The sequence below is a fragment of the Shimia sp. R9_1 genome, from assembly GCF_017743775.1.
Classification (GTDB): Bacteria; Pseudomonadota; Alphaproteobacteria; order Rhodobacterales; family Rhodobacteraceae; genus Shimia.
Map to the genome: position 1 here is coordinate 282,288 of NZ_JAGHRN010000004.1, position 112,443 is coordinate 394,730.

The window sequence follows — 112,443 nt, forward strand, 5'->3', positions numbered from 1 at the left end:
CGGCCGCGGCAACGTCCTCCAAGGCGACGGTTTGAACAGGGCTGTGCTTAAACACGCGGGGCATGACAGTGGGCATTGCGGCCAAGGCGCGCAGCAAGGCGCTGCCGCCGTATGCTTCTTGTCCCAGCACGAGAGTGGGGCGCAAGATCACGTGATCGGACGCAGAGCTAGCGAGTATTGCATCGCCCTCTGCCTTGGTGCGAAAAAATGCGGTGTCTGCGCTCAAAGAGACGCCTGCGGCTGAGATTTGAATGATACGTGTTCGGGTTTCCGTTGCGGCTTCGGCCAAATGGCAGAGCACATCGACATGAAGCGCTTGCAGATTGTCTTTGGCGCTGTCTTGAAGGGCACCTGAGGCGTTCACCACAACTTTGAAGTCCTCGAGCAATGCGCGCCATTGGTGCGGGGTCAATTCGGTGACATCGAGATATTTCCACGCATATTGCGGAAAGCGGGCAGCAGCGGTTGCAGATCGGCCGACGCCGGTGACTTCAAACCCGGCTTTGTGGAGCGCATCCATACAGGCTGCGCCGATGAGGCCGTAGCCTCCGAGCACGAGAGCTTTGGGCATCTTGGCACCCCTCTTTCTACCTAGGAGGTAGGCGAGCGCGCATTGAAATGCACGTGCCTTGGTGTCGCAGGCGTTTTTTCAGCGTGCGGTTTGCACCAAGTGTTGCAGGCATCCCTGCAGGGCTGCGGCGTCGTCGGTGATGACGCTGAGCGGGATCCTGGCTGGGGCGACGATCCCGGGGCCATCGGATTCCAAGGTCTCTACAAACAGCGGCAGGGCGCGGCTGCCCAGCACGCCTCGGGCGGCGCTGCCGGCGAAGACGATGCCGTCACGCGGCAGGTATTGGTGGATCAGGGCGCGGGTGAGGTAGGCGAGCGCTTTAGTGAAGAGCTCGACCGTGGCCGTCGCGGCTGGGTCGTTTGCCTCATAGGCGGCGATGATGCTGCCACCGTCCAGCGCTGCGCCGCTCAGAAGGCTGTGCAGGCGTTCAAGACCGGGGCCGCAAAAGAGGTCTTCGACGGTTTTGAGGGGCGCGGCCTCTGCACCGAGGGCGTCTTGCATCAGCTGGCCGATGCTTTGCGGCACTTCGGCGTGACCGAGCTCGGCCTCAATCACCAGAGTGTCGCCGTGGCGTGTCTGTTTGGTGAGGCTGACGTTAAAGCCCGTGCCCAGGCCGGTGACCAGAGATTGACCATTGGTGGGGGCGACGCGGGTGCCAAAGATATGCTCAGGCGTGATGCGGGGCAGGGCGTAGCCAAGGGCGGCGAGGTCGTTGATCAGCTCGGCACGCGCCGCGCCGGATTGTACGCCAAATCCTGCGGCAGAGAGCGCCCAATCGCGGTTGGTGAGGCGGCCTTCGCCCGCTTGCACGGGGCCAGCGATGGCGATGCAGATGCCATCAAGGTGGCCGGTTTTCTGGGTCCCGAGGAAATGCGCGAGGACAGCGTCAAAGCTGTCAAAGTGGTCATTGCGGGCGCGCAGTATCGTTTCTTGATGCACGCCTTCCGGTCCGGCCAGTGCCAGACGGGTGTTGGTGCCTCCGATATCGCCGACAAGGTAGGTCATGCGCCCGCAACTTTCTTGGTTCATCTGTTTTAGTTCGTTTAGCGAATTTATTCAGCCCTGAACAGGGACGCCTTCAGGACGTTTGCCCAGAATGATCATGCCGAGGAGGTCGTCATCAGTGACGTCTTTCACGTCCACGGTGCCGACAAGCTGGCCGTTTTTCATCACAGAGGCGCGGTCACAGAGTTCCATGACATCGTGGATGTCGTGGCTGATCAGGAAGATACCGATACCTTCGGCCTTAAGCTGCTGGATCAGCTCAGACACCATCTGGGTCTCATGCGGGCCAAGGGCGGCGGTGGGTTCGTCCATGATCAGGATTTTGGCGTCAAAATAGACAGCGCGCGCAATGGCGACCGATTGGCGCTGACCACCTGAAAGGGCAGAGACGGGCTCGGAGAACTTCTGGAAGTTCGGGTTGAGCTTGCCCATGATCTTGCGGGTTTCAGCCTCCATCGCGTCATCATCCACGGTGCCAAAGGCGGTGGTGAGCTCGCGCCCCAGAAAGAGGTTGGAGGCGGCATCGAGGTTATCGGCCAGCGCAAGGGTCTGGTAGATGGTCTCGATGTTGTATTTGCGCGCATCACGCGGGTTGTGGATCTCTGCCTTTTCACCGTTGATGTAGATCTCGCCGCCGTCAGCCTGGTAGGCGCCAGACAGGATCTTGATCAGGGTGGATTTGCCTGCGCCGTTGTGGCCCAGAAGGCCAACCACTTCGCCGGGGTGTAGATCAACAGAGACATGGTCGACCGCTTTGATCCCACCAAAGGAGATGTGGATGTCGCGCATGTCTACGAGAGGGGTTTGCTTGTCCATAATAGAACTCCTTATGCGCCGGTTACGCGCCAGTGCGGCGGCGGTAGACGATGTCGACATAGACGGCGAAGACCAGAACGATGCCCACAACGATGTTTTGCAGCGGGGCGTCTACACCCACGGAGGCCATGCCCGATTGCAGAGATTGCATGATCAAGGCGCCGATGACAGCACCGTAGATGGTGCCTGCGCCGCCTGCCAATGCAGTGCCGCCGATCACTGCTGCCGCGATCACGCGCAGCTCGTCCAGTGTGCCGAGGCCCACGTCTACCGCGTTCAGGCGGGCTGAGGCGATGATGGAGGCGATGCCGGTCAGTGCACCCATGAGCGCAAAGATTTTCACGGTCAGCAGACGCGTGTTTATGCCAGAGAGCTCTGCCGCCTCAGGATTGCCGCCCGTGGCGTAGACATAGCGGCCAAAGCGGGTGCGGGTGGCAACGATGGTCATTACAATCGCAACACCCAGAAGGATCACAACAGGGATGGCAACACCGTGGTTCCAGACCAGACCGTCGGTGTATTCGATGCCCTGCGCTTCGGTCATGCGGCGCATGGCGCCTTTGGGGATCGGGTAGCTGTTCATGATCCAGACAAAGCACATGATCAGACCAGCTGCGATCGCGATCAGGACGCCTTCGGCCCAGACCGGCTTTACGGTAAAGCCGTGACTCGCTTTGTTGCGGCGGCTCATCAGCATGAGGGCGACGGCGACAACGGATGCAAAGATGCCAAAACCCCAGCTGAGCGTTTCGCCCAGAGTGCCTTCTGCGCCGCCGCCAAGGAGGCGGAAGGTCGGATCAAGCGGGGCTTGGGTCTGGCCTTTGGTGACCCACCACATGGCACCGCGATAGACGAGGAAGCCACCCAGGGTCACGATGAAGGCTGGCACGGTGAGATAGCCGATGATCCAGCCCTGAAACGCGCCGAGCAGCGCCCCCATGAACACAGCGGCAAACACAGCGATGATCCAGATCGACCAATGGCCGAGGCCAACAAGCTGGGGCAGCCACTGTACCTGAAGCGCGGCGACGGTCATGCCGATGAAGCCCAGCATGGAGCCTACGGAGAGGTCGATGTTGCGGGTCACGATCACAAAGACCATGCCGGTGGCCATAACGGCGACGGAAGCGGTTTGGACCGAGACGTTGAAGAAGTTACGTGGAGACAGGAAGCGGCCATCAGTGAAGATGCCGAAAACAACCCAGATCACCACAAGCGCGCCGATCATGCCAAGCAGGCGGACATCCAGCCCAAGCTTGTCGATCAGGTTTTTGGCTTGTTTTTGCATTGTGCGTTACCTTTTTGAGCGCCGGAATTTGGGTGTACAGGGCCAGCCTGTGCGACCCGGGCCGCGACAGCAAAGTCTTTTGCAGTTGTGTGGGGGTGGGGAGTGAGGTGTGCCCCCCTGACGGATCAGGAGGGCAGAGTGTCAGATCAGTTGCAGGCGGCGTTGGAAGAGCCTACGCAGAGCACGTCTTTGGCAATCCAGCCAGCGTCCAGAACAACGTTCAGGTTGTCGGCGGTGACAGGCACCGGTGCCAGGAACATGGAGGTCATTGTGGTGCCGCCCGGGGATGTCCAGTCAGAAGCACCGTCAACCGCTTCGCCTTTGGCCAGAGACACAGCGATCTCGCCAGCCGCTGCGCCAAGTGCGCGTGCGTCTTTCCAGACAGACACGGTCTGGGTGCCGGTGGCAACGCGGTTCAGAGCGGCATGGTCACCGTCCTGGCCGGAAACCGGAATGCCTTCCATGCCTTGAGCGGTCAGAGCAGCCACAACGCCACCAGCGGTGCCGTCGTTAGAAGCCACAACCGCGTCCACTTTGTTGTCCACGGAGGTCAGGATCTGCTCCATGTTGCGCTGTGCGTTGGCTGGAACCCAGCCGTCGGTGTAGGCTTCGCCAACGATCTTGATGTCGCCGGAGTCAATTGCTGCCTGCAGCACTTCCTGCTGACCGCCGCGCAGGAAGTCTGCGTTTGGATCGGTTGGGGAGCCTTTGATCATCACGTAGTTGCCCTTTGGCATCGCTTCGAGCACGGCGCGGGCCTGCATGCGGCCAACTTCAACGTTGTCAAAGGTCAGGTAGAAGGCGCGACTGTCTTCGATCAGACGGTCGTAGGCAACGACAGGGATCTCTTCGTCAGCTGCGGCCTGTACGGCTGGGCCAACAGAGGAGGCGTCCTGTGCAAGAATGATCAGCGCGTCTGCGCCCTGAGCAATCAGGCTTTCAATGTCAGACAGCTGCTTGGCAGAGGAGCTCTGCGCATCGGCCGAAATGTACTTGGCGCCAGCTGCGTCCAATGCGCTTTTGATGGCGGCTTCGTCGGTTTTCCAGCGCTCTTCCTGAAAGTTGGACCAGCTCACGCCGATCACCAGATCTTCGGCAAACGCCGCTGTGCTCATAAAGGCGCCGGCGATGATGGCCGTCGCAGAAGCGAATAGTTTCATGGTTTCCTCCCAAAGGTTTTCCCCGGCGGTGGCCGATGTGAATCGGTTTTGCTCCGGGTTGACCCATTGTTAGCAAAATAAATTTGTAAATCAAATTAATTCAGCTAAGCTTGCATGAAGGCACAGAACGCCGCCATGGTGGTGGGCCAGGTCAGCGCTGTATTCCACTATGGGAATGACGCGATGCCTGATGGGAGGGAGGTCTGTAAATGTCTGTTAATCAAAGGGAAATTGGTCGCCGTGTGCTGCTGGGAGAAATCCGCAGACATCAGCGCATCCCACGGATCAACCTCAGTGAGATTACTGGCATTAGCAGAGCGACCGTGACCACGATCACTGCAGAGTTGCTGCGGGAAGGATTGATCGAAGAGGTCACCAGCGAATCCCCTGACAAGGATGCGCGCCGGGGGCGGCCCAAAGTGGACCTTAAGATTCGCGGTGCGGCGCGATTGATTGCCGGGGCGAAGATCTCAAACCGGACGGTGTCTTTGGTGTTGCTGGATTTTGAGGGCAATCAGCTGGCCTCCCATGAGGCAGAGCTCGAACATGCGGTGCAACCCGCCAAAGATTTGGCAGACACTCTGGCTGAGCTGGTCGAGACTCTGGCGCAGAAGATCGAAAAGTCGCTGACAGATGTTGCCGGGCTTGGGCTTGGCATCGCGGGCATTGTGGATGCGCCGCAGGGGTTCGTGCATTGGTCGCCGTCCTTGAGCGCGCGCAATGTGCAGTTTGGCGCGGTTCTGGAAGCAGCGCTGGGCATTCCCGTATTTCTGGACAACGATGCCAACCTTGTGGCGATGGCGGAGAAGAGCTTTGGCCTGGGGCAGGGACATCGCGATTTTATCGTGGTCACCATCGAGAGCGGTGTGGGGATGGGGATCGTCATCAACGATGAGATCTACCGTGGCACGCGTGGCTGTGGTGCGGAATTTGGCCACACCAAGGTGCAGCTTGAGGGCGCTTTGTGCCGCTGTGGGCAGCGGGGGTGTCTTGAGGCCTATGTTGCGGACTACGCGCTGATGCGTGAGGCGATGATCGCGACGGGTGAAATGGCTGAGCGGCAGGTGGTGGATATTCTGGCCTCTGCCAAGCGGGGCGATGAGGTGGCGGCCTCCATCGTGGAGCGCGCTGGGCGGATGTTTGCGATGGGGCTGGCCAATCTGGTGAACATCTTTGATCCGGAACTGATCATCCTTGCCGGAGAGCAGATGCAATCCAGCCACCTTTACGCCGAAGAGGTGATTGATGCGATGCGCAAGTCGATTGTGCAAATCGACAAGGCGCCGCCGGAGGTGGTGATCCACAAATGGGGCAACCTGATGTGGGCACGAGGAGCGGCGGCCTATGCGCTTGAAAATGTTTCGGAAACCGCGTTGCAGGGGATGGCAGATCATGTTGGATAAGCTTGTGATGGGCTTGGCTGTGCTGGCGGCAAGTGGTGCTGGGGCAGAGGTGAAATTTGTGCCAGTCGATGTGTCGCCGCACAGCTATGATGGCGGCTGGGAACTTTTTGTCGGCGGGGGCGTGGCCGCCTTTGATTGTAATGGCGACGGACTGTCGGAGCTGGTGGCGGCGGGCGGGGCAAACCCACCTGTGCTGCTGCGTAACCGAAGTGAACTTGGTGGCGCTGTGGTGCTTGAAGCGACCTTGCCTGAGGCACTGAATATCACGGCGACCACCGGGTTTTACGCGCTCGATATCGACGGCGACGGGTGGCAGGATCTTGTGGCTCTGCGCGTCGGCGAGAACAAGCTGTTCAAAGGCGGCCCAGACTGCAGTTTCACACCTATGGATCTGCCGGGCTTTGAGGGCGGTGATGCCTGGACCACGGCGTTTTCGGCCACGTGGGAAGGGGAAAATACGCTGCCCACGCTGGCTTTTGGCAATTATGTGGATCGGGAAAATCCGGATGGGCCGTTTGAGGCCTGTGATACAAACGATTTGTTCCGACCGGACGGTGAGGGCTACGCGCATAGCGCGTTGGAGCCGGGGTTTTGTCCTCTGTCGATCCTGTTCTCAGATTGGGGGCGCAACGGGCGTGCTGATCTGCGGATGAGCAATGACCGGCACTATTACGTGCGCGGCGGGGCGGAGCAGCTTTGGGCGATGGAGGCCACACCGCGGCTCTATGGCGAGGCGGACGGCTGGGCGACCCATATGCTTTGGGGCATGGGGATTGCGGAGCGTGATCTGGATTTTGATGGCGTGAGCGAAGTGTTTCTCTCGTCCATGGGGGATCAGCGCCTGATGCGGCGCACGGATGGGGCGCTGCCGACCTATGAAGATGTGCCCTATGCCCTGGGCACCTCGGCGCATCGGCCCTATGTGGGCGATGACGGGCGGCCCTCAACCGGTTGGCATATCGCCTTTGGGGATGTGACCAACGATGGGTTGGATGATGTGTTTATTGCCAAAGGCAATGTGGAGCAGATGCCGGATGCGGCGATGGAAGATCCCAACAACCTGTTGATCCAGCAGACAGATGGCAGCTTTGCCGAGCAGGGCGATGCGGCTGGGATTGCCACATTGGCGCGCAGCCGGGGCGCCGCTTTGGTGGATTTGAATGGCGACGGGTTGTTGGATCTGGCGGTGGTCAACCGACGTGCGCCGTTGGAGGTGTATCAGAACGTCAGCGCAGCTGCGGGTAACTGGTTGTCGCTGAGCCTGCAGGATGATGGGCCAAATCGTGATGCGATTGGCGCAGTGATCGAGCTGCAGGCCGGAGAGCGGGTTTATACCCGCGAGATCACAGTGGGCGGTGGCCATGCAGGCGGCGTGTCTGGCGCGGCGCATTTTGGGCTTGGAGCATCTGAGGCTGCGAAGGTGCGCGTGATCTGGCCGGATGGCGCAGTGGGCCCTTGGCAGGAGGTGCCTCTAAATGGGCTCTGGCGGATTGAGCGCGACGCTGGCCTGACTGCTTGGCCAAAGAGTTGAGCGAGGCGGCTTTCTCGATCAGTTGTCGAGCGGCAGACCTGAGGGGACCGATGTTGGCACGCCGAGGCGCCCCTTGATCGCGTCATAATCCGTAAGGCTTTCCAGGAAGGCGAGGATCTGGGTGACCTCTGTATCTGAAAGCGACACCGAAGGCAGATCGCTGGCCTGGGCGATTTGGCTGACTTCAGGCGCGTCGTTCATCAGTTTGAAATCATTTGGGAATGCCCCATCAGAGAAGGTGGCCGCCGCAAGGGTGTAGGCGCTGAGCGACGCCTCGGGGTTTAGGTGGTGGCGCACGATACCTTCGAGGCTTGTGAAAGCCCCGTTGTGCCCATAGGGGGCAGTTTGCGTGATGTTGCGCAGCGATGGCGTGCGGAAGCGGTAAAAATCCTCAGCTGCACCGGTCACGCGACCGCGACCGACGTCGCGATTGTGGCGTTCAAAGCGGGCTGCTTTGCCCGGGCCGATCTGCGGCAGGGCGATGGCGTGGAAGCCATGGTCGGTCTGGAATTGACCGCTGTGACAGGTGCTGCACTGTGCCTTGCCGTAAAAAAGCTCCATACCCGCGGCGGCGTCATTTGTGAGGGGCATGCCGTCGCGCAGATAGGCATCAAAGGCGGAGGCATCTGCGCGCCATTCAAAGGCGATGAAGGCGGCCATGACATTGGCAATGTCGTGGAATTTGATCGGTTGCGCGCCAATGACGTCGTCAAATGCTGCGCGATACGCGGGTATGGCCTCCACGCGTTTGGCCAATATGTCCCAGGCACCTCCGGGTCCGGTGAGGCGGCCGAGGCGGACAGCTTGAGAAACATCGTTTTCGGAGTAGTGTCCGGCCATTTCGTCGCCTGACAACACGGGGAACATGGCTTGCGCGGCGAGCGCGTTGTCAAAGCCCATTTCCATTTCGGCGCCCAGTGGGGTACGGATGCCAGAGGGGCGGGTTGGGTCGTCTTCTAAACGCCCGTCGTGGAAGAAGACGGTAAATTCCGTTGCGCCGAGATTCCAAAGTGCGGGGGCGTTGCGTGGGATGCGTTGTTCCGGTGGATTGTCCGTATCGATCTTGCGGTTAAGCCCAAGGCCGGTTGCGCCGTCGCCGAGCCCCAAGGAGACCCCGTCAGAGGTGCCGAGATCCGGATGGTGGCAGGACGCGCAGGAGACAGATTTGTTGCCCGACAGAATGGGATCGTAGAAAAGAAGTTGGCCAAGTTTGACCTCCGCCATGTCCTGTTCCGGGAAGGTCGCATCTGCTTTGGGCAGCGGTGAAGCGTTTGCCAAAGCGGGCAAGATGGCGACGGTGCAGAACAGGACATGGCGCATGGCTGGTCTTCCTTGGCAGTGTCTTCCCCACCTCGGTAGGAGAGGTGAGGAGAGTGGTTAAATTTCAACTAAACAGCATCTTAGACGAAGCGGTTCACGTAGTTTTCAAGGATTTCCTGACGGCCGGATTTGGGTGCAGGGTTGATTTTACCGCTCATCACATCGGCGAATGTGCTGTCCAGATCACCGGCGAGCATGGCTTTGGCCTCGTCGCTTTCCCAACCGGCGTAGCGTTCGTTGAGCGCCTGTTCCAAGCCGCCGTCCTCAATCATCGCTGCCGCCGCTTTCAAGCCGCGCGCACAGATGTCCATGCCGCCCACATGGGCTGCGATGAGATCTTCGGCATCAAGTGACTGGCGGCGGAGTTTGGCGTCAAAGTTGGTGCCGCCTGTGGTGAAACCGCCTGCTTTCAGGATGTGATAGTAGGACAGGGCCACCTCGGGCACGTTGTTGGGGAATTGGTCGGTGTCCCAGCCGGATTGATAATCGTTGCGGTTCATGTCGATTGAGCCCAGCACGCCAAGCGCGGCGGCGGTGGCGATCTCATGTTCAAAGCTGTGTCCGGCGAGGATCGCGTGACCTTGTTCTAGGTTCAGCTTCACCTCGTTTTCAAGGCCGTATTTCTGCAGAAAACCGTAGCAGGTGGCGGCGTCAAAATCATATTGGTGCTTGGACGGTTCCTGGGGTTTGGGCTCTACCAGGATGGCACCCTCAAAGCCGATCTTGTGCTTGTAATCCACCACCATGTTGAGGAAACGGCCCATGTGATCCAGCTCGCGGCCCATGTCGGTGTTGAGCAGGGTTTCATAGCCTTCGCGGCCGCCCCAGAGCACGTAGTTTTCACCGCCCAGACGTTTGGTCGCGTCCATGCAGGTTTTTACGGTGGCGGCAGAATAGGCAAACACCTCCGGATCGGGGTTGGTGGAGGCACCGGACATCCAGCGGCGGTGGCTGAACATATTGGCGGTGCCCCAGAGCAGTTTGATTTTGCGGGTGCTCATCTTTTCTTCAAAGTAATCAATGATCTCTTCGAAGTTCTTCAGGCTTTCGGCAAAGCTGTCGCCTTCGGGGCGCACGTCTGCGTCGTGCCAGCAGAAGTAAGGTTGGCCGAGGATGTCAAACATCTCAAAGGCGGCATCTGCTTTGACTTTGGCCATGTCCATGCGGGTTTGCGGATGCCAAGGGCGCTCAAAGGTCTGGCCGCCAAAGGGATCGCCACCCTCCCAAGCAAAAGAGTGCCAGTAGGCAATGGCAAAGCGCAGGTGGTCCTCCATCCGTTTGCCCATAACAACCTCATCGGGGTTGTAGTGGTGGAAGGCCATTGGATTGGTGCTGTCGGCGCCCTCAAACTGGATGGGGGCGATGTCTTTGAAGAAGTCGGTCATTGTGTCAGGGCCTTTATGCCGGGGTAAGTTTTGACGAAGGCAGCGTAGGCCGCTTCGTAAGCGTCGCGCAGCTCGGTGCGCGGGGCGATCGTGGTTGCGATCTCGGGTTTGGTCATGATCTCTTCGGGCGCGGCGCCGGTGATGGCGCAGATGGCAAGGCGGGCGGCCCCCAAGGCTGCGCCAAATTCACCCGCTGCGGGCAGGGAAATCGGCAGGTTCAGAAGCGTGGCGATGAGTTCGATCCAGTAACGCGACTGTGCGCCGCCGCCGATGGCGATCAGGCTGTCGAGCTCTGCGCCCGTGGATTTGAGGGCCTCGTAGTTGTCGCGCAGGGCAAAGGCGACGCCTTCGAGCACCGCTTGGGTCAATGCCTCGGGGCCGGAATTGATGTCGATGTTGAGGAAGCCGCCGCGGATTTCGGCGTCATTGTGCGGGGTGCGCTCGCCAGACAGGTAGGGCAGGAAACGGATTTGGCCGGGGCCTGTGATGCTGTTGCCCAAGGCGCTGGTGAGGTCGGCTGGGCTTTGGCCCAGATTGTGGGCCAGCCAGTTGAGGCTGTCGGTGGCCGCAAGGATCACTCCCATCTGATACCAGCGGCCCGGAATGGCGTGGCAGAAGGTGTGCACAGCGCTTTCGGGTTTTGGCGCATAAGCGCCGCGCCCGGTGAGCAGCACGCCGGAGGTGCCAAGGGAGACAAAACCATCCCCCTCATTCAGCGCGCCAATGCCACATGCGGCGGCGGCGTTGTCTCCGGCCCCGGCGGCGACAATCACGCCTTTGGGCAGGCCAAGTTCTGCGGCGATGTCGTCACGCACCGTGCCGATGGCCTCTGAGCCTTCAAAAAGTTTGGGCATCTGATCGGCGTGCATGCCGGAAGCGGTCAGCAGCGTGTCTGACCAATCGCGCGCGCCAACATCGAGCCAGCTGGTGCCCGCGCTGTCAGACATGTCTGAGGCATAGACGCCAGTGAGCCAGAAGTTCAGATAATCCTTTGGCAGCAGGACCTTGGCGGTTTTGGCAAATGTGTCAGGTTCATTTTCCGCGACCCAAGAAACTTTGGGGGCAGTGAAGCCTGGAAAGACGATGTTACCGGAGAGCGTGCGTATCTGATCAGCGGCGTCCAGACGGGCGGCCTGATCGACAGAGCGGGTGTCGTTCCACATCATGCAGGGGCGCAGAGGCGCGCCGGTTTCGTCCAACAGGTTGGCGCCGTGCATGTGGCCTGAGACGCCGATACCTTTGATCGCGGCAACCTCATCAGGGAAATCGGCAGCCAGTTGGGCGAAGACCTCTTTGGCGGCGCGGGTCCAGTCAGATTGCGCCTGTTCGCTCCAGCCAGCATGGGGGCGGGCGGTGTCATAATGCGCCTCACGCGCGGCGATCACATTTTGGCTCGCGTCAACCAACAGCGCACGCAAGCCAGACGTGCCCAGATCCAATCCCACAAACATGGGGGTCCTCCCTAAGTCTCCTCGACTTAATTTTTGCGTCAAATTAAATTGGAGATCAAACAGAAAATTGCGGTCGGCGTACATTTCATGGGGTGTAGGTTCGTAGGGAGTGTCAGAATCCGAGAGGTTGTTGACCAATATCAATGTGTTGAGGGGCTATGAGGCGCAAATCGTGGGCAAACGACATGCTCTGCTAAGTGGCCTTGACCTTCCACTTACTGGAACCTTTATATCCCTTAGTGGCGGGTGACGCCGACTCAGAAAAGACAGATCCATGCAAACACTGACCTTTCATCTTGACGGCCTGAACTGTGCCGCATGCGTTTCACGTGCTGAAAAGGCCTTGGCGAAGACTGAAGGGGTGCAATCTGCAGAGGTCAATCTGGCCAATGAGAGCGCACGTGTGGTGGTGATGGAAGGCGGCACCGAAGCAGTTTTGGGGGCCTTGAAGGACGCGGGTTATCCAGCGCGTGTTCGGTCGTTGACCTATGTCGTGGCGGGTATGAGCTGCGCAGGCTGTGTGCGCCGGGCTGAGGCGGCTCTGTCCGAAACGCCGGGCGTGGTGGCGGCCAATGTGAACTTTGCCAGTGAAACTGCGACCGTTGAATATTTCGAAGGTGAGGCCACGCCGGGTGAGATTGCGGCACGCAGCACCAAGGCGGGCTATCCAGCGCGGCTGCAGGAAGAAGGGGCCGAGGAGGTCGATCATAAGGCGGACGAGGCGGCGAGGCTCAAGCGTGATGTGCTGATCGCTGCGGCGTTGGCCTTGCCGGTGTTTGTGACCGAAATGGGCGGACACATGGTTCCGGTGTTGCATCATTGGTTGATGGCCAATGTGGGGATGCAGGCGCTGTATCTGATGCAGTTTGTGCTGACGTCAGCTTTGCTGGTCGGGCCGGGGCGACAGTTTTATGCCAAAGGGTTTCCGGCGCTGATCAAAGGCGCGCCAGAGATGAACTCGTTGGTCGCTTTGGGCACCAGCGCGGCCTATCTTTTTTCCGTGGTCTCAACCTTTGCCCCCGGCTTGCTGCCTGCGGGCACCGCGCATGTCTATTATGAGGCGGCAGCGGTGATTGTGGTGCTGATCCTTACTGGGCGCTGGATGGAAGCACGCGCCAAGGGGCGCACGGGGGAGGCGATCCGGCAGTTGATGGGGCTTCAGCCGCGGGTGGCGCGGGTAGAGCGCAAGGGCGCGGTGCAGGAGATTTCCATTGATGCCGTGGCCGTGGGAGATGTCTTGCATTTGCGGCCCGGCGAGCGTGTGGCTGTGGATGGGCGCGTTATTGACGGGCAGTCCTTTGTGGATGAGAGCATGCTGTCAGGCGAGCCGGTCCCAGTGGCGAAGGTTGCAGGCGTTGCGGTGATTGGTGGCACGATCAACGGGCAGGGCGCGTTGCGCTATGAGGCCGAAAAGGTCGGACGTGACACCATGCTGTCTCAGATCGTTGCGATGGTGCGCGAGGCGCAGGGTGCGAAGCTTCCCATTCAGGCGCGGGTGGACCGCGTGACAGCGGTGTTTGTGCCGGCTGTGATGGCTGTGGCGGCACTGACCTTTGGGATCTGGATGGTGTTGGGGCCGAGCCCAGCGTTTGGCCATGCGATTGTGGCGGCTGTGGCGGTGCTGATCATTGCCTGCCCGTGTGCCATGGGGCTGGCGACACCGACCTCGATCATGGTGGGTACGGGCCGCGCAGCACAGCTGGGCGTGCTGTTTCGCAAAGGGGGTGCGCTGCAGAGCCTTCGTGATTGCAATGTGGTGGCCTTTGACAAGACAGGCACGCTGACGATGGGCCAGCCGGAGCTGACGGATGTGGCGCTGGCTGAAGGGTTTGAAGAAGCAGATGTGCTGGCGCTTGTTGCGGCGGCAGAGGCGTCCTCGGAACATCCATTGGCGCAGGCTTTGGTGCGTGCGGCAGAGACGCGTGGGCTGGATGTGCTACGTGCCACGCGGTTTGAAGCGCAGGTCGGCATGGGGATTTCTGCTGAGGTTTCTGGACGGTCTGTGCTGGTCGGTGCGGCGCGGTACATGGCTCAGGAAGCGGTGTCTTTCGCGGCGTTTGGGACGCAGATTGAGGATCTTGCATCAGGTGGGAAAACACCGATCTGTGTGGCGATTGACGGACGGGCTGCGGCGGTGCTGGCGGTGTCTGATCCGATCAAACCCGGCTCGGCAGCAGCTGTTCATGCGCTGCATGACATGGGCTTGAAAGTGGCGATGATCAGCGGCGACGCGCGTGGCACGGCAGAGGCTTTGACTGCGCAGTTGGGGATCGATCATGTGGTGGCTGAAGTCCTTCCGGATGGGAAAGTGGCCGCGCTGGAGGAGCTGCGTGCGTGCTTTGGCAACGTGGCCTTTGTAGGGGATGGCATCAATGATGCGCCTGCATTGGCCAGCGCGGACGTCGGGCTGGCAATCGGCACGGGCACGGATGTGGCCATGGAGGCGGCAGATGTGGTGCTGATGTCCGGCGACGTGGGCGGTGTGATCAACGCCTTTGAGGTCAGCCGTCGCGTGATCCGCAATATCGGGCAGAACCTGTTCTGGGCCTTTGGCTACAATGTAGCGTTGGTCCCAGTGGCCGCAGGCATTCTGGTGCCCTTTGGCGGGCCTGCTTTGTCACCTATGCTCGGGGCAGGGGCCATGGCGCTGTCCAGTGTGTTTGTGCTCTCAAACGCGCTGCGGCTGCGCCGAGCTGCGCCGGTTTTGCAGGAGTTGCGCGCATGAACATTGGGGAAGTTGCCAAACGCTCGGGACTGCCCGCCAAGACGATCCGATACTATGAGGACATCGGCTTTGTGACGCCTGCACGCGGCGAGAATGGCTACCGCAGCTTCGCGGAGAACGACCTGCATAAGTTGGCGTTTTTGGGCCGGGCGCGGGGGCTTGGGTTTTCGATTGAGGACTGCCGGACGCTTCTGGCGCTTTATGAGGATCAGGGGCGAGCGAGTGCGGATGTGAAACGGGTTGCGGAGCGGAACCTGACAGAGATTGATGCAAAGATCGCCGATTTACAGGCCATGCGGGCGACGCTGAGCCATCTGGTGGAGAGCTGCGCGGGGGATGCGCGGCCGGATTGCCCGATTTTGGAGGATTTGGGGAAGGGGTAAGGGGCGATGTTTCGCTTTGGGCGTGACCGCTGACATAAGTAAGCCCGGTTTCACGGTTACATTTTTTTATGAATTCGGTTTTAGGTATATCGCTTAGAGACTATTTCTTACCCATGACGTCTGTTTATTTCATTCTTCTTGCTATTGTCCTTTTCGGGATAATTTTGATCGCCTTAACACGACGCGAACTTTTTTATCGGCTTCACGATAGGGCGCTCCTGACCAATCCAGTCTACCGTTTCTCCTTCCCAAAATCGCTCAAAAACCAAGAACGCCTATTATCGTTTAGTCGATTTTTTTTGCGATCAATCGGCGTGATTTTCGCATCGATTGGCTTGCTCATCCTCGGCTTGATTTGGGTTATGCATGTATCTCCTTTTCGGGGAGATGAATTTGAAGTTAGCGCGTGGGAGGAAGCTGGGAGTTGCAAAGGTTTGTCTGATCTACAATGTATGGAAAAAGAAGCGTCCTGTCCGCGAGGCGGGATGGTGGACGATCTCACAACCAGTTATCTTGTCCCCGGGCAAATGACGCGTGATCAAGTCACAGCTATGCTTGGTCCATCGACTTACAAAATAAAAATAGATGGTATTGCTTGCCCGGCATATAGCTTGGGGATGTGTAGCGGCCTTGGCATCGACTACGATTCCCTATTCGTATGCTTTGGCGTTGACGATCGGGTTAGTTCTACTGGGCATGTTCAGCACTGACTGAAGCCACGCGTCATTGTTTTGCCTTGGACACACTCGAACCCCGGCCACGGGGAGGGTGCTTTGCATACACTCTTCGACTAGGACGCGGTGCGCGACTGAAGCGTATGGGCTGCAACTGCCGATTTAGTGCGGCTTTGCTTGGTAGGGATGTTTCGCTCGCGTAGGAAGGCTGTCTCAAGAGAGACAGCCTTCCTTTTGCTTACGCCAGATCTTTGTAAGACACCTCTTTGGCGTCCACACCTTCGCCCACTTTGTCGCGGCGCACGAGCAGGCGGTTCAGGGCGTGGATGTAGGCTTTGGCGGAGGCCACAACCGTGTCGGTGTTGGCTGACTGACCGGTCGCGATCACGCCGTCTTCTTCCAGCCGCACAGAGACGGTGGCCTGCGCGTCGGTGCCTTCTGTCACCGCGCTCACCTGATAAAGCTGCAGGCGGGCGGTGTTGGGGTGGATTTTGCGGATTGCTTTGAAGGTCGCATCCACCGGGCCGTCGCCTTCGCAGGTCGCGGTGACGTCTGAGCCGCCCACTTCCATCTCAACTGTGGATTCTGCCGGACCACCTGTGCCGCAGACCACTTTCATGGAGACGAGCTGTAGATGATCGTTTTCGGCATCTTCGCCGCCACCGGCACGTACAAGCGCCACGATGTCGTCGTCAAACACCTCTTTTTTGCGGTCGGCCAGCTCTTTGAAGCGTACAAAGATGTCTTTGAGCTGGTTGTCGCCCACTTCAAAGCCGAGCTGTTCCAGCTTGTCACGCAGTGCGGCGCGGCCAGAGTGTTTGCCCAGCGGCAAGGAGGTGCCGGAGAGGCCCACATCTTCCGGGCGCATGATTTCGAAGGTCTCTTTGTTCTTCAGCATGCCATCCTGGTGGATGCCAGACTCATGCGCGAAGGCGTTTTTGCCGACGATGGCTTTGTTGAACTGCACTGGGAAGCCGGAAACGGTGGCCACGCGACGAGAGATGTTCATGAGCTTGGTGGTGTCGATGCCCGTGGTCCATGGCATGATGTCGTTGCGCACTTTCAGCGCCATCACGACTTCTTCAAGCGCGGTGTTGCCTGCGCGCTCGCCCAGACCGTTGATGGTGCATTCGATCTGACGCGCTCCACCCGCCACAGCGGCCAGCGAGTTGGCGGTCGCCATGCCGAGGTCGTTGTGGCAGTGTGTTGCGAAGATCACATCATCTGCGCCGGGCACGGTTTCGATCAGTTTCTTGATCAGATCAGCGCTTTCCATCGGGGCGGTGTAGCCCACGGTATCTGGGATATTGATGGTGGTGGCACCGGCTTTGATGGCGATTTCGATCACGCGGCAGAGATAGTCCCACTCGGTGCGGGTGGCATCCATCGGGGACCACTGGACGTTCTCACAGAGATTGCGGGCGTGGCTGACGGTCTCGTGGATCTTGTCGGCCATCTCATCCATGGTGAGGTTGGGAATGGCGCGGTGCAGAGGCGAGGTGCCGATGAAGGTGTGGATGCGGTTTTTCTCCGCATGTTTCACCGCTTCCCAGCAGCGGTCGATGTCTGCGATGTTGGCGCGGGCAAGACCGCAGATACGGGAGTTTTTGGCGCGCTTGGCGATCTCGGAAACAGCGGCGAAATCGCCTTCAGAAGCGATCGGGAAACCGGCTTCGATGATGTCCACACCCATGTCATCCAGCATCTCGGCGATTTCGAGCTTTTCGTCATGGGTCATGGTGGCGCCGGGGCTTTGCTCGCCGTCGCGCAGGGTGGTGTCAAAAATAACAACGCGGTTGTCGGACATGGGTTTGGTTCCTGTTTAGATATGCGGGGGGAAGACTGCGGTAGACGTGCGGTCTCCGAAATTGGGAATGCCTTGCGGCGCAACAGTGCATGGGCCCCAAGGATTTGAAAAATATGGCTGTTTTTCAAAGAAACTGGATGTTTGCATAGGGTTTCCTAGAGGCCTGTCAGTGTCGGGTTGCCGTTGGGCGGTTCAGGGCACTTCGCGTTTGGTTTGAATCTCTTGATTGCGGCTTATTCCATAGGGAAAACGCAAAAGTCGATTCTGTTTGTACTCATAAAAAACGCGAGGTGCTTTAGACATTCGGCGCGGACATCTCTCCTCTGAGCACGCGCGCCGACACGGTCACGCTCAGAGGCGGACTAGGAGTAGGTCTAGGCCACGCGCAAACGGCGCCGGAAGGCGTGCGGATGTTGCGATATGGGCCAAACGTGTCATGACGCAGAGTTATACATGCCGAAGGGTAAATGAAAAGAGCAAAAGTGGCGTGTTTTGTGAGCGAGGATGGCGCGGGGCGTTGGGACGGTGCTGGTCTCACAACGAAGCGAGAACGTCTAAAGCGCTTCTGATCAAAATGAAGCTATGAGCGGGGCTGCGCCGTATGCTCTTGAAAAGAAGGAGATTGAATGTGCGGGCCTTGGTGATTGGCGACAGCGGCGGTATTGGTGCGGCGATAGCGGATAGCTTGAGAGAGCGTGGCGCCGAAGTGGTAGGGCTTTCTCGTGCGCGCGACGGATTTGACATAACAGACCCTGAGACAGTTGAGACTTCATTGAACGCGCTCGATGGCGTGTTTCAACTTGTCTTTGTGGCGACGGGGGTCTTGGTTGTGAGCCGACAGGGGCCTGAGAAATCGCTGCGAGAGGTGACTGCTGAGGAGATGGCGGCTCAATTCGCGGTCAATACAATTGGGCCGGCTTTGGTGATGCGCCACGCCGCGCGGCTGTTGCCGCGCAAGGAGCGGGGCGTTTTTGCAGCATTGTCGGCGCGGGTCGGGTCAATCGGCGACAATCGCGCAGGGGGGTGGTATTCTTATCGCGCCTCCAAAGCGGCACTCAATCAGGTGATCCGAACCGGTGCGATTGAGTTGGGCCGTAGCCACAAACAGTCCATTTGTGTGGCGCTGCATCCGGGCACTGTGGAGACATCGTTCACGGCAAATTACCCTGCCCATAAGAAGCACAGCGCGACGGTGGCTGCGCAGGCTTTGCTGGATGTGCTGGACGGTTTGTCACCCAAGGAAAGCGGGAGCTTTTATGATTATGCGGGCGCGCCTGTACCCTGGTAGCGGAGAAGACCTTCTCCCACAAAACAGAAAAGCCGCGCTCAGGGCGCGGCTTGCTTGTAGTTTGATCCGGTATCTCAGCCGTCGGTCTGCGCGGCGCCGTTTTCGGCGAGTGAGCCGTTGTTCCAGTTGCCGCTGCGTTCCTCGCCGGAGGCATAGCGCATCGTGCCTTCGCCCTGACGTTTGCCAGCCTTGAATGTGCCTTCGTAGATGTCGCCATTTGCGTAGGTCGCTACGCCAATGCCGTTGATCTCGCCAGCCTGCCATTGGCCGGAATATTTGAAGCCGTCAGGCATGATAATTTCGCCGCTGCCTTCGCGCTGACCATTGGCGAATTGCCCGGTGTAGACGGTGCCGTCGGCGTAGGTTGCGGTGCCGGTGCCATGGCGCTGGCCGTTTTGCCATTCGCCTTCATAACGATAGCCATCCGCATATGTCATCACGCCACGGCCGTGATTGCGCGCGCTTTTGAATTCACCCTCATAGACCAGACCGTTGGCATAGGTTGCCTTGCCCGCGCCGTCGATCACGCCAGCTTTCCAAGCGCCTTCGTAGGTTGAGCCGTCGGTGTAGGTGATTTTGCCCTGACCGTCGGCAAGATCATCCTGAAACTGACCCACATAGACAGATCCATCCGGGTAGGTGACCTGACCTTGGCCTGCGATGTGACCTTCGACCCAAGCCCCGACATAAACATAGCCATCGGTGCCGGTGAATGTGCCCTGACCATCGCGTTGATCGGCGCTGAAGTCCCCTTCGTAAGTGTCTCCATTGGCATAGGTGACAAAGCCTTTGCCTTGGCGTTTGCCACCAACGAGTTGTCCCACATAGACGTCGCCGTTGGGTTGGGTCAGGGTGCCGTCGCCTTCGATCTGACCGGCAACCCAATTGCCTTCATAGACCAATCCACCGGGCATGGTGAGGCGGCCTTGGCCTGCGCGTTCGCCGCCTTTGATTTCACCGTCATAGATGGTGCCGTCATTATAGGTGATTTTGCCAAGGCCTTCTTTGACGCCGTTGATCCAATCGCCCTCATATCGATAGCCCGCGGGGCTGATCATCACGCCTTTGCCGTGGTGGTTGGCATTCTGAAAGCTGCCTTCGTAGCGCACGCCATTCGCGTAGCTGGCCACCCCTGTACCGGTGATTTTGCCGTCGACCCATTCCCCTTCATAGGTGCCGCCGTCGGTGAAGGTGATTTTGCCAAACCCATGCGGCTTTCCTTTAGCAAAGGCCCCCTCATAAACAGAGCCGTTGGGGAAGCGGGCAATGCCCTGACCGCGGATCTCTCCGTCAGCCCATTCGCCCTCATATTCATAGCCGTTGGGCAAGCGATAACTGCCGGTGCCGTGCTGCAAACCACCCTTGAAGGTGCCTTCATACACACCGCCGTCATCATACTGTTTTGTCAGAACCTGGCTGTCCTGTGCAAAGGCTGCTGTGCCCGCGAGCAGGATGGCTAATGTAAGTGCCTGAGTTCCGCGCATATTTTTGGCCTCGACTTTTCCCCAAATCGCTTCTCTTGGACGCGAGAAGCATTAACCTGATTTTAGGACATGGGGTTCGGCGGGGCAAACTGTTTTGCGCTTTTTCGCGCGTAAGTCCTGAGCAGAGTGAGGAGACAGGGGATAAATTGCTGTGCTTTGCGCTTTTCCTTGGCGCTGTGTCTGCTACATCTCTGGCAAGACCCGCAGAACAAGACCTGCAGCATAGGAGAACACCCATGGCCGATACATTCCGTTTGACATTGGCACAGGCCAATCCGGTCATGGGGGATTTGTCTGGGAATGCGGACAAAGTGCGCGCTGTTTGGCAGGAGGCCAAAGCGGCAGGCGCGGATATGGTGGCTTTTCCGGAGATGTTCATCGTTGGCTACAACGCGCAGGATTTGATCCTGAAACCTGCGCTGCAGGTGGCCGCACTGGCTGAGATTGAGCAACTGGCCAAAGACTGTGCCGACGGGCCGGTGGTGGCCGTTGGCGGACCTCTGAAAGAGGGCGATGCGCTTTACAACGCCTACTTCATTCTGCGGGATGGCATGATTGCGCATATTCAGCGCAAGCACAATTTGCCGAACTACACGGTGTTTGACGAAGAGCGCCTGTTCACAAGCGGGCCGATGGGAGGGCCTTACAGTGTGAACGGCGTTCGGGTTGGCTCACCCGTCTGTGAGGATGCGTGGTTTGAGGATGTGCCGGAGACGCTGGAGGAAACCGGTGCGGAGTTCCTCGTGGTGCCCAATGGATCGCCTTATTACCGTGACAAGTTTGATCGCCGCATGAACCATATGGTGGCGCGGGTGATCGAGACCGGATTGCCGCTGGTCTACCTCAACATGGTGGGTGGGCAGGACGATCAGATGTTTGACGGCGGCTCCTTTGTGCTGAACCCGGGCGGACAATTGGCGGTGCAGCTACCAGTGTTTGACGAGGTTGTGGCCCATGTGGATTTTGAGCGCACGGCTGAGGGATGGCGCTGCAAAGAGGGGCCGAAAGCTGTTCTTCCTGCGGGGGAGGAACAGGATTACCGCGTCTGCGTAGAGGCTCTGCGCGATTACATGGGTAAGAGCGGATTTTCCAAAGTTTTGCTGGGCTTGTCAGGCGGCATTGACAGCGCGCTGGTGGCGACAATCGCCGTGGATGCGTTGGGCGCGGAGAATGTGCGCTGTGTGATGTTGCCAAGTGAATACACGTCGCAAGGCTCACTCGATGACGCGAAAGACATCGCAGAACGGCTTGGCGTGCGCTATGACTATGTGCCCATCTCAGAGGGGCGGGATGCAATCACCAATACTTTGGCGCCGCTGTTTGAGGGGCTTGAGTCCGGACTTGCCGAAGAGAACATCCAGAGCCGTCTGCGCGGGCTGCTCCTTATGGCGATGTCCAACAAGTTTGGGGAAATGCTGCTGACCACAGGCAATAAATCTGAGGTCGCTGTGGGCTATGCCACGATCTATGGCGATATGGCTGGTGGCTATAATCCGATCAAAGACATGTATAAAACGCGGGTGTTTGAGACGTCTCGCTGGCGCAACGAGGTGCATCGCGACTGGATGATGGGGCCGGAAGGCGAGGTGATCCCGCCGGCGATCATCTACAAACCGCCCTCAGCAGAGCTGCGTCCGGATCAGAAAGACGAGGACAGCCTGCCGCCTTATGATGTGCTGGATGCGATCCTTTACATGCTGGTGGATGAGGACAAATCCGTCGCGGAGTGTGTGGCCGCTGGCTATGATCGGGAGACGGTCAAGCGGGTCGAGCATCTGGTCTACATCAGCGAGTACAAACGCTTTCAGTCGGCACCCGGTGCGCGGCTCAGCAAGAAAGCGTTCTGGCTTGACCGGCGCTACCCGATTGTGAACCGGTTCCGCGATCCGAGCTGATCGACCACGCAAAAGTACAAAAATATAAGGGCTTAAACCATGATAGAGCGCATTCACACTGGCACCCGCATGTCAAAAATTGTGATCCACAATCAGGTTGCCTACCTGTGTGGTCAGGTTGGCGCGGGTGACACTGTGGCAGAACAAACCCGCGATTGTCTGGCCCGCGTGGACGCGTTGCTGGAAGAAGCAGGTTCTGATCGTGAGCACATCCTGCAAGCCATTGTTTGGCTGTCTGACATGAGCGATTTTGCCGAAATGAACGAAGTCTGGGACGCTTGGTTGCCGGAAGGCCATGCGCCAGCGCGTGCCTGTGGCGAAGCCAAACTTGCGCGCGATGTGCTCAAGGTTGAGGTGATTGTCACCGCAGCTGTGAAGGGTGGCTGATTGGGAGTTGCTGCGTTGTGCCGAGTTGGATGAGTATTGTGACTGGCTGACAAGACGGCGGGTTGTTGGTTTCGAGGCTAAGCTTCTTATTGATCATGAGTGATTTCGGCAGAGGTTTTTTGACGCACATTCCACTCGGAGACCACGATAAAAAGCGCCAAAATAGGGCAAATGAACGCAACAAAGAAGACGGAAACAAGAAACGACAATTGGTGCAGTATCGCGAGGCGAACCATTTTCGTCATTTCTGGACAGCTCAGTCCTTTCATGACATTTCCCCCGCAGCCTGCTGAAATCAAATACTCATTTGTCCAAAAATCTGAGAGCCGCGATAAACCGACGAAGATGAAGCTGGCCAAAATGACCACCCGAACCCACTTTTGTTTCGTAAACACTAAGGCAAAAATCCCCAAAATGGGTGCCAAATAAATTGAATAGAATATGTACATCTTGGAGATGGTAATATTTTTTCGCTTGACGCTCAATCTCAGTGGCTGATTTGCTAGGTGCATCCGCTGCCTGTGCAGACTGCTCTCTTGGATTTTCCAATGTCAGGATCGGTTTCCGTTTGGGGCAACGCAGCGCGACGGGCTGTGCTGACTCAATTCGAAAAATTTTGCGGTGAAAGTCAGTGGTTCTGACATTCCTCGGGGCTAGCGCCCTGAAAGCTCCGACGCGCCTCATTTAGGCGCGCCGTTTTTGTTTTGGAATGATCAGCCGCGGGCTTTGATCACTTGCAAGAGCGGCATCACAGCGGACATGTCCGGGCCGTGGCTTTGGCCGGTGAGAGCTTTGCGCAGTGGCATGAAGAGACCGCGCCCCTTGCGGCCGGTGGCCTCTTTCACGGCGGCGGTCCAGCTGCCCCAAGTGCTGTCATCAAACGGGCCTTCGGGCAGAAGCGCCATGGCTTCTTTGATGAAGTCTTGGTCTTCGTCTTCTATGGCAGGCTCCGCACCGTTGGCGAAGAGATCCCACCATGGCGCGATGTCTTTGCGGGTGGTGATGTTTTCGCGGGTCACGTTCCAGAAACGCTCAGCCAGATCGGCAGGCACGCCAGCGGCGGCGATGTCATCGGCCATCTCGGAAAGCGGTTTGTCGTGCAGCACTTTGCCGGTGAGCGGGTAGAGGTCCTGCTCGTCAAACTTGGTAGGCGCGGCGCCAAATTTGTTGACGTCAAAGCCTTCAGCGATCTCCTCGATGGAGCCGCGCAGCTCAACCGGATCGGAGCTGCCAAGGCGGGCCATCAGGCTGAGGAGGGCCATCGGCTCCACACCGGCTTCGCGCAGATCGCGCAGGGCCAGCGTTCCGAGGCGTTTGGAAAGCGCTTCGCCCTGTGGGCCGGTCAGCAAGGAGTGGTGGGCAAAGTTTGGAACGCCGCCGCCAAGTGCTTCGATGATCTGAATCTGGGTCGCCGTGTTGGTGACGTGGTCAGAGCCGCGCACAACATCGGTGATGCCAAAATCGATGTCATCACAGACAGAGGCCAGCGTGTAGAGAAACTGACCATCCGCACGGATCAGGACCGGATCAGAGACCGAAGCGGCATCAATGGAGCGATCGCCCAAGATGCCATCGGTCCATTCGATGCGAGCGTGGTCGAGCTTAAAGCGCCAGTGACCATTGCCACGGTCCGCGCGCAGAGCGGCTTTCTCGTCTTCCGACAGCGCAAGAGCGGCGCGGTCATAAACCGGCGGTTTGCCCATGTTGAGCTGCTTCTTGCGCTTGAGGTCCAACTCGGTTGGCGTTTCAAAGCACTCATAGAAGCGGCCCATGTCGCGCAGTTGCTGCGCGGCGTCTTCATAACGCTCCAGACGGGTGGATTGACGCTCCATTCGGTCCCAGGTCAGGCCGAGCCATTCCAGATCTTCCTGGATGGCATCCACATATTCCTGTTTGGACCGCTCTGGGTCGGTGTCGTCAATGCGCAGGATGAAGGTGCCGCCCGATTTGCGAGCGATCAGGTAGTTCATCAGCGCGGTGCGCAGGTTGCCAACGTGGATATAGCCGGTTGGCGAAGGGGCGAAACGGGTCGTCGTCATGGGAATCTCCTGTTGGGGCCTCCCTTCCCACATGAATGTCATTTTGTCCAGAAATCCGGCTTAGATCCGCGCAACAAGGGCGGTTGAGCCCGATTTCTTAATATTCTCGTAAGGAAAGTGGGCTGGTTCCTCCTCCTCAAGGGACCGTGAATTGCAATCCAAACGCGTAATTCTATCGTAGCCCCAACAATATCAAAAAATAGATATTTTTCCGCAGGAGGATTGGACCATGACCAAACAAACCAAATTGACCCGCCGCAGCATGTTGGCAGGCGCAGCGGCTGCCCCGGTTGCGGCAACTTTGCTGCCAAACCAAAGTCTGGCAAAAGCTGAGATGAAGGGCGTTGGCACCACGCGGTTTAACCGGATGAAACTGGGCCAGTTTGAGGTGACCACGCTATTGGTGGGCACGCGTACTGTTGAAGGCCCGCAGAACATCTTTGGCATGAATGTGAGCGCTGAAGAGTTTGCCAAGGCCTCCGAGGCGGCCAACATCCCGACCAATGCGGCACAGTTTTTCTTCACGCCCACCATTGTGAACACCGGCGACGAGCTTGTGCTGTTTGATGCGGGCTTGAGCCCTGAGGCGATCACTGGAGCACTGGCTGCGGCAGGCTACACGCCGGATCAGGTGAACAAGGTTGTGATCACCCATATGCATGGCGACCACATCGGCGGTGTTGCGGGCGAGGGCGGTGTGACCTTTGGCAACGCGCAGCATTTGACCGGCCGCGTAGAGTTTGACGCCTGGGCGAAAACCGATGGCAACAAAGCGTTTGAGGGCAAAATTCGCCCGAATGCAGAACGTTTTGATATGATTGAGGATGGCGCCTCGGTGGCAAGTGGCATCACCGCCGTTGGCACCTTTGGCCACACGCCCGGTCATATGGCCTATATGATCGAAAGCGATGGCAAACAGATCATGCTTTGTGCGGATTTTGCCAACCACTACGTCTGGTCGCTGGCCTATCCGGACTGGGAAGTGAAGTTTGACATGGACAAAGCTGCGGCCGCCGCGACCCGTCGCAAAGTGCTTGATATGCTGGCGGCGGATAAGGTGCCGTTTGTCGGCTATCACATGCCGTGGCCTGCGGTGGGCTATGTCGAAAGCCACGATGGCGGCTATAAATATGCGCCGGCGAGCTATCAGTTGATGCTCTGAAAATCCGGATAGATAGCCTATGAGAGGCGGTCAGGCATGGCCGCCTTTGTTTGCGCGTTTACAAAGGTCTATGTGATGATCTTCGCACCGACTACGCGGAGATGCATATCCACCAGCGCCGTTTCATCTGCGCTCAGATCTTGCTTGCGCGGATAGTTTGGGGCGGCTCTGTCGTTTAGAATTGGCGCGTCCCATCCGGCGGTTGTTTCAAAGAAACGGGCGACGCCTGCCTCGCCAAAATGTCTCAGGTATCCCTGGACCACCACGTCGAGATAGCTGAGCCAGATCGGGTGGCGGACGTCCGGTGAAAGACCTTGTTCTGCAGGGACATGGTAGACTGCGATGTCAATTTCGGTAGGTTTTGCGTGACGGATGGCCGAGGTCGCGCCCACTCTGTCGTAGGCGAATTCCCGTTCATCCAGCGCAGCCCAATCGTCGTTTGGCACATGCGCGATGATGCCTTCGATTTCGCTGGTTTCATCAGGTTCAGCGGTCAAGAATGCAATCGGGCGCAGGTTTGTATGACGCCAGGCGCGGCGCCAGCCCTGTAGGGTTGCTTTGTGCAAGTCCTCGTAATCGTGTGTTTTTTCGTTCACAAGGCTGCCGTAGCCGAAGAAGTAGGACGCGGTCATGAAATGTAGGGATCACGCAGCTTGATCCATGTCAATGCTTTCCTATGCGCATTCTGTCACACCGGCTAACGGGGAGTTAAAAGGCAAGGGTAAAGCGGGAGCTTTCATATGCGCATCACCAAACGGACCAATATTGCGATGCGTGTGCTGATGTATTGCGCGGCGAACCCTGATCGTCTTGTCACCAAACATGAGATTGCCGGGGTCTGTGCGGCTTCTGAAAACCATCTCGCGCAGGTGATTCACAAGCTCGCTTTGTTGGGGGTTTTGGACACCCATCGCGGACGCAGCGGGGGCGTCAGGCTGGCGCATGACACAAAGGACATCTGTGTCGGAGATGTTTTCCGCGCCATGGAAGGGCCGGTGCCTCTGGCGGAGTGTTTTGCGGATGTGGATACGACCTGTCCTCTGGTAAGCGCCTGCCGATTGAAGCACATTTTGGGAGAGGCTGCGGAGGCCTTCTATGCGCGCCTTGATGAAGTCACACTGGACACTCTGATGTGCGAAAACAACGCGTTGCTCAACATCTTGACGCCTGAGCCGTGCCACAAAGATCCGGCGCGTAGCTGACCGGTTAGTTGCAAGTTAATCAAAATTGATTGGGCGATCAGTAGCACGATAACGCGGCTTGTTTCACCGTGTTCGGCATACTACGGTGCACCCAAGGTGAATCGGGAGAACCGGAGTAGTCCGGTGCCGAAGGAGCAACCGCCCCGGAAACTCTCAGGCCACAGGGACCGACACGCCGCTATAAAGACTCTGGAGAGTGGCGCCGATGGGCGTCCGCCGAAGGGATAACGATCTCAGGCTTAAGGACAGAGGGGGCATCGCACGCGCATGAATTTGCGCGACTATGGGATGCCGGATGTGACCATCAAACATGGATGCGCCCGGGTAGAGAAGGGCAAAGCCTATGGGAGAGTCGGTCGCAGAGCTGAAGCGCACGCCGCTATATGATCTGCACATTGAGCTGGGCGCCAAGATGGTTGGGTTTGCGGGCTATGACATGCCGGTGCAATACCCGATGGGCGTGATGAAGGAACACTTGCACACCCGTGCGGCGGCGGGTCTGTTTGACGTCAGCCATATGGGGCAGGTGGTGCTGAAAGCCGAAAGCTATGATGCCGCTGCCAAGGCTTTTGAGACTTTGGTGCCAATGGATGTGCTTGGTTTGGGCGCAGGGCGGCAGCGTTACGGGTTCTTCACCAACGATGCTGGTGGCATCGAGGACGACCTGATGTTTGCCAATCGGGGTGATCATCTGTTCGTTGTGGTGAATGCGGCCTGTAAGGAAGCTGACATCGTGCGGATGATCGGGGCTTTGACGCCGGAGGTTTCGGTGACGGAGATCACGGATCGCGCATTGGTGGCGCTGCAGGGGCCAGCGGCTGAGGCCGCTTTGGCACGTCTGAACCCGGCTGTGGCCGATATGGCGTTTATGGACTTTGCGGATGTAGAGCTTGATGGGGTGGCCTGTTGGGTAAGCCGGTCGGGCTATACCGGTGAAGACGGCTATGAGATCTCCATTCCTGCTGACGCGGCAGAGGGTCTTTGCCGTAAACTTCTGGCGATGGAAGAGGTCGCACCCATTGGGCTTGGTGCGCGTGACAGTCTGCGCCTTGAGGGCGGTTTGTGCCTTTATGGCAATGACATTGATACGGCGACCTCCCCGATTGAAGCTGCGCTGACCTGGGCCATCCAGAAAGTGCGCCGTGCGGATGGCGAACGGGCAGGCGGTTTCCCCGGTGCCGATCGGATCTATGGCGATCTGGCTGAAGGTGTGGCGCGCAAGCGCGTGGGGCTTGCGCCACAGGGGCGTGCCCCCATGCGTGCTGGCACACAGCTTTTTGCAGAAGCAGAGGGCGGTGACCCGATTGGCGAGGTCACCTCTGGCGGATTTGGCCCCACGCTGAATGGCCCCGTAGCCATGGGATATGTCGGCAGCGCGCAGGCGTCGCCAGGGACAGAAATCTTTGGCGAAGTGCGCGGCAAACGCATGCCGGTGACAGTGGCGAAGATGCCGCTGGTGCCCGCCAATTTCAAACGTTGAGCAACAGGAGAGCAAGCAATGAAATTCACAGAAGAGCACGAATGGCTGCGCGAAGAAGGTGACCTGATCGTGGTGGGCATCACAGAGCACGCTAGCGAGCAGCTGGGCGATGTGGTGTTTGTGGAACTGCCAGAGGCAGGCACCGAAGTGACCAAAGACGAAGAAGTCTGTGTAATCGAGTCCGTGAAAGCGGCCAGCGACATCCTCGCGCCGCTGGATGGGGAAATCGTTGAGGTCAACGAGCCGCTGGTGGATGAGCCGGGCAAAGTGAACGAAGACCCGATGGAAGGCGCCTGGTTCTTTAAGATCAAGCCGTCTGATCTGAGTCAGATGGACGACTATATGGATGAGGCCGCTTACAAAGATTTCATTGGGTAAGCACCGTCTTAGAAACGGGCGGAGCCCCGGCCGTTTATACCCCGATGATCACACATGAAATTTGATTGGTTCGGCCTCTGTGGTCGAGCCGACGCCCAGCTTTTTTCCCGCACCTGCGGCTGCGGATCGTTGAGGAGACACCGATGACCTTCACCCCAACTGAATATCTACCTTATGATTTTGCCAACCGTCGCCACATCGGCCCGTCTCCTGAGGAGATGGCAGAGATGCTGCAGGTGATCGGGGCAGACAGCCTTGATGCGCTGATTGATGACACCATGCCGGACAGCATTCGTCAGAAAGAGCCCCTGGATTTTGGGCGCCCTCTGTCTGAGCGGGAAGTGCTGCGGCACATGCGCGAAACCGCCGGTAAGAACAAGGTTCTGACCAGCCTGATCGGGCAGGGGTATTATGGCACGGTCACGCCGCCTGCGATCCAGCGCAACATTCTGGAGAATCCGGCGTGGTACACCGCCTATACGCCTTATCAGCCCGAGATTTCGCAGGGCCGCCTTGAGGCGCTTTTGAACTATCAGACCATGGTCAGCGATCTGACCGGGCTTGAGGTTGCAAACGCTTCGCTGCTGGATGAGGCCACCGCCTGCGCCGAAGCGATGACCATGGCGCAGCGGGTCTCAAAATCCAAAGCCAAGGCCTTTTTCGTCGATGAAAACTGCCATCCGCAGAACATCGCTGTGATGCAGACGCGAGCAGCCCCTTTGGATATCGAGATTATCATCGGCAATCCGGATGATCTGGAGGCGGAAAAGGTCTTTGGCGCGATCTTCCAGTATCCGGGCACGCATGGCCATGTGCGCGATTTCACGAAGGAAATGGAGGCGCTGCATGCCACCAAGGCGATTGGTGTTGTCGCGGCCGATATTCTGGCGCTGACCCTGCTAAAGGAACCGGGTGCGATGGGGGCGGATATTGCCGTGGGCAGCACGCAGCGCTTTGGCGTGCCGGTGGGCTATGGTGGCCCGCACGCTGCATACATGAGCTGCCGTGATGCCTTTAAACGGGCGATGCCGGGGCGCATTATTGGTGTGTCTATCGACAGCCACGGCAACCGTGCCTACCGCCTATCTTTGCAGACGCGTGAGCAACACATTCGCCGTGAGAAAGCCAACTCCAACGTTTGCACGGCGCAGGCGCTGTTGGCGGTGATGGCCTCGATGTATGCGGTGTTCCATGGGCCCAAGGGTCTGAAGGCGATTGCACAGCGTATCCACCGCAAAACCGTGCGTCTGGCGCGTGGGCTTGAAGCGGCGGGCTTTACCGTGGAGCCAACGGACTTCTTTGACACGATCACCGTCGATGTTGGGCTGCTGCAACGTGGTGTGCTGCAACACGCGGTGCAAGAAGGCATCAACCTGCGCAAAGTGGGCAAAACCAAAGTGGGTATTTCTCTGGATGAGATGACCCGTCCGCAGACCATCGAAGCGGTGTGGCGTGCCTTTGGTATCGTGCAGGATGATGATGATTTTGCGCCAGAGTATCATTTGCCCGAAGCGATGTTGCGTACGTCCAGCTATCTGGATCACCCGATTTTCCACATGAACCGCGCGGAAACCGAGATGATGCGCTACATGCGGCGTTTGGCGGATCGGGATCTGGCACTGGACCGTGCGATGATCCCGCTCGGTTCCTGCACCATGAAGCTGAACGCTGCTGTGGAAATGATGCCGGTGAGCTGGCGCGAATTCTCGCTGATGCACCCCTATGCTCCCAAAGATCAGGCGCAGGGCTACACCCAGCTGATTGACGATCTGAACGACAAGCTTTGCCAGATCACGGGCTATGACGCGATTTCCATGCAGCCAAACTCTGGTGCGCAGGGGGAATATGCGGGGCTTTTGACCATTGCAGCATATCACCGCGCACGTGGCGAAGCGCATCGCAATGTTTGCCTGATTCCGATGAGTGCCCATGGCACCAATCCGGCCTCGGCACAGATGGTGGGCTGGAAAGTGGTTCCGGTGAAGTCCGCTGAGAATGGCGACATTGATCTGGAGGACTTCCGTGCAAAGGCACAAAAGCATGCGGGCGAGCTGGCAGGGTGCATGATCACCTATCCGTCGACGCACGGCGTGTTTGAAGACACGGTGCATGAGGTCTGTGGCATCACGCATGAGTTCGGTGGGCAGGTCTATATTGACGGTGCAAACCTCAACGCCATGGTTGGGCTGAGCCGTCCGGGCGATATTGGCGGGGACGTCAGCCACCTGAACCTGCACAAGACCTTCTGCATTCCGCATGGCGGGGGCGGCCCCGGCATGGGACCGATTGGTGTGAAAGCGCATCTGGTTGAGCATCTTCCGGGCCATCCGGAAACCGGTGGTTCAGAAGGCCCAGTTTCGGCTGCACCATTTGGGTCTCCAAGCCTTCTGCCAATCAGCTGGGCCTATGTCTTGTTGATGGGCGGTGAGGGGCTGACCCAGGCGACCCGTGTGGCGATCCTGAACGGGAACTATATCGCCAAGCGGCTCGAAGGGGCGTTTGACGTGCTGTACAAAGGTCCAACCGGCCGTGTGGCGCATGAATGCATCATCGACACGCGCCCCTTTGCGGAAAGCGCGGGGATCACGGTGGATGATATTGCCAAGCGCCTGATGGATGCGGGATTCCATGCGCCAACAATGAGCTGGCCAGTGGCGGGAACGCTGATGATCGAGCCAACGGAATCGGAAAACAAAGCCGAGATCGACCGCTTCTGTGAGGCCATGCTGGCGATCCGTGAGGAAATTCGGGATATCGAAGACGGCCGAATTGATGCGGAAAACAACCCGCTGAAAAACGCGCCGCATACGATGGAAGACCTCGTGAAGGAATGGGATCGCCCCTACAGCCGTGGGCAGGGCTGCTTCCCGCCCGGTGCATTCCGGGTCGACAAGTATTGGCCACCGGTGAACCGGGTCGACAATGCCTTTGGCGACCGCAATCTGGTCTGCACCTGTCCTCCAATGGATGACTACGCCGAAGCTGCGGAGTAAGGCGAGGGGGCCAGCCCCCTCACTTGTGTGACCACAAGCTCACCCCCGGGATACTTCTCGAATGAGAAGATCTTGGGGGTGGGCTTTTTTGTTCAGTCTCTGGCGCGCAGGATACGGGCTGGGCGCGTTGCCAGCGAGGGCCAGGCAAAGACAAGACCGGCCAAGAGGTTGGCGAGGATGCCGGCGCTGAGGATCCACAAAGCGTTAGGCCAAATGATGATGAAATCGCTCTCCATCACAAAGGTCATCACGGCCCAGCCTCCAAGCAGGCCAACCGCGAGGGCAACACCGCCTGCGGCACCGCCCAGAAGGGCTGCGCGCCAGGCGAAGCTTTTGAGGATCTGGCCGCGCGTGGCGCCGAGGGTCTTCAACACGGCGGCCTCATAGGTGCGCGCGGATTGGCCCGCGGCAGCGGCCCCAAAAATCACCAGAAGGCCTGTGAGCAGGATGGTGGAGGCGCCGTAGGTTGTGGCATTGGCCAGCTGCGCCACCAGGTCTGAAACCTGCTGTGCAGCGTCTCTCACATGGATCGCGGTGACATTGGGGTAGGTTTCAGACACTTCTTTCAACAGGCTCGCTTCGCTCTCAGCCTCCGCATAGACAGTTGCGATGAAGCTGTGGGGGGCGCCGGCGAGGGCGGCTTCGTTCATGATGATGACAAAGCCCATCCCAGCGTTGGAGAAATCCACCTCACGGAAGCTGGTCACTGTGCCGGTGATGTCCCGCCCGAGGATGTTGATCGTCATGCTGTCGCCCAGTGAGAGCCCCATCTCTTCGGCTTCTTCATCGGCAAAGCTGATCTGGGGCGTGCCTGCATGCTTGGGATCCCACCATGTGCCAGCGGTGAGTTTGGTGCCTTCGGGCATGTCGCTGGCATAGCTCACGCCACGGTCGCCGCGAATGACCCAGTGGTCACCGGCCACGTCTTTGGCGGGGCGGTCGTTGATCCGGGTGATCACGCCGCGCAGCATGGGGGCGTTTTCGACATCGTGGATGGTTGGCGTGTCTGCCCAGTCAGCTTCCAGAAGCGGCATCTGATCGCGTTGGATGTCGACAAAAAAGAAGGAGGGCGCAACTTCGGGTAGATCGCTGGCAATTGCGTTGCGCAGGTTGCCATCCACCTGGCCAACGGTGGCAAGCACACTGAGTCCCAGGCCGAGGGATAGCACGACCGGGGTTGTTGCCTCCGAGGCGCGGCCCACAGATTGCAGCGCCCAGCGGACTTGCGGGGATTGGCGCAGACGTTGGGAGAGGCTGTTGAGCAATGCGCGCAGCCCGGCGGAGGCGGCAGTCAGTGCGGACATGGCGATGGCGACGCCCCCCGCGAACCAGATCGTGAGGCGCGCTGAGCCGGAAAGCCAGCTTGCGAGCGCGATCAGCAAAGCGATTAGGCCCACAACTGTGAGCATATAGCGCAGGGCTGGCCAATGGCGGGTTTGACCAAGCTGGTCGCGAAACAGCGCGCTGGGGCGGACGTTTTCCACGCGCGCCAGCGGCCAGAGGGTGAAAATCGCGGCGGCCAATGTGCCGTAGAGTGCGGCTTCGATCAGCGGGAGCGGATAGATCGCAAAACTTGCCGGAAAAGGCAGGACGGCGGTGATCAGCGGGGCAAGCAGGATAGGCAGCAGCGCGCCAAGGATCAGACCTGAGGTGATGCCGATGAGGGCCACAAAGCCGATTTGCAGGAAATAGCTGAGAAAGATCGTGCGGCGCTCGGCACCAAGGCTGCGTAGGGTGGCGATGGTCTCGGTCTTGCGGGCGAGGTATGCGCGGATGGTAGTGGAGATTCCCACACCGCCTACGGCAAGGCCCGCAAGGCCCACAAGGATCAGGAAGGCACCGAACCGCTCGACAAAGCGGGTGATGCCTGGCGCTCCATTGCGGCTGTCTCGCCACCGCAGCCCGGTGCTTTCAAAGGTGGCTCTTGCGTCTGCTTCAAGCGTGGCAAAATCGGCCTGCTCAGGCAGATTGAGACGATAGTGAGAGGTGAAAAGCGTGCCAGGGGCCAAGAGGCCGCTTTCAGACAGATCACTTGTGCGCACAAGCGCGCGGGGGGCGAAGGAGAAACCATCGCCGGTGTCGGGCTCGCGCAGCAGGCGGGCCATGTAAACGAAGGTTTGTGATCCCAGTTGAAAGGTGTCGCCGGGGGCGAGCGCGAGACGATCAGCCAAAAGCCCATGCAGTACCGCGCCGGGCAGGTTGTCTTGGCCGTTCAGCGCGCCCTCCAAGGAGATGTCTGGCGACAAAGAGACCGCGCCCACCAGCGGATAGGCGGTGTCCACCGATTTGACCTGCGCCAATGCGCGTTCGGTCTCGGCCTCCCCCGGGACAACCACCATGGAGCGGAAATCAATGATTTCGGAGCTTCCCGTGGTGTTGGTGGCCATCCATGCGCGCTCTTCCTCGGTGGCGCGGCGGTAGGTGAAGCTCATTTCCGCATCCCCTCCCAAGAGCGTCGCGCCCTCGGAGCTGAGGCCGGTTTGGATGGCACTGCGTACAGAGCCGATGGCTGCGATGGTGGCGACGCCAAGGATTAGGCAAGCGAGAAAGACGGTGAAGCCGCGCAACCCGCCCCGGATTTCCCGGCGCGCGATGCGCGTTGCGGCTGACAGGCTCATGCGAGCGCCTCGGATGCAACAGGTGCAAGATGGGTTTCATCATCCAAGCGACCGTCACGCAGGCGCACCACCCGTTCACAACGAGCGGCGAGGCTGTTGGAATGGGTCACCATGATCAGGGTCGTGTCGCGTTTGGCGTGCAGATCAAAGAGCAGATCCATGATGGTTTCGCCGGTTACCTGATCAAGGTTGCCGGTAGGCTCATCTGCCAGAAGCAGTCGCGGTGATGGGGCGCTGGCGCGGGCCAGCGCAACGCGTTGCTGCTCCCCGCCGGACATCTGACTTGGGTAATGATCGGCGCGGTGTGCGAGGCCGACGGCTTCAAGCTCGGCACGGGCGCGCTCTTGGGCATCGCTGCGACCCGCCAGCTCCAGAGGGGTGGCGACGTTTTCCAGCGCGGTCATGGTGGGGATCAGGTGAAAATTTTGAAACACCACGCCCATGTTTTCTCGGCGGAAGCGCGCAAGGGCATCCTCATCCATCGCCGAGAGATCGTGATCCAGCGCCATGATCTGACCGGAGGTCGCGCGCTCAAGCCCACCCATCAGCATCAGGAGTGAGGATTTCCCAGAGCCAGAGGGCCCAACAAGCGCCAAAGTTTCACCTGCGGCCACATCAAGCGAGATCCCATGAAGAATTTCTATCCGTCCGGCATTGCTATCCAGCGCTAAAGTCGCATCTTTGAGAGAGAGTATGGATGACATGTCGGAGGTCGCCTGTTGAAACTTCATTCCTCTCTATATGGGGCCGTGTCGCGTTGCGGCAAGGCATTGGCATTTGGCATTTTAAGCGTCTCATTAAGCGACACTGCGGTCAAGGCGGAGACCGTTGTGATTGCCGCTTTGGGAGACAGTTTGACCCACGGCTATGGCGTCGCGCAGGGTGCCGGGTTTGTGCCACAGCTTGAGGCTTGGCTGATTGCGCAAGGCCATGATGTGAATCTGCAAAATGCTGGCGTGTCTGGGGACACGACCCAGGGCGGCTTGTCGCGTGTAGGCTGGACGCTGGGGCCGGATGTGGATGCGCTGATTGTGTCGCTTGGGGGCAATGATGCTCTACGCGGGATTGATCCGGCAGTGAGCAAAGCCAATCTTGCGGGCATCGTGGAGGCCGGACAGGCGGCAGATGTGGACGTGATGCTGATCGGAGTGCAAGCGCCGATGAATTTTGGTGCGGGCTACAAGCAGGACTTTGATGGCATGTATGGGGCCTTGGCGGAGGATTACAACCTGACGCTTGCGCCGGATTTCTTTTCGGCCATCCGGGATTTGCCGGAGGACCAGCTTCGCGCGCTGATGCAGCCAGATGGCATTCACCCAAATGCGGATGGTGTGGCGGCGATTGTCCCTGTTCTGGGGCCTTTTGTGGTTGAGATGCTGGAGCAGATGCAGGAGTAGGTGATGCCCGGGCGGTTCTTTCTGACCACGACGATGCGCGATGTTGGCCAATGGGTCGGCGCAGATGCATCGGCGGTCGAAGGCGAGCCGCCGCGCCGAAATATTGCGCCGGGGCAGGAGGTTGCCTGTCTCACTTCAAGTGGCTTTCAGCGTATGCGCTGGGGGGTCATCCCGGTGGGGCGCGTAAATGCGCGTGGGCGGCCTGTGATGGAAACGATCATAAATGCACGCTCTGAAACCGTGTTTGACAAGTCGGCTTTTGAGGGCACAGGGCGCGCCGTGATCATTGTCGATGGCTGGTATGAATGGACGGGTGAGACGCGGCGCAAGACGGCTTGGCGCATTTCTGGAAAAGAGCCACTGATCTTTGCCGCGATCACAGATGTCTGGAAAGCGCCGGGTGGGCGCGAGGTACATCAGGTGGCGGCAGTGACTTGCGCGCCGAACACCGATGTTGCGCCGATCCATCACCGGATGGGCGTGTTGCTTGATAAACAGGATGTGCCGCTTTGGCTGGAAGGCTCACCGGAAGAAGTGAGCCCGCTGATGGTGCCTTGGCCGGCCGGTCGGCTCAAAATTGAAGAGGCGTCAGATGTGGATTGGGGCGCGCCTTAGGCCGCCAAATCAATCCAGACAGGCACATGATCTGAGGGCTTGGAGCGGCCGCGCTCTTCTTTGTCGATTTGGCAATCCTGCAAGAGATCCGCACATTGCGGACTAAGTAGGAAGTGGTCGATGCGGATGCCGTTGTTGCGGTTCCATGCGCCGGCTTGGTAGTCCCAGAAGGAATACATGCCTGATGCAGAATTGCGGGCGCGGAACGCCTCCGTTAGGCCGAGGTTCACAAGGCGGCGATAGGCGGCGCGGCTTTCTGGGCGGGCGAGGGCGTCTTCTTGCCAGTCTTCGGGTTTGGCGGCGTCTTCATTCTGCGGGATGATGTTGTAGTCGCCCGCCATGAGGAAAGGTTCTTCCGCTGAGAGGAGCGCTTCGGCGCGGGCGTACAGGCGCTCCATCCATGCGAGTTTGTAGTCGTACTTCGGCCCGGGTGTCGGGTTGCCGTTGGGCAAATAGAGGCCACAAATGCGGACCGGCGTGTCGCCCATCACGGTTGCTTCGATATAGCGGGCTTGTTCGTCGCTGTCGTCACCGGGCAGACCGCGTGTCACATCCTCCAAAGGAAGCTTGGACAGGATCGCCACGCCGTTGAAGCTCTTCTGGCCGTGGGTTTCGACCTGATAGCCGCGCTCTTCAAAAATCTCGCGCGGAAAGGCCTCATCGACGGATTTGATTTCCTGCAGGATCGCCACATCGGGCTGCGCCTCATCCAGCCAGCGGGGCAGGGTTTCGATGCGCGCCTTGATGCCATTGATGTTGAACGTGGCGATTTTCATGAGGCTGTCCTTTGTCCGCTGGGTCTTTGTATCTACCCAGCAAACATCGGTGGCGGCAAGATGAGAAACGCCGCGTGCTTACATCGAAAAGCTGGTGCCGCAGCCGCAGGAGCTGGTGGCATTGGGGTTGTTGATCACAAACCGCGCGCCAATGAGCTCTTCAGAAAAGTCGATGACTGCATCTGCCAAGAATGGCAGAGAAACGCTGTCCACCAGAACTTTCTCCCCAGCACCTTCAAGCACAAGGTCATCATCCTTGGGCGTATCCAGCTTGATCTCATACTGAAAGCCTGAGCATCCGCCGCCTTCAACGGCCACGCGCAGGGCCTGACCCTGATCGGCGGCACCGATCTCTGCGAGACGTTCGAAGGCTCTTTCGGTTACTTTGGGCGGCAACTGCATGATTTTTTGTCCTATTCGCGCGATTTGCCCGGTTCAAAGCGGGCGCAAAACCCAATATAGAAAAGCCAAGGACAGGCTACAAGGACCACGCACATGTATGCGCCCTACGCCTCAGATCCGGCACATGCGCGGGGACGGCGCATTCCGGAGGAGGAGAGCAGCTTTCGGTCATGCTTTCAGCGGGATCGGGACAGGATCATTCACGCCAGCGCCTTTCGGCGGCTCAAACACAAAACACAAGTGTTTGTGGAGCATGAAGGGGATTACTTCCGCACGCGGCTGACCCATTCGATCGAGGTCGCGCAGGTGGCGCGGACCATCGCGGGGGCTTTGGGCCTCAATCAGGAAATCACCGAGGCCATCGCTTTGGCGCATGATCTCGGCCATACCCCATTTGGCCATACTGGCGAAGATGCGCTGGACGCGCTGATGCAGCCCTACGGCGGCTTTGATCACAACGCCCAAGCGGTGCGGATCGTGACATCACTTGAGCGGCACTATGCGGATTTTGACGGGTTGAACCTGACCTGGGAAACCCTTGAAGGCATTGCCAAACACAATGGTCCTGTTGTTGGCGATCTGCCTTACGCGCTGGCGGATTATAACGCGGTGCATGATCTGGAGCTTCACACCCATGCGAGTGCAGAGGCACAGGTAGCAGCCTTGGCCGATGATGTGGCTTACAACAATCACGATCTGCATGATGGCCTGCGCGCTGGGCTCTTCACCGAGGAAGAAATCTGCGCGTTGCCGATCGTCGGAGAGGCTTTTGCGGATGTGGACAGGAGCTATCCCGGGCTTGAAGCGATCCGCCGGCGGCATGAGGCGTTGCGCCGTGTGTTTGGCGTGATGGTGAGCGATGTGATCGCAACCTCGCGCGCGGCGCTTGAGGAGGTGGGGGCGCAATCCGTGGAGGAGTTGCGGGGATGCGGAAGGCCGGTGGTGCAATTCTCCAGCGCATTGTGGGCAGATCTCAAAGAAATCCGCGCCTTCCTGTTTAGCCGCATGTATCGGGCCCCTTCTGTTGTGAAAATGCGCAAAGAAGTGACAATCGTTGTGGAAGAGCTGTTCCCGCTGTTCCTCAAGCAGCCTGATTTACTGCCAGCACGTTGGCATGATGATCTGCGGCGATGTGGCGATGAAACCGCTGTGGCGCGCATGGTGTCGGACTATATTTCCGGTATGACTGACCGCTATGCATTGCAGCAGCACGCGCGCCTTATTGGCAAGTGACGTTGACGTGACAGCCTGTGGTGATAAACCCACCGCAATCTGACAAGACCAAAGACATGTATAGGACGGTCTGATGAACCTGTTTTCCGAGATCCGCGCGCTGGTGATTGACGCGCTGGAAGCGATGCAAGCCGAGGGCGCACTGCCTGAAGGGCTGGACTTTAAAAACGTGGCCGTTGAGCCGCCGCGTGATGCGCTGCATGGCGATATGGCCACCAACGCTGCGATGGTGCTGGCCAAACCTGCCAAGATGAAACCGCGCGACATTGCCGATACGCTGGCGGGTAAGCTCGCGGAAGATGCACGTGTCGACGTGGCAGAGGTTGCCGGCCCCGGCTTTTTGAACCTGCGCCTCGCGCCGGTGCTCTGGCAGAACGTGGTGAAAGCCGCGCTGGAAGGCGGCAATGACTTTGGCCGCTCTACTATGGGCGCGGGCAAGAAAGTCAATGTAGAGTATGTCTCTGCAAACCCAACCGGGCCACTGCACGTGGGGCACACCCGCGGCGCGGTCTTTGGTGACGCGCTGGCGAGCCTTCTGGATTTTGTCGGCTTTGACGTGACGCGCGAATATTACATCAACGACGGCGGCGCGCAGGTCGATGTGCTCGCGCGCTCTGTGTACCTGCGTTATCAGGAAGCGCACGGGCAAGAAGTGGCGTTTGAAGATGGCACCTATCCCGGTGACTATCTGATCCCGGTTGGAGAAGCGCTGAAAGAAAAGGTGGGCGATGCCTATCTCGACAAAGGCGAAGACGTTTGGCTTGCCGAAATTCGTGAGTATGCCACGGAAGCCATGATGGATCTGATCCGCGCTGACCTGAAGGCGCTGGGCGTGACCATGGATAAGTTCTACTCGGAAAAGTCGCTTTATGGCACCGGCCGGATTGAGAGCGCTTTGGCGGAGCTTGAGGGCAAAGGCCTGATCTATGAAGGTGTGCTGGAGCCACCAAAGGGCAAAAAACCCGAAGACTGGGAACCACGTGAGCAGACCCTGTTCCGCTCCACCGACCATGGCGACGATGTCGACCGTCCGGTGAAGAAATCTGACGGCAGCTGGACCTATTTCGCGCCCGATATCGCCTATCACTATGACAAGGTCACCCGTGGCTTTGACGCGCTGATCGATGTCTTTGGCGCGGACCATGGCGGCTATGTCAAGCGCATGAAGGCTGCGGTTTCGGCTCTGTCGGATGGCAATGTACCTCTCGATATCAAGCTGACTCAGCTGGTGAAGCTCTTCAAAAACGGTGAGCCGTTCAAGATGTCCAAGCGGGCAGGGACGTTCATCACCCTGCGCGACGTTGTGGATCAGGTTGGGCCTGATGTGACCCGCTTTGTGATGCTGACCCGCAAAAACGATGCGCCGCTGGACTTTGATTTTGACAAGGTGCTGGAGCAGTCCAAGGACAATCCGGTGTTCTATGTGCAATACGCCCATGCGCGGGTGTGTTCGGTTCTGAAGAATGCTGCATCTGCTGGCATTGCAGCAGACGATGCCACGCTGGCTGGCGCTGAACTGAGCAAGCTCGGCCATGATGCAGAGATTGGTGTGGCCAAAAAGATTGCTGAATGGCCACGTCTTGTTGAGATTGCGGGGCGCACAAATGAGCCGCACCGCATTGCCTTCTATCTCTATGAATTGGCTGGAGAACTCCACGCGCTCTACTACAAAGGCAATGAGGATACCTCGCTGCGTTTCGTGCAAGAGGGCGATGCGGCCACAAGCCAAGCAAAAATTGCACTGGCACGTGCCGTGGCCGTTGTTATTTCCGCCGGTCTTGGTATTCTTGGCGTAACTCCGGCGCAAGAGATGCGCTGAAACTGCACGTTCGTCGGGGTTGAGGACTAGGCAAGACGACCCCGGCGACACCGTATCGCTTACGAGAGCGCGCGCGGGCAGTGAGGCGAAAATGGCAGAAATTCCAATGGGTGCGCCTGGCGCGCCCAACGGCGACTCCCCGAATGCGGCCCTTTTGGTCAACCGCGCGGGTATGTTTGTTTCGGCAGCGCTTGTGCTTGGCACCTGCGTCTGGGGCTACCAAATTCTTTCTCGGGATGTGAGCGGCGTGCCTGTGGTGCGCGCGCTGGAAGGGCCGATGCGTATTCAGCCCGAGGATCCGGGCGGGCGTCAGGCGGGCCATCAGGGTTTGATGGTCAACGAGGTTGCGGCGGATGGTGGCGCGGCCGGTCCCGCTGATCAGGTGATTGTTGCGCCCCCGCCGATCGCATTGACCGAAAGAGACCGGGTTGTGTCTGGCGCGGCCACTGCGACGGCTCCGGCCGCAGAGCAACCGGCCACGCGTGTGTCACCGCCAGCTGTGGAAACGGACACGTTGGCGCTTGCTGATACCGCTCCAATCGTCGCTCCTGCGGCTTTGGATGTGAGCATACCTTTGTCGGTTGAAGAGCTTGCTGCGCAGCTCTCTGCCGGAGCAACACCTTTGAGCGGCACCGAAGCGGCTGAGGCACAGGCCATCCCCGCGTCGCTGAATGTGATCGAAGCCGAGAGCGAGATCGCGCCAGAAACTGAGGCGCCCAAACCCGAGATCCAAGGTGGGATCAAGCGCTCCTTGCGGCCCGTGTTGCGCCCTGCAGGCTTGTCAGCCTCTCCGCGACAACAGCAGATTGCCGCGATTGATGCCGCTGTGGGCAGCGTGCTGAAATCCATCGATCCGGAAGATATTCCTGCAGGGACACGTCTTGTCCAGCTTGGTGCCTATGAAACCGCAGAAATTGCGAGCGCTGAATGGGCCCGCCTTCAGAGCCGTTTTGAGCCGTATCTGGGCGACAAGACCCGCGTGATCCAGAAAGCCAGCAGCGGAGGCCGCGTTTTTTACCGGCTGCGCGCCATGGGTTTTGAAAACGTTAGTGATGCACGTCGTCTGTGTTCCGCTCTGAAAGCTGAGAACGCGGACTGTATTCCGGTGACCACCCGGTGAGCCGGTTTGGTGCGGTCATTTCCGGCTGTGAAGGGCTGCGCGTAACGGCGGAGGAGAAAGCGCTCTTTCGCGAGACGCGGCCTTTTGGCTTTATTCTGTTTGCGCGTAATATCGACACTGCGGATCAAGTGCGGGCGCTGTGTGATGATCTACGCGCCTGTGTCGATCATGATGCGCCGATCACCATTGATCAGGAGGGCGGGCGCGTGCAGCGCATTCGTGCGCCTATGGCAACGGAATGGCTGCCGCCTTTGGAGCAAGTGGCACAGGTCGGTGAGAATGCGGCCCGTGCGATGTATCTGCGCTACCGCATGATTGCGCATGAACTGCGGGGCCTTGGGATTGATAGCAACTGCGCCCCCATGTTGGATGTCGCACGCCCCGAAACCCATAAATTCCTGCAGAACCGCTGTTATGGCGATGACAGCGCGAAAGTTGCTGAGATCGGACGCGCGGTTGCCGATGGCTTGCTGGATGGCGGTGTCTTGCCGGTGATCAAACATATGCCGGGCCATGGCCGCGCCTTTGTGGACAGCCACTTGGACCTTCCCCGCGTGACAGCTCCGCGCAAAGAGCTTGAGGCCGATTTCGCCCCCTTTCGGGCGCTGAATGACCTGCCGATGGGCATGACAGCGCATATCGTGTTTGATGCGGTTGATGATGCCCCTGCAACCACCTCTGCCAAGGCAATGCAGATGATCCGTGAGGACATCGGCTTTGGCGGTCTGATCATGACCGATGACATCGGCATGGAAGCCTTGAGCGGCACGGTCACCGCGCGGTCTATTGCTTCGCTGGCGGCTGGCTGTGACGCGGTTCTACACTGTAACGGCAGCTTTGCGGATCGACAGGCCGTTGCAGAAGCTTGCGGAGAGATGAGTGATGCGGCGCAGGCGCGGGCCGAGGCCGTTCTGGCGATCAAGCGCGTGCCACAACCTGTTGACATTGAAGCGCTTGCCGAGGAACTTAAAGCGTTCTGAACGGGCAAGTGAATGGCCGACACTGACATCGAAGACACCGGACCCGATGACACGGGGGAGATGACTGTCGCTGAGCGTATGGCGGCTGAGGCTCTGATTGTGGATGTCGATGGTTTTGAAGGGCCATTGGACCTTTTGTTGACGCTGTCGCGCACGCAGAAGGTGGATCTGCGCAAGATCTCTATTCTGGAGCTGGCGCAGCAATATCTTGATTTTGTGGAGCGGGCCAAGCGTTTGCGGTTGGAGCTCGCCGCAGATTATCTGGTGATGGCGGCCTGGCTCGCCTTTCTGAAGTCGCGGTTGCTGCTTCCCCCTGATCCCACAGAAGAGGGCCCTTCGGGCGAAGAACTCGCCGCGCACCTGGCGTTTCAGCTGGAACGCCTGCAAGCGATGCGTGATGCGGCGGCCAAGCTCATGGCGCGTGACAGATTGGGCCGGGACTTCTTTGCGCGCGGCATTCCAGAGAGCGTGGAGCGCGTGCGCAAAGTGACATTCACGGCCACGCTGCTTGATCTCATGCAGGGATATGCGCGGCTCAAAACCAAAGATGAGTTCCGCCCATTTGTGATGGATCGCGAATCCGTCTTTACGATGGAAGAAGCCCTTGAGCGTATGCGAGGGCTGATCGGCTTTGCTGGCGCTTGGACGGATATTCTGAGCTACTTGCCAACTGGGTGGGAGAACGATCCGAAGAAACGGCGTTCGGCCACGGCAGCGACATTTGCGGCCTCTTTGGAGCTGGCCAAGGAGGGTAAGGTGTTTATCCGGCAAAGCGAGACCTTTGCGCCCATAGAAGTGCGCAGGAGAGACGACAGGGATGACTGAGACCGACAACGCCGCCAATATTGATGCCGGGGCAGAGGCTGAGGCTGTGCACAAAGAAAGGCCCGTGCAGGAGGAAAGCCTGTTTGAGGCCCCTCCCATTGCGGAGCAGGAACGCATGTGTGAAGCGATCCTCTTTGCCAGCACGGAGCCTGTGAGCGTCAAGGAAATGAACGACCGCATGCCCCATGGCTGTGATGCAGCGGAGGCACTGGTGCATCTGCGCAAGCGCTATGAGGGGCGCGGCGTGCGTGTGGTCAAGGTGGGCGACGCTTGGGCCATGCGGACAGCGCCTGATCTGAGTTTTTTGCTGCAAAAAGAAACCGTTGAGACGCGCAAGCTGTCACGTGCAGCGATCGAAACACTTGCCATTATCGCTTACCATCAGCCCGTGACCCGTGCCGAGATAGAAGAGATCCGGGGCGTGAGCGTGAGCCGGGGCACGGTCGATCAGTTGCTGGAAATGGAATGGATCCGTTTAGGGCGTCGTAAGATGACCCCGGGACGTCCGGTGACCTTTGTGGTGACGCCTGAATTTCTGGATCATTTTGGCCTCTCCAGTGCGCGCGATCTGCCCGGGTTGAAAGAGCTGCGTGCCGCGGGGCTTTTGGAGAATCGTCCGCCGCCGGGCACCATCCCGTTGGGTGTTTCTACAGGCGATGATGAGGACGAAGAGGCCGTCACAGGCCAATCCGAACTCTTTGAGGATTAAACACAATCCCGACAACAGGGAGCGCGGGCCTTAAATTCGGCGCAATCTTGGTATACATTCCGCATGAGGCAGCAGGGAGCGCGCAAAATGAACGCGAACCAACTTATCAATATGGTCATCCGTCAGGTTGTGCGGCGGCTGGTGAATGGCGGGATCAACGCAGGCTTTGATGCCATGTCCAAATCGCGTGGCAAGTCCCAGAAATACCCGCGCGCGGATGGTGACGAAGGGCAGGGGTCACAGGTGAACCCGCAAGGGAGCAAGCAGGCGAAACAAGCCATGCGCGCGATGCGTCGGCTGAACCGCTTCTAGGTGCCAATGGCAGCGTCTGTGTTACGCTGCCTTGAAATGTTTGCTGAGTTTCAGGCCCTGACCCTGATAGTTGGACGCAATGCCAGCGCCATATAGCTGTTCTGGCACGTCTGCCATGCGCTCATAGACCAAGCGACCGACCACCTGGCCATGTTCCAGCACAAAGGGAGCCTCGTGGCAGCGCACTTCCAACACGCCCCGTGACCCTGTTCCGCCAGCTTCAGCGTGGCCGAACCCCGGATCAAAGAAGCCCGCGTAGTGCACGCGGAATTCACCAACCATTGCCAGGAACGGAGCCATCTCCGCAGCATAAGCCGGCGGGATGTGTACGGCTTCACGGCTCACCAGAATGTAGAACGCGCCGGGATCGAGAATGATCTTTCCGTCAGAGCTGTGCAGCTCTTCCCAATATTCGGACGGGTCGTAATGCCCGATGTTTTCCAGATCAATCACGCCCGTGTGCGGCTTGGCACGATAGCCAACAAGGGTGCCGTCTGCGGGTTTGAGGTCGACAGAAAAGCCAAGACCGTCGTCAATCACAGCCTCGCCGTCCACCAGTGGGCTGCGCCCATGCAAAACACGCAGGTCGGCGTCGCTTAGCAGGCTTTGTCCAGCTCGGAAGCGGATCTGGTTGAGGCGCATTCCGGGGCGCACGAGCACCGAAAAGCTGCGTGGGCAGATCTCGGCATAAAGGGGTCCTTTGTAACCGGCAGCGATGCGGTCAAATTCCGTGCCGCCATCCGTGATGGTGCGGGTCAGCAGGTCCAATCGGCCGGTTGAGCTTTTGGCATTGGCAACAGCTTGAACATCTTCGGGGAGGTTGAGTGCTTCCATCAGGGGAACGACATAAACGCAGCCCTTTTCCAACACCGCGCCATCTGAGAGGTCGATACGGTGCATCTCAAATTCGCTGAGACGTTCGGCCACCGTGCGGCCCTGTCCGGCCAAGAATGACGCGCGCACGCGGTAGGCAACATTGCCAAGACGCAGATCAAGCGATGCAGGTTGGACCTGGCCTTCAACGACCGGTTCTGACACGCGAATTTCGCCGTTTGTCAGCATGGTTTCAATGGTTTGGCTGGGCAATACGCCGGTCATAATGGTCCTTCCGGATATACAAAACGCCCGGGCCTTGCGGCACACGGGCGGTTTTGAATGGTCGGGCTAGCAGGACTCGAACCTGCGACCTTCCGTCCCCCAGACGGACGCGCTACCAGGCTGCGCCATAGCCCGACGATGGGCTGTTCATAACGGAATTGCGGGCGGGAGCAAGTCAAAAATTGCAACTTTTTCGCGCCCTTCCGGATTAGCTTGCTTTGGCGTGCAATGCCTCAAGGCGCGCCAAAAGTTCAGCGGCGCGGCTTTGATTTTCTGGCGCCACACGCACCTGTTTGGTGAACACGGAAAGGAAGGCATCCTGGCTTTCCTCCTGTTCAATTGTCATGCCAGTTGTTTCTGCCTCGACAGGCTGGCCTTCCTCTGCACTGACGGGCTGAACTACGTCTGCTGAAGGCATATCTTCAGGCGTCGCAGGTGCTGTCTGTTCTGGTGCGGAAGTCTCATTCTCGGCAGACGCATCAACAGCCTGAGCTGTGTCTGCAGCAAACGGAGCAGCCTGTTCCGGAGAAGAAGCGGCAGGGGCAGTCGTTTCTGATGTTTCGCTAACTGCCGGCTTAAACGCCGGTTCCGGCATGTCGGTCGGGCTTGTTTCAAGCGTGAACTCAGCAGCGCTATCCGTCTCGGTCAGCGCAGGCGTTTCATCGCTCTCAGGTGAGAAATCAGCATCAAGCGTGTCCTCGACAGTGAAATCCGCTTCTACATCCGTTGGCGCGGAGGAGGCTGTCGCAGGCTCAGGCGTTTCTGTCTCTACCAAAGAGTCGAGCTCTTGTTCTGCCGATGCTGCGTCCAAAGACGCAAAGAGATCGCCAATGGTGGCGGTGTGCGCACTATCCGTTGAGTTGCTGGCGGTTGGGGCGGAGGCTGGCGTGTCGTTACCAGCACTTGGCGTTGGCTCAAAGCTCATCTCCGCGTCAGCGGTGTCCGTTCCGACCGTGTTTGGAAGCTCTTCTGGCTCAAAGAGAGCCGGGGTTTCCGGATCATCTGCGCCTGCAGCCACAGGAGCAGCAATCTCGTCTTGTGAGATCTCTTGCTCTTCTGTGCCAGTCAATTCTGTTTCAGGAGCTTCTGGCAGTGGCGCATCTTCGAGCTCTTCTTGGGGCTCAAAGGCTGGCGCTTCGGCCTTTTCAGAGGGGGTAAACTCCTTCTCAGGAGATGGTGCTACGTCCGTCTCAGTCGCCACCGGTTCCGGCGTCGCTTCGATATCTGCCTTGGCAGGGGACTTGCTTGGCTCGTCAATTGGCTGAGACAGCGAAGAAACGTGTTTGACACCCATTTCGCGAATGAGCTTCTGCGCGTCTTTGATGGGCATGCCATCTTCGTGCAAAAGCTTTTTGATACCGCCCAGCAACTCCATATCCTGCGGTCGATAATAGCGTCGACCACCGGCACGTTTGACAGGTTTCACCTGCGAGAATTTGCTTTCCCAGAACCGAAGAACATGGGTTTGGACATCAAGCCAATCGGCCACTTCGCTGATTGTGCGAAAGGCCTCCCGGGATTTCGCCATGGGATGTAACTCGCTTTATTTCTTATTGCCTGCCGCGACGCGGTCTTTCATCAGGTGAGACGGGCGGAAGGTCAGCACGCGACGCGGGTTGATCGGCACTTCCTCACCGGTTTTGGGGTTGCGGCCAACGCGCGCGGCCTTGTCGCGGACGCTGAAGGTGCCGAACGAAGAGATCTTCACCTGTTCGCCACGGACCAGTGCATCGGACATATGTGCCAGAACACTCTCTACGAGTTGCGCGGAATCATTTCGGGAAAGGCCCACTTCGCGAAACACGGCTTCGCTCAGGTCCATCCGGGTCAATGTCTTTCCAGTCATGCAGTCCCCCTTGTGAATAACGCTCTCAAAAAACATAGAGGCATGGGAATTTATAAGTCAATGATTTGGGCTGTGCCAGCCCCGTTTAACTTTGATGTGCACCAAAGGCTTAGGCGGCAATGCTTACCAACGAAGCGCCACCGATCCCCAAGCCAAACCACCGCCAATAGCTTCGGTTACGAGCAGGTCACCGGGTTTGATTTTGCCGTCGGCAACACCAACGGAAAGCGCAAGCGGAATGGAGGCCGCAGACGTGTTGCCGTGGTCCTGAACGGTGACAATCACGCGTTCCATCGGGATGCCGAGCTTTTTTGCGGTGCCTTGAATGATCCGGATATTGGCCTGATGCGGTACGATCCAGGCGACGTCATCATGGCCCAGATTGATCTTGTCGAGCGCAGTTTGCGCTGTAAAGGCGAGCTTCTCGACCGCCTGACGGAAGAGCGCGTTGCCCTGCATGCGCAGTTTTCCGGAGTCACCTGAGGTGGAGACCCCGCCGTCGACATACAGCATATCGCGATAGCGGCCATCGGAATTCAGATCAGCGCTCAGAATGCCGCGATCAGAGGATGTGCCTTCGCCTTCTTGCGCTTCGAGAATAAGCGCGCCTGCGCCGTCCCCAAAAAGCACGCAAGTGGCGCGGTCTGTCCAATCCATGATCCGGCTGAAGGTTTCAGCACCGATCACCATCACACGTTTGGCCTGGCCAGAAACAATCAGCGCATTGGCGTTTGTCAGCGCATAGACAAACCCGGCGCAAACCGCCTGAACGTCAAACCCAAAGCCGCGAGTCATGCCGATTTTCTGCTGCACCATGGTGGCAACAGACGGGAATGTCAGATCAGGAGTGGAGGTGGCCACAACAATCGCATCAAGATCATCGGCCTCCAGCCCGGCATTTTGCAGCGCTGCTTTGGCGGCGAGGCTGCCAAGATCAGAGGTGGTTTGACCATCTGCCGCAAAATGGCGGCGCTCAATGCCTGAGCGCGTACGAATCCATTCGTCGGTCGTGTCGAGGGTTTTTTCAAACTCGGCGTTTGGAACGACCCGTTCGGGCAAGTAGTGGCCTATACCCAAAACCACGGCGCGTGTCGTCATCTGTGAGCCTTGCTATATTATAGTTATTCGCTTGAGTTCTCGGCATCTTGCGGCAGGGAAACCGCAGATGCAACCCGCGCGGCGAGCTTTTCAGAGAAGCCTGATTGCGCGAGTTTGAACGCTAGCTTTACCGCGGAGGAAACACCGGTGGCATCAGAGGAGCCATGTGATTTCACGACGGTTCCGTTGAGACCAAGGAACACACCGCCATTTACGCGACGCGGGTCGATGCGTTTGTTGAGGCGATTAAGGGAGGTGTAGGCCATCAGAGCCGCGAGACGCGAAAGGGGCGAATACTTGAATGCCTCACGCAGACGGGCGCCAATAAGCCCCGCGGTGCCTTCGCCAGTCTTAAGCGCCACATTGCCTGTGAAGCCATCTGTGACAATCACGTCGGCCTTATCTGCCGGAATGTCATTGCCTTCTACAAAACCGACAAAATCATAATTCGCGATCTCAGCATTGCGCGCGATCAGGTCGTGCGCGAGCTTGAGCTCGTTGCGCCCTTTGTGTTCTTCTGTGCCGACATTCAGCAGGCCAACACGGGGGCGTTGAAGCTCCATGCCATTGCGCGCGTAGGAGGCCCCCATCAGGGCATATTGCAGCAGGTCATGTTCATCCGCGCTGATGTCCGCACCGGCGTCGAGCATGATGTTGAAGCCCTGCGGGGCGCGGGATGGCCAAAGAATAGCGATGGCCGGGCGGTCCACCCCGAGAATTTTGCGCAGGCGGACAACGGAGAGCATCATAAGCGCGCCGGTGTTGCCGCAGCTGACCACGGCATCGGCTTCGCCGGAGCGCACCGATTCGATGGCGGACCACATGGAGGTGGATTTCCCGCGCCGTATCACGTCGCGCGGCTTGTCTTCCATTGCAACCGCACCGGAGACATCGCGAATCTCCACGCGCCCTTCGAGATTGCGTTTGCGCGCAATCAAAGGTTTCAGCTCGGCTTCAGGGCCGTGCAGAATGAAAGCAATATCCGGGTTTTTGTTCGCAGACAGCGAAATGCCGGCAACAACAGCTGCCGGCCCGCGATCGCCACCCATGGCGTCAACTGAGATCACCGTGCGCCCGCCAACGGGGTTTGCTGATGTAGTCAAACCGGCCATGAGGACGCAGATCCTGTTGTTTATGCTGCGTCTTCGTCCAGATCGACGTCTTCAACCATCGCAACGACTTCACGGTCGTCGTAGTGGCCGCAGGATGCGCACACGTGGTGAGGGCGCTTCAGCTCGCCGCAGTTTGGGCATTCGTTAGGGTTCGCTGCAACCAGGGCGTCGTGTGCACGGCGGTTGTTGCGGCGCGATTTAGATACTTTGTTCTGCTGGACAGCCATGTCGCAACCTTTGATTTACTGGGGCAAGTTGCCCGTTTTCCTGAGCGTCCTGAGCCTCTACGCAATAAGCGCGCCCGAGTCCAACGCTAAATTCGAATGAGCGCGCGAAAATACTGCGATTTTCCCACAACGCAAGCCCTATTCGTCGTCTTTTGCCGACAGTTGGTCCCGCAGGGCCGCCAAGCCAGCAAAGGGGCGTGCATCTTCGTCTGTCATCGCCTTTTTCCCCGCTTCGGTAAAGACGGCATCTTGCAGTTCTGCGCCAGCAGCGCGCGGAAACTGCGGGACATTCAGCGCCAAGGCTTCCTGCATGACCGCAAAGACATCAATGGTGCTGCCAAGCGGTTCGGCGTCTTCGTCCTCAGGCATCTCAACTTCTTCGTCTTCAGCAACCAATTCTGGCATCTGGGCGAGGAAGCGGCGCTCGATCTCTTCATCTATTCGTGAAGTCACAGGATCCAGAGACACTACGCAGGGCTGGACGACAGTTGCCCCAAGGTCGGCCACAAGCTCCCAGTCGTTTTTGCCAAAGGCGTGGATCTCGCCTTTAAAGACCAGCTTTTTGAGCCCTATCAAATCAAGCTCTTTGGCAATGGCCTCAAGTGTTTGAGGATCGGGGCGCAGCTCAAACGGCGTGGCGCGATTTTGCGGGAGGTCCGCCACACGAAATGTGGTGGAAGAGGGCACGGTTTGTGACATGGTTTCTGACTTTGGTCTGGAGTGATCCAACGCGCTTACATTCTTGAACCGCGCGCATTCCTTCTATAAGCGAGATAAAAGGCAAGACGAGCCAACACAAGAGGACAAAGATGAACACGCGCAAGACGATGATCAAAGTGACGGTCATGGGGGCGGTGATTTTGTCTCTGGCCTCCTGTGCGACGCGATACAGAAATCACGGCTATGTGCCTTCTGATGAAGAGCTGGCTTCGATCACGCTTGGTGTGGATACCCGCGATTCCATTGCAGAGACCTTTGGCCCGCCGTCAGCCTCCGGTGTTTTGAACGACAGCGGCTATCTCTATGTGCGCAGCCGCGTGAAGCACTTTGGCCCGCGTCGGCCGGAAGTGGTGGAACGCCAGATCGTCGCCATTGGTTTTGACGGCAACGGAATCGCACGCAACATTGAGCAATATGCGTTGGAGGACGGGCAGGTCGTGCCGTTGTCGCGACGTATCACCGACAACAACATCCAGTCCGGTGGCCTATTGCGACAGCTGGGGGCAAACCTCGGAAACTTCTCGCCAATTGGCGCGCCAGCTCCGGGTTCGGGTGACTTCTAAGTCCTTGAGGCAAAACCGTCGGGCGTATGTCATTTGGCTGTCACCGGCGGTCTGCTAAACACATCGCATTCGGGACCAGCCCATAGGCAAGAAGATGCTGCAACAAGGCCGTTATCAGGTGCGGATCGCCGCCAGCGAAAAGGATTTGCAGGCGGCGCAGCGGCTGAGGCATCTGGCGTTTCACGGGACAGCAGATGCTCTGGACTGCGACGACTTTGATCCAATCTGCACACACTACCTGATTGAGGAGTGCTCGAGCGGGCGTTTGGTCTGTGTTTTCAGGATGTTGCCGCTTACCGGTGGGGCCGATATCGGGCGGAGTTATGCCGCGCAGTATTATGAGCTGAGCGCCCTGCATGAGTATCAGGGCCGCATGGTGGAAATGGGGCGGTTCTGTATGCATCCTGAGGTGCATGACCCCGATGTGCTGCGCCTCGCTTGGGCGGCGATGACCGCCTATGTCGATGAAAACAATGTCGAACTTCTCTTTGGTTGTGCGTCTTTCTCAGGTACGGATGCCAACAATTACCTCGACAGCTTTGCCATGCTCAGAGACCGTCACCTTGCACCCAAAAGGTGGCTTCCCAAGGTCAAGGCACCTAGCGTGTTTCGCTTTGCCACGCGGCTGCGCCACAGGCCGAATCTCAAACTCGCGCAGCGGCACATGCCACCCATGTTGCGCAGCTATCTGATGATGGGGGGCTGGGTCAGCGATCATGCCGTGGTGGATGAAAAAATGAATACGCTGCATGTGTTTACCGGTGTTGAGATTAAAGCGATTCCGCCGGCGCGCAAACGCTTGCTGCGGGCGCTGACGGCATAAGCTCGAACTCGGCCCGGTGAAGGTTGACGGGGTTTCATTTGCGGGCTAGGCGCTTTTGTCATGGCACGTATACCTCTTTTGCAGATGAGCGATATCTCCCTGACCTTTGGCGGAGATCCGGTTTTTAATCAGCTGAGCCTTGTGGTGCAGCCCGGCGATCGGGTGGCGCTGGTCGGGCGCAACGGGTCGGGCAAATCTACCTTGATGAAGGTGATGGCCGGGCTGGTTGAAGCGGACCGCGGAGAGATCGTTGTGCCGCCGGGCATCAGCGTGGGCTACATGGAGCAAGACCCTGATATGAAAGGGTTTGCGACGCTTGGGGATTTCGCTTCGGCAAGCCTTGATCCGGGGGAGATGTACAAGGTTGAGCGGGCCGGTGAAGGTCTCAAGTTTGATCCGGCGCGCGCGGTCGAAACTGCCTCTGGCGGGGAGCGGCGGCGGGCAGCTTTGGCGCGACTGATGGCTGAGGCCCCGGAGTTGATGCTGCTGGATGAGCCGACAAACCACCTTGATATCGAGGCAATTGCCTGGCTTGAGGCGGAGCTGAAAGCGACCCGCGCGGGCTATGTTCTGATCAGCCACGACCGCGCGTTTCTGCGTGCTCTGACCCGTGCAACCCTTTGGATTGACAGGGGAATGGTGCGGCGTCAGGAGAAAGGCTTTGAGGCGTTTGAGGCTTGGCGCGACAAGGTTTGGGAAGAAGAAGACATCCAGCGCCACAAAATGGATCGCAAGATCAAAGCCGAGGCGCGTTGGGCGGTGGAAGGCATCAGTGCGCGGCGTAAACGCAATCAGGGCCGTGTGCGGGCGCTGAAGGATCTGCGGGCAGAGCGTGCCTCGATGATCTCGCGGCAGGGCTCTGCGGCGATGGAGCTGTCGGCGGCACCAAAGTCTGGAAAAAAGGTGATTGATGCCAAGGGCTTGTCCAAAGGATTTGGCGACAAAGCCATTGTGTCGGACTTCTCTCTGACGGTGCAGCGCGGGGATCGGGTGGCCTTTGTGGGGCCAAATGGTGTGGGCAAAACCACGCTGATCAAGATGCTGATGGGGGAGCTGGAGCCGGACGCCGGGACGGTGACTTTGGGCACCAATCTGCTGCCTGCGGTGTTTGATCAGGCGCGTGCGAAACTGGACCCTGAAATGACCCTATGGGACAGTCTGACCGGCGACCCCGAGATGCGGGTTTCGGGCAAGGCGGATCAGGTGATGGTGCGCGGCAACCCCAAGCATGTTGTTGGATACCTTAAAGAATTTCTGTTTGATGATCGCCAAGCAAGAGCGCCGGTGCGGTCGCTTTCCGGTGGTGAAAAGGCGCGGTTGCTGCTCGCAAAATTGATGGCCAAAGAGAGCAATCTTCTGGTCATGGACGAGCCGACAAACGACCTTGATGTGGAGACGCTGGATCTTTTGCAGGAGCTGCTGGATGACTATGACGGCACCGTGCTTTTGGTCAGCCACGACCGGGATTTTCTGGACCGCGTGGCCACCACAACCATCGCGATGGAAGGCAATGGCCGGGCTGTAACCTATGCCGGGGGCTGGTCGGATTACCGAGCGCAGCGGCAGGAAGATGCGCCGAAAAAGGCCGAAAAAACAAAAGCTAAAGCGGAGAAGGTGAAGCAGGAAAAAGCGCCGGCAGCAGGGCTGAGCTTTACCGAAAAGCACCGCCTTGAGGCGCTGCCGGGGATCATGGAACGGCTGGAAGCGGAGATCGCGAAGCTGGAAGAATTCATGGCGGATCCGGAGCTGTTCACCAAAGAACCGGTGAAATTCCAGAAGGCGACAGAGGCGTTGGTGGAACGTCAAACGGCGCTTGCGGAAGCCGAGGAAGAGTGGCTGACGCTCGAGGAAAAAGCCGAACGCAACACCTGAATCGCACGTCGGTATCGCGTCTGTATTGCGTCGTTATCGCGGAGGTTTGCGATTCTTGAATATGTTGCTTTGGGACGGTGGGGTAGGAAAACCTAGGGAATTATATTTTTCTCGGTTGGTCAGGCGGCTGTCTCGACCGACCGACGGGTGTTTGCAATGACGTGAAAGGCGAAGTTCCCACCTCTTGCTTTAGTTGATTGATCGCAGGTTGAGGGCTATGTTTGCTCAAACAAATTTGAATGAGCAGTTCTTTGAACAGACCAGAATTTGAGAAGATGGAGCGCGCTGTCGATCTTGCGATAGAGCGTATTGTAGAAAAGGGCAGCGATGATGTATTCCGACCGCCGATTTTTTCGAAGTCAGCCGAAAGCCTTCTCATAGAAAGTCATCAGGTAGATTTTAGGAGAGACGCGAAGCGCGAAGCACTGAGATTTTTAAGGGCAGCGGATCTAAATAACGAGCGCGTGGGTCCTACTCGTCGTGGATTGGTAACGAAGGATCAGCATACCTTTAGGGAGGTCGCGTGGCTCGATCCTTTCGACGCAGTCAAATACCTCGCAGTTTCTTTGATGGTTTTTGAACCGATCGAAAGGTCCCGTTTGCCAAAAGCAGACGGCTGGGTGCACTCACATCGTATGTCGGAGCGTCATGACCAAATATTTGATCCAGAGTTTGGGTATGACAGTTTTCGAGCCAGATCTTCATTGCTGTCTAGGGAAAGAGTTGGGCAGTGGAAGGTCGTCACAGATATTTCGAACTTCTTTGATAGGATAGGAAACCACACCCTAGAAAATCACCTAAGAGATATTGGTTGTGACGAAAAATATGTTTCGCTGATCCGTGAGATGCTTTTCTTTTGGGCAGGCGATAGAAGAAGCTACGGAGTGCCCGTCGGCTCTGATGCTAGTAGAATTCTATCAGAAGCGGTCCTTCTAGATGTCGATCTAAAAATGAAGGACTCTGGACTGCAATTTGTGCGCTATGTTGACGACTATAGAATTTTCGCGGAAACGCGGCTCGATGCTCTGAAGGCTGTTGAGACTTTGACTTCTTTGCTAGCTGATGAGGGGCTCTCTCTAAACAGTCGAAAAACAAGTATATTTGAGATTGCAGACCCCGAAGAAGTGGCTGCGTTGGCGAACAGCTTTGCCGGAGGCGAGCATGAGCAGATTGACTTAGATGAAAAGATTGAAGTCAGAAAGGCGGTTAGGGTTAGCGGTGTAACTTCTATCTCGCGTTTTTACCGTGAGCCGGGCAAAGAAGCGCTGAGCAAGATAGTCAATACACCAAAGCAGGAGATTTTCGCTGGTCTAATTGAAGCCACCGATGCAACCCTAGAGCAACATATTAAGCTAGCGGTTAAGTACTTTGTCTACGCCGACCAAGATGTTGAGATCTTGCAAAAGCTCATTGAGGAGAAAATTACTGCCATCTTCTATATTTGCGACGCGTTGGTTAAAGAGGCAGAAAGGTTTGATCACAAAAAGTGTGCTGAGATAAAAGGAGCAATTTTTGATTGCTTTCCTTGGTCTCAAACGGCTTATCCACTTCAAGTGCCCGTGATCAGAGTTGCTTCGCATCCGAAGTTTTTGGAACCAAAGTTTGTAGAGAGAATTGTGGACTCTCACCTTCAGACAGACAACAAGCTCTTTTTCAGGGAAGCCATTGCACTTGGGGCTCCATGCTTAGATCGTTCTCGCTTAAGAAAGCTCGCGATTGAAGTCTTTGGAAATGTGCCGCCATTTGTACAAAGAGCGATTTTCACAGCGGTTAGAGACCATGCCGCACTTTCTACTGCTGAAAAGCGATCGCTGCTGAAGAACATGAAGCAGCATGGGGAAGATTGGTTTATCAACAGGTTATAGGTCGTTTTCCTCGCTCCTAACACGAGAACCTAAAAAGCCCCGACGCATCCGCCGGGGCTTTCTCTATTCTAACGCTTTCGCCTCAGATCAGGCCTTAAACAGACCCTCATAGGCAGGCTCCAGAGTCTCGGTCTCAAACAGAGAGCTCACCGAGGTGCCTGCGGCGGTGTTCATGATGGCTTGGGCAAACATCGGTGCGGTGGGCACGATGCGGATGTTGCTGGCGCCGAGCACGGCTTCGGTGGGCTCGATGCTGTCGGTGATCACCAGAGACTTCATCACGGAGTTGGTGATGCGCTCAATCGCGGGGCCGGACAGAACACCGTGGGAGATGTAGCTGTGGACCTCGGTGGCGCCGTGCTCCATCAGCACTTCGGCGGCTTTACAGAGCGTGCCTGCGGTGTCGCAGATGTCGTCCACGATGATACATTTCTTGCCTTCGACATTGCCGATCACGGTCATCTCCGCGACTTCGCCCGGCTTCTCGCGGCGTTTGTCGACGATGGCGAGCGGGGCGTTGATGCGCTTGGCCAGCTCACGCGCGCGGGCCACGCCGCCCACGTCAGGGGAGATGATCATCACGTCAGAGAGCGTGTCTTTGAACTGGGACATGATGTCGAGCGCAAAGATCGGGGAGGCGTAGAGGTTGTCCACCGGGATGTCAAAGAAGCCCTGAATCTGCGCGGCGTGCAGATCCATGGTGAGCACGCGCTCGATGCCCGCTTCGACCATCATGTTTGCGACAAGCTTGGCGGTGATCGGCGTGCGTGCCTTGGTGCGGCGGTCCTGACGAGCGTAGCCGAAGTAAGGGATCACGGCGGTGATGCGGGCGGCCGAGGAGCGGCGCAGGGCATCGGCCATGATCAGCAGTTCCATCAGGTTGTCGTTGGCCGGATTGGACGTGGACTGGATGATGAACATGTCTTCGCCGCGCACGTTGTCGTAGACTTCGACAAAGATTTCGGCGTCATTGAATCGCTCAACGCGGGCGTTGACCAGATCCATCGCAGAGCCCCGGTGCATGGTCATGCGCCGCGCAATCGCGTTGGCAAGCGGTTTGTTGGCGTTGCCAGTGATCAGTTTGGGTTCGAGAATGTTTGCCATAGCGCGGAGGTCCCTAGGTGGCTTTGGTGACAGATTCGTGACATTGCACTCCGCTTAACATGGCCCTAACGTCTCGCAAAGCGATGCAGATGGATAGAGGGGCGCAAATGGCCACGATCACCTATTATTTCTCGACAATTTCTCCTTATACCTATTTGGCAGGCACCCGTCTGGAGGAGGTTGCGGCCAAACACGGGGCGGAAATTGTCTATAAGCCGCTGGATATTATGGCGCTGTTTGCGCGCACCGGGGGCACGGCGCCCAAGGATCGGCACGCCAGCCGTCAGGAGTACCGCGCGCAGGAGCTGGTGCGTCAGGGCAAGAAGCTGGGCATGGATTTCAACCTCAAGCCCGCGCATTGGCCGACCAATATGGCGCCGTCCTCTTATGCTTTCATCGCGGCACAGAATGCCGGTGGCGGTGATCTGGGCGCGCTGGCGCATGGCTTCACCCGGGCCTGCTGGGCGGAGGAGAAAGACATCGCACAGGATGACGTGATCCGCGATTGTCTGAGCGCGGCAGGCTTTGATCCGGCGCTGGCGGACAGCGGCATGCTGGTCGGCGCTGAGACCTATGCGCGCAATCTGGAAGAGGCGGTGGAGGCCGGAGCCTTTGGCGCGCCGTTCTACATCACCGACGATGGTGCGCGGTTCTGGGGGCAGGACCGGATTGAGGAGCTTGATATGCATCTGGCCGGTAAGCTCTGACAAATGGCACTGGACGGGAAAGCAGAGGCCGCAGATCACGGCCTCTATTGGCGTGTGCTGGGGCAGGGGCCGAGGAAAGCGCTGGCGCTGCATTGCAACCTTGGGCATTCCGGCGCGTTTCGCGGTATTGCCGAGGCACTGGGGGATGTGCTGACGCTTGAGGCTCCGGATATGCCGGGGCACGGGCGCAGTGTGGCCTACCGCGAGGAGATCCCGGCCGGGCAATGGATGCTGGATGCGATCCTTGATCAGATCACCGAGCCTGTGGATGTGATCGGGCACAGCTATGGCGGGCTGCTGGGTCTGCGGCTGGCGCTGTTGCGCCCTGATCTGGTGCGCTCGCTCTCGCTTTATGAACCGGTGACCATGCTGGGCGCGCAGGCCGAGGCTCCGGAGGCGGTGGCTGAGAACCATGCCCATATGGAGCGGGTCATTGCGCTTTATGAGGCCGGGGACTCTGAGGGTGCGGTGCGGCTGTTTGTGGAGGAATGGGGTGATGGACGCCCCTGGGCGGCCCTGCCGGAGGCCACGCGCGCGCAGTTTGCCGGGCTGATGTCCTTTGTGGTCGCCAGTCAGCTTGATGTGCTGCATGACGTGGGCGATATCATGCCGCGCCTTGGGCAGATCGAGGTGCCGGTTGTTGTGATGGACGGTGCGCTGTCGCCGGCGATTATGAAACCGGCCTGCGATTATGTCGCAGCGCAAGTGCAGAACGGGCGGCGGGCGACTGTTGCTGGCGCGGGGCATATGGGGGCGATTACCCATGCGGCGGAAGTTGCGGCTGAGGTGCGGCGGACGGTGGGTGTTTGACCCCCGCCAACCCAGTGCTGTGCGCTGCGCGTGCGGATGTGGCTGTCAGTTGACCGTTTCAAGATACATGCGTCGGAAGACCTGGGCCGTTGGGGCCCAGTCGCCGGTCATGGCGGCGTCACATGCGGCGCCGTAGCCGTCATCTGGTCGGGGTCTGAGCCGAACGAAGGGTGGCAGGCCATAACGCATGGCGATGAACCCGCTCCAGATCCGCGCGGTGCGGCCGTTGCCATTTGCAAAGGGATGAATGCGCACCCATTCGGCATGCACCCAAGCGCAGAGCTCGAGAACGGCGTTAAGCAGGTCGCCTGTGTTGGGCGCATCGCCCTGGGGAATGAGCGCGTCCAGTGCCGTAGTGGCGCTTTGAATGCGCTCTTCAAAGCGCGCCAGCTCCTCACGCACCAAAAAGGCCGGTGTTCCCCTGTGAACGCCAATGCCGACCTCACAGTGCGTCAGCCCAGTCTCGCCTCGAAAACGTCCGGAGAGCGCCTCTGCTGTAACCGAGAGTTGGGAGAGAACCGCGTCAGGGACAGTGAGGCCCTCCAGAGTTCTGGCATGCCAATCTCTGGCCATTTGCAGGGTCGGCTGTTTGCGCGCGAAGGCGGCATCGCGCGATGCGCGGTAGGCATGTTGCAGGTTTTCTGTCAGTTGGTCGCTGTCAGCGTCCCAATCAGGCACTGAGCAGTCCGCGCACAAGGGACGTGGCCTCTTGCGGCTCATCCGTCAGAAGTTCCCCTTGTGCGGGGTCCTCCTCGGTGGAACGTTCGGCGGCGACCACCGCTTCGATGGCCTGTTCAAAATCCGGGTCGGCGGCGCGGTACTGGCGCAACTGCGCAAGGGAGGCCTCAAGCTCAGCCTCCAAGGCGTGGGATTCCTTTGTGACAAACTGGTCCAGCGCCTGCACGATGAGCTTATTGACCGTCATCTTCCGCAGCTCTGCCAGTTTGGCGAGATGGGCCTTGAGGTTCGGGTCAACACGCAAAGACATTTGTACAGACATGGGGATGCTCCTGTCAGGAATGAATTTAAAATAGGATTTTGATGTCATTTTGTCAAGATGAGTGCATTTTGGGCACTTTTAGAGCGGACGATCGGCTGCTGAGAAAAGCAACCTGATGAGCCACTTAGGAACGTTTAGGTAGATAATTTGAGAGAAATTAGTTTTTCAAGCTGTTCGGAACCAACTCTGTTCTGGTCCAATGAACTTCACTTTGGACATGCCCCGCCCTGACGTATTTGCCCATGTATGTTGGCATTTGGCTTTCTAGAAATGCGTTGGCGGAACGAACCACAAACCCTTCTTGCGTATTCTGGTCTAGGTTTCGGGCAATTTCTTCAAATAGACCGTCATAAAAAGCACCGCGATAAAGCGTTTTAACAGGGGCGATGCCTAAGTCCGAGAACCGGCTAAGCGTTTCGCTCCAGCTTTGAATTTCGTTATCAACAATGAGCGCAAACCCTAGAAAATAAGATGGCAGTTCCGTGTAGGAGATAGAGTGCCTTGCATACAGGTTCTCGCCAACGATGCGTTCGTTTGGTGCCAAATTGAATGAGATCCCTGCGGCAAAAGCTTGCAGCCAATCGCGCGAAGAGTGGTACTTGCTGTCTGGGCTTCGTGCATGGGTGCCATTGCGATGAATGGTGGTGTTTTCGCCATCCATCTTTTCGGTGATCACAAGATCTGAGACCTGCAAGTGCTCAATTGACGGCATGATTTTGTCGTCATTTGTAGCCCCGGGCGAAATAGGTAGATGATAGGTGCGACCGTACTTTTTCATAGGTTTTGACATATCAAATCACATGATCTGATGCGATGGCCTTTCTACCTCTGATTTCTACCGTCTAATTTGATGAGCACTAAGCCCCAGCAACTATCAAGTCGCGCACCTTCACGGCTTTCTCGAAGTGGTCGAGTTCATGCGTTTGATCCACCAGGTGGCAGCTTCCGTCAGGAGGTCAGGATCGTCGTTTTTGTTGGCAAAAAACGCGGAGAGTTACAGCCCTACGGTTTCGCCTTTCCTGGCGATCTTGTCGTCGCAGATGGTGACGGCTTTGGCGCGCAGGCTGTCTCTCATGAGCGGCTTACCCAGCCGCCAAATCCAAGAACTTGTGGATCTGGTCCTGCTCAATCGACCAGTCGCAGACAAACCGTGCGGGCAGCATTTCGGTGTCGTCCGCACCTTCCAGCTCGCCGCCCCACAGGTGGTAGACCGCGCCTGCGTCAAAGAGGCGTTTGTGGGTGGCGCGGGGGAGGTAGACAAACAGCATGTTGGCTTGCGGCGGGTGCATGAACGCGACGCCTTCGATCTGGCGCAGGCCGCCTGCGAGATGGGCCGCGCTGGCGTTGGCCTTGGTGGCGGCGGTGATCCAGGCGTCGTCTTTGAGATAGCCCAGCATCTGGGCCGACAGATAGCGGTGTTTTGAGAAAAGATGCCCGCCGCGTTTGCGGCGCAGCTCGAATTCGCGCGCGTGTTTGGGATCAAAGAAGATCACCGCCTCAACACCCATGCAGCCATTTTTAGTGCCGCCAAAGCTGACCGCATCCACACCGGCCTTCCAGGTCATCTCGGCAGGGGTGCAGCCCAGAGCGACCATGGCATTGGCAAAGCGCGCGCCATCCAGATGCACAGGGCAGTCAAAGGATTTGGCCACGTCACAAAGCGCCTTGAGCTCGGCCAGGGTGTAGACCGTGCCGCGCTCTGTCACTTGCGTGATGGAGACCGGGCCGCGTTGGGGGCCATGCACGCCACGGGTCTCTTCGCCCTCGATGGCCGCGCGCAGACTGTCGGGGGTCATCTTGTCGACATCCTTGGGGCTGGCCATGGTGAGCTTGGCCCCGCCGGTGTAAAACTCCGGCGCGTTGCATTCGTCCTCATGGATGTGGGCCACATGGGAGCAGAAGATGGTTTCCCAAGGTTTGCAAAGGGTTGCCAGCGCCAGTGAATTTGCCGTGGTGCCGGTGGAGACCAGATAGACCGCCGCCTCAGGGGCCTCAAAAACCTTGCGGATCGTCTCGACGACCTCTGCCATTTCCGCATCCGCCCCATAGCCCATGGCGTAGCCTTCGTTGGCTGCGGTCAATGCTGCGAGGACTTCGGGAAGGGCGGGGCCGGAGTTGTCGGAGGCAAAGTGCATCAGAGAGGTTCCTCGATTATATGGTCTTCCCACTGCTCCAGCGGGGTTTCAAATTCGGAGACGGTTTTGAACTGCACCGACACGCCAGCGTCATGCACCGTGTCGGCGGTGCCGGAGATCAGCGGGTGCCAATTATAGAGCGGTTTGCCTTCCCAGAGCAGGCGATAGGCGCAGGTCTGGGGCAGCCAATAGGCGTGCTCGTGGATGTTCTTGGGCGTCATCACGATGCATTCGGGCACAAACTGATGACGGATGTCATATTGGGTGCAGCGGCAGGTCTCGTCATCCAGCAGACGGCAGGCGACACAGGTGAGGGCGACCTCTCCGGTGTCCTCATCCTCAAGCTTGTTGAGGCAACATTTGCCGCAGCCGTCACAAAGCGCTTCCCACTCACGGTCGTTGAGTTTGGTCAGCGGCTTTTTTTCCCAGAAACGTTTGGCGAGCCCTTGGCGTGCTATGGGATCTTGGGTGCTCATAAGGCGCAGAGGATCTCCCGGGCTTGGTCGCAGTCTTTGCCCATCTGCGCAATCAGGGCGTCAAGGCCGTCAAATTTCAGCTCCGGGCGGAGATAGTCGACCAGCCCCACGGACAGCGTGTGGCCGTAGAGGTCGCCTGAGAAATCAAACAGGAAGGTTTCGATATTGGCTTTGTTTTCGCCAAACATCGGGCGGGTGCCAATCGAGGAAGCGCCAAAGTAGCTGCCCTGATGCGGCCCGTCGCGCACATCCACCAGCACGGCGTAGACGCCGTATTTGGGTTGGTGCAGATCGTCGATCGACATATTGGCGGTGGGAAAGCCCAGATCGCGGCCCCGTTGTTCGCCGCCAATCACCGGCCCGTCGATGCGGTGCCAATGGCCCAGCATGGCGGCCGCATCACGGGGGCGGCCGCCGCTCAATGCGGCGCGGATGGAGGTGGAGGAGACCTGACCGTCACCGCCCTGCACCAGAGGCGCAATGGTCACGCCAAAGCCCATCTCCTTGCCAAAGGCGGCGAGGTCTTCGGCGGTGCCTGCGCGCCCCTTTCCGAAGCAGAAGTCTGCCCCGACAACCACATGGGCGAGGCCGAGGCCGTCGGCGATCACTTCACGGGCGAAGGCCTCAGGGGTGAGGCTGGACAAAGCGGCGTTAAACGGCAGCTCATAAAGCCTTTCCACGCCAAGCTTTTCCAGCCTGTGGGCGCGGGTCTCCGCAGAGGTGAGGCGGAAGGTGGGCGCGTGGGGCGCAAAATATTCGCGCGGATGGGGCTCAAAGGTCATGATGCCCAGCGGGGCATCCGGCGCGGCGTTGCGCGCAAGGTTGATGACCGCCTGATGGCCCAGGTGCACCCCGTCAAAATTGCCAATCGCGACGCTGGCGCCGCGATGCTCGGAGGAGAGGAATTGGTAGTCGCGAATAATTTGCATGCGGCAGGGTTAGCTTTTGCGCGGGCGGGGCGCAAGAGAGGAGCTGACCTCAGGCAGATCGGCTGTGGATCATCGGTGACAAAGGCGGGGGCTTTGCCCCCGACGCCGCAAGCGGCATCTCCCCCAGGATACTGGCAGAATGAGAAGCCGGCGCGGCGGATTTCCCTGTCTTGCGTGGAGAATGTGCCCTATGGCGGCAGAGACAAAAAAGGCGGCACCGTTCAGTGCCGCCCGATAGGGATAAAGCGTGTTGGCCTCAGTCGAGTTTGCGCGAGGGCGCGAGAACGGTGGCCTCTCCGGCGAGGACTTTCTTGCCCTCAACGGTGCAGGTGCAGTCAAGCTTCACGCGGCGTTTGGCAATATCGATATCGGTCACGGTGACCGTGGCCAGCACCGTGTCATCGGGGCGCACCGGGGCGAGGAACTTCAGCGACTGGCCCATGTAGATGGTGCCATGGCCGGGAAGCTGCTCGCCGATCACGGCTGAGATCAGCCCGGCGGTCAGCATGCCATGGGCAATGCGCCCGCCAAACATGGTGTCTCTGGCGTAATCCTCATCCAGATGCACAGGATTGTGGTCTGTGGAGACGGCGGCGAACATCTCGATGTCCTGATCGGTCACGGTTTTGCGCACATAGCGGGACATGCCGATTTCGAGGTCTTCGATAAAGATGGTGCCGCGGGGCAGATTGTCCAACATGAGGCCTCCACACAGATGGTCTGAGGTTTTCGCTAAGTAACTTAATGGCGCATGGTGCGCATGATTTGCAACTTTATTACTTCGCAGTCGCAGAAAATCAAGTGTTTTCTGTTAACGAAGCTTGCCAATGGCGTATTGCGGGGTGACTTGCTCTGCCGCGAGATAGGCGGCAAGGGCCTCTGCGTCGGGCTGATGCGCGGTCTTGGTCTCTTTTTCCGCCAGACCGCCGGTGATGAAGAGCGAATCGATGTTTTCGCCCATGCCGCCGGTAATGTCAGTGTGGGGCCCATCCCCAATGGCTAGGATTTCGCTGTCTGATACCGAGACGCCAAGAGCTGCGAGGCGGCGGCGGGCCAGATCATAGATCGGCGGATGGGGTTTGCCAAAATAGAGGCTTTCTCCGCCCATGTCGGTGTAGAGCTTGGCCAGAGCACCGGCGCACCATTCGCGGATTTCGCCGCGGTCAACCACGATGTCGGGGTTGGCGCAGAGCAGCTTCATGCCCTTTTGCTTGGCAAAGAGGAAGTCGGGGCGGTTGATCTCGACCTCGGCCATCGGGTCAAACGGGCCGCAGCAAACAATGCCCTCGGCTTCTGCCAGCGGCACGCGCCGAATGTTGACCGGGTTGTCCAGAATCTCAAGCGGCTGGAAGAAGCCTTCGTCACGCGCGGGTTCGCCCATGAAGTAGACCTTTTCGCCAACCGCGCCCTGAAACATAGCCGAGCGCGCGCTGTCCCCGGAGGTGGCGATGGTGTCATAGGCATCGGCAGGCACGCCAAAATCGCCCAGCTGCTCGGCCACACCGGCGCGCGGTTTGGGAGAGTTGGTGACAAGCACCACAATGCCGCCTTTGGCGCGATAGGCCTGCAGCGCGGCCACGGCCTCAGGGTAGGCGGTGACGCCATTGTGCACACAGCCCCAGAGGTCGACAAACAGTGCTTTGTAGCGGTCGGAAACCTCGGCAAGGGAAGCGATAATTTGGGTCATGATGCGGTCCTGATCGGCTGTTTGGCGCAAGGTATGGCAAATAGCTTGTCAAAGGGCCAGTGATTTCGAAGTGGCGGTGAATTGGGGCTGTGGACCGAGGTCAGGTGAGGCTGTCTGGCAGGTGCAGCTGGGGGGCAAAGCCGCCGCGCAGCGCGAGGATACTGGGGGCCGGTGTGAGCACAGGCAATGTGCCTTGCGGGCGTTTTATAGGTGCGCCGTAGCCGTCAGAGCTAAACGGCAGGGCCATGTCTGCCATGAGCATCAGGGGGCGTTCGCCGTCCAGCACAAAAGTGGTGTCTGGCAGGTCTGCGACAGCCATAAGGGGGCGGTTTTGCAGGAATTTTCGGGGAATGGCACGCGCGGCGTGCAGGTGCTGGTCAAAGGCGGGGGCGGAGCCTGTGTGGCCAGCCGCGGCGAAGTAGGCTTTGTGATCGGCGCGGCGGCATTCGGCGCAGGGGCGGTGACCGGCGGCCAGCGCAACCGCCTCGTCGTGAAAGAAAAGCTCGGTATAGCGGTGGGGCGCCATGAGGGTGCGGCGGCGGTTTTTGAATGACAGCACGCAACAGACCCAAGCCTTGTGTTGCCAGCGCCGGTGGGTGAGCGCGCCGTGATCATGTGCCTCGGTGTCATGCAAGATGCCGCGATTTCCCATGAGGTTGCCCCGCGCGCGGTGGCGCAGGATCTCTCCGGTGGGCAAAACGCGGTTTTGACGGGGCATGGTGGGGCTCCTTTTAAAGAGAGCCTAGCATGGGGGAGGGGAGAGGTGCGCAGTGAATGCGCACCCTACGGGTCATTGCATTCTGAGGGCGCCGTCGATGCGGATGACTTCGCCGTTGAGGTAGCCGTTTTCCACGATGAAACCTGCAAGGCGGGCGTATTCAGACGGGTCGCCTAGACGTTTGGGGCAGGTGACATCGGCGGCGAGCTGATCCTGAACCTCTTGCGGCAGGCCCTGCAGCATTGGGGTGAGGAAGATGCCCGGGGCGATTGCCATGACGCGGATGCCGGAGCGGGCCAAATCGCGCGCCATGGGTAGGGACAGGCCGACGATGCCGCCTTTGGAGGCCGCGTAGGCCGCCTGGCCGCGCTGACCGTCCATGGCCGCGATGGAGGCGGTGTTGATGATCACACCGCGCGCGCCGTCCGCTTCCGCCTCGTTTTCGGCAATCACTTCGGCTGCCAGACGGGCGACGTTGAAAGAGCCGACAAGGTTGATGTCGATGGTTTGCTGGAAGACATGCAGCGGGTGCGGGCCCTTTTTGCCGATGGTGGTGGCCGCGGGCGCGATGCCTGCGCAGTTGACCGCAGTGGTGATGGTGCCCATTGCGGATTTGGCGGCGGCGATTGCGGCGGCAACGCTGTCTTCATCGGTGACGTCTGTTTTGTGGAAGGTGCCGCCCAGCTCTTCGGCGACTGCTTGGCCGCGCTTCTCATTGAGGTCAAAGAGGGCCACTTTGGCGCCGTTGGCAGCGAAGTGTCTGGCGGTGGCTTCGCCGAGGCCGGAAGCACCACCGGTGATCACGGCGCAGGTTTGATCAAGTTTCATGGGCGGGCTCCTCCGGGCGATAAATGAACGTGTGTTCAAATAAGCGGATCAGCACGCTTCTGTCCAGAGGCATGAGGGCCAGCCCCTCTTGGCCAAAGGGGCCAATTCACCAATGGATATTGGGAAAATGCGAAGCCCAAAGAAAAAGGCCCGCGCTAGTGGCGGGCCTTTGGTTGAGGTGGTTTGCTGTGGATCAGCTGTCGAGCTGTACCAGCGCGTGGCGCTTTTTGCCTGCTGAGAGCTTGATCGGCGAGGACAGCGCGGCGGCGTCGATCATCAGCCCTGCGTCGGTCAGCGGCGCGTCGTCCAGTTTGGCGCCGTTTTCCTTGATCAGGCGCTTGGCGTCTTTGCCGGATTTTGCGAGGCCGGATTTCACGATCAGCTGCACGATGGAGATGCCGTCCCCGAGGTCCTCGGAAGTGAGTGTCACGGTGGGCAGATCATCGCCCACGCCGCCTTTTTCAAAGACTTCGCGTGCGGTGGCTTCGGCTGTGGCAGCGGCCTCGGCACCGTGGCAGAGTGTGGTGACCGCATTGGCGAGGATGATTTTGGCCTCATTGATCTCGCTGCCCGCCAGCGCGCCGAGACGGACACATTCATCAAGCGGCATTTCGGTGTAAAGGCGCAGGAAGCGGCCCACATCGGCGTCGGTGGTGTTGCGCCAGAACTGCCAGAACTCATACGGGCTGCGCATGTCGGCGTTGAGCCAGACCGCGCCATCGGCGGATTTGCCCATTTTCTTGCCGTCAGAGGTGGTCAGCAGCGGGGAGGTCAGGCCAAAGAGGCCGCCATCATCCACGCGGCGGGTGAGGTCGATGCCGTTGACGATGTTGCCCCATTGATCGGAGCCGCCGAACTGCACCAGACAGCCGTAGCGGCGGTTGAGCTCCAGGAAGTCATAGGCCTGCAGGATCATGTAGTTGAATTCGAGGAAGGAGAGCGACTGTTCCCGATCCAGACGTGATTTCACGCTCTCAAAGGACAGCATGCGGTTCACCGAGAAGTGGCGGCCGATGTCGCGCAGGAATTCGAGGTAGTTCAGATCGTCGAGCCATTCGGCGTTGTTGAGCATCAGCGCATCGGTTTTGCCGTCGCCGTAGTCGAGGTATTTGGCGAAGACCTTTTTGATGCCGGCGATGTTGTCGTCGATCTGGTCGTTGGTCAGCAGCGGGCGCTCATCGGCGCGGAAGGACGGATCGCCCACTTTGGTGGTGCCGCCTCCCATCAGGGTGATCGGTTTGTGGCCGGTTTTTTGCAGCCAGCGCAGCATCATGATCTGGATGAGCGAGCCCACGTGCAGGGATTTGGCGGTGGCGTCAAAGCCGATATATCCGGGCACCACGCCATCACAGAGTGCTTTGTCAAAGCCTTCATAATCCGTGCAATCGGCCACAAAGCCGCGCTCTAGCATCACGGTGAGGAAATCCGATTTGGGCTGGTAGGTCATGGTGTCGATCCCGTATGATTTGCGAGCCTGTGTATAGGCGGGGAAGAGCAGAAGGAAAAGGCCATGTTGAAGGGCCAGAAAACCGCGCAAAACGGCGGTGCGCAGAAAGCCACGGTTCAGCGGGCCTTGGGGGCGATGTCAGGCACGTCTTTGGACGGGGTGGATGCGGCTGTGGTGGAGACCGATGGCGTGGAGATCCATGGCTTTGGGGCCAGTGATTATCGCGCCTATTCTGCGGAGGAACAGGCTGTTTTGACCAAGGCGCTGGGCCATTGGGCCGGGCCTGAGGCGGAGGCCGCGGCCAAAGTGATCGAGGCGGCGCATGCAGAGGTGTTGGGCCGGTTTGCTGATATTGATCTGATTGGCTTTCATGGCCAGACGCTGGCGCATGAGCCGCGTGGCCGGGGCACCTGTCAGGTGGGAGACGGGCAGGCGCTTTCAGAGGCGCTGGATGTGCCGGTGGTCTGGGATTTTCGCAGTGCAGACATAGAGCTGGGTGGCGAAGGCGCACCCTTGGCACCGTTCTTCCATTTTGCCTGCGCCAAGTGGTTTGGCGCCAAAGAGCCGGTGGCGTTTCTGAATTTGGGTGGTGTTGGCAACATCACATGGGTGGACCCGCGCAAAGAGGGGCCGGAAGCGGAGGGTGCTTTGCTGGCCTTTGACACCGGGCCAGCGAATGCGCCGCTCAACGATATGCTGCGCGCACGCCGTGGGTTGGCGTTTGACGAAGGCGGGAAGATCGCCGCGCAGGGCACTGTGGCCACAGGTGCGCTGGAGCTGTTTTTGCAGGAGGCCTATTTCTCGCGTATGCCGCCTAAGTCTCTGGATAGGAATGACTTTCCGGAAATGATGGATCTGGTGCGGGAGCTCTCTGATGAGGATGCAGCGGCAACCATGACGGCGATGTGTGCCGCCAGCGTGGCGCAGGGAATGGGGCATTGTCCGGTGCCGCCAAGCCGCGTGTTGGTGACCGGAGGCGGGCGGCATAATCCGGTGCTGATGGAGATGCTGCGGGTGTCGCTGGATTGTCCGGTGGTGCCTGTCGAAGAGGTGGGGCTGGATGGCGACATGCTGGAGGCGCAAGCCTTTGCCTATCTGGCGGTGCGCGTCGCGCGAGGGCTACCGACCTCTGCGCCAAGCACAACGGGTGTGATGGCGATGGTGGGCGGTGGCACGGTGAGTGTGCCACAGGGGTGAGGGCTGCGCCTGCCTGGGTAGGCGAGGCCCGGCCTAGCGTCCGGGCGTCAGGTCTGATTGGTAGTCGCTATGAAAGGCTGTGTAGCCCGCTGAGGTGCTTTGCAGATGCGGCTTAAGGTCTTCATGCAGCGCGGGGAGCTGGTGGAAGGGCACGTTCGGGAAGGCGTGATGCTCTGCATGATAGGGCATGTTCCAGGCCAGAAAGCGCACGAGACGGTTGGTGAAGGTGGTGCGGGAGTTTTCCAGCATATTGGCCACCGGCGGGCAGCGGCCGTGCTCCGCCAGAAGATAGGCGCGCAGGAAGGGCTGGCCGATCAGGCTGGGCAGGATCCAGACCCAGAAGAGGAGCGGCGAGACCAGCAGGCTGGCTGCGATGAGCGCATAAAGCGTGAGCAGAATGCGGGCCTCGGTACGCATGGCGGCGTGTTTGCGGGTTGGCAGATAGGGGGCGTCCAGCGTGCCAAAGGCGTTCTGAAGAAGCGTTTTTACCGCGGATTGCCAGTAGCTTAGGCCGGAGAGGTAAAGCAGATAGCTGCGCCATGTGTTCGGGCGTGGGCCGCCTGCCAGCTCCGGGTCGCGCTCGGGATCATTGGTGAATTTGTGATGCGCCATGTGGAAGGCGCGAAACCATGTGAAAGGCAGTATCAGCGGCAGAGCGCAGGCGTGGCCCACCGCGCGGTTGATCCAGCGGGTGGCAAACGGCGTGTCGTGGGTGCATTCGTGGCTGAGCGTGAAGAGGAACACCCAGAGCAGGCCGAACGGCAGGAGCATCAGCGGCCAGAGCGGCGCGCGCAGGCCGACCCAAAGCGCGCAGAACAGGAGTGCGCCGAGATAAAGCGCGAGATGGCGCAGGCCTGCGGCGTCAGAGCGGCTTAGCAGCAAGCTGCGGCGGTCCGGTGTAAGACGCGCAAGGGCTTCCTTGTGGCTCAGTGGTGCGCTCATCGCGGGATGTCAAATCCGGGAGCGGCAAGCTCAAAGCCGTCAAATTGGAAGGCAGGGGAGACGGTGCAGCCGACAAGGGTCCATTCGCCCGTGCTGCGTGCGGCTTGCCAGTGATGGGGCGGCACGATGTGCTGAGGTAGCTGGCCTGCGGCGAGATCCGGGCCGAGGGTCAGGTCTTGCGCCGGGCCAGCGTCGGTTTCTGCAAGCGACAGGATCAGCGGCGCGCCCGCGTAATAGTGCCAGATTTCGGCGGCATCGACGCGGTGCCAGTGGGAGACCTCGCCCGCCTTCAGCAGGAAATAGATCGCGGTGCCGGCGGGGCGGGTGCCCTCCGGCGCGTCAGCGATCCATGTCTGGCGGTAGTGGCCGCCTTCCGGGTGCGGAGCGAGGTTGAGCTGGGCGATGATTTGATCGGCGGTCATTTGGGCAAGTCCAAGTTCTTTTGGCTCCATAGGGCCATATGCAGCGCAAAGCGCAAGAAAAAAGGCGGCTCATGGAGCCGCCTTTCATCGTTCGTGACGGTGCGCAGTGAATGCGCACCCTACGGTTATTTCAAGATCGAGCGGCCTGCGTATTCGGCGGTTTCACCCAGCGCTTCTTCGATGCGGATCAGCTGGTTGTATTTCGCCAGACGGTCAGAGCGCGACAGGGAGCCGGTTTTGATCTGGCCGCAGTTGGTGGCCACGGCGAGGTCGGCGATGGTGGCGTCCTCGGTCTCGCCGGAGCGGTGGGACATCACGTTGGTGTAGCGTGCGCGGTGGGCCATATCGACGGCTTTGAGCGTCTCGGTCAGAGAGCCGATCTGGTTCACTTTCACCAGCATGGAGTTGGCCACGCCCTGCGCGATGCCATCTGCCAGACGGGTTGGGTTGGTCACAAAGAGATCGTCACCCACCAGCTGCACCTTGTCGCCGATTTTGTCGGTCAGCAGCTTCCAGCCATCCCAGTCGTCTTCGGCCATGCCGTCCTCTATGGAGATGATCGGGTAGTCGTTGCAGAGCTCCGCGAGGTAGTCGGCGTTTTCCGCAGAGGTCAGGGACTTGCCTTCGCCCTTCATCTCGTATTTGCCGCCCTCGTAGTATTCGGTGGAGGCGCAGTCGAGTGCGAGGTAGATGTCTTCGCCAGGTTTGTAGCCTGCTTTTTCGATGGCACTCATGCAGAAGTCGAGCGCTTTGCGGGTGCTTTCCAGCGCCGGAGCAAAGCCGCCCTCATCGCCGATGCCGGTGTTGTAACCTGCCGCAGACAGCTCTTTCTTCAGCACATGGAAGACTTCGGCACCCATGCGGATGGCTTCGCGGATGTTGGCCGCGGAGACAGGCATGATCATGAATTCCTGAATGTCGATGGGGTTGTCGGCGTGCTCGCCGCCGTTGATGATGTTCATCATCGGCACAGGCAGAACGCGCGCAGAGGTGCCGCCCACATAGCGGAACAGCGGCTGTGCGGTGTGGTCTGCAGCAGCTTTGGCGGCAGCGAGGGACACGCCGAGAATGGCGTTGGCGCCAAGGCGGCCTTTGTTGGGGGTGCCGTCCAACTCGATCATGGCGGCGTCGATGGCAACCTGCTCGGTCACGTCCATGCCCACCAGAGCTTCGGCGATTTCGCCGTTCACGGCGTTGACCGCTTCCAGCACGCCTTTGCCCAAGTAGCGGGATTTGTCGCCGTCGCGCTTTTCGACTGCTTCATGTGCGCCGGTGGAGGCTCCTGACGGTACGGCGGCGCGGCCCATGGTGCCGTCTTCAAGGATCACGTCGACTTCGACGGTTGGGTTGCCGCGGCTGTCGAGAATTTCACGGGCGAAGATATCAATGATGGTGCTCATCCTGGGGGTCCCTGCACTGGTCAATTGTTGAGGCAGCTATAGCAGGGCGGAGGCAAAAGTAAACGGCATTTGGTAGCGCTAACGGCGGTTTTTATCAAGGTTAGGGCTAACAGTTACGGGGCGTTGCACATTATCCGCGGCGGGCGAGGGCGCGTTCGCGCAGGAAGGTGTAAAGACCTGCGGCGACGATGAGGGCCGAGCCTGCGAAGGTGGGCCAATACGGGTGCTCGCCAAGGATGAAGATGCCAAGCAGCATGGCAAAGACAAGGCGGGTGTAGCGGAAGGGCGCGACGGCTGAGGCTTCGCCGACGCGCATGGCTGTGACGATGGCCCAATATCCTGCCGCGCCAAAGAGGGCTGCGCCCGCAAATCGAGTGAGTTCTCCCAAGGCGAGCGGGGCGGCACTGGCGCCGGAAAATTCCAGCAGACATGTGCCCGCAATCAGAAAGCCCAGGAAGCCTTGCAGGGCGACCACATGGGACGAGACCTGAGGATCTATGCGTCGCGTGAGGATGTCACGGATCGCGATCCCGAGCGCCGCGCCGAGTACCAGAAAGGCCGTGGCGTTAAAGCCTCCGAGGCCGGGGCGGATGATCAGCAGCACACCGGCAAAGCCAATCGCAAGGGCGCTCCAGCGCCGCCAGCCGACGGTTTCCCCGAGGAACAGCGCGGCCAATAGGGTGAGGATCAGCGGCATGGCTTGAAAAATGGCGGCGGCCGTGGACAGGTCGATGCGCGACAGGGCCAAGGTGAACATGACGCCGCTGGCGGCTTCGGCGCCGGAGCGCAGGAGCAGACGCGGGGTCCAGTGCCGGCGCGCAAAGAGCGGTGCGCGGGTGGCCAGAATGATTGTGAGAAAGATCATGCCGGAGCCAAGGCCAAGCCCCATCAGCACCTGACCGGGATGCAGCGACCCGGTCAGTTGTTTCATGAACATGTCAGCGGTGGCAAAGCCCAGCATGGAGGCAACGACAAGCAGGCTGCCTTTGATGTTGTTCATTTGTGGTGCCGCCCTAAGTGCCGAGTGGTTCTCTGCATCAGAGGGGGCGTATCTTGAGATCGGTGATCCGGTTGGCCTCGCGCCCGGTGACTTCGAAACGGAAGCCGTGGAAGGAGAACACCTGCCCCACGGTGGGGATCATCTGGGCCTCATGGATCACCAGACCCGCCACGGTGTTGGCCTCGTCATCAGGCAGGTTCCAATCGGTGGCGCGGTTGAGATCGCGGATCGTCATGGCACCCTCGATCAGGAACTGGCCATCCTCGGATTTGCCAATTTTGTGGTCGCCGTCCTCGTCAAATTCATCGGTGATCTCGCCCACAATTTCCTCAAGGATGTCTTCGAGCGTGATCAGGCCCTGCAGGGAGCCATATTCATCCACCACCAGCGCAAAATGGGCGTGGCGGCGCAGGAATTCGCGCATCTGGTCATCAAGTGCGGTGGTTTCCGGAACGAAGTAAGGCTCTTTGGCCACCTCATCGAGCACAATGTCTGTCATGCGCTCAGGCGAGGTGCTGCCCGCCTCACGGACGCGGCGGTACATGGCGCGGAACAGGTCTTTGGCGTGCACCACACCAATGATGTTTTCCGGTTCGTCCTTAAAGACGGGCAGGCGGGTGTGATTGCTCTCCAGACATTGGTTGAGGATGTCGGCGGGGCTGTCATCGGCGTTGATCATCTCGATGCCGGAGCGGTGCAACATGATTTCCTCAACCGTGCGGTCAGAGAGATCGAGCGCGCCCAAGATGCGGTCGCGGTCTTCTTTTTCGACGATGCCTTCGGAGTGGCCAAGCTGAATGGCGCCCGCGATTTCTTCGCGCACGGCGAGGACCTGGCTGTCCGGGTCGATCTCCACCCCAAAGAGGCGCAGCACAGTGCGCACCAAGATACGCACAGCGGCCACCACGGGGGAGAAGACGGTGACCACAAGGCTGATCGGGCCAGCGACGGTGGAGGCGGCATCTTCGGGCCGCGTGATGGCGTAGGTTTTGGGCAGCACCTCGGCAAAGATCAACACCAGCAGGGTCATGACCAAAGTGGCCATAGCCACGCCGCTTTCTCCAAAGGCGCGGGTGAAAAGCGCGGTGGCCAGAGAGGTGGCGAGAATGTTGACGAGGTTGTTGCCCAAGAGCACGGAGCCGATCAGGCGTTCGCTGTCTTCGGTGACGGCAAGGGCGCGCTGTGCGCCGCGGCTGCCTTTGTCGGCCTGCGTGCGCAGCTTGCCGCGCGAGGCTGCAGTGAGCGCGGTTTCAGAGCCCGAAAAGAAGCCCGAGAGCATGAGCAAAAAGAGGATTACCCCGGCGGTGATCCAAAATGCGGTGTCGATGGACGATGCGGGCTCCATAAGATCCTCGTTTGACTGGTCAAATTGGTTATGGGTGCAGGGGCAGGGCGGATCAAGGGGGCGCGGCGCGGTTAAGAGTTATTTTATACCGCGCGCTTATATGGGCGCCTCAGAGTTAGAAGTGGGAGACACAGGCTTATGAAAGCCCTTATTTTCTGCGCGATGGCTGTGCCGGCCGTTGCGATGGCAGGTGATGCCGATGTGGCATTTTTGACCGAAGACTATGCGCCTTATTCCTGGATGGAAAACGGCGAGGCGGTTGGTCATGGTATTGATCTGATCCATGAGGTGGCGAACCGTGCGGCACTGACTTCTTCGGTGGAGATCACAAAATGGACCCGCGCCATTGTGCTGGCGGAAAAGAATGAAAACACCTGTGTGTTTTCGACCGCGCGCACCGAAGAACGGGAACCCAAGTTCCAATGGGCTGGTCCGATGTATGTCGAGAGCACCTATCTGGTGCAGCGCGCCGGTGAAAACACAGATGTAACGACATTGGACGTGGCGCTGACCAAAGCCATCGGTACGCAGGTCGGCGATTTCACCGTTGAGTTGCTGCAGGGACTTGGGGCGGCAAAAGTGGACACAGCGCCAGATCTGGAAAAAACGCTGAAGAAACTGCGCGCTGGGCGTCTTGATTACGTCATCCTTGGCGAAGATGGCGCGAAGTCTATTACCGCGCAGAATGCCGATCTTGAGATGGCGTTGGAAGTGTCCCGCGATGAGTTCTTTATTGCCTGCTCCAAGAGCACGCCAGCGGAGACCGTCGCAAAGATTGATGCGGCTATGGCGTCCATGATGGAAGATGGCACCCAGGCGCAGATGGTGGCAAAATACAAATAGTGCTCTGCAATCGTGGCGCATTTGAAAGGCCGGGGCGTTTGCTCCGGCCTTTTGTTTGGGCTGTCCGTGGGGGCGCATTTTGTTGGCGGATTTGTGATTGGGGTCGGCGCGCGCTATTGCGCTAGAGCAGGGGCACGAACTTAGGGAAGGCGCAGCGGATGCAGGATTTGGGCAGGCTTGATGGACCGGTGCTGGTGTTTGGCGGGCCGTATTCGAATTTGCAGGCCACAGAGGCGGTTCTGAAAGAGGCCAAGGCGCGGGGCATTTCGGGGCGCAATCTGATTTGCACCGGGGATGTGGTGGCCTATTGCGGCCAGCCTGCGGAAACGGTGGCCGCAGTGCGCGACAGCGGTGCGGTTGTTGTGGCGGGGAACTGTGAGCTGCAGTTGGCCAGCGGCGCGGAGGATTGCGGCTGCGGCTTTGAAGAGGGCACGGTCTGTGATCTGCTGTCCGCCGGATGGTATGGCTTTGCCGCCCAGCAAGTTGATGATGCGGCGCGGGACTGGATGGCAGGTCTGCCGGAGATCGTTTGTTTTGAGCTGGCCGGTCAACGTGTGGCGGTGATCCACGGCGGCGTCACGGATGTGGCGCGGTTCTTGTGGTCAACATCTCCGGAAGCTGCTTTCGCCGAGGAGATCGCTGCGCTGACGGATAAGGTTGGCCCGGTCGATGTGGTGCTGGCAGGGCATTGCGGCATTCCGTTTGAACGGCAGATCGGCGCGGTGCGCTGGATCAATGCCGGGGTGATCGGGATGCCGCCACATGATGGCAGCCAATCCACGCGCTTTGCGATTTTTGACGGGCAGGCGCTGGAAATTCGCGATTTGGCTTATGATGCCGGGCAAGCTTTTGCAAAAATGCAAGAGGCTGGGCTGACCCAAGGCTACCACGAGGGGCTTGTGAGCGGCTATTGGCCGTCTGAAGACGTGTTGCCGGAAGATTTGCGGGTGCCGCTGTCTGAGCGGCTTTCGCCCTCGCGTGCCAGCGGGTGATGGGTGGTCACCAGCTCATGCAGGCGTTCATCCAGCACGTGGGTATAAATCTCGGTTGTTGAGAGATCGGCGTGCCCCAGAAGGGTCTGGATCACGCGCAGATCGGCACCATTGGCCAGCAGATGGGTGGCAAAGGCGTGGCGCAGCGTGTGTGGCGTGACCTTTTCAGGCGGCACGCCTGCGGTGATGGCAAGATCTTTGATCAGCGTGTGAAACCAGTTGCGTGTGACATGGCCGAGCGCACCGCGTGAGGGAAAGAGAAACAGCGAGGCATGTTTGCCTTTGGTGCGTTTTTCTTCCTCGGCTTTGTCGCGGACCGACAGCCAGACAGCGAGCGCTTCGCGCGCGGGCGGGGAGAGCGGGACCATGCGTTCCTTATCCCCCTTGCCGCGCACCAGAAGCATCTGCGGATTGCCGCGCGCCGCGGCGACCGGAAGGCTGACCAGCTCGGTGACGCGCATGCCGGTGGCGTATAGCAGCTCCATCAGGCAGATGTTGCGCAGGCGGTCCTGCGGGGTGCGCCCCGTTTCTCGCGCCGCCGCCAATAGGGCGTCGACCTCGGTCACCTCAAGGGTTTTGGGCAGGCGTTTGGAGCGACCGGGGCCGCGGATTTGGACGGCCGGGTTGCTGTCGCGCCAGCCCTCTTCAAAGGCAAAGCGAAACAGCTGTTTGAGGGCGGAAAGACGCCGCGCGCGGGTGGCCTGTGCCAGGCCTTCGGCGTCACAAAACAGCAGGAAGTCTTCGATTTGCGCCTGTGTGGCGGTTTCAAAGGTGACGTGCTTGCGTTTGGCCCAATCTGTAAAGGCAGTGAGGTCGCGCATATAGGCGGCCAGCGTGTTGGGAGAGGCTCCAAGCTCTGCAGCCTGGGCTTCCAGAAAGGTTTCGATCCAGAGGCTTTGGGAGCTGGAAACCATGCGCCTGCTAGCCCCGCGTGTCCAGAAGCGCGACCTGAAGGGCGGCGCGGCGGGCAGTGTCCTCCAAGCCGACGGCGCGGAAGGTGGCCAAAGCTTCGGTCAGCGCGCCAAGGTTGCCTGCGGCGCCATCGTCCATCAGCGACATGGCGGTGAGGATGCTTTCGCCCAGTTGGCCGCGCGCCAGCATGGTGGAGATTTCCTGCGGCACGCCCGCGCCATGGAAGGCATCGGAAATTGCACGGTGCACGGGATCTGTGGTGATGCGTGGCGGAGCGCCCAGCGCAAGACCGGCAAGGAAATCACGCGGACCGCTGCGGGCGGCGCGTTCATAGTCTGACGACAAGAGCGCGATGTCGCGGGCCTGACGGGCGGACACGCCTTGCAGCGGGAGCTTCAGAAGCAGCGGGCCATAGATGCGGGCAAAGGGCACTTCGAGGTGGACTTGTTGCATGGCGGCCCAAACCGATGGCAGGGTGTCGGCCACTTTGGCGGTGTCATTGCTGCTGATCGCCGCATCAAAGGCCTGAAGCGCGGCGACGCGATCCCAGATCATGCCGGAGGCGGCTGGTTTGCGCTCTGAGTAGATGCCAAGCAGGCGGTTTTCATGGAGCGCGGAGGTGCGCGCCAGACGTTCGGAGGCCTCAAGCTGTGCTTTCCAGCCTGCTGTGTCGCGCAGATCCGCATGGGCATAGGCGCGGGGCAGGCCGGTGGTGGATTGGGTTTCGCCGATCGCCTCATAGAGGCGGAACTTGAGCGGGGTCACCGGACCTGCGGCCACAAGAAGCGGCTCGCCTTCAAAGAGGTCAGGATCCAGGAACCGCAGAAGAAGCGCGTCCATCTCTTCAGAGATCAGGCCCAGCGCCTTGGCGGAATCCAGTGTCAGCGCTGCTGCGCGCCAGTCTCCGGAGCGAGCGGTGCAGAAGATGCGGGCGGCATAATCCGGCGCCAGATGCGGCGCCTGCATAAGGGCGTCACAGGCGCGCTGCTCTTCGCCCATCAGGAGGGTCACATCAAACCAGCGCGCAAACAGCGCGGGCGTGTCCGCACCTGCGCGTTCAATGAGGGCACCGGCCTGCTCCAGCGCGCCCATTTCGATCAGCTTGTCGATTCGCGCGATCAGCAGCTCGTTGGCAACACCGGCATCGCGCGGCGCGTCGGCCTCCGCCAAGAGGAGCGTGTAAAGAAGCGCCTGCATCGCCGGAAGCACATCGGGGCGCTGGGCGCTGACAAGATCGCTGAGTTTGGAGGCGCGGGAGGCTGACCAGAGCGAGGCGGGAAGGCCGGTGACTGAGGAGGGCAGAAGGCCGGTGGCGTCGTGGCCGTTGTCATCCAGTGAGGTGACTTTGATGTTGGGGGTGCTGAGGCCTTGGGAGACAGGCGGTTCGCCTTGCGGCAGACCGATATCCAGCGTCACAGTGGGGGTCGGGTTCAGCCATTCGATGGCTGACAGCGGGGCCTCCTGCGCCACGCCAGGCGCGGCGGCGAGGCCGATCAGAAAGGGCCATGTGCCCAAAGCCCGCAGAACGCTCATTCTTCGCCTTGCAGCTCGACTGGGATGCGGATTTCGTTTTGTTGAGCGGAAAAATCAGCCCCAAAGATTGGTCCGACGTAGGCATATGCAACCAATGCCAGCGCCGCCAAGACGAATAGAACCAATAAGGCCCGAATGACTTTGCCCATGAGTCCTCTCAAATTTCCTGCCCGTTTTTTTCAACTTATAACTGGCCTTTTGCACAAGATCACGTCATTCAATGCCGAAATCTTAATTTTGGGCAAGGCTTGGCCGATTGTGGGCGTTTCATGGGCTATGAACTGAAAAAAACCGTCGTGCTGGTGGGCATGATGGGGGCGGGAAAAACCGCGGTTGGACGGGCTTTGGCAGCGAAACTTGATGTGCCGTTCATCGACTCGGATGCGGAGATCGAAAAGGCAGCCAACATGAGCATTGCCGAGATTTTTGCCCGCGACGGAGAGGCGTTTTTCCGCGAGAAAGAGAGCCAGGTGATTGCGCGCCTGCTGGATGAGGAACGTTGCATTCTGTCCACCGGTGGCGGGGCCTATCTGGCTGAAGCCAACCGAGAGGTGATTTCCGAGCGCGGCGTGGCCGTGTGGCTGAATGCGGATGTGGATCTGTTGTGGTCGCGCGTAAAACACAAGGACACGCGGCCTTTGTTGCGCACCGAAAATCCACGCAAGACGCTGGAAGAGATCTATGCGGCGCGGGTGCCGCTTTACAGCCTTGCCGATCTGCCGGTGGCAGCAGAGGCAGGCTTGAGTATTGAGGAAATGGCGGCGCGGGTGGCTGACGCTTTGACAGGTCAGCGCCCAGACGTTTTGGAAGGGGCAGAATGATGATGGAAACGGTGCATGTTGGCCTTGAGGGGCGCGCGTATGACATTCACATCGGCCCCGGGTTACTCGCACAGGCAGGCGCGCTGATCGGGCCAATGCTGGCGCGCAAACAGGTCTGTGTTGTGACCGACGAAAACGTCGCGGCGCTGCATCTGGAAACACTGCGGGCCGGGTTGGCAAGTGACGGGATCAGCATGGAAGCGCTGGTGCTGCCGGCGGGCGAAAGCACCAAGAGCTGGGCGCATCTGGAGCAAACCGTGGAGTGGCTTTTGGCGCAGCGCGTGGAGCGGCGTGATCTGGTTGTGGCGCTGGGCGGCGGTGTGATCGGGGATCTGACCGGCTTTGCCGCAGCGATCCTGCGCCGCGGCGTGGGCTTTGTGCAGATCCCGACGAGCCTTTTGGCGCAGGTCGACAGCTCGGTTGGTGGCAAGACCGGGATCAACAGCCCGTTGGGCAAAAACCTTGTGGGCGCGTTTCATCAGCCCAAGCTGGTGCTGGCAGATATTGATGTGCTGGGCACGCTGACGCCGCGCGATTTCCTCGCCGGTTATGGCGAGGTTGTGAAATACGGCCTGCTTGGCGATGCGGCATTTTTTGAATGGCTGGAAAAGCTTGGGCCGAAGCTTGCGGCAGGTGACGTGGAGGCGCGGATTGCTGCGGTGAGACGCTCCTGTGAGATGAAAGCCGAGATTGTGATGCGCGATGAGACCGAGCAGGGGGATCGCGCGCTTCTGAACCTTGGGCATACATTCTGTCATGCGCTGGAGGCGGCGACGGGCTATGGCGACCGCCTGCTGCATGGGGAAGGCGTTGCGGTGGGCTGTGCGCTGGCGTTTGAGCTGAGCGCACGTCTGGGCCTGTGTTCTCAGGAAGATCCGAGCCGCGTGCGTCAGCATCTGCGTGAGATGGGCATGAAGGTGGACCTGAAGGACATCGAAGGCGAGTTGCCGGATGCGGATGCGCTTTTGGATCTGATGGGGCAGGACAAGAAGGTTGTCGATGGTCAGCTGCGCTTCATTCTGGCGCGGGGGATTGGCAATGCCTTTGTGACGGCGGATGTGCCACGGGATGTGGTGCGCGCGTTGTTGGTGCAAGAGCTGGCGAACCGCTAAGACCTACCTATGCGCCGCTATGTGAGCCGGACGGTGCCGGCTCACTCGGGGTTTTCTATCAGATGAAGACAAAGTCGCTTTCGTCCAGATAGCGCGAATGCAGCGTGATGGAGCCGTTGCCGCCTTCAATTGTGGCGATGCGGCCGCTGAACGCGGTGTTGTCCATGACGGCCGCGTAATCGGCGAAGTCAGATGTGCTCACCACGATAGTGTCATGCCAGCCAAAATCGCTGATGGTGTCATCGCCGCTGAGCGTGATGAAGTTGAACTCATCCGCGCCCCAACCGCCGTGCAGCTTGTCGTCGCCTTCGCCGCCAATCAGCGAGTCATGGCCACTGCCGCCGCGCAGGACGTCATTGCCGTCGCCGCCATCGAGCAGATCATTGCCGCGACCACCTTTCATGTAGTCGTTGCCACCATCGCCGAACATGCGGTCGTCACCCCAGCCGCCGAACATGCGATCGTCGCCGCTGCCGCCAAACTGGATGTCATCACCGAGCCTGCCATACATGCGGTCATTGCCTGCACCGCCGATCTGGATGTCGTCGCCTTTGAAGCCGCCGCTGAGGTAATCATCCGCCGCGCCGCCAATTTGCACGTCATCGCCAAAGGAGCCGCGGTCCCAGACAGGGGAGACATCGGCAATGTCGATGGGGAGGAGCACGGAGTCGATCACATGGATTTCGCCGTTTGAGGCTTCGATGTCGGTGAGGCCTTCGACAAAGTTGGGGTTGGCGCGACCGGGATCGGCGTCGTTGAGGCTGTTGCCATCAACCACAAAGCGGCCGCCCTCAAGCGCTGTTTCCACTAGGCGGCCTTCCTGAATGTCGGCAAGGGATTTGCCGCCTGCCTGCACGTGATAGAGCAGCACGTCGCGCACCAGATCGATGCCAACGGCGCCCACAATCGCGCCGGGCAAATCGGCGTCAGCGATTCCTGTGGTGTCAACGCCCAACTCTTCGGCCAATGCGCGGAAGGCATCATCGGTGGGGGCAAAAACGGTGAAGTCGTTGTTGGGATCGGTGAAGAGGTCGACCAAACCTGTGGCAACAAGCGCGCCGACAAGTGCCTCGAAGGCGGGGTTGCCGGAGGCGATGTCCGCGATGGTGGGCTGCGCGTTGGCTTCGGCCACGTCGATGGGTAGCAGCACGCGGTCGATCACATGGATTACGCCATTGGTGGCCTGAATGTCGGTGAGACCCTCGACAAATTCCGGGTCTTCCACATCAGGGTCAGCGTCATTGAGCGTGTCGCCGTCCACGCCAAAGCTGACGTCGCTCAGCAGGGTATCTACCGAGCCGCTGTTTTGCACGTCCTCAAGGGAGCTGCTACCAGCTTGCACGTGGTAGAAGAGAATGTTGGTGAGCGTCGGAACACCCACTGCGTTGACGATTTCTGTTGCGATTTGGGTTTCTGAGAGGCCGGTGGTGTCGATGCCCAGCGTATCACGCGCCAGGATTTCGAAGGCTTCATCGGTTGGGGCAAAGACGGTGAAATCGCCGGGGTCGAGGAATGTCTGGGTCAGACCAGCTGCATTCAGCGCGGCGACCAGAATATCAAAGTTTCCGTTGGTCGAGGCGATCTCTGCAATGGATTGTGTTGGAGAGGGGGGCGGTGCGGGCTCGGGGTCGTGGAGATTGAGACGCTCCAGCAACCGCTTCAAGAAGGCTTCGAAAAAGTTCATTGTCTTCTCCCATTTGTTTTCAATGGGAGGGTTACGTAAGCGACAATTTCACGGATGTTCACGAAGCTGTGAGCTGTTGTGGCCTCGGCAAAGACCCGCCAGAAGGAACTGGCGGGTCGTGCGGGGGAGGATGGCGCGTTAGGCGCTGCGCTGCACCAAATTGAGTATCACGCGGGTGGCACTGGCCATGTCCTGCACCGAAATCCACTCCAGCGGGCCGTGGATCTCCATCATGCCGGTGAAGATATTGGGGCAGGGCACGCCTTTTTCGGTGAGCTGAGAGCCGTCTGTTCCGCCGCGAATGGGCACGGATTTTGGCTCAAGACCCTCTGCGCGAATGGCGTCGCGGGCGAGCTCCACCGGGGTCATGTCTTTCTCCAGCCAATAGCGCATGTTGCGGTATTGTTTGGTGATGTCGCAGGTCACTGTGGCACCGGGGAAAGCTGCCTCGGCCTTGCTGCACGCGGCATTGAGGCGGGTGGCCTGTGCTTCCAGATCCTCCATCTCAAAGGCGCGCAGGATAAACCGGAGTGTGGTTTGCGAGCTGCCACCTTCCTGAGCGTAGATATGGGTGAAGCTTTCGCGGCCATCGGTGGTTTCCGGCGTGGTGCCGACCTCATCCAGCTCAGAGATGATCTGAGCCGCCACATGTAGCGCGTTGGTCATCTTGTCCTTCGCATAGCCCGGATGGGCGGAGGTGCCGGTGATGGTCACCACGGCGCCGTCGGCTGAAAAGGTTTCATACTCCAAGGTGCCGCGCTGGGCGCCGTCGAGCGTATAGGCGAAATCCACGCCAAAATCGCCGGGCAGATCAGGGTGCACACCGCGTCCGATTTCCTCATCCGGCGTGAAAGCAAGGCGCACCTTGCCGTGTGTGAGGCCCGGTGTGGTCAGCAGGTGCTCTGCCATGGTCATGATGATCGCGACGCCCGCCTTATCATCAGCGCCCAGCAGGGTGAGGCCGGAGGCGGTGATGATGTCTTCGCCGTCTTTGCCGGACAGATAGGCCGAGGTTTCGGGGGAGAGGATCAGATCAGGATTGTCTGGATAGGTGATGGGGGTGCCGTCCCAGCCATGGATCACGCGGGGTTTGACGCCGGTGGCGTTGAACTGCGGGGCGGTGTCCACATGGGCGCAAAAGCCAATGGTTGGCGCGTTATGGTCTGTTGCCGGGACAGTGGCGAGCACGGCACCATAAGAAGTGAGGGTCACGTCTGATGCGCCAATGCGCTCAAGCTCGGCCACCAGATGGCGGGAGACATCGAGCTGGATTTTGGTGGATGGCGTGGTTTCTGAGTGTTCGTTGCTTTGGCTGTCGATGGCGCAATAGGCGACCAGACGCGCCTCAAGCGCGCGGTCAAAATTGGGATAATCAGACACGCTTTGTCCTCACGTTGATGCTGTTTTTCTTAACATAGGCAGCATTTGCGCGAGGGGGTAGGGGCTTGGCACAATCCTGTGCAATTGGCAGCAAAAAGCCCCGGCTGCGAGATGCGGGCCGGGGCTTTGAGCGGGTTTTCAGAGGCCAGCGTTTGCCTCAGTCGCCAAGCGAGATTGTTGGCAATGCGGCTGCGGGCTGCACCAGAGGTGCGGCACCGGAGTCGGCCAGCACTGCGGCCTCCAGAAGCGCGGTGCGCTCGGTCTGACCCGGGGCAAAGACCGGCTCGGCCCCGTTGTTCAGGGCGTCAATCGCGGAGGTGTACCACGCCTGCGCCTGATCGGTGTTGGTGGCGACCCCAAAACCGTGTTGCAGGTGATGGGCGATCAGCTCGCCGTAAGGCTTCTGACCGATGGCGGACATGATCAGCGCAGAGCCAAGGGCCACCTGCATGTCATCGCGGCGATAGGCCGAGAAGAGGCAGATTTGCGCGGTGTCCTGCAATTGCTCCAGCGACATATTGGAGTTCAACACAAAGCTCTGCACCTCTGACTGAAGTTGAGCAGGGGCAGCGGTGGAAAGCTTGCCCACATAAGGCGCAAGCACGGGGCCAAAGGCGTCACATTGCTGATCGACCTGCGCCTGAGTGGCACCCTGCACCGATTGCATGAGTTTTTCACCGTTGGCCACCGTGTAGGTGCGTGCAAGGCAGAATTGCTCACTCAGTACAAAATCGGGGTCGGTGATCTTGGAGACGGTGGTGAAGCCGCCATTGGAGCTTGTGAGCAGACCGACCTTGCCGCAATAGCCAGCGAGGGATTTTTCCGGCGCGGCGGGTTGCGCTGTCTGGAAGAGAGTGAGGCTCTGGGCCGATGGTTCCTGAGCGGCCACGGGCACGGTTGCGGGGGCCGTTGCCGGGACAGTCACTGGCGCTGCTGGGGCTGGAACAACCGGCACTTCAGGTGCGGCGGCTACCTGGGTTGTGGCTGAGTCGTTCAGGCGGCAGGTGGACTGGTGACAAGAGAAGCTTGTCGGAGTGGCCACATGGCTGAGGAAGTCGTTTCGGGTGAAGCCGCTGGGGCCTGAGGCAAAGACCATCACGGTACAGTCTTTGGCCCCGCACCAATAGGCGCTGCCGGACACAGAGGTGTCCAGAATGTAGTCGGTTTTGCCGTCGCCATTGAGGTCTGCAAGCTGGATGAAGCCCGAGCGTTGCAAGAGCTGCTCCGCACTTGGATCGGAGCTTTGTGCCACTTCGTCGATGGCGTTTGAGACCTCAACCGGCATGCCACCATAGATCGTGCCGGAGGGGCCGCCATGGACTTCGGCATACCAAGTGGTGAGCAGGCTGCGGACGCCGTGCTGGTGGGTCTGCATGGCTTTCACCACCTGCGGGCCGCCAACCTGTGCGCGGTTGTAGGAGGACACGAGGAAGTCACGCTCATAAGGCGAGAGGCGGCCGGTGGCCGGAAAGCCGACGTAGCTTTGATATTGAATAATTGCAGAGCGGGAGCGCGCGCCAAGCACACCATCCGGCGTGCCAGCCGGGAAGCCAAAATAGTTGAGCGCGCTCTGGGTTTCGCGGTTTTGGGCGCGGGTGGCGGAATAATAAGCGGCGCTGGAGCGTTGTCTGGCTTTGTTCTTTTGGGCGCTCGATACGATGGCACCACCGACAATGGCACCCGCAATGGCGGCGCCGAGATCGCTGGCCATGGCCGGCGCGGTTGTCGAGGTCGCCAGAAGCGCCGCTGCGGCAGTTGTTTTGATAGATTTAGAAAACACGTCTATCTCCCTGATACGTAAGTATGACTTTGCAGAGAGACCACGCGCTCGTCGGTGCTTTTGAGGATATGTCCTCTTGGTGCACCACCCAACTCAACCATGAACTCTCTAACAGAAATGAGTGCGTACTGACATTGAGTGTCCCTTAGTTTTAAGGTTCTGGCAAGTCCGCATTTCCGGATGTGACAGGCCGTGGGGGCAACAAAAAAGGGCCGGCGGATGCCGACCCTTTCCAAATATCTCTCCGTCTGCCGCTGAGGCTTAGAACGGGATTTCGTCGTCCATGTCACGGCTTGGGGCGCCGCCGCCCTGATTGCCGCCGCCAAAGCCGCCACCGCCGCCTTGATCATAGCCACCGCCGTAGCCGCCGCCCTGATCGTAGCCACCACCGCCGCCACCAAAGCCGCCACCGCCGCCTTCGCCACCGGAGCGGCCATCGAGCATGGTCAGAACGCCGTCAAAGCCCTGCAGCACCACTTCGGTGGAGTAGCGATCCTGACCGGATTGATCCTGCCATTTGCGGGTCTGCAGCTTGCCCTCGACATAGACTTTGGAGCCTTTGCGCAGGTATTGCTCTGCAATGCGCACCAGGCCTTCCTGAAAGATTGCAACAGAGTGCCATTCGGTGCGCTCGCGGCGCTCACCGGTGTTGCGGTCTTTCCAGGTTTCAGAGGTGGCGATGCGCAGGTTGCAGACCTTGCCGCCATTCTGGAACGAGCGCACCTCTGGGTCGCGGCCCAGGTTGCCAATGAGAATTACTTTGTTCACCGATCCGGCCATACGCCTATCACTCCCACGGATTCTATCAGTCGATTTGGATCACCATACACCACCGCAAGTCGCGAATGGGAAGCAGTTTCTTGTGGAAAAGCTGGGTTTGCGGGTCACTCTGGGCGATCGAATTTCCAGATGACGGGGCTGTGTCTGGAAAAAATTTCACGATTTGATATAGAAAAGTTCGGAATCATGGTGGAGCGGGCGCACATGCGCAGGATCATGGCACGGAGTTTGGGGGCGCTTGTGGGCGCGGTGGTGGTTACTGGTCTGACGGTCGGCACGGCAGCGGCGCAATCTGTTTCAAGCAAGTCTCAAGCCCGGTTATTTAAAAATCAGACACGGGTGCTGGATGGTCGGGCTGCGGAGCAATACCGCAATTCGGTGCGTCTTAAGCCCAAGCCGGTCTACACTCCCTCCAAATGGGGGGATGGCAGCTACAACGGCAAATACCGTGGGCCTTATCTGGCCATGGCGCGGGAGGCGGCCTTGCTGCATGGGGTGCCGGTTGATCTGTTTCTGAAGCTGGTGCAGCAGGAAAGCAACTGGAACGCCAAAGCGAAATCGCACAAAGGGGCGTTGGGGTTGGCGCAGCTGATGCCCGGCACCGCGCGGGCGTTGCGGGTGGATCCGCTTGATCCTCAGCAGAACCTTGAAGGGGGCGCGCGCTATCTCAAGCAGCAGTATCTGAAGTTTGGCAGCTGGCGGTTGGCGCTGGCGGCTTATAACGCAGGTCCGCATGCGGTGGAGAAATACGGCGGCGTGCCACCATTCAAAGAGACCCGCAACTACGTGCGCAAGATTTTGGGCGGCTGAGGGCGTCGGCTAAACGCCACGTGCCTGTTTGCGCAGCTTGCTGGGCGCGGCGCCAAAGTGTTGCTGGCAAAACCGCGTGAAATAGGCGGCGCTGCCAAAGCCAAGGGCGCCTGAGATGCGGTTGATCGGCAGATCGCTTTCCATCAACAGGCTGCGGGCCCGGTGTTGCACCATTTGTGAAAGCATCTCTGCGGCGGTGATGCCAGCGGATTGGCGGCAGACACGGGTGAGATGTGTCGGTGTGATGTCGAGCTGTTCTGCATACCAGGCCATGGGATTGCCCGAGGTGAACTCCTGCGCCAGAAGATCGCAGAAGTGACGCACCAGCCGCTCGGTTGCGCGGGCGCGCGGGGCCGGGCCCTCGCGGTCGATGGCGCGCCGGAGTGTGACAGAGAGCAGCTGCGCATGGGCGTTTAAGGCGTCATTCATCAAGGGGCGCAGGTCGTTGCATTCGCGGCGCATTGCATCAAGAATGCCCGTAAATTCAACCTGTTCGGCGCTGTCATTTAAGCGGATCAGATGCGCTTGGTCCGGCAGGGGGATGCGTCCGTCGTTGGGCAGCAGCGTTGCCAGCCCTTGCACTTGTGGGCCAAGTTCGATGGAGAACAAGTGTCCCGCAGGCACAAAGATCACATTATAGGCGCTGAAGCCGCGACGGCGGCCATGCAGGAGGGCGCGGCCCTGTCCGCGGGTGGTCCAGAGCACCATGTGATGGTCGCGTTGATGCAGCTGTTCAAGCTTCCAGCGCGCGGTCTGGCTGGCGCCTACCAAACTGGTGACGGTGATGTCGGAGACTGGCTGATCCGGTTGGCGCAAGGCCGCGCGTTTGGTGCGCGGTGTGCGTGGTTTGATGGTTTTGGGCAGGGCTTTGGACGGGGCTTTGGGCGCGGCGTCTTGCGTCGGTTTGGACCCCATGCCAGGCCGCGTCATGAACGACGGGATATTGATCGTCTTCTCAGTCACCTTGGCGGGGACTTAAGCGCGGCGGAATAGATTCGGGCAAGCTTTTGGATAACGCAGACCGATCTGTGCCAAAATCTGCCATCAGAATAGGCGCTTCAGTGGAGAACCGCCTGCACGGGTTGGCGGGCAGTTTCAATCGGTTGGGTTGTAGTGATGCCATTTGGACATTTTGGAGCGAAACCATGTGCGCTGGCGCTTGGCGAATTGGCGCGTGGCGATGGTGGCGCGCTCGCGGGCCCCATCCAAAGTGAGGGTTCCGCGCAGATGGGCGATGAGCTCGGGGGCGCCGATCGCCTTGGCGGAAAGCTGCGTCGGGTCAAAAGTGGCTAGGTTTGACTGCGCCTCTTCCAACGCGCCTTCCTGCAACATGAGATCAAAGCGGCGGGCAATGCGAGCGTTGAGCCAGTCTTTGTCCACATCAAAGACAATCGGCATTGTGTCGGAAAGCGGCAGGAGGGGCGGGGGCGTGTCGTCTTGCCATTCCGCCAGCGGGCGGCCTGTTGCGGTGAGCACTTCCCAAGCCCGCTGTACGCGCATCGGGTTTTGTATGTCGATGCGGGCGCGGGTTTCAGAATCAAGCTCTGCCAGCAATGCCTCGAATCCCTCCGAAGCGACGCGGGCGTTGGCAGCAAGGCGCAGATCAGGCGGTGTGGCGGGGATATCGGCTAATCCTTGGGTGAGCGCTGTAAAATAAAGGCCGGTGCCGCCAACAATGATCGGGCGGGGGCCGTCATTTAAAAGAGGAGCGACATCGCGCAGCCAATGGCCGACAGAATATTCTGCGGATCCCGGAACATGACCGTAAAGGCGGTGCGGCGCCCGTGCTTCATCCTCGACAGAGGGGCGGGCGGTCAGCACGCGCCAATTGCCAAACACTTGAATTGCATCGGCATTTACGATCACGCCGCCCTGCGTTTCGGCGATTTCCAGCGCCAGGGCGCTTTTGCCGCTGGCGGTGGGGCCTGCGATCAGGACCGGCTGATCCGGCGCGATGGATGGCAAAGATGGCATGAAGTGGCCCGGCTTTTGAGAGTTTGTGCGGAAAGCAGGCAACTCTCGCATTGAACCCGCGCCCGTTTTCCGACATTTTGCGCGCAATCCTAAAACGATGCGCAGATGGAGTGCAACATGAGCGACGCCGCCGTTCCCGCCGAGGTGACCTTTAACCGTGTGATGTTGAAGATTTCGGGGGAGGCGTTGATGGGAGATCAGGGCTTTGGCCTGCATCCGCCCACGATTGAACGCATCGCCAAGGAAGTGAAATCCGTTCACGACATGGGCGTTGAGATCTGCATGGTGATTGGTGGCGGCAATGTGTTCCGCGGCCTGTCCGGTGCGGCCCAAGGGATGGAGCGCACCACTGCGGACTATATGGGGATGCTGGCCACTGTGATGAACGCGCTGGCGATGCAGAGCGCGCTTGAGGGACTTGGTGTCTTCACCCGTGTGATCAGCGCGATCCGTATGGATGAGGTGGCAGAGCCTTACATCCGCCGCCGCGCAGTGCGCCACCTTGAGAAAAAGCGGGTTTGCATTTTTGCTGCAGGCACCGGCAACCCTTATTTCACCACCGACACGGCTGCGACGCTGCGTGCCAATGAGATGGCCTGTGAGGCGATCTTTATGGGCAAGAACGGTGTGGACGGGATCTATGACAAAGACCCGGCGGAACATGACGATGCGGTGCGCTTTGACGCGATCAGCTATGATGACGTGCTGACCAAACGCCTGAAGGTGATGGACGCAAGCGCGATTGCCTTGGCGCGTGACAACAACCTGCCTTTGATCGTGTTCCCGCTGGATGAGCCGGGCGGGTTCCGCGGCATTCTTGGCGGCAAGGGCACCTACACAAAGGTGAGCTGAGCCTAGGCCTTTATGAGATGTTTTTGGAGCGCAGCAGGTTTCGGCCCGCTGCGCTTTTTCTTTGCCAGTTGGGGTTACTCCGCAGGCACAGGGTGCTCGTCGGCGAGGTTGCGGCCGTAGGCCAGACGGTAGGCAAGCGCCACGATCCCGGCACCGCCGATGATATTGCCAATCAGAACAGGCACCAAGTTGCCCATGAGCGCGGCGAAGCTGACTTCTGCACCTGATAGAGCGCCTGCGGGGATCAGGTACATATTGGCGATGGAGTGCTCCAGACCGATGGCCACAAAGGCGGAGACCGGCCACACGATGGATAGGATCATGCCAAGTGTGGAGCGCGCAGACACCGCGAGCCAGACCGCCAGACACACCAGCGCATTACACAGAATGCCACGGCAGAAAGCTTCCAGCGGTGTGAGGGCAATTTTGGCCTCGGCAATGGCTGCAGCGCGGGTGCCGTGGGAGCCATCCAACAGGCCCGATCCCTGCACCAGAAGCAGCACAGCGATACAGCCAAGCGCATTGCCGACCAGCACAACCGCCCAATTGCGCAAGAGCGCTTTGGTGGTGATGCGTTTGTCGACATAGGCCATCACGATCATGGTGTTGCCGGTGAAGAGCTCTGCGCCGCCGATGACCACCAGAATGAGGCCGAGGGAAAACGCAATGCCGCCCATCAGTTTGAGGGCGCCATTGATGTCGGCAAATCCGGATGTTGTCTGAGTGAAGAAGAGCGCGCCAAAAGAGATAAATGCGCCGCCAAGGATCGAGAGGGTGATGAGCGGGAGAAGCGGCATTTCCGCTTTGGTCACGCCGGACAGTCTGACCAGACGGGTGATTTCGGCTGGTTTGTGGGCGTCCAGTCCGCCGGCGCTCATGTTGGGAATCATTCTGCTCATGGGAGGTATCCTGAGATAGGGGTCTTTCGAATCCTTATAAAAATTATCAGGTACTGTCGCGATGAGGAAAACGACCTTTCAGAGCGGCTTTGCGCAGGCCCCATAGCAGCTTGCGCAATGGTGACAGAAAGCGCGCGAGAAAGAGGCGGCAAAACTGCAGCGTTTGGCAGAGGTAGGGGAGAGGGGACTTCACCGTCCCTGTGCGGTGCTATACAAAGAATGGACAATAGCCTATGAGCGTTACCAGCAGAACATGAAAGACTGGAAGAGCAGCAATGTCTGACCAAGAATTTGAACTTGATACCGATGACCTGACGCGCCGCATGGATGGTGCAATGGGGGCTCTCAAAACCGAATTTGCCTCGCTGCGGACCGGCCGCGCCTCGGCCACGATGCTGGAGCCGGTGATGGTGGATGCCTATGGCTCCAAGACGCCAATCAACCAGGTGGGAACCGTGAACGTGCCGGAGCCACGCATGGTAACCGTGAACGTCTGGGACAAATCGCTGGTGAGCGCGGTTGAGAAGGCGATCATGAACTCCGGCCTTGGTATCAACCCGCAGACCAACGGCACCATCGTGATGCTGCCGATCCCTGAGCTGAACGAAGAGCGCCGCACCGAGCTGGCGCGTGTGGCGGCGCAATATGCCGAGCACGCCCGCGTGGCGATCCGCAACATCCGTCGTGATGGTATGGACCAGATCAAGAAAGCCAAGGGCGACGGCATGTCTGAGGACGACCAGAAGCTCTGGGAAGGCGAAGTGCAGGAGTTGACCGACAGCTACATCAAGCAGGTCGACAGCGCGCTGGAAAACAAACAGTCCGAAATCATGCAGGTATAAGCACATGGCTGAGGACCTTCCCGCGACCGCTACACGTTCCGGCCCGCGACATGTGGCCATCATTATGGATGGCAATGGCCGTTGGGCACAGGCGCGCGGGCGGCCTCGGCTGTTTGGGCACCATGCAGGCGCCAAGCGTGTCAAAGAGATTGTACGCGCTTGCTCGCCGCTGGGTGTTGAGTATCTGACGATTTTTGGGTTTTCGACGGAGAACTGGAAGCGGACACAGGCCGAGGTGGCCGGGCTCATGAGCCTGTTCCGCCAGTATATTCGCAAAGAGGCGCGCTCTCTGAAAGCAGAGGGCGTGCGGGTGCGCTTTATTGGCGACCGCCCCGGTCTGGATGTGAAACTGCAGGCCCTGATGGATGAGCTTGAAGAGCTGACCGCAGAGAACACCGGCGTCAACCTGACCATTGCGCTGAACTATGGCGGGCGGGACGAAGTCGCGCGGGCCACGCAGCGGTTGGCGCAGGATGTGGCGGCCGGCAATCTGAAGCCGGAAGATGTGAACGAAGAGACCTTGCCCAAGTATCTGGACACCTGCGTGCTGCCGGATCCGGATCTGGTGGTGCGCACCAGCGGTGAGGCGCGGATCTCCAACTTCCTGCTGTGGCAGTCCGCATATGCGGAATATGAATTTATCGACACGCTGTGGCCGGATTTCTCCAAAGAGGAGTTCCGCAAGCTGGTGGAAGCCTACTCGACCCGTGATCGCCGCTTTGGAGCCGTGAGCGCGTGAGCAGCGCCGGGAAGGACAGCGGGATCTGGGGGGATCTGCGAGCGCGGGTCGCATCTGCGCTGGTGATGCTTCTGGTTGGTGGTGTGGCCATCTGGCAGGGCGGCGTGCTGTTCCATGAACTGGTCGTGGTGATCTGTGCCGGAATGATCTGGGAGCTGACCCGGATGCTGAACGGCGGTGACGGACGCAGCGCCATCGTGGTGGCGGTGATTGCCGCAGCGGCGCTGTTGGCGACCTATGTGTTGCCGGGGCAGGCGATTGGGCCGGTGCTGGCGGCAGTAGGCTTTGTCGGTGCAGGTCAGGCTAAGAAATATCGTTTGATTTATGGCGCTTACGCGATTGGCCTGATGTTTGCCTGCTATGGTCTGATTGTGCTGCGTGATGTGCGCGGGGCCTATTGGCTGTTGTGGCTTGTCTCTGTGGTGGTGGCCACGGATATCGCGGGCTACTTCGCAGGGCGCATGATCGGCGGGCCGAAATTTTGGCCGAAGGTGAGCCCCAAAAAGACCTGGTCCGGCACGATTGCGGGCTGGGTTGCGGCGGCCTGTGTCGGCTTAGCCTTTGGCGGCACCACCCTGATTGTCCTGAGCATTCTGACCTCCTTTGCCTCACAGATGGGCGACGCGGCGGAGAGCGCGCTGAAACGCAAGACCGGGATTAAGGACAGCTCCAATCTGATCCCCGGACATGGTGGCCTGCTTGATCGCTTTGACGGGATGATGGGCGGCGCGCTGCTTGTGTTGTTGATGGGCGTCGTTCTGGGCCTGCCTGCAACGTAAAACCGGTGACAAGAGACTGGTAAAATGAGAAAAGTTTCCATTTTTGGCGCCACCGGATCGATTGGTCAGAACACCATTGATCTGATCCGGCGCGATCCTGCGGCTTATGATGTTGTGGCGCTGACAGGCGGGCAGAACATTGCGCAATTGGCAGAAGATGCGATTGCGCTGAAGGCCGATGTGGCGGTGACCGCCAATGAGGCGCTGCTTGATGATCTGCGCGACGCACTTGTAGGCAGCGGCATTGAGGCGGCTGCAGGGGCAAGGGCGATTGCAGAGGCTGCGGCACGGCCTGCAGACTGGGTGATGAGCGCGATTGTCGGCGCTGCGGGCCTGGCCCCGGGGCTGGTGGCGTTGCAGCAGGGGGCGACCCTCGCGCTGGCCAACAAGGAATCTCTGGTCACGGCTGGCCATCTGATCATGGGCACCGCTGAGAAACACGGCGGTCGTATCCTGCCGGTGGACAGTGAACATTCTGCGGTGTTTCAGGGTCTCGTCGGCGAAGATATGGACGCGGTGGAGCGCATCATCATCACCGCCAGCGGCGGGGCGTTCCGGGATTGGACCCTGGAAGATATGGCGCGCGCCACGCCGGAGCAGGCCAGCAGCCACCCGAATTGGAACATGGGGCAGCGGATCACCGTGGACAGCGCCTCGATGTTCAATAAGGCGTTGGAGGTCATTGAGACCAAAGAGTTTTTCGGCTGCGCGCATGAGCAGATCGAAGTGCTTGTACATCCGGAATCGCTGGTGCACGCGCTGGTGGGCTTCAAAGACGGAGCGCTGATGGCCCATGTGGGGCCGCCGGACATGCGCCATGCGATTGGCTATGCGTTGCATTGGCCGGAGCGCAAGGATCTGCCGGTATCCCGACTGGATCTGGCGCAAATCGGTTCATTGCATTTCCGCGCGCCGGATCTGGAACGCTACCCCGCGCTGCGGCTGGCGCATGAGGTGCTGGAAATCGGTGGGCATGCGGGGGCGATGTTCAATGCCGCCAAAGAGCGGGCGCTGGATGCCTTCCTTGATCACCGCATTGGCTTTTTGCAGATGGCCGAAGTGGTGGAGGAGGTGCTTGCGCAGCTTTCTCCCTCACATTGCCTCAAGAATGCCGAAATGAGCCTTGATACGGTGATGGAAACTGACCATCTCGCCCGCAAGACTGCGGATGAGATCATGCAAAAAATGGCTTAAGGCCGCCAGAAGCGCCAAAAAGAGGACGTGCATTTGGATATTTCGACGCTAATCCCGAGTTTCGGCAGCGGCGCCCTAACGGTTGTTTGGTTTGTGGTGGCCTTGTCGATCATCGTGGCGATCCACGAATACGGCCATTACATCGTTGGCCGCTGGAGCGGAATCGGCGCGGATGTGTTTAGCATCGGGTTTGGCCCCGTGCTGTGGTCGCGCGTGGACAAACGCGGCACGCAATGGCAACTCGCCGCGATCCCGCTGGGCGGATATGTGAAATTCAAAGGTGACGCCAATGCCGCAAGCGGCAAGGATGGCGAGGCCATGGCGGAAATGAGCGACGCCGAGCGCCGGGCGACCATGCATGGTGCACCGCTTTGGGCGCGGGCCGCCACCGTTCTGGCGGGGCCGGTGTTCAACTTCATTCTGTCGCTGATCATTTTTGCCGCGGTGATGATGTCCAACGGGCAGGTGGGCGACAAGCTTATTGTTGGCGACATGCGCGATCTGCCCAATGCTCCCTATACCTTGCAGGAAGGCGATGTGGTGCGCGCGATCAATGGCGAGACGCTGCCTTCTTTTGATGAACCCGGCGCATTTGATGACTTCTGGGACGAGATGGCAAAGCAGGATCCGCTTCCTTATGGGGTGAGCCGTGCGGGAGAAGAGATCGAGGTTTCCGGGCCATATCTCTATCCACCTTTGGTGCTTTCGCTGGCACCGCGTTCGGCGGCGTATAATGCGGGGCTTGAGGTTGGCGATGTGTTCACGGCAATTGACGGCACCCCGATTGTTGCGTTCTCCGAACTGAAAGAGGCGGTGGAATCCGGGGAAGGGCGCACATTGTTGCTGACCGTTCAGCGGGACGGTGAAAAACAGGAATTTGCGCTGACACCCCGCCGTGTGGATGAGCCGCAGGCGGATGGCGGTTTCGTCACCAATTGGCGGATCGGCATTGGCGGCGGCCTGGCCTTTGAGCCTGCCACGGAAGCCCTGCCATTTGGCGATGCTGTTGTGGCCGGCGCGCGCCAGACCGTGCGGATCATGGAAGGCTCGCTGAGCGGACTTTATCATATGGTCACCGGTGCGATCAGCAGCTGTAACCTGTCTGGTCCGGTCGGGATTGCGCAGACCTCAGCCGCGATGGCGAGCCAGGGCACCCAGAGCTTCATCTGGTTCATTGCGGTGCTGTCCACCGCGATTGGATTGCTGAACTTGTTTCCGATTCCAATGCTGGATGGCGGCCATCTTGTGTTTTACGCCTATGAGGCGGTGGCGGGGCGTCCTCCTGCGGACGGTGTGCTGCGCGTGCTGATGATGGGTGGTTTGATGATCGTGCTGGGCATGATGCTGTTTGGCCTGACAAACGATCTTTTCTGCCCCTGATCACAGGGTTTTTGATACCCGCTTTCTGGCGGGGCTGAGTTAACCATATGGGCGCGCAGATCATCTGTGCGCCCAAATTTTGCCCTATTCTAAGGTTACTATTGTTTAACGATACTGCATTGGGATGTGGGAAATGCAAACGATTACAAGTGGATATCGCGCAATTGGCCTGTTGATTGATGTCAACTGGGAGAGATTCCTTTATCCGTCGGCGGTTGTGGTTGGCCTGTTAATCGGGGCTTACATCAGCAGCCTGATCCACTGATCGCCGGGATGTGACAGGGGCAGACCACCCGGTTTGGTGCGCGCCCTTTGATCTCAATGAGTTACAAGATGATGTGGCGTCGCGGTCTACGTGCGCCACAATTTGCTATGTTGGCTATAGGAAACAATGGCGATTTTCGTGCCATTGCAGTTTTGACATCGCCGGGTATTCCCGCTACTCACATGCTATACAGGGATACTTCGGAGTTTGGGAATGACCAAACAAGCATGTGCTTTGGTAACAACCAAAGACCGTGACGAGGCGCAGAGCAGGCGTTTTGTGACAGGAATTTATGGTCTGGCTTTTGCGGCAGCGATGACACTGCCAACGCTTGGCCATGCCCAGAACTACAATTTTGGCTCCATTCGCGTGGATGGGAACCAGCGGATCGAGTCTTCTGCGATCACCAATTATGCGGGATTGCAGACCGGTACGCCGGTGACTGGTGGCCAGTTGAACGCTGCCTATCAACGGGTGCTGGAAAGCGGCCTGTTTGAGACTGTCGAGCTGGTGCCAAGCGGCAATACGCTGACGATCAAGGTGACCGAATACCCAACCATCAACCGCATCAGCTTTGAAGGCAACCAACGCCTGAAAGACGACGCGCTTGAGGGCTTGGTTGAGTCCGAGCCGCGCCGCGTTTTGAACCCGACGGTTGCCGAGCGCGATGCCGCGCGCATAACGCAGGCCTATGCGGAATCCGGTCGTTTGGCGGCCCGTGTGACCCCGCGGATCATTCGCCGCAGCGAGAACCGCGCCGATCTGGTGTTTGAAGTCTTTGAAGGCGGGATCGTCGAGATCGAGCGCATCGGCTTTGTGGGCAACCAGAACTTCGGTGACAGCCGTCTGCGCCGCGTGTTGGGCACCAAGCAGGCTGGCCTGTTGCGTGCCTTCTTCCAGCAAGACACATTTGTGAATGACCGCATCGAATTTGATAAGCAGGTTCTGCGCGATTTCTATCTGTCCCGCGGTTATGTGGATTTCCGTACCCTCAGTGTGAACGCCGAGCTTTCCCGTGAACGCGACAGCTATTTTGTCACGTTTAACGTTGAAGAGGGGCAGCAGTTCAAATTTGGCCAGATCACCGCATCAAGCGATATCGAAGGGCTGGATCCGCAAGAGTATCTGGAAACCCTGCGTCTGAAGCCGGGGGTGGTTTACACGCCGAGCCTGGTTGAAAGCTCGATTGCACGCATGGAACGCTTTGCGCTGAAGCAGGGGCAAGATTTCCTCCGTGTGGAGCCGCGCATCACGCGCAACGATCGTGATCTGACGCTGGATGTGGATTTTGTCATCACCCGTGGCCCGAAGATCTTTGTCGAGCGTATCGACATTGAGGGCAACACCACCACACTGGACAAGGTGATCCGTCAACAGTTCCGTATTGTGGAAGGCGATCCGTTCAACCCGCGTGAAATCCGTGAGAGTGCTGAGCGCATTCGTGCGCTGGGGTTCTTCTCTTCTGCGGAAGTGAATGCACGTGAGGGCAGCAGTCCAAGCCAGGTGATTGTGGATGTGGATGTCGAAGAGCAGCCAACCGGCTCGCTGTCTTTGGGTGGCACATACTCCACCAACGACGGTATCGGTCTTGCAATCCGCTTTAATGAATCCAACTTCCTCGGGCGCGGTCAGAACCTCGGCGTGTCGTTCTCGACCTCCTCGGACATCGTGGACTACGGGCTTTCGTTCCAGGAGCCGGCCTTCCTTGGGCGAGATTTGAGCGCAGGGTTCAATCTGTCATATCGCGAGTTTGAACCAAGCGATGCGCGTTTCACCAACACGGTTGGTGATTTTACGCCGGCCATCGGTTTCCAGCTGGGCGAAAATTCCCGGATGCAGCTGCGCTATTCGCTTGTGAACTCCGATTTGAGCGTCCCGGTTGACGCTGCTCTTAACGGTACGCTGATCAACCAGGAAGCGGCGCGGGGTGACATCTGGAAGAGCGCGCTGGGATATACCTATCGCTATGACACACGCCGGTCGGGTCTTGATCCGACACGTGGTGTGCTGCTTGAGTTCAGCCAGGATTTTGGCGGCATCGGCGGAGACTACACCTATATCGAAACCACCGGCCGTGCCGTTGCGGAGACGCTGGCCTGGAACGAAGAAGTTACATTGCGGGCCACATTTGAAGGGGGGGCACTGTATTCTCCTGATGATGACAGCCGTGTCGATGACCGCTTTATCGTAACAGCACGTAACATCCGTGGTTTTGAACCTTATGGTGTTGGTCCGCGTGAACAGGGTGCAGGTTTTGACGACGCTTTGGGCGGCAACTTCTACGCCGTGGCGCGATTTGAAGCGGAATTCCCTCTTGGTTTGCCAGAGGAACTGGGACTGCGTGGTGGTCTATTCTATGACGTCGGCTCGCTCTGGGGGCTGGATCAAACCTCAAACAATGTGGTGGGCGAGGACTTTTCGCTGCGCCATGTGATCGGGGCGTCGATCTTCTGGACCACGCCGATTGGTCCGCTGCGCTTTAACTTCACCAAAGCACTGCAGAAAGAAGACTTTGACCGCGAGCAGACGTTTGACTTCACGATCAGCGCTCAGTTCTGATTTGTGATGCGGCGACTGGTAGCAGGTTTTGCAATTGTGGTGGCGGGGCTTTTTCAAGCGCCCGCCACTTTCGCGCAGGAGGAGGCGCGCGCGCCGCAAGAGGTGCCGGCCGCAGCCGTTTTGACCGTGGACAGCGATTTGATGTTCTCCCAATCGCTGTTTGGCCTGCGGGTGACGCAGGAGCTGGCAGCGGAAGAGGCGGTGCTTCTGGCAGAAAACCGGAGCATTCAGGCCGAGTTGACGGCGGAAGAACGTGAGCTGACCAATCAGCGCGAAGGGATGGATCCCAAGGCGTTTCGCGCCGTTGCCGATGCCTTTGACGCGCGTGTTGTGCAGATACGGAATGAACAGGAGCAAAAGTCGCGCAATATTGAGGTGCAGCGACAGCGGGAAGAAGAGGCTTTCATTCGCGCAGCCAGCCCGATTTTGACGGACCTGATGCGGGAGGCAGGCGCCAGTGTGATTCTGGAGCGGCGGGAGGTGCTGTTGTCCGATCCCGCAATCGATATCACGCCGATGGCGATCAAACGGCTCAATCAAATTCTGGGAGATGGCCTTCCATCCGCGACAGACACGCCTGAAGAATGAATAAGCCGCGCCTTTCAGGCTTGGCCTAGAGGTCTGCCAAATCGGTCGTATGCTTGCCCCCGGCGTCTGGGATTGCTAGGGCTACTTCAACAAACAAGACGCAGCAGGAGCGCAAGATGTCTCAAGAGCTTAAGAGTGCCGATATTGGCCTGATCCAGCGGATCATTCCGCATCGCTACCCGTTTCTGCTGGTGGACAAGGTGGTTGATATTGACGGCTATGCCTCTGCGACGGGTATCAAGAATGTCACCATGAATGAGCCCCATTTTCAGGGCCATTTCCCGTCCAAGCCGATCATGCCGGGCGTCACCATCGTCGAAGCGATGGCACAGACCTCTGCGGTGATGGTTGGCGTTTCGCTGGGCATGGAAGACAAAGAACTGCTGGTCTACTTCATGGGCATCGACAAATGTAAATTCCGTCGCATGGTGGTGCCTGGAGATGTGCTGGAAATGCGCGTGACCACGACACGCGGCAAGCCGGGCGGCAAAGTCTGGAAGTTTGCGGGCACCGCAACCGTTGACGGAGAAGTGGCCTGTGAAGTTGAATTCACAGCCATGATGGATTTGCCCAAGGAGTGAGCCTCATGGGAATTTCTGAAACCGCTGAGATCCACGGATCTGCGGTCATTGAAGACGGCGCGCGCATCGCGGAGGGCTGTGTTGTTGGTCCGTTCTGCGTGGTGGGCCCAAATGTCGTGCTGCACAAAGGTGTGGTGCTAAAAAGCCATGTGGTGGTGACCGGCAACACAGAGATCGGCGCGGAGACAGAGGTTTTCAGCTTTTCGGTGATTGGCGAAGTGCCACAGGATCTGAAGTTTGATGGCGAGGCCAGCAAACTCGTCATCGGTGAGCGCAACCGCATCCGTGAGCATGTCACGATGAACAGCGGCACCGAAGGCGGTGGCGGTGTGACTCGCGTGGGCGATGACGGCTTGTTTATGGCTGGCTGTCACATCGCACATGACGCGCAGATCGGCGATCGTGTGATCGTGGTGAATTCTGCCGCTGTGGCAGGCCACTGTATCATCGAAGATGACGTGATCATTGGCGGTCTGTGTGGCATCCATCAATGGGTGCGCATCGGTCGTGGTGCGATCATTGGTGCGGTCACAATGGTGACCAATGATGTGATCCCATACGGTCTTGTCCAAGGCCCACGTGGCGAGCTCGACGGGTTGAACCTTGTCGGGCTTAAGCGTCGCGGTGTTGCGCGCGCGGACATTACGGCGTTGCGTGCGGCCTTTCAGATGCTTGCGCAGGGTGAGGGTGCTTTTCTTGAGCGTGCGAGACGTCTGGGGGACGAATCTGACAGCGACTATGTGCAGGAAATTGTGGCCTTTGTGCTGGGCGAGACCGATCGCTCCTTCCTGACACCACGGTAAGCCCTAACTTCCGGCGAGGCTGAAATGAGCAAACTGGCGATCCTATGTGGCGGGGGCAATCTGCCGCTTGCATTGGCGGCTGCCAACCCTGAGGCCTATTGTGTGGTCTTTGAGGGTGTCGAGCACGCCATGACCGGGCAGGTACACACCCACCGGTTTGAGGAAATGGGCGGGCTGTTTGCTGCGCTGCATGACGCCGGTGTGACCCAGCTGGTGATGGCAGGCGGCCTTGGCCGGCCTGCGCTTGATCCGACACGGTTCGATGCCGGTATGATGGCGATTGCGCCGCGTTTGCTGCCTGCGTTGCAGGACGGGGACGATGCGATTTTGCGGCTGATCATTGCGGTTTTTGAAGAGCAGGGATTTGAAGTTGTTGGGGCGCATACATTGCTGCCGGAACTGTGCATCGAAGACGGGCTGGTTGCCGGGGTAGCGCCCTCAACGCAGTCGCTGGCCGATGCGGATCGCGCCTATGATATTCTGTCGGCGCTTTCACCGCTGGATGTGGGGCAGGGCGCTGTTGTGGCGGCTGGCCTGTGCCTGGGGATTGAGACTTTGCAGGGCACGGATGCTTTGTTGCGATTTGTCAGCGAAACCCCGCAGCCTTTGCGCCGGGGCAAAGGCGTGTTTGTGAAGGCACCAAAACGCGGGCAGGATCTGCGCGTGGACATGCCAGCCATCGGGCCGGGCACGATTGCCGCAGCGGCGGCAGCCGGTGTGGAAGGCATCGTTGTGGAGGCGGGCAAGGTGATGATCATTGATCGCGCCGAAACACTCGCAGCGCTAAAAGACAGTGGGTTGTTTCTAATGGGTCGGACGCTCTGATGAAGGTGTTTCTGGTCGCTGGAGAACTGTCGGGCGACCGGTTGGGCGGGGCCTTGATGGCGGGCCTGCGCCAATTGATGCCCAATGTCGAATTTGCGGGTGTTGGCGGGCCTTTGATGGGCGCGCAAGGGCTTGAGAGCCTGTTTCCCATGGATGAGCTGAGCGTGATGGGTATTGCAGAGGTGCTGCCCAAATATCGCCACCTCGTCAAACGGATGCATCAAACGGCGAAAGCGGTGCTGGACTGGCAGCCGGATGTTCTGATCACGATTGATATCCCGGATTTCTGCTTGCGCGTGGCACGCGAAGTTAAGGCCGCCAGCACCATCCGTTGTGTGCATTACGTGGCTCCGTCTGTCTGGGCCTGGCGCCCGAAACGCGCGCAGAAAATGGCGCGCTCTGTTGATCATGTGCTCGCGCTTTTGCCGTTTGAGCCGCCCTATATGGAAGCTGTTGGGCTGAGGTGTGATTTTGTCGGGCATCCGGTGGTCACGGAGCCTGTTGCAAACGCTGAAGAGGTTGCCGCCTTTCGGGCGCAGCATGGCATTGATGATGCGCCACTGTTGGTGGCATTGCCGGGATCGCGTCGCGGCGAAGTTGGAAGGCTCACGCCTGCGTTTGGCGAGGTGGTTGCGCGGTTAAAGCAGCAAAAGCCAGATTTGCAGGTGGTTGTGCCCGCGGCTGCACCGGTGGCGGATGCGGTGAAAGAGGTGGTGGCCGGATGGCCGCATGTGCCGATCGTGCTTGATCCGAATCTGATGGGGCCAGAGGAAGGGCTTGCGCAGAAACGCGCGGCCTTTGCGGCTGCGGATGTGGCATTGGTGGCTTCAGGCACTGTGTCGCTCGAGCTGGCGGCAAGCGCGACGCCGATGGTTGTGGCTTACGACATGAGCTGGCTGAGCTGGCAAATCATGAGCCGCATGGCGCTGATTGATACGGTGACGCTGGTTAATCTGGTTTCAGAAACACGCACCGTGGAAGAGTTCCTTGGCCCTGCGTTTCAGCCGGCAGACATTGCACCGGCCATTTTGCGCATATTGGACAACCCAGAGGCGCAACAGGCGGCCATGGCGTTGACCATGGAACGTCTCGGAAAAGGGCATGAAGCGCCGGGGCTGCGCGCCGCGCGTGCCGTGTTGGACGGCCTCGGCGCATGATGGAGACCGTCGCGCTGGCGGTTTCTTCTTGCCTGACCCATCTGGCGACCAATCTCGACAATCTGGTGGTGATGCTAGGGCTGATCCTGACGATGGGGCGGTTTCAGGTGATTGCGAGCTATATGCTGGCGCAGGTGCTTGTGCTCGCAATTGCCTTTCTGGTGGCCGAACGCGTGGACACAGAACTGCCGCTGCCTGTGGGCTATCTGGGACTGGTGCCTATCGGGCTTGGCCTCTGGGGGATCTGGCAACATCGCAGCGCGCCCGACACAGATGGGCAAATGCCAGTGGTGAAGGCAAACACTCTGGCGTTGGCAGTGCTGTTTCTGAGCCTGTCGTTTGACACTTTTGCGGTGTTCACACCGCTGCTGGCAGATTCCCGTGCGGTCTATTCGGCTCCGGTATTGGGAGGCGCGCTGATTTCAGCGCTTGTGGTTGCGGCCATCGGTGCCGCCAGCGGAGGTATCGCGCCAGATCGGATCGCAAAGGTGCAAAAGCTCGAAGGCTTTGCGCCTTATGTGATGATTGCTGTCGGCCTCTATGTTGTTTTGAACACAGCGACCGACGCGATTTAGAGCGGGCAGGTGGCTTAAGAGTTCACCCAGAAACTTGGCGGCTTAGTAGCCGCGCCAGATCCAGCCGCCGCCAAAGATGCGCGAGCTTTCATTGTCATAAAAGACGCAGGCCTGACCGGGGGACACGCCTTCTTCGGGTGTCAGTAATTCCACCTCTGCGGTGGTCGGGCCGGTTGGGCGGATGATGGCGTCGCGCGGTGGGCGTGTGGAGCGGACCTTGACGGCCACATGCCATTCTTGCTTGGAATCAAAAGGTTCGTCACCAAGCCAGTTGATCTCGCGCACAGGAATGATGCGGGTGGCCAGCATCTCTTTGGGACCGACCACAACCTGTTTCTTCTCAACGTCCAGTTTCACCACATAAAGCGGCTCGGTAAGCCCGCCGATGCCAAGACCGCGACGCTGCCCGATGGTGTAGTGAATGACGCCATTGTGGGTGCCACGCACATTGCCTTCGTGATCCACGATTTCGCCTGCGTCCGCCGCGCCGGGGCGCAGTTTCTCAATCACGCTGGCATAGTCGCCATTGGGCACGAAACAGATGTCCTGACTGTCTGGCTTGTCGGCCACCGAGAGACCGTACTCTGCCGCCAGCGCGCGTGTTGCGTCTTTGTTGGGCAGATGGCCCAGCGGGAAACGCAGGTAGTCGAGCTGTTCCGGCGTGGTGGAGAACAGGAAATAGCTCTGATCGCGGCGGGCGTCTTCGGCGGAATGCAGCTCTGCGCCTTGGGTGCCCATTTTGCGCTGGATGTAGTGGCCCGTGGCCATGCAATCGGCATCCAGATCCTTGGCCGTCTCCAAAAGATCCTTGAATTTCACCCGCTCATTGCAGCGGATACAGGGCACCGGAGTGGCGCCTGCGAGGTAGCTGTCGGCAAATTCGTCAATCACCGCGTCTTGGAAGATATTCTCGTAATCCAGGACATAATGCGGGAAGCCTTTTTCCTCGGCGACGCGGCGTGCATCGTGAATATCGATTCCCGCACAGCACGCACCTTTCTTCGCCAAAGCAGCACCATGGTCATAAAGTTGCAGTGTTACACCCACCACATCGTAGCCTTCGTCCGCCAATTGGGCTGCGACAACGGAGCTATCCACCCCGCCGGACATGGCAACGACCACGCGGGTTTCAGAAGGGGGCTTCGCAAAACCCAATGAATTAAGGGGTGTGTCGCTGTGAAGCGCCATGGTGAGTCTCTCCGGTCAGAAGTCGACGAGAATATAGGAAAATCTTAGATACTCTCAAGGGGCGCTTTAGGGCCTCGTTAAGTCCACTCGTAGAAAATTTTCCTCACGCGAGGAGATGGACGCAATGTTTTTGAAAAAAGTTGAGGGGCCAAGATGTGTTACCCTGTCAGACGGGCAGGTGATGACGCGGGCCGATTTGCCACCGGCCAATACCAAACGCTGGGTGGCATCACGCAAAGCTGCGGTTGTGCGCGGCGTGGCCTATGGGTTGATTACAAAGCGTGAAGCGCTTGAAACCTATCGATTAAGTGATGATGAGTTCAACGAATGGGTGACCGCTGTGTCGACCCATGGACAGGAGGCTTTGAAAGCGACAGCGGTGCAGAAATTTAGACAGAACTGATTTTGCCTCTTAACCTTCCTAAATTGGTAACGGCTCGTTAACCTTTAACCATTAAGGTTAATGTTAACGCATAAACCCTCCCAGTTGTAAGGAAGTCCAAATGAGAGTGCTGCTGGTCGAAGACGATCCCACCACATCTAAAAGCATCGAGATGATGCTGACCCACGCCAACCTGAATGTCTATGCCACAGATCTTGGCGAAGAGGGCATCGACCTGGCAAAGCTCTATGACTACGACCTGATCCTGCTGGATCTTGGCCTGCCAGACATGACGGGCCACGAAGTGCTGCGCCAGCTGCGCACATCGCGTATCGACACACCGATCCTGATTCTGTCTGGCGCAGATGACACCGAAAGCAAGCTGAAGGGCTTTGGCTACGGTGCAGATGACTACCTGACCAAACCGTTCCACCGCGAAGAGCTGGTGGCGCGCATTCACGCGATCATCCGCCGCTCTAAAGGCCACTCTCAGTCCGTCATCAAAACCGGCCGCATCTCTGTGAACCTGGACGCCAAAACCGTTGAAGTTGAAGGCAAAACTGTTCACCTGACCGGCAAAGAGTATCAGATGCTGGAGCTTCTGAGCCTGCGCAAAGGCACAACGCTGACTAAAGAGATGTTCCTGAACCATCTTTACGGCGGCATGGACGAGCCGGAGCTGAAAATCATCGACGTCTTCATCTGTAAGCTGCGCAAGAAACTCAGCGAAGCAACTGGCGGTGAGAACTATATCGAGACAGTCTGGGGCCGTGGCTATGTGCTGCGCGACCCTGAGCCGGTATCGGCAACCGACGATCCGGTGGCAATGCGCGCCTGATAAGCGCCGGGATCTACTGGACCTCGCCGCGTCTCAGCCCTATCACTTGGGAGGGTATGATAGGGAGACGCACGTGGCCAAAGAGATCGCCATTGCAGAATTGACTATGGAGCAGGCGCGCGAGGAACTCGGGCGCCTTTCCGCGTTGCTGGCTCAGGCGAATCGCGACTATCACGGCGCCGATGCGCCAAAGCTTTCGGATGCGGAATATGACCGGCTGAAGCGGCGCAATCAGGAGATTGAGGCGCGTTTCCCCGATCTCAAACGAGTAGACAGCCCCTCTGAGCAGGTGGGGGCGGCACCAGCCGAAGGTTTTGGCAAGATCACCCATGCGGTGCCGATGCTGAGCCTTGGCAATGCGTTTGAGGATCAGGATGTTCAGGATTTTGTCGACCGTATCGGCAAGTATCTGGGGCAGGGCACAGGATCGCTGGCGTTTACAGCAGAACCCAAGATCGACGGATTGAGCCTGTCGTTGCGCTATGAGCAGGGCAAGCTGGTCTATGCGGCGACCCGTGGCGATGGCGCGACGGGGGAGAATGTCACTGAGAATGCCAAGACCATTGCCGATATTCCCCATGAGATCGCAGGCGCGCCGGATGTGCTGGAGGTGCGCGGCGAAGTTTATATGAGCCATGCGGATTTCGCGGCCTTGAATGCGCGGATCACGGCAGAGAACGAGAAACGGGCAGAGGCCGGAAAGCGCGCGTTGACCGTGTTTGCCAACCCGCGCAACGCGGCGGCGGGCAGCTTGCGACAGCTGGATGCCAACGTCACCCGCGAGCGCCCCCTGAAGTTCTTTGCCTACGCCTGGGGAGAGCTGTCTGAGCCACTGGCAGAGACGCAGATGGAGGCCATCAAACGGCTTCAGTCCTTTGGGTTCGTGATCAATGATCTGACGGCACTCTGTGCAAATGCCGATGAGATGATCGCGCATTACCACAAGATCGAGGAAGGCCGCGCGGATCTTGGCTATGACATCGACGGCGTGGTTTACAAGGTCGACGAGCTGGCCCTGCAGGCGCGGCTGGGCTTTCGCTCAACCACTCCACGGTGGGCGGTGGCGCACAAGTTTCCGGCAGAGCTGGCCTGGACCTGGCTTGAGGCCATCGACATTCAGGTGGGCCGCACCGGGGCGCTGAGCCCGGTGGCGCGTCTTGCCCCGGTGACGGTGGGCGGCGTCGTGGTCTCCAACGCAACGCTGCACAATGAAGACTACATCGCTGGGCGGGACAGCAAAGGTGCTGAGATCCGCGGTGGCAAAGATATCCGCGAAGGCGACTGGGTCCAGGTTTACCGCGCGGGAGATGTGATCCCCAAAGTGGCGGATGTGGACCTGAGCAAGCGCAAGGAAAATGCCGAGCGCTACGCGTTCCCGGAAAGCTGTCCGGTGTGTGGCTCGCCTGCAGTGCGTGAAGAGGGCGACGCGGTGCGCTATTGCACTGGCGGGATGATCTGTGCTGCGCAAGCCATTGAAAAATTGCGTCATTTCGTGGCCCGCAAAGCCTTTGATATCGAAGGGCTGGGCGCAAAACAGATTGAGATGTTCTTTGACGATCCGGATCTGTCCATCCGCGAACCGGCTCAGATTTTCACGTTGGAACGCCGGGATGCTGGCAATCTCAACAAGTTGAAAAACCGCAAAGGTTGGGGCGACCAGAGTGCGGCCAATCTGTTTGCGGCCATCAACGATAAGCGCAAGATCGCTTTTGCGCGGGCGCTGTTCAGCCTTGGCATTCGCCATGTTGGCGAGAGCGCAGCCAAAGATTTGGCGTTGCATTTCATGAGCTGGGACAAGCTCGTGCATGCGGCAGAAGCGGCGCGACCAGCCGCGCTTGCCCATCGCGCGGCGGATCAGGCGGAAGAGGCCGAGCGGATCGCGGCACAGCGTGAAGGTCGTCGTGCGCGGGTCAAGGAAAGCCGGGATGCGACGATTTCTGAGTGCAAGGTGCCTGCGGGGGCGAAGGCGGTCTGGGCGGATCTGACCGGGATTGATGGCATTGGGGCCGCTGTGGGGCTTTCGCTCACGGATGCTTTCGCCAACGCCGAAGAACGCGCGGCCATTGACCGGTTGATGGATGAGCTGGACATCATTCCGCCTGAAGCGCCGTCTCAGGAAAGCCCGGTGGCTGGCAAGACTGTGGTGTTTACGGGCTCGCTTGAGAAGATGACACGGGCAGAAGCCAAGGCGCGTGCGGAAAGTCTTGGGGCGAAAGTGTCCGGCTCTGTTTCCAAGAAAACTGATCTGCTTGTGGCGGGGCCGGGGGCGGGCAGCAAAGCGGCCAAAGCGCAGGAGCTGGGGATTGAAACCATCGACGAAGATGGCTGGCTGGCGATGATCGAGGGCCTATGAGCGGACGGCCGGAAAGCCTGTTTCCGCTTTTTGCGGATCTGACAAAACTGGACGGTGTTGGGCCCAAAACGGCGCAGCATCTGGGGCAGATTGATGTCACCAAACCGCGGGATTTGCTGTTTCTGCTGCCCTATGCGGGGATTGACCGTGCGCAAAAGCTTTCGGTGAATGAGGCGGAGCTGCCCGGTGTTGTCACCGTGCAGGTGCTGGTGGGCGCGCATCGACCGCCGCGCAATCGGGGCGGGGCGTATCGCATCACGGTGCAGGACGCGATGACCTCGTTTCAGATCGTGTTCTTCCATGCGCGCACAGATTATTTGCAGAAAATCCTGCCGGAAGGCGCGCGGCGCGTCGTGTCCGGCAAGGTTGAGCTGTTTGATGGCGTGGCCCAGATGGTGCACCCGGAATATGTCGTCGCGCCCAATGAAGCCGAAGATATTCCCGCTTTTGAGCCTGTTTACCCGCTGACCCACGGGGTTTCGCAAAAGACGATGGTGAAGGCTGTGCGCTCTGCTTTGTCCAAGGCACCGGATTTTGCGGAGTGGATTGATCCCTCCCAAAAGGATCAGGCGAAGTGGCCCTCGTGGTCTGAGGCGATGGCGCTGGTGCATCATCCAGAGGCGATGGAGCAGGTGTCCCCCAACCATCCGGCGCGGGAACGGCTGGCCTATGATGAGTTTCTGGCGCATCAGATCACGCTGGCGCTGGCGCGGAGCCAGTTGCAGAAAGCCAAAGGTGTGATTTCGCAGCAAACCACCGTGTTGCAGGCAAAAGTACGCGCGGCGCTGCCCTACAAGCCCACAGGGGCGCAGGAGCGGGCCATCGAGGCAATTGCGCGCGATATGGCTGAGCCAAGCCGCATGAACCGCCTACTGCAGGGCGATGTCGGCGCGGGCAAAACGCTGGTGGCGTTTATGGCTTTGCTGATCGCTGTGGAGGCGGGCGGGCAGGGCGTGATGATGGCCCCGACCGAGATTTTGGCGCGCCAGCATATGGAGGGTTTACGGCCTCTGGCGGAAAGCGCGGGCGTGGTTTTGGAAATTCTCACCGGGCGCGACAAAGGCAAAGAGCGCAAAGCCAAGCTTGAGGCGCTGGCGCGGGGGGACATTCACATTCTGGTCGGCACCCATGCGGTTTTCCAGCAGGACGTTCATTTTGAAGATCTGCGGCTGGCCATTATTGACGAGCAACACCGCTTTGGTGTGCGCCAGCGGCTGGAGCTGGGCAAAAAGGGTGCCGGTGCCGATGTGTTGGTGATGACGGCCACGCCGATCCCGCGCAGTCTGGCGCTTGCGCAGTATGGCGACATGGATGTGTCGGTGCTGGATGAAAAGCCACCCGGACGTCAGCCAATCACCACCGCTTTGATCCCGACCACCCGCATGGATGAGGTTGTGGGGCATCTGCAGAAAGCGGTGGCGGAGGGCAAGCAGGCCTATTGGGTGTGCCCGCTGGTCGAGGAAAGCGAGCGGGTGGATTACACGGCGGCAGATGCGCGGTTCAAAGCGCTCAGGGCCGCGCTTGGCGAAGGTGTTGTCGGGCTTGTGCATGGCCAGATGCCCCCAGAGGAGAAAGACGCGGCGATGGCGGCGTTTCAGGCCGGGGAGACACAGGTTCTGGTGGCAACAACCGTGATTGAGGTCGGCGTGGATGTGCCCAACGCCACGATCATGGTGATCGAGCGTGCGGAAGCTTTTGGTCTGGCACAGCTCCATCAGCTGCGCGGGCGTGTGGGGCGGGGCTCGCAAGCCTCAACCTGTTTGTTGATGTATCAGGCTCCGCTGACCGAAGGTGGGGAGAAGCGTCTGAAAGTGCTGCGCGAGAGCGAAGACGGCTTTGTGATTGCTGAAACCGATCTGCAAATGCGCGGGGCTGGCGATCTGATTGGCACCGCGCAGTCCGGTCTGCCGCGCTTTCGGATTGCGGATGTCGAAAGTCAGGCGAGCCTGATGGCGGTGGCGCAAAGCGATGCACGCAAGCTTTTGCATGATGATCCAACCTTGGAAACGGAACGCGGGCAGGCGGCACGTGTTCTCCTGTGGCTGATGGAGCAAGATCAGGCGATCCGTTTGATTTCAGTGGGTTAGTCCCTAATATCTCTTAATGTTCGCTTTTGTTCTCAAAAAGTTCTTTACTCGAATCGCATTGCATGAGAACAAAGGGGCAACAAAACTTAGGGAGAAGGAGAGGCCCCATGATGCAGCAAATCAAATCGGTCGTGCGCAATTCAGGTGACACACTGTTGCAGGATGCTGTTGGCGGGGTGGCTCTGGTGATCATGCTGGTGCTTGCGCTGCATGTGCCCGGTTTTGTGTGACTTGATCGACTGAACTCTTTCTGTGCCACTGAGACGGTTTCTGTCTCACCTCATTGCCTGCGGCTTTCACGCTGACCATCTGCGCATCTGTCCCCACGTGATGCGTTCTGACTGACACTGCCTGTTCCTAGTCCTCTTGGGGGGCTGCCTCCCCCTTTGTAGATGGCTCAGGTCCCACGTGATAACGCTTGGCCTTACCGCCGCCTTCTCCCCGGAAGTGCGGCGGTTTTTTATGTTGTAGGGTAAAGCGTTTGGGTGGCAACGCGCGGAAGAGGCATACCGGCAATGCGGCTTTCTCTTGCCCGAAATATCCCGGGGGAGAGGCTGACGGCCGAGGGGGCTGGCCCCCTTTCATAGGGTGAACCGATCAAGCAGGCTTAGACCTGTCCGACCTGTGGTCGGGAATTAAGCGCAGTTGGCCTGTTCCGCGGCCTCAAAAGCTTCTGCTGTGGCCTCAAGGGCGAGCAGAATGGAGGCGTGGCGATTTTTATAGTCGCGCGCGGGGCGCAGAACTTCGAGCCCGTCAAAGGGCGCCGGAGGTGTTGGGCCGTCCTGTTTCAACATCTCTTTGAGTGAATCACGCGCAGCATCAATCTCTGCGCGGCTGCGGCCGATGACATTGGCACCGACGACCGAGGCTGCGGCCTGACCGAGCGCGCAGGCCCTCACATCCTGGCCAAATGCGCTGATCACACCGTCAGCGACCGACACATCAACCGTCACAGTGGAGCCACAAAGGGGCGAGCGCTTTTTGACGGTTGCGTCCGGTTCAGCAAGCCGGTCGGTGTGCGGCATGGATGCCGCCAATTGCAGGATCTGGCCAGAGTAAAGCTTGATCAGGTCGGTTTCGCCGGACATCACTGTTTCCTTTGCTGCGTCATTCCTAGATAGAGAGGAAAACACGGGATGCAAAGGGGACGAAGGTATGGAATTTGATCCAAAATCACTGACCTACAACGAGGCGGGGCTGATGCCGGCGATTGCGCAGGACAGCGAAAGCGGTGAAGTGTTGATGATGGCCTGGATGAACGCCGAGGCGGTGGCCAAGACGTTGGAAACCAAGCGGGTGACCTACTGGAGCCGCTCTCGCCAATCGTTCTGGATCAAAGGGGAGACCTCTGGCCATACGCAGGAGCTTGTTGATTTCCGTTATGACTGCGATCAGGACTGCATCCTTGTTCTGATCAAGCAGGTTGGGGCGGCGTGCCATACCAACCGTCGCACATGCTTTTATACCGCTGTGCGGGATGGGCAGACCGTTGAGCTGATGAAGCCGATGGATGAATGAGCTTCCAGCTCATGCCTCCGGCGGGAGTATTTTCAGTAGAATGAAGCCGGGGGCAGGCCAACCATGGCGCGGATGTCTGCGGGGGAGGCGCTATCTTCTCTGAACTTGGCGATGGCGCGGGCGTCGTCGCGTTTGGCCAGACGTTTGCCCGCTGCGTCGCGGATCAGATCGTGATGGTTATAGGTGGGCGTGGGCAGCTTGAACAGCGCCTGCAGGAGCACGTGGATTGCCGTGGCCTCAAAAAGGTCGGCTCCGCGGATCACGTGGGTGACATCGGTAGCCGCATCATCCAGCACCACCGAGAGGTGGTAGGAGGCGGCCATATTGCGGCGCGCCAGCACCACATCCCCCACGTGGCTGATCAGCCTTTGGGCGACGAGCTGATGCGTGCCGGTGTGCAGCGGACCTTGTTCTTCAAAAGCCACAGGGAGGGCCAAGGCGCAGGCCTTCTCCATATCAAGCCGTGTGCAGGTGGCATCTTGCGGGGCGTGATGGGCGTGGCGGCATGTACCGGGATAGATGCGTCCGTCCGGGCCGAACTCCGGCACACCTTCCTGTGGCGCGTTGGCGGCGGCTTCAATGTCGCGCCGCGTGCAGGTGCATTCATAGGTCAGACCCATGTCGCGCAATTGGCTCAGCGCCAGCTCGTAGTCGGAAAAGTGGTCTGATTGCTTGCGCACCGGGCCATCCCAGGTGATCCCAAGCCAGCGCAGATCCTCATAGATTTGCTCTTCCCACGCCGGGCGGGCGCGGGATTGGTCCAGATCATCAATACGCAGAAGAAACCGGCCACTTGCCGCGCGCGCGGCATCATGGGCGCGCAGCGCGGAATAGGCATGCCCGAGATGCAAAGGGCCGGTGGGGGAGGGCGCAAAGCGCGTGATGAATGTCACGATGGTCTGCCGCTTCTCAGTTTGCTCCACCCTAGGATGATGCGGTTTAGGCGTCTACCGTTGCCTGCGCATCGAGCCATGCCTGCCAGTCGGCTTTGGCGCGGTCGGTGTAGGCTTTGTAGCGGTCCTTGCGGCCGCGGCGGCCCCCTTTGAGGCCATCCACTGGCTGGAACAGGCCAAAGTTCACGTTCATCGGCTGGAAGGTTTTCGCCTCCGCGCCGCTGGTGATGTGATGGACCAGTGCGCCCATAGCGGTGTTCAGCGGCGCGGTTGGCAGAGGTGCGCCGAGGATTTCAGCGGCCGCAAGACGGCCTGCCAGCAGGCCCATGGCTGCGCTTTCCACATAGCCTTCAACGCCTGTTACCTGCCCGGCAAAGCGGATGTTGGGGCGGGATTTCAGGCGCATCTGATCGTCCAGAAGTGTCGGTGAGTTGATGAAGGTGTTGCGGTGAATGCCGCCAAGGCGTGCAAAGGAGGCGTTCTCCAGACCGGGGATCATTTTGAACACATCGGTCTGCGCG

The 112,443-nt window shown here is 59.2% G+C and carries 108 protein-coding genes, 1 tRNA gene, 1 pseudogene and 1 riboswitch (2 of these 111 running past the window's edge); of the genes and pseudogenes, 53 read left to right on the plus strand and 57 right to left on the minus strand.

The features are described 5' to 3' along the window. The 5 genes from J7399_RS14695 to xylF all read right to left on the minus strand — a co-directional run. Nucleotides 1–571, minus strand: partial view of an SDR family oxidoreductase gene (locus J7399_RS14695; RefSeq protein WP_209087124.1) — the 5' end (the start) only. It extends 722 nt beyond the left edge of the window; 571 of the gene's 1,293 nt are visible here — the first part of the coding sequence; its start codon is at nt 569–571; its stop codon lies beyond the left edge, outside the window. Between the two features lie 78 nt (nt 572–649). Beyond that, entirely contained in the window at nt 650–1,576 is a 927-nt protein-coding gene (locus tag J7399_RS14700) for an ROK family protein (RefSeq protein ID WP_209087125.1), read from the minus strand. A 51-nt stretch (nt 1,577–1,627) separates the two neighbouring features. Beyond that, complete coding sequence (locus J7399_RS14705) at nt 1,628–2,392, minus strand: ATP-binding cassette domain-containing protein (RefSeq protein WP_209063395.1); 765 nt, start codon at nt 2,390–2,392, stop codon at nt 1,628–1,630. A 22-nt stretch (nt 2,393–2,414) separates the two neighbouring features. After that, nucleotides 2,415–3,680: a sugar ABC transporter permease gene (locus tag J7399_RS14710; RefSeq protein WP_209087126.1), complete on the minus strand. Its 1,266-nt coding sequence runs from the start codon at nt 3,678–3,680 to the stop codon at nt 2,415–2,417. A gap of 146 nt (nt 3,681–3,826) precedes the next feature. After that, nucleotides 3,827–4,840, minus strand: coding sequence for a D-xylose ABC transporter substrate-binding protein (gene xylF, locus J7399_RS14715; protein ID WP_209063392.1), 1,014 nt, complete (start codon nt 4,838–4,840; stop codon nt 3,827–3,829). 209 nt (nt 4,841–5,049) lie between these two features. Here xylF and J7399_RS14720 point away from each other — a divergent pair, with 209 nt between their 5' ends. Beyond that, nucleotides 5,050–6,243: an ROK family transcriptional regulator gene (locus J7399_RS14720; RefSeq protein WP_209087127.1), complete on the plus strand. Its 1,194-nt coding sequence runs from the start codon at nt 5,050–5,052 to the stop codon at nt 6,241–6,243. Continuing rightward, complete coding sequence (locus tag J7399_RS14725) at nt 6,233–7,774, plus strand: CRTAC1 family protein (protein ID WP_209087128.1); 1,542 nt, start codon at nt 6,233–6,235, stop codon at nt 7,772–7,774. The genes J7399_RS14720 and J7399_RS14725 overlap by 11 nt, the downstream gene beginning before the upstream one ends. Nucleotides 7,775–7,792: 18 nt before the next feature. Here J7399_RS14725 and J7399_RS14730 read toward each other — a convergent pair whose 3' ends face one another. From J7399_RS14730 to xylB, 3 genes are all read right to left on the minus strand, one after another. Continuing rightward, a complete protein-coding gene (locus J7399_RS14730) occupies nt 7,793–9,094 on the minus strand; it encodes a cytochrome c peroxidase (RefSeq protein WP_209087129.1) in 1,302 nt (433 codons plus the stop codon). Between the two features lie 80 nt (nt 9,095–9,174). Then, entirely contained in the window at nt 9,175–10,479 is a 1,305-nt protein-coding gene (gene xylA / locus J7399_RS14735) for a xylose isomerase (protein ID WP_209087130.1), read from the minus strand. Further along, nucleotides 10,476–11,930 carry a xylulokinase gene (xylB, locus tag J7399_RS14740; protein ID WP_209087131.1) on the minus strand — a complete coding sequence of 485 codons (1,455 nt, stop codon included), beginning with the start codon at nt 11,928–11,930 and terminating at the stop codon, nt 10,476–10,478. The genes xylA and xylB overlap by 4 nt, the downstream gene beginning before the upstream one ends. A gap of 274 nt (nt 11,931–12,204) precedes the next feature. On the opposite strand from xylB, the gene J7399_RS14745 reads away from it, so the two are divergent. The 3 genes from J7399_RS14745 to J7399_RS14755 all read left to right on the plus strand — a co-directional run bounded on the left by J7399_RS14745 (nt 12,205) and on the right by J7399_RS14755 (nt 15,748). Continuing rightward, nucleotides 12,205–14,655: a heavy metal translocating P-type ATPase gene (locus tag J7399_RS14745; protein WP_209087133.1), complete on the plus strand. Its 2,451-nt coding sequence runs from the start codon at nt 12,205–12,207 to the stop codon at nt 14,653–14,655. Continuing rightward, a complete protein-coding gene (gene cueR / locus J7399_RS14750) occupies nt 14,652–15,038 on the plus strand; it encodes a Cu(I)-responsive transcriptional regulator (RefSeq protein WP_209087134.1) in 387 nt (128 codons plus the stop codon). The genes J7399_RS14745 and cueR overlap by 4 nt, the downstream gene beginning before the upstream one ends. A 113-nt stretch (nt 15,039–15,151) precedes the next feature. After that, complete coding sequence (locus tag J7399_RS14755; RefSeq protein WP_209087135.1) at nt 15,152–15,748, plus strand: hypothetical protein; 597 nt, start codon at nt 15,152–15,154, stop codon at nt 15,746–15,748. A 202-nt stretch (nt 15,749–15,950) separates the two neighbouring features. Here the strand turns inward: J7399_RS14755 and J7399_RS14760 are convergent, their stop codons facing one another. Continuing rightward, a complete protein-coding gene (locus J7399_RS14760) occupies nt 15,951–17,519 on the minus strand; it encodes a 2-isopropylmalate synthase (RefSeq protein WP_209087136.1) in 1,569 nt (522 codons plus the stop codon). 601 nt (nt 17,520–18,120) lie between these two features. Here J7399_RS14760 and J7399_RS14765 point away from each other — a divergent pair. Then, the gene (locus J7399_RS14765) at nt 18,121–18,807 is read left to right on the plus strand and encodes an SDR family oxidoreductase (protein WP_209087137.1); all 687 of its coding nucleotides are present in this window, start codon (nt 18,121–18,123) and stop codon (nt 18,805–18,807) included. Between the two features lie 74 nt (nt 18,808–18,881). On the opposite strand, the gene J7399_RS14770 is transcribed toward J7399_RS14765, so the two are convergent. After that, nucleotides 18,882–20,291, minus strand: a complete 1,410-nt coding sequence (locus J7399_RS14770; RefSeq protein ID WP_209087138.1) for a 2-isopropylmalate synthase — start codon at nt 20,289–20,291, stop codon at nt 18,882–18,884. 236 nt (nt 20,292–20,527) lie between these two features. Here J7399_RS14770 and J7399_RS14775 point away from each other — a divergent pair, with 236 nt between their 5' ends. Together J7399_RS14775 and J7399_RS14780 are read left to right on the plus strand one after the other, a co-directional pair. Beyond that, a complete protein-coding gene (locus J7399_RS14775; protein WP_209087139.1) occupies nt 20,528–22,186 on the plus strand; it encodes an NAD+ synthase in 1,659 nt (552 codons plus the stop codon). 39 nt (nt 22,187–22,225) lie between these two features. Beyond that, nucleotides 22,226–22,573, plus strand: a complete 348-nt coding sequence (locus tag J7399_RS14780) for a RidA family protein (protein ID WP_209087141.1) — start codon at nt 22,226–22,228, stop codon at nt 22,571–22,573. Nucleotides 22,574–22,659: 86 nt separating this feature from the next. Here J7399_RS14780 and J7399_RS14785 read toward each other — a convergent pair whose 3' ends face one another. Continuing rightward, nucleotides 22,660–22,932 (minus strand): hypothetical protein, encoded by a 273-nt coding sequence (locus J7399_RS14785; protein ID WP_209087143.1) that lies wholly within the window; start codon nt 22,930–22,932, stop codon nt 22,660–22,662. Nucleotides 22,933–23,286: 354 nt separating this feature from the next. Further along, complete coding sequence (gene gltX, locus J7399_RS14790; RefSeq protein WP_209079233.1) at nt 23,287–24,612, minus strand: glutamate--tRNA ligase; 1,326 nt, start codon at nt 24,610–24,612, stop codon at nt 23,287–23,289. A gap of 229 nt (nt 24,613–24,841) precedes the next feature. On the opposite strand from gltX, the gene J7399_RS14795 reads away from it, so the two are divergent. Beyond that, nucleotides 24,842–25,774, plus strand: coding sequence for an MBL fold metallo-hydrolase (locus tag J7399_RS14795; protein ID WP_209087145.1), 933 nt, complete (start codon nt 24,842–24,844; stop codon nt 25,772–25,774). 68 nt (nt 25,775–25,842) lie between these two features. On the opposite strand, the gene J7399_RS14800 is transcribed toward J7399_RS14795, so the two are convergent. After that, nucleotides 25,843–26,406, minus strand: a complete 564-nt coding sequence (locus tag J7399_RS14800; protein WP_209087146.1) for a gamma-glutamylcyclotransferase family protein — start codon at nt 26,404–26,406, stop codon at nt 25,843–25,845. Between the two features lie 108 nt (nt 26,407–26,514). Here J7399_RS14800 and J7399_RS14805 point away from each other — a divergent pair, with 108 nt between their 5' ends. The 4 genes from J7399_RS14805 (at nt 26,515) to gcvP (ending at nt 31,827) form a co-directional block, all read left to right on the plus strand. Continuing rightward, the gene (locus J7399_RS14805) at nt 26,515–26,976 is read left to right on the plus strand and encodes an Rrf2 family transcriptional regulator (protein ID WP_209087147.1); all 462 of its coding nucleotides are present in this window, start codon (nt 26,515–26,517) and stop codon (nt 26,974–26,976) included. Nucleotides 26,977–27,068: 92 nt separating this feature from the next. Then, nucleotides 27,069–27,156: riboswitch (glycine riboswitch) on the plus strand. A gap of 163 nt (nt 27,157–27,319) precedes the next feature. Continuing rightward, nucleotides 27,320–28,456, plus strand: a complete 1,137-nt coding sequence (gcvT, locus tag J7399_RS14810; RefSeq protein ID WP_209087148.1) for a glycine cleavage system aminomethyltransferase GcvT — start codon at nt 27,320–27,322, stop codon at nt 28,454–28,456. 18 nt (nt 28,457–28,474) lie between these two features. Next, the gene (gene gcvH, locus J7399_RS14815) at nt 28,475–28,834 is read left to right on the plus strand and encodes a glycine cleavage system protein GcvH (protein WP_209079228.1); all 360 of its coding nucleotides are present in this window, start codon (nt 28,475–28,477) and stop codon (nt 28,832–28,834) included. 143 nt (nt 28,835–28,977) lie between these two features. Continuing rightward, nucleotides 28,978–31,827 (plus strand): aminomethyl-transferring glycine dehydrogenase, encoded by a 2,850-nt coding sequence (gene gcvP, locus J7399_RS14820; RefSeq protein ID WP_209087149.1) that lies wholly within the window; start codon nt 28,978–28,980, stop codon nt 31,825–31,827. Nucleotides 31,828–31,919: 92 nt separating this feature from the next. Here the strand turns inward: gcvP and J7399_RS14825 are convergent, their stop codons facing one another. Next, nucleotides 31,920–34,445: an FtsX-like permease family protein gene (locus J7399_RS14825; RefSeq protein WP_209087150.1), complete on the minus strand. Its 2,526-nt coding sequence runs from the start codon at nt 34,443–34,445 to the stop codon at nt 31,920–31,922. Then, complete coding sequence (locus J7399_RS14830) at nt 34,442–35,149, minus strand: ABC transporter ATP-binding protein (RefSeq protein WP_209087152.1); 708 nt, start codon at nt 35,147–35,149, stop codon at nt 34,442–34,444. Before J7399_RS14830 ends, J7399_RS14825 begins: the two co-directional genes overlap by 4 nt. A gap of 15 nt (nt 35,150–35,164) precedes the next feature. Between J7399_RS14830 and J7399_RS14835 the strand changes: the two genes are divergently transcribed. Together J7399_RS14835 and J7399_RS14840 are read left to right on the plus strand one after the other, a co-directional pair. Beyond that, nucleotides 35,165–35,842, plus strand: coding sequence for an arylesterase (locus J7399_RS14835; protein ID WP_247742904.1), 678 nt, complete (start codon nt 35,165–35,167; stop codon nt 35,840–35,842). Nucleotides 35,843–35,845: 3 nt separating this feature from the next. Further along, entirely contained in the window at nt 35,846–36,457 is a 612-nt protein-coding gene (locus J7399_RS14840) for an SOS response-associated peptidase (RefSeq protein WP_209087154.1), read from the plus strand. Here J7399_RS14840 and xth read toward each other — a convergent pair. Beyond that, nucleotides 36,454–37,233: an exodeoxyribonuclease III gene (gene xth / locus J7399_RS14845; protein ID WP_209087156.1), complete on the minus strand. Its 780-nt coding sequence runs from the start codon at nt 37,231–37,233 to the stop codon at nt 36,454–36,456. The two genes, J7399_RS14840 and xth, sit on opposite strands and share 4 nt — an antisense overlap. 78 nt (nt 37,234–37,311) lie before the next feature. Beyond that, nucleotides 37,312–37,635 carry an iron-sulfur cluster assembly accessory protein gene (locus J7399_RS14850; protein ID WP_209087158.1) on the minus strand — a complete coding sequence of 108 codons (324 nt, stop codon included), beginning with the start codon at nt 37,633–37,635 and terminating at the stop codon, nt 37,312–37,314. Nucleotides 37,636–37,728: 93 nt separating this feature from the next. Between J7399_RS14850 and J7399_RS14855 the strand changes: the two genes are divergently transcribed. From J7399_RS14855 to J7399_RS14885, 7 genes are all read left to right on the plus strand, one after another. After that, complete coding sequence (locus J7399_RS14855) at nt 37,729–38,868, plus strand: deoxyguanosinetriphosphate triphosphohydrolase (RefSeq protein WP_209087160.1); 1,140 nt, start codon at nt 37,729–37,731, stop codon at nt 38,866–38,868. Nucleotides 38,869–38,941: 73 nt separating this feature from the next. Next, the gene (argS, locus tag J7399_RS14860; protein ID WP_209087162.1) at nt 38,942–40,687 is read left to right on the plus strand and encodes an arginine--tRNA ligase; all 1,746 of its coding nucleotides are present in this window, start codon (nt 38,942–38,944) and stop codon (nt 40,685–40,687) included. A gap of 91 nt (nt 40,688–40,778) precedes the next feature. Continuing rightward, nucleotides 40,779–41,807 carry an SPOR domain-containing protein gene (locus J7399_RS14865; protein WP_209087164.1) on the plus strand — a complete coding sequence of 343 codons (1,029 nt, stop codon included), beginning with the start codon at nt 40,779–40,781 and terminating at the stop codon, nt 41,805–41,807. Continuing rightward, nucleotides 41,804–42,787, plus strand: a complete 984-nt coding sequence (gene nagZ / locus J7399_RS14870) for a beta-N-acetylhexosaminidase (RefSeq protein WP_209063336.1) — start codon at nt 41,804–41,806, stop codon at nt 42,785–42,787. The genes J7399_RS14865 and nagZ overlap by 4 nt, the downstream gene beginning before the upstream one ends. A 12-nt stretch (nt 42,788–42,799) precedes the next feature. Next, nucleotides 42,800–43,612 carry a ScpA family protein gene (locus J7399_RS14875; protein WP_209063334.1) on the plus strand — a complete coding sequence of 271 codons (813 nt, stop codon included), beginning with the start codon at nt 42,800–42,802 and terminating at the stop codon, nt 43,610–43,612. Beyond that, nucleotides 43,605–44,321 carry an SMC-Scp complex subunit ScpB gene (gene scpB / locus J7399_RS14880; RefSeq protein ID WP_209087166.1) on the plus strand — a complete coding sequence of 239 codons (717 nt, stop codon included), beginning with the start codon at nt 43,605–43,607 and terminating at the stop codon, nt 44,319–44,321. The genes J7399_RS14875 and scpB overlap by 8 nt, the downstream gene beginning before the upstream one ends. An 87-nt stretch (nt 44,322–44,408) precedes the next feature. Then, nucleotides 44,409–44,633 carry a hypothetical protein gene (locus J7399_RS14885; protein WP_209087168.1) on the plus strand — a complete coding sequence of 75 codons (225 nt, stop codon included), beginning with the start codon at nt 44,409–44,411 and terminating at the stop codon, nt 44,631–44,633. Nucleotides 44,634–44,654: 21 nt separating this feature from the next. Here the strand turns inward: J7399_RS14885 and J7399_RS14890 are convergent, their stop codons facing one another. From J7399_RS14890 to J7399_RS14925, 8 genes are all read right to left on the minus strand, one after another. After that, nucleotides 44,655–45,731 (minus strand): 2'-deoxycytidine 5'-triphosphate deaminase, encoded by a 1,077-nt coding sequence (locus J7399_RS14890; protein WP_209087170.1) that lies wholly within the window; start codon nt 45,729–45,731, stop codon nt 44,655–44,657. Nucleotides 45,732–45,789: 58 nt separating this feature from the next. Then, nucleotides 45,790–45,866: transfer RNA gene (locus J7399_RS14895), tRNA-Pro, on the minus strand. Nucleotides 45,867–45,939: 73 nt separating this feature from the next. Continuing rightward, nucleotides 45,940–47,259, minus strand: a complete 1,320-nt coding sequence (locus J7399_RS20985; protein ID WP_247742905.1) for a MerR family transcriptional regulator — start codon at nt 47,257–47,259, stop codon at nt 45,940–45,942. 15 nt (nt 47,260–47,274) lie between these two features. Then, nucleotides 47,275–47,577 (minus strand): integration host factor subunit alpha, encoded by a 303-nt coding sequence (ihfA, locus tag J7399_RS14905; RefSeq protein ID WP_209063326.1) that lies wholly within the window; start codon nt 47,575–47,577, stop codon nt 47,275–47,277. A gap of 123 nt (nt 47,578–47,700) precedes the next feature. Beyond that, nucleotides 47,701–48,675, minus strand: a complete 975-nt coding sequence (locus J7399_RS14910; protein WP_209087172.1) for a beta-ketoacyl-ACP synthase III — start codon at nt 48,673–48,675, stop codon at nt 47,701–47,703. A gap of 23 nt (nt 48,676–48,698) precedes the next feature. Beyond that, entirely contained in the window at nt 48,699–49,787 is a 1,089-nt protein-coding gene (plsX, locus tag J7399_RS14915; protein WP_209087174.1) for a phosphate acyltransferase PlsX, read from the minus strand. Nucleotides 49,788–49,807: 20 nt separating this feature from the next. Beyond that, a complete protein-coding gene (gene rpmF, locus J7399_RS14920) occupies nt 49,808–50,014 on the minus strand; it encodes a 50S ribosomal protein L32 (protein ID WP_058311355.1) in 207 nt (68 codons plus the stop codon). 138 nt (nt 50,015–50,152) lie between these two features. Next, entirely contained in the window at nt 50,153–50,713 is a 561-nt protein-coding gene (locus J7399_RS14925; protein WP_247742906.1) for a DUF177 domain-containing protein, read from the minus strand. Between the two features lie 110 nt (nt 50,714–50,823). On the opposite strand from J7399_RS14925, the gene bamE reads away from it, so the two are divergent. The 4 genes from bamE to J7399_RS14945 all read left to right on the plus strand — a co-directional run bounded on the left by bamE (nt 50,824) and on the right by J7399_RS14945 (nt 55,857). Further along, nucleotides 50,824–51,297: an outer membrane protein assembly factor BamE gene (bamE, locus tag J7399_RS14930; protein ID WP_209087176.1), complete on the plus strand. Its 474-nt coding sequence runs from the start codon at nt 50,824–50,826 to the stop codon at nt 51,295–51,297. A 94-nt stretch (nt 51,298–51,391) separates the two neighbouring features. After that, complete coding sequence (locus J7399_RS14935; protein WP_209087178.1) at nt 51,392–52,120, plus strand: GNAT family N-acetyltransferase; 729 nt, start codon at nt 51,392–51,394, stop codon at nt 52,118–52,120. 60 nt (nt 52,121–52,180) lie between these two features. Then, a complete protein-coding gene (locus J7399_RS14940; protein ID WP_209087180.1) occupies nt 52,181–53,992 on the plus strand; it encodes an ATP-binding cassette domain-containing protein in 1,812 nt (603 codons plus the stop codon). A gap of 251 nt (nt 53,993–54,243) precedes the next feature. Continuing rightward, nucleotides 54,244–55,857 (plus strand): RNA-directed DNA polymerase, encoded by a 1,614-nt coding sequence (locus J7399_RS14945; protein WP_209087182.1) that lies wholly within the window; start codon nt 54,244–54,246, stop codon nt 55,855–55,857. A gap of 87 nt (nt 55,858–55,944) precedes the next feature. On the opposite strand, the gene J7399_RS14950 is transcribed toward J7399_RS14945, so the two are convergent. Beyond that, on the minus strand, nt 55,945–56,961 hold the full coding sequence (locus tag J7399_RS14950; RefSeq protein WP_209087184.1) for a ribose-phosphate pyrophosphokinase: 1,017 nt from the start codon (nt 56,959–56,961) through the stop codon (nt 55,945–55,947). A gap of 107 nt (nt 56,962–57,068) precedes the next feature. On the opposite strand from J7399_RS14950, the gene J7399_RS14955 reads away from it, so the two are divergent. Together J7399_RS14955 and J7399_RS14960 are read left to right on the plus strand one after the other, a co-directional pair. Next, nucleotides 57,069–57,668 (plus strand): 2-hydroxychromene-2-carboxylate isomerase, encoded by a 600-nt coding sequence (locus J7399_RS14955; protein ID WP_209087187.1) that lies wholly within the window; start codon nt 57,069–57,071, stop codon nt 57,666–57,668. A gap of 3 nt (nt 57,669–57,671) precedes the next feature. After that, nucleotides 57,672–58,478 (plus strand): alpha/beta hydrolase, encoded by an 807-nt coding sequence (locus tag J7399_RS14960; protein WP_209087189.1) that lies wholly within the window; start codon nt 57,672–57,674, stop codon nt 58,476–58,478. Nucleotides 58,479–58,523: 45 nt separating this feature from the next. Here the strand turns inward: J7399_RS14960 and J7399_RS14965 are convergent, their stop codons facing one another. The 12 genes and pseudogenes from J7399_RS14965 to tyrS form a co-directional block, all read right to left on the minus strand. Next, nucleotides 58,524–59,156, minus strand: a complete 633-nt coding sequence (locus J7399_RS14965) for a Fic family protein (protein WP_209087191.1) — start codon at nt 59,154–59,156, stop codon at nt 58,524–58,526. Further along, nucleotides 59,149–59,478: a hypothetical protein gene (locus J7399_RS14970; RefSeq protein ID WP_209079195.1), complete on the minus strand. Its 330-nt coding sequence runs from the start codon at nt 59,476–59,478 to the stop codon at nt 59,149–59,151. Before J7399_RS14970 ends, J7399_RS14965 begins: the two co-directional genes overlap by 8 nt. Nucleotides 59,479–59,635: 157 nt before the next feature. Next, a complete protein-coding gene (locus tag J7399_RS14975; protein WP_247742907.1) occupies nt 59,636–60,268 on the minus strand; it encodes an RNA ligase family protein in 633 nt (210 codons plus the stop codon). Between the two features lie 99 nt (nt 60,269–60,367). After that, nucleotides 60,368–60,437, minus strand: a pseudogene (locus J7399_RS21205) (hypothetical protein); the annotation flags it as partial. A 123-nt stretch (nt 60,438–60,560) separates the two neighbouring features. Next, the gene (locus tag J7399_RS14980; protein ID WP_209087193.1) at nt 60,561–61,613 is read right to left on the minus strand and encodes an aminotransferase class V-fold PLP-dependent enzyme; all 1,053 of its coding nucleotides are present in this window, start codon (nt 61,611–61,613) and stop codon (nt 60,561–60,563) included. Beyond that, nucleotides 61,613–62,089, minus strand: coding sequence for a YcgN family cysteine cluster protein (locus J7399_RS14985; protein WP_209087195.1), 477 nt, complete (start codon nt 62,087–62,089; stop codon nt 61,613–61,615). The genes J7399_RS14980 and J7399_RS14985 overlap by 1 nt, the downstream gene beginning before the upstream one ends. Continuing rightward, on the minus strand, nt 62,086–63,018 hold the full coding sequence (locus J7399_RS14990; protein WP_209087197.1) for a bifunctional riboflavin kinase/FAD synthetase: 933 nt from the start codon (nt 63,016–63,018) through the stop codon (nt 62,086–62,088). The genes J7399_RS14985 and J7399_RS14990 overlap by 4 nt, the downstream gene beginning before the upstream one ends. Nucleotides 63,019–63,274: 256 nt before the next feature. Then, nucleotides 63,275–63,718, minus strand: coding sequence for a MaoC family dehydratase (locus tag J7399_RS14995; protein WP_209079188.1), 444 nt, complete (start codon nt 63,716–63,718; stop codon nt 63,275–63,277). Nucleotides 63,719–63,829: 111 nt separating this feature from the next. Further along, on the minus strand, nt 63,830–64,705 hold the full coding sequence (locus tag J7399_RS15000) for a TIGR01459 family HAD-type hydrolase (RefSeq protein ID WP_209087199.1): 876 nt from the start codon (nt 64,703–64,705) through the stop codon (nt 63,830–63,832). 100 nt (nt 64,706–64,805) lie between these two features. Further along, nucleotides 64,806–65,423, minus strand: coding sequence for a hypothetical protein (locus J7399_RS15005; protein ID WP_209087201.1), 618 nt, complete (start codon nt 65,421–65,423; stop codon nt 64,806–64,808). A 72-nt stretch (nt 65,424–65,495) separates the two neighbouring features. Then, a complete protein-coding gene (locus J7399_RS15010) occupies nt 65,496–66,251 on the minus strand; it encodes an SDR family oxidoreductase (RefSeq protein WP_209087203.1) in 756 nt (251 codons plus the stop codon). A 193-nt stretch (nt 66,252–66,444) separates the two neighbouring features. Then, nucleotides 66,445–67,698 carry a tyrosine--tRNA ligase gene (gene tyrS, locus J7399_RS15015; RefSeq protein ID WP_209087205.1) on the minus strand — a complete coding sequence of 418 codons (1,254 nt, stop codon included), beginning with the start codon at nt 67,696–67,698 and terminating at the stop codon, nt 66,445–66,447. A gap of 63 nt (nt 67,699–67,761) precedes the next feature. Here tyrS and J7399_RS15020 point away from each other — a divergent pair, with 63 nt between their 5' ends. Further along, the gene (locus tag J7399_RS15020; protein WP_209087207.1) at nt 67,762–68,895 is read left to right on the plus strand and encodes an anhydro-N-acetylmuramic acid kinase; all 1,134 of its coding nucleotides are present in this window, start codon (nt 67,762–67,764) and stop codon (nt 68,893–68,895) included. A 33-nt stretch (nt 68,896–68,928) separates the two neighbouring features. Here J7399_RS15020 and J7399_RS15025 read toward each other — a convergent pair whose 3' ends face one another. The 5 genes from J7399_RS15025 to J7399_RS15045 form a co-directional block, all read right to left on the minus strand. Next, nucleotides 68,929–69,837, minus strand: a complete 909-nt coding sequence (locus J7399_RS15025; protein ID WP_209087210.1) for a fatty acid desaturase — start codon at nt 69,835–69,837, stop codon at nt 68,929–68,931. Continuing rightward, nucleotides 69,834–70,259, minus strand: coding sequence for a cupin domain-containing protein (locus J7399_RS15030; RefSeq protein ID WP_209087212.1), 426 nt, complete (start codon nt 70,257–70,259; stop codon nt 69,834–69,836). Before J7399_RS15030 ends, J7399_RS15025 begins: the two co-directional genes overlap by 4 nt. A gap of 125 nt (nt 70,260–70,384) precedes the next feature. After that, nucleotides 70,385–71,659, minus strand: a complete 1,275-nt coding sequence (eno, locus tag J7399_RS15035; RefSeq protein WP_209087214.1) for a phosphopyruvate hydratase — start codon at nt 71,657–71,659, stop codon at nt 70,385–70,387. Nucleotides 71,660–71,789: 130 nt separating this feature from the next. Beyond that, on the minus strand, nt 71,790–72,659 hold the full coding sequence (locus J7399_RS15040; protein WP_209087216.1) for a DMT family transporter: 870 nt from the start codon (nt 72,657–72,659) through the stop codon (nt 71,790–71,792). Nucleotides 72,660–72,696: 37 nt separating this feature from the next. Continuing rightward, nucleotides 72,697–74,004 carry an HlyC/CorC family transporter gene (locus J7399_RS15045; RefSeq protein ID WP_209087218.1) on the minus strand — a complete coding sequence of 436 codons (1,308 nt, stop codon included), beginning with the start codon at nt 74,002–74,004 and terminating at the stop codon, nt 72,697–72,699. 138 nt (nt 74,005–74,142) lie between these two features. Between J7399_RS15045 and J7399_RS15050 the strand changes: the two genes are divergently transcribed. Further along, entirely contained in the window at nt 74,143–74,847 is a 705-nt protein-coding gene (locus J7399_RS15050) for a transporter substrate-binding domain-containing protein (RefSeq protein WP_209087220.1), read from the plus strand. Between the two features lie 158 nt (nt 74,848–75,005). Beyond that, the gene (locus J7399_RS15055) at nt 75,006–75,839 is read left to right on the plus strand and encodes a metallophosphoesterase family protein (RefSeq protein ID WP_209087222.1); all 834 of its coding nucleotides are present in this window, start codon (nt 75,006–75,008) and stop codon (nt 75,837–75,839) included. On the opposite strand, the gene J7399_RS15060 is transcribed toward J7399_RS15055, so the two are convergent. Genes J7399_RS15060 through J7399_RS15070 form a run of 3 tightly spaced genes read right to left on the minus strand, consistent with a single transcriptional unit; the run spans nt 75,755 to nt 78,433 of the window. Beyond that, on the minus strand, nt 75,755–76,753 hold the full coding sequence (locus tag J7399_RS15060) for a site-specific tyrosine recombinase XerD (RefSeq protein ID WP_209087224.1): 999 nt from the start codon (nt 76,751–76,753) through the stop codon (nt 75,755–75,757). The two genes, J7399_RS15055 and J7399_RS15060, sit on opposite strands and share 85 nt — an antisense overlap. Before the next feature lie 7 nt (nt 76,754–76,760). Then, nucleotides 76,761–78,284 (minus strand): hypothetical protein, encoded by a 1,524-nt coding sequence (locus J7399_RS15065; RefSeq protein ID WP_209063255.1) that lies wholly within the window; start codon nt 78,282–78,284, stop codon nt 76,761–76,763. Continuing rightward, entirely contained in the window at nt 78,281–78,433 is a 153-nt protein-coding gene (locus tag J7399_RS15070; RefSeq protein WP_209063253.1) for a hypothetical protein, read from the minus strand. Before J7399_RS15070 ends, J7399_RS15065 begins: the two co-directional genes overlap by 4 nt. Before the next feature lie 120 nt (nt 78,434–78,553). On the opposite strand from J7399_RS15070, the gene J7399_RS15075 reads away from it, so the two are divergent. Next, a complete protein-coding gene (locus J7399_RS15075; RefSeq protein ID WP_209087226.1) occupies nt 78,554–79,105 on the plus strand; it encodes a shikimate kinase in 552 nt (183 codons plus the stop codon). Then, complete coding sequence (gene aroB / locus J7399_RS15080) at nt 79,105–80,217, plus strand: 3-dehydroquinate synthase (RefSeq protein WP_209087335.1); 1,113 nt, start codon at nt 79,105–79,107, stop codon at nt 80,215–80,217. The genes J7399_RS15075 and aroB overlap by 1 nt, the downstream gene beginning before the upstream one ends. 58 nt (nt 80,218–80,275) lie before the next feature. Here aroB and J7399_RS15085 read toward each other — a convergent pair whose 3' ends face one another. The 4 genes from J7399_RS15085 to ssb form a co-directional block, all read right to left on the minus strand. After that, nucleotides 80,276–81,901 carry a fasciclin domain-containing protein gene (locus J7399_RS15085; RefSeq protein ID WP_209087228.1) on the minus strand — a complete coding sequence of 542 codons (1,626 nt, stop codon included), beginning with the start codon at nt 81,899–81,901 and terminating at the stop codon, nt 80,276–80,278. 138 nt (nt 81,902–82,039) lie between these two features. Then, nucleotides 82,040–83,281 (minus strand): peptidase T, encoded by a 1,242-nt coding sequence (pepT, locus tag J7399_RS15090; RefSeq protein WP_209087230.1) that lies wholly within the window; start codon nt 83,279–83,281, stop codon nt 82,040–82,042. 157 nt (nt 83,282–83,438) lie between these two features. Continuing rightward, nucleotides 83,439–85,061, minus strand: coding sequence for a peptidoglycan-binding domain-containing protein (locus tag J7399_RS15095; protein ID WP_209087232.1), 1,623 nt, complete (start codon nt 85,059–85,061; stop codon nt 83,439–83,441). A 261-nt stretch (nt 85,062–85,322) separates the two neighbouring features. Further along, on the minus strand, nt 85,323–85,841 hold the full coding sequence (ssb, locus tag J7399_RS15100; RefSeq protein ID WP_209087234.1) for a single-stranded DNA-binding protein: 519 nt from the start codon (nt 85,839–85,841) through the stop codon (nt 85,323–85,325). A 216-nt stretch (nt 85,842–86,057) separates the two neighbouring features. On the opposite strand from ssb, the gene J7399_RS15105 reads away from it, so the two are divergent. Then, nucleotides 86,058–86,651, plus strand: coding sequence for a lytic transglycosylase domain-containing protein (locus J7399_RS15105; RefSeq protein WP_209087236.1), 594 nt, complete (start codon nt 86,058–86,060; stop codon nt 86,649–86,651). Nucleotides 86,652–86,660: 9 nt separating this feature from the next. On the opposite strand, the gene J7399_RS21210 is transcribed toward J7399_RS15105, so the two are convergent. Further along, the gene (locus tag J7399_RS21210; protein WP_209087238.1) at nt 86,661–87,614 is read right to left on the minus strand and encodes an AraC family transcriptional regulator; all 954 of its coding nucleotides are present in this window, start codon (nt 87,612–87,614) and stop codon (nt 86,661–86,663) included. Between the two features lie 132 nt (nt 87,615–87,746). Further along, complete coding sequence (gene miaA, locus J7399_RS15115) at nt 87,747–88,625, minus strand: tRNA (adenosine(37)-N6)-dimethylallyltransferase MiaA (protein WP_209087240.1); 879 nt, start codon at nt 88,623–88,625, stop codon at nt 87,747–87,749. 117 nt (nt 88,626–88,742) lie between these two features. Here miaA and pyrH point away from each other — a divergent pair, with 117 nt between their 5' ends. Then, nucleotides 88,743–89,477, plus strand: coding sequence for a UMP kinase (gene pyrH / locus J7399_RS15120; protein ID WP_247738765.1), 735 nt, complete (start codon nt 88,743–88,745; stop codon nt 89,475–89,477). A 74-nt stretch (nt 89,478–89,551) separates the two neighbouring features. On the opposite strand, the gene J7399_RS15125 is transcribed toward pyrH, so the two are convergent. Next, nucleotides 89,552–90,376, minus strand: a complete 825-nt coding sequence (locus J7399_RS15125) for a formate/nitrite transporter family protein (RefSeq protein ID WP_247742908.1) — start codon at nt 90,374–90,376, stop codon at nt 89,552–89,554. Nucleotides 90,377–90,651: 275 nt separating this feature from the next. On the opposite strand from J7399_RS15125, the gene frr reads away from it, so the two are divergent. From frr to J7399_RS15185, 12 genes are all read left to right on the plus strand, one after another. Continuing rightward, nucleotides 90,652–91,218 (plus strand): ribosome recycling factor, encoded by a 567-nt coding sequence (frr, locus tag J7399_RS15130; protein ID WP_209063229.1) that lies wholly within the window; start codon nt 90,652–90,654, stop codon nt 91,216–91,218. 4 nt (nt 91,219–91,222) lie between these two features. After that, nucleotides 91,223–91,957: an isoprenyl transferase gene (locus J7399_RS15135; RefSeq protein WP_209079165.1), complete on the plus strand. Its 735-nt coding sequence runs from the start codon at nt 91,223–91,225 to the stop codon at nt 91,955–91,957. After that, nucleotides 91,954–92,736, plus strand: coding sequence for a phosphatidate cytidylyltransferase (locus J7399_RS15140; RefSeq protein ID WP_348539473.1), 783 nt, complete (start codon nt 91,954–91,956; stop codon nt 92,734–92,736). Before J7399_RS15135 ends, J7399_RS15140 begins: the two co-directional genes overlap by 4 nt. Nucleotides 92,737–92,760: 24 nt before the next feature. Next, complete coding sequence (dxr, locus tag J7399_RS15145; RefSeq protein WP_209087242.1) at nt 92,761–93,930, plus strand: 1-deoxy-D-xylulose-5-phosphate reductoisomerase; 1,170 nt, start codon at nt 92,761–92,763, stop codon at nt 93,928–93,930. A 33-nt stretch (nt 93,931–93,963) separates the two neighbouring features. Continuing rightward, nucleotides 93,964–95,310 carry an RIP metalloprotease RseP gene (gene rseP, locus J7399_RS15150; protein ID WP_209087244.1) on the plus strand — a complete coding sequence of 449 codons (1,347 nt, stop codon included), beginning with the start codon at nt 93,964–93,966 and terminating at the stop codon, nt 95,308–95,310. A gap of 478 nt (nt 95,311–95,788) precedes the next feature. After that, a complete protein-coding gene (gene bamA, locus J7399_RS15155; RefSeq protein ID WP_209087246.1) occupies nt 95,789–98,134 on the plus strand; it encodes an outer membrane protein assembly factor BamA in 2,346 nt (781 codons plus the stop codon). 6 nt (nt 98,135–98,140) lie between these two features. Further along, entirely contained in the window at nt 98,141–98,722 is a 582-nt protein-coding gene (locus J7399_RS15160) for an OmpH family outer membrane protein (protein WP_209087248.1), read from the plus strand. A 116-nt stretch (nt 98,723–98,838) separates the two neighbouring features. Continuing rightward, nucleotides 98,839–99,303, plus strand: a complete 465-nt coding sequence (gene fabZ / locus J7399_RS15165; protein ID WP_209079160.1) for a 3-hydroxyacyl-ACP dehydratase FabZ — start codon at nt 98,839–98,841, stop codon at nt 99,301–99,303. Nucleotides 99,304–99,308: 5 nt separating this feature from the next. Next, on the plus strand, nt 99,309–100,106 hold the full coding sequence (gene lpxA / locus J7399_RS15170) for an acyl-ACP--UDP-N-acetylglucosamine O-acyltransferase (RefSeq protein ID WP_209087250.1): 798 nt from the start codon (nt 99,309–99,311) through the stop codon (nt 100,104–100,106). A gap of 24 nt (nt 100,107–100,130) precedes the next feature. Beyond that, on the plus strand, nt 100,131–100,931 hold the full coding sequence (lpxI, locus tag J7399_RS15175; RefSeq protein ID WP_209087252.1) for a UDP-2,3-diacylglucosamine diphosphatase LpxI: 801 nt from the start codon (nt 100,131–100,133) through the stop codon (nt 100,929–100,931). After that, nucleotides 100,931–102,088, plus strand: coding sequence for a lipid-A-disaccharide synthase (gene lpxB / locus J7399_RS15180; RefSeq protein WP_209087254.1), 1,158 nt, complete (start codon nt 100,931–100,933; stop codon nt 102,086–102,088). Before lpxI ends, lpxB begins: the two co-directional genes overlap by 1 nt. Continuing rightward, nucleotides 102,085–102,663: a hypothetical protein gene (locus tag J7399_RS15185; RefSeq protein ID WP_209087256.1), complete on the plus strand. Its 579-nt coding sequence runs from the start codon at nt 102,085–102,087 to the stop codon at nt 102,661–102,663. Before lpxB ends, J7399_RS15185 begins: the two co-directional genes overlap by 4 nt. Nucleotides 102,664–102,705: 42 nt before the next feature. On the opposite strand, the gene mnmA is transcribed toward J7399_RS15185, so the two are convergent. Beyond that, nucleotides 102,706–103,851, minus strand: coding sequence for a tRNA 2-thiouridine(34) synthase MnmA (gene mnmA / locus J7399_RS15190; RefSeq protein ID WP_209087259.1), 1,146 nt, complete (start codon nt 103,849–103,851; stop codon nt 102,706–102,708). A gap of 124 nt (nt 103,852–103,975) precedes the next feature. On the opposite strand from mnmA, the gene J7399_RS15195 reads away from it, so the two are divergent. The 5 genes from J7399_RS15195 to J7399_RS21110 all read left to right on the plus strand — a co-directional run bounded on the left by J7399_RS15195 (nt 103,976) and on the right by J7399_RS21110 (nt 109,741). Continuing rightward, entirely contained in the window at nt 103,976–104,254 is a 279-nt protein-coding gene (locus J7399_RS15195) for a DUF1153 domain-containing protein (RefSeq protein ID WP_209079154.1), read from the plus strand. A 100-nt stretch (nt 104,255–104,354) separates the two neighbouring features. Next, complete coding sequence (locus tag J7399_RS15200) at nt 104,355–105,071, plus strand: response regulator transcription factor CtrA (protein ID WP_209063203.1); 717 nt, start codon at nt 104,355–104,357, stop codon at nt 105,069–105,071. Nucleotides 105,072–105,177: 106 nt separating this feature from the next. Then, a complete protein-coding gene (ligA, locus tag J7399_RS15205; RefSeq protein ID WP_247742923.1) occupies nt 105,178–107,424 on the plus strand; it encodes an NAD-dependent DNA ligase LigA in 2,247 nt (748 codons plus the stop codon). Further along, nucleotides 107,421–109,511, plus strand: coding sequence for an ATP-dependent DNA helicase RecG (gene recG, locus J7399_RS15210; protein WP_209087263.1), 2,091 nt, complete (start codon nt 107,421–107,423; stop codon nt 109,509–109,511). The genes ligA and recG overlap by 4 nt, the downstream gene beginning before the upstream one ends. A 107-nt stretch (nt 109,512–109,618) precedes the next feature. Next, nucleotides 109,619–109,741 carry a hypothetical protein gene (locus J7399_RS21110; RefSeq protein WP_271308124.1) on the plus strand — a complete coding sequence of 41 codons (123 nt, stop codon included), beginning with the start codon at nt 109,619–109,621 and terminating at the stop codon, nt 109,739–109,741. A 405-nt stretch (nt 109,742–110,146) separates the two neighbouring features. On the opposite strand, the gene J7399_RS15215 is transcribed toward J7399_RS21110, so the two are convergent. After that, the gene (locus tag J7399_RS15215; RefSeq protein ID WP_209087265.1) at nt 110,147–110,599 is read right to left on the minus strand and encodes an iron-sulfur cluster assembly scaffold protein; all 453 of its coding nucleotides are present in this window, start codon (nt 110,597–110,599) and stop codon (nt 110,147–110,149) included. 67 nt (nt 110,600–110,666) lie between these two features. Here J7399_RS15215 and hisI point away from each other — a divergent pair, with 67 nt between their 5' ends. Beyond that, the gene (hisI, locus tag J7399_RS15220) at nt 110,667–111,029 is read left to right on the plus strand and encodes a phosphoribosyl-AMP cyclohydrolase (RefSeq protein ID WP_209087267.1); all 363 of its coding nucleotides are present in this window, start codon (nt 110,667–110,669) and stop codon (nt 111,027–111,029) included. Between the two features lie 32 nt (nt 111,030–111,061). On the opposite strand, the gene gluQRS is transcribed toward hisI, so the two are convergent. Continuing rightward, a complete protein-coding gene (gluQRS, locus tag J7399_RS15225; RefSeq protein ID WP_209087269.1) occupies nt 111,062–111,922 on the minus strand; it encodes a tRNA glutamyl-Q(34) synthetase GluQRS in 861 nt (286 codons plus the stop codon). A gap of 46 nt (nt 111,923–111,968) precedes the next feature. Beyond that, nucleotides 111,969–112,443: the end of a methylenetetrahydrofolate--tRNA-(uracil(54)-C(5))-methyltransferase (FADH(2)-oxidizing) TrmFO gene (gene trmFO, locus J7399_RS15230; protein ID WP_209087271.1), read on the minus strand. The gene runs 881 nt beyond the window's last position; only the last 475 of its 1,356 coding nucleotides appear in the window; its start codon lies beyond the right edge, outside the window; it ends in the stop codon at nt 111,969–111,971.

Excerpts from the sequence above, each read along its gene's own strand:
- gcvT (WP_209087148.1), top strand. The coding sequence starts at position 27,320 with ATGGGAGAGTCGGTCGCAGAGCTGAAGCGCACGCCGCTATATGATCTG.
- J7399_RS14975 (WP_247742907.1), bottom strand. The coding sequence starts at position 60,268 with ATGTCAAAACCTATGAAAAAGTACGGTCGCACCTATCATCTACCTATT.
- J7399_RS14940 (WP_209087180.1), top strand. The coding sequence starts at position 52,181 with ATGGCACGTATACCTCTTTTGCAGATGAGCGATATCTCCCTGACCTTT.
- J7399_RS15010 (WP_209087203.1), bottom strand. The coding sequence starts at position 66,251 with ATGAAACTTGATCAAACCTGCGCCGTGATCACCGGTGGTGCTTCCGGC.
- frr (WP_209063229.1), top strand. The coding sequence starts at position 90,652 with ATGTCTGACCAAGAATTTGAACTTGATACCGATGACCTGACGCGCCGC.
- J7399_RS14955 (WP_209087187.1), top strand. The coding sequence starts at position 57,069 with ATGGCCACGATCACCTATTATTTCTCGACAATTTCTCCTTATACCTAT.
- J7399_RS15045 (WP_209087218.1), bottom strand. The coding sequence starts at position 74,004 with ATGGAGCCCGCATCGTCCATCGACACCGCATTTTGGATCACCGCCGGG.
- cueR (WP_209087134.1), top strand. The coding sequence starts at position 14,652 with ATGAACATTGGGGAAGTTGCCAAACGCTCGGGACTGCCCGCCAAGACG.
- J7399_RS14890 (WP_209087170.1), bottom strand. The coding sequence starts at position 45,731 with ATGACCGGCGTATTGCCCAGCCAAACCATTGAAACCATGCTGACAAAC.
- J7399_RS14720 (WP_209087127.1), top strand. The coding sequence starts at position 5,050 with ATGTCTGTTAATCAAAGGGAAATTGGTCGCCGTGTGCTGCTGGGAGAA.
- tyrS (WP_209087205.1), bottom strand. The coding sequence starts at position 67,698 with ATGACCTACCAGCCCAAATCGGATTTCCTCACCGTGATGCTAGAGCGC.
- J7399_RS15030 (WP_209087212.1), bottom strand. The coding sequence starts at position 70,259 with ATGACCGCCGATCAAATCATCGCCCAGCTCAACCTCGCTCCGCACCCG.
- J7399_RS15075 (WP_209087226.1), top strand. The coding sequence starts at position 78,554 with ATGGGCTATGAACTGAAAAAAACCGTCGTGCTGGTGGGCATGATGGGG.
- miaA (WP_209087240.1), bottom strand. The coding sequence starts at position 88,625 with ATGCCATCTTTGCCATCCATCGCGCCGGATCAGCCGGTCCTGATCGCA.
- J7399_RS14910 (WP_209087172.1), bottom strand. The coding sequence starts at position 48,675 with ATGACGACACGCGCCGTGGTTTTGGGTATAGGCCACTACTTGCCCGAA.
- J7399_RS15070 (WP_209063253.1), bottom strand. The coding sequence starts at position 78,433 with ATGGGCAAAGTCATTCGGGCCTTATTGGTTCTATTCGTCTTGGCGGCG.
- J7399_RS14990 (WP_209087197.1), bottom strand. The coding sequence starts at position 63,018 with ATGCAAATTATTCGCGACTACCAATTCCTCTCCTCCGAGCATCGCGGC.
- J7399_RS15200 (WP_209063203.1), top strand. The coding sequence starts at position 104,355 with ATGAGAGTGCTGCTGGTCGAAGACGATCCCACCACATCTAAAAGCATC.
- J7399_RS14855 (WP_209087160.1), top strand. The coding sequence starts at position 37,729 with ATGTATGCGCCCTACGCCTCAGATCCGGCACATGCGCGGGGACGGCGC.
- J7399_RS14705 (WP_209063395.1), bottom strand. The coding sequence starts at position 2,392 with ATGGACAAGCAAACCCCTCTCGTAGACATGCGCGACATCCACATCTCC.
- recG (WP_209087263.1), top strand. The coding sequence starts at position 107,421 with ATGAGCGGACGGCCGGAAAGCCTGTTTCCGCTTTTTGCGGATCTGACA.
- gcvP (WP_209087149.1), top strand. The coding sequence starts at position 28,978 with ATGACCTTCACCCCAACTGAATATCTACCTTATGATTTTGCCAACCGT.
- lpxB (WP_209087254.1), top strand. The coding sequence starts at position 100,931 with ATGAAGGTGTTTCTGGTCGCTGGAGAACTGTCGGGCGACCGGTTGGGC.
- J7399_RS14865 (WP_209087164.1), top strand. The coding sequence starts at position 40,779 with ATGGCAGAAATTCCAATGGGTGCGCCTGGCGCGCCCAACGGCGACTCC.
- J7399_RS15025 (WP_209087210.1), bottom strand. The coding sequence starts at position 69,837 with ATGAGCGCACCACTGAGCCACAAGGAAGCCCTTGCGCGTCTTACACCG.
- J7399_RS14805 (WP_209087147.1), top strand. The coding sequence starts at position 26,515 with ATGCGCATCACCAAACGGACCAATATTGCGATGCGTGTGCTGATGTAT.
- J7399_RS14995 (WP_209079188.1), bottom strand. The coding sequence starts at position 63,718 with ATGTTGGACAATCTGCCCCGCGGCACCATCTTTATCGAAGACCTCGAA.
- J7399_RS14830 (WP_209087152.1), bottom strand. The coding sequence starts at position 35,149 with ATGTCATCCATACTCTCTCTCAAAGATGCGACTTTAGCGCTGGATAGC.
- J7399_RS14985 (WP_209087195.1), bottom strand. The coding sequence starts at position 62,089 with ATGAGCACCCAAGATCCCATAGCACGCCAAGGGCTCGCCAAACGTTTC.
- bamA (WP_209087246.1), top strand. The coding sequence starts at position 95,789 with ATGACCAAACAAGCATGTGCTTTGGTAACAACCAAAGACCGTGACGAG.
- J7399_RS14770 (WP_209087138.1), bottom strand. The coding sequence starts at position 20,291 with ATGCGCGGAACTCAGGCACTTACATTAGCCATCCTGCTCGCGGGCACA.
- J7399_RS14745 (WP_209087133.1), top strand. The coding sequence starts at position 12,205 with ATGCAAACACTGACCTTTCATCTTGACGGCCTGAACTGTGCCGCATGC.
- J7399_RS15160 (WP_209087248.1), top strand. The coding sequence starts at position 98,141 with ATGCGGCGACTGGTAGCAGGTTTTGCAATTGTGGTGGCGGGGCTTTTT.
- lpxA (WP_209087250.1), top strand. The coding sequence starts at position 99,309 with ATGGGAATTTCTGAAACCGCTGAGATCCACGGATCTGCGGTCATTGAA.
- mnmA (WP_209087259.1), bottom strand. The coding sequence starts at position 103,851 with ATGGCGCTTCACAGCGACACACCCCTTAATTCATTGGGTTTTGCGAAG.
- J7399_RS14925 (WP_247742906.1), bottom strand. The coding sequence starts at position 50,713 with ATGTCACAAACCGTGCCCTCTTCCACCACATTTCGTGTGGCGGACCTC.
- J7399_RS14950 (WP_209087184.1), bottom strand. The coding sequence starts at position 56,961 with ATGGCAAACATTCTCGAACCCAAACTGATCACTGGCAACGCCAACAAA.
- J7399_RS14780 (WP_209087141.1), top strand. The coding sequence starts at position 22,226 with ATGATAGAGCGCATTCACACTGGCACCCGCATGTCAAAAATTGTGATC.
- J7399_RS15195 (WP_209079154.1), top strand. The coding sequence starts at position 103,976 with ATGTTTTTGAAAAAAGTTGAGGGGCCAAGATGTGTTACCCTGTCAGAC.
- eno (WP_209087214.1), bottom strand. The coding sequence starts at position 71,659 with ATGAGCACCATCATTGATATCTTCGCCCGTGAAATTCTCGACAGCCGC.
- pyrH (WP_247738765.1), top strand. The coding sequence starts at position 88,743 with ATGAGCGACGCCGCCGTTCCCGCCGAGGTGACCTTTAACCGTGTGATG.
- J7399_RS14825 (WP_209087150.1), bottom strand. The coding sequence starts at position 34,445 with ATGAGCCTGTCAGCCGCAACGCGCATCGCGCGCCGGGAAATCCGGGGC.
- bamE (WP_209087176.1), top strand. The coding sequence starts at position 50,824 with ATGAACACGCGCAAGACGATGATCAAAGTGACGGTCATGGGGGCGGTG.
- plsX (WP_209087174.1), bottom strand. The coding sequence starts at position 49,787 with ATGGCCGGTTTGACTACATCAGCAAACCCCGTTGGCGGGCGCACGGTG.
- J7399_RS15125 (WP_247742908.1), bottom strand. The coding sequence starts at position 90,376 with ATGAGCAGAATGATTCCCAACATGAGCGCCGGCGGACTGGACGCCCAC.
- xth (WP_209087156.1), bottom strand. The coding sequence starts at position 37,233 with ATGAAAATCGCCACGTTCAACATCAATGGCATCAAGGCGCGCATCGAA.
- J7399_RS21110 (WP_271308124.1), top strand. The coding sequence starts at position 109,619 with ATGATGCAGCAAATCAAATCGGTCGTGCGCAATTCAGGTGACACACTG.
- J7399_RS14710 (WP_209087126.1), bottom strand. The coding sequence starts at position 3,680 with ATGCAAAAACAAGCCAAAAACCTGATCGACAAGCTTGGGCTGGATGTC.
- J7399_RS15085 (WP_209087228.1), bottom strand. The coding sequence starts at position 81,901 with ATGAACTTTTTCGAAGCCTTCTTGAAGCGGTTGCTGGAGCGTCTCAAT.
- J7399_RS15215 (WP_209087265.1), bottom strand. The coding sequence starts at position 110,599 with ATGTCCGGCGAAACCGACCTGATCAAGCTTTACTCTGGCCAGATCCTG.
- J7399_RS14760 (WP_209087136.1), bottom strand. The coding sequence starts at position 17,519 with ATGTCCGACAACCGCGTTGTTATTTTTGACACCACCCTGCGCGACGGC.
- hisI (WP_209087267.1), top strand. The coding sequence starts at position 110,667 with ATGGAATTTGATCCAAAATCACTGACCTACAACGAGGCGGGGCTGATG.
- xylA (WP_209087130.1), bottom strand. The coding sequence starts at position 10,479 with ATGACCGACTTCTTCAAAGACATCGCCCCCATCCAGTTTGAGGGCGCC.
- argS (WP_209087162.1), top strand. The coding sequence starts at position 38,942 with ATGAACCTGTTTTCCGAGATCCGCGCGCTGGTGATTGACGCGCTGGAA.
- ssb (WP_209087234.1), bottom strand. The coding sequence starts at position 85,841 with ATGGCCGGATCGGTGAACAAAGTAATTCTCATTGGCAACCTGGGCCGC.
- J7399_RS14775 (WP_209087139.1), top strand. The coding sequence starts at position 20,528 with ATGGCCGATACATTCCGTTTGACATTGGCACAGGCCAATCCGGTCATG.
- J7399_RS15020 (WP_209087207.1), top strand. The coding sequence starts at position 67,762 with ATGTTGAAGGGCCAGAAAACCGCGCAAAACGGCGGTGCGCAGAAAGCC.
- fabZ (WP_209079160.1), top strand. The coding sequence starts at position 98,839 with ATGTCTCAAGAGCTTAAGAGTGCCGATATTGGCCTGATCCAGCGGATC.
- xylB (WP_209087131.1), bottom strand. The coding sequence starts at position 11,930 with ATGTTTGTGGGATTGGATCTGGGCACGTCTGGCTTGCGTGCGCTGTTG.
- J7399_RS14800 (WP_209087146.1), bottom strand. The coding sequence starts at position 26,406 with ATGACCGCGTCCTACTTCTTCGGCTACGGCAGCCTTGTGAACGAAAAA.
- J7399_RS14725 (WP_209087128.1), top strand. The coding sequence starts at position 6,233 with ATGTTGGATAAGCTTGTGATGGGCTTGGCTGTGCTGGCGGCAAGTGGT.
- J7399_RS15055 (WP_209087222.1), top strand. The coding sequence starts at position 75,006 with ATGCAGGATTTGGGCAGGCTTGATGGACCGGTGCTGGTGTTTGGCGGG.
- J7399_RS14795 (WP_209087145.1), top strand. The coding sequence starts at position 24,842 with ATGACCAAACAAACCAAATTGACCCGCCGCAGCATGTTGGCAGGCGCA.
- J7399_RS15060 (WP_209087224.1), bottom strand. The coding sequence starts at position 76,753 with ATGGTTTCCAGCTCCCAAAGCCTCTGGATCGAAACCTTTCTGGAAGCC.
- J7399_RS15105 (WP_209087236.1), top strand. The coding sequence starts at position 86,058 with ATGGCACGGAGTTTGGGGGCGCTTGTGGGCGCGGTGGTGGTTACTGGT.
- J7399_RS14970 (WP_209079195.1), bottom strand. The coding sequence starts at position 59,478 with ATGTCTGTACAAATGTCTTTGCGTGTTGACCCGAACCTCAAGGCCCAT.
- J7399_RS15000 (WP_209087199.1), bottom strand. The coding sequence starts at position 64,705 with ATGACCCAAATTATCGCTTCCCTTGCCGAGGTTTCCGACCGCTACAAA.
- J7399_RS14935 (WP_209087178.1), top strand. The coding sequence starts at position 51,392 with ATGCTGCAACAAGGCCGTTATCAGGTGCGGATCGCCGCCAGCGAAAAG.
- J7399_RS15050 (WP_209087220.1), top strand. The coding sequence starts at position 74,143 with ATGAAAGCCCTTATTTTCTGCGCGATGGCTGTGCCGGCCGTTGCGATG.
- J7399_RS15185 (WP_209087256.1), top strand. The coding sequence starts at position 102,085 with ATGATGGAGACCGTCGCGCTGGCGGTTTCTTCTTGCCTGACCCATCTG.
- J7399_RS14765 (WP_209087137.1), top strand. The coding sequence starts at position 18,121 with ATGCTCTTGAAAAGAAGGAGATTGAATGTGCGGGCCTTGGTGATTGGC.
- ligA (WP_247742923.1), top strand. The coding sequence starts at position 105,178 with ATGGAGCAGGCGCGCGAGGAACTCGGGCGCCTTTCCGCGTTGCTGGCT.
- J7399_RS14875 (WP_209063334.1), top strand. The coding sequence starts at position 42,800 with ATGGCCGACACTGACATCGAAGACACCGGACCCGATGACACGGGGGAG.
- J7399_RS14700 (WP_209087125.1), bottom strand. The coding sequence starts at position 1,576 with ATGACCTACCTTGTCGGCGATATCGGAGGCACCAACACCCGTCTGGCA.
- J7399_RS14755 (WP_209087135.1), top strand. The coding sequence starts at position 15,152 with ATGACGTCTGTTTATTTCATTCTTCTTGCTATTGTCCTTTTCGGGATA.
- J7399_RS14730 (WP_209087129.1), bottom strand. The coding sequence starts at position 9,094 with ATGCGCCATGTCCTGTTCTGCACCGTCGCCATCTTGCCCGCTTTGGCA.
- dxr (WP_209087242.1), top strand. The coding sequence starts at position 92,761 with ATGAGAAAAGTTTCCATTTTTGGCGCCACCGGATCGATTGGTCAGAAC.
- J7399_RS15065 (WP_209063255.1), bottom strand. The coding sequence starts at position 78,284 with ATGAGCGTTCTGCGGGCTTTGGGCACATGGCCCTTTCTGATCGGCCTC.
- J7399_RS14885 (WP_209087168.1), top strand. The coding sequence starts at position 44,409 with ATGAACGCGAACCAACTTATCAATATGGTCATCCGTCAGGTTGTGCGG.
- J7399_RS14980 (WP_209087193.1), bottom strand. The coding sequence starts at position 61,613 with ATGCACTTTGCCTCCGACAACTCCGGCCCCGCCCTTCCCGAAGTCCTC.
- J7399_RS15040 (WP_209087216.1), bottom strand. The coding sequence starts at position 72,659 with ATGAACAACATCAAAGGCAGCCTGCTTGTCGTTGCCTCCATGCTGGGC.
- xylF (WP_209063392.1), bottom strand. The coding sequence starts at position 4,840 with ATGAAACTATTCGCTTCTGCGACGGCCATCATCGCCGGCGCCTTTATG.
- J7399_RS15005 (WP_209087201.1), bottom strand. The coding sequence starts at position 65,423 with ATGCCCCGTCAAAACCGCGTTTTGCCCACCGGAGAGATCCTGCGCCAC.
- J7399_RS14840 (WP_209087154.1), top strand. The coding sequence starts at position 35,846 with ATGCCCGGGCGGTTCTTTCTGACCACGACGATGCGCGATGTTGGCCAA.
- lpxI (WP_209087252.1), top strand. The coding sequence starts at position 100,131 with ATGAGCAAACTGGCGATCCTATGTGGCGGGGGCAATCTGCCGCTTGCA.
- gcvH (WP_209079228.1), top strand. The coding sequence starts at position 28,475 with ATGAAATTCACAGAAGAGCACGAATGGCTGCGCGAAGAAGGTGACCTG.
- scpB (WP_209087166.1), top strand. The coding sequence starts at position 43,605 with ATGACTGAGACCGACAACGCCGCCAATATTGATGCCGGGGCAGAGGCT.
- J7399_RS14850 (WP_209087158.1), bottom strand. The coding sequence starts at position 37,635 with ATGCAGTTGCCGCCCAAAGTAACCGAAAGAGCCTTCGAACGTCTCGCA.
- ihfA (WP_209063326.1), bottom strand. The coding sequence starts at position 47,577 with ATGACTGGAAAGACATTGACCCGGATGGACCTGAGCGAAGCCGTGTTT.
- rpmF (WP_058311355.1), bottom strand. The coding sequence starts at position 50,014 with ATGGCTGTCCAGCAGAACAAAGTATCTAAATCGCGCCGCAACAACCGC.
- J7399_RS20985 (WP_247742905.1), bottom strand. The coding sequence starts at position 47,259 with ATGGCGAAATCCCGGGAGGCCTTTCGCACAATCAGCGAAGTGGCCGAT.
- gltX (WP_209079233.1), bottom strand. The coding sequence starts at position 24,612 with ATGACGACGACCCGTTTCGCCCCTTCGCCAACCGGCTATATCCACGTT.
- J7399_RS15135 (WP_209079165.1), top strand. The coding sequence starts at position 91,223 with ATGGCTGAGGACCTTCCCGCGACCGCTACACGTTCCGGCCCGCGACAT.
- aroB (WP_209087335.1), top strand. The coding sequence starts at position 79,105 with ATGATGGAAACGGTGCATGTTGGCCTTGAGGGGCGCGCGTATGACATT.
- J7399_RS14960 (WP_209087189.1), top strand. The coding sequence starts at position 57,672 with ATGGCACTGGACGGGAAAGCAGAGGCCGCAGATCACGGCCTCTATTGG.